89 protein-coding genes and 3 other annotated features are annotated in these 94,100 nt (G+C 54.7%); of the genes, 81 read left to right on the plus strand and 8 right to left on the minus strand.

Features of this window, described 5'->3' with window-relative positions; genetic code table 11:
- The first annotated feature begins 131 nt into the window (after nt 1–131).
- The 5 genes from ACVBDQ_RS08395 to uvrC all read left to right on the plus strand — a co-directional run bounded on the left by ACVBDQ_RS08395 (nt 132) and on the right by uvrC (nt 6,222).
- Nucleotides 132–893 carry a glycosyltransferase family 2 protein gene (locus ACVBDQ_RS08395; RefSeq protein ID WP_011232153.1) on the plus strand — a complete coding sequence of 254 codons (762 nt, stop codon included), beginning with the start codon at nt 132–134 and terminating at the stop codon, nt 891–893.
- 343 nt (nt 894–1,236) lie between these two features.
- Complete coding sequence (locus ACVBDQ_RS08400) at nt 1,237–1,998, plus strand: hypothetical protein (RefSeq protein ID WP_011232152.1); 762 nt, start codon at nt 1,237–1,239, stop codon at nt 1,996–1,998.
- A 25-nt stretch (nt 1,999–2,023) separates the two neighbouring features.
- Entirely contained in the window at nt 2,024–2,950 is a 927-nt protein-coding gene (locus ACVBDQ_RS08405) for an FTR1 family iron permease (RefSeq protein ID WP_011232151.1), read from the plus strand.
- Between the two features lie 47 nt (nt 2,951–2,997).
- Complete coding sequence (locus ACVBDQ_RS08410) at nt 2,998–4,443, plus strand: hypothetical protein (protein ID WP_011232150.1); 1,446 nt, start codon at nt 2,998–3,000, stop codon at nt 4,441–4,443.
- A gap of 6 nt (nt 4,444–4,449) precedes the next feature.
- Nucleotides 4,450–6,222 (plus strand): excinuclease ABC subunit UvrC, encoded by a 1,773-nt coding sequence (gene uvrC / locus ACVBDQ_RS08415; protein ID WP_011232149.1) that lies wholly within the window; start codon nt 4,450–4,452, stop codon nt 6,220–6,222.
- Between the two features lie 48 nt (nt 6,223–6,270).
- On the opposite strand, the gene ACVBDQ_RS08420 is transcribed toward uvrC, so the two are convergent.
- Nucleotides 6,271–6,723: a YslB family protein gene (locus ACVBDQ_RS08420; protein WP_011232148.1), complete on the minus strand. Its 453-nt coding sequence runs from the start codon at nt 6,721–6,723 to the stop codon at nt 6,271–6,273.
- A gap of 244 nt (nt 6,724–6,967) precedes the next feature.
- On the opposite strand from ACVBDQ_RS08420, the gene ACVBDQ_RS08425 reads away from it, so the two are divergent.
- The 24 genes from ACVBDQ_RS08425 to yihA all read left to right on the plus strand — a co-directional run bounded on the left by ACVBDQ_RS08425 (nt 6,968) and on the right by yihA (nt 34,426).
- Nucleotides 6,968–7,576 (plus strand): succinate dehydrogenase cytochrome b558 subunit, encoded by a 609-nt coding sequence (locus ACVBDQ_RS08425; RefSeq protein ID WP_011232147.1) that lies wholly within the window; start codon nt 6,968–6,970, stop codon nt 7,574–7,576.
- A 169-nt stretch (nt 7,577–7,745) separates the two neighbouring features.
- Nucleotides 7,746–9,503, plus strand: a complete 1,758-nt coding sequence (sdhA, locus tag ACVBDQ_RS08430; protein ID WP_011232146.1) for a succinate dehydrogenase flavoprotein subunit — start codon at nt 7,746–7,748, stop codon at nt 9,501–9,503.
- A 1-nt stretch (nt 9,504) separates the two neighbouring features.
- Nucleotides 9,505–10,266 (plus strand): succinate dehydrogenase iron-sulfur subunit, encoded by a 762-nt coding sequence (sdhB, locus tag ACVBDQ_RS08435; RefSeq protein WP_011232145.1) that lies wholly within the window; start codon nt 9,505–9,507, stop codon nt 10,264–10,266.
- Between the two features lie 233 nt (nt 10,267–10,499).
- Entirely contained in the window at nt 10,500–10,724 is a 225-nt protein-coding gene (locus ACVBDQ_RS08440) for a helix-turn-helix domain-containing protein (RefSeq protein ID WP_008881129.1), read from the plus strand.
- Between the two features lie 208 nt (nt 10,725–10,932).
- Nucleotides 10,933–11,376 carry a MarR family winged helix-turn-helix transcriptional regulator gene (locus tag ACVBDQ_RS08445; protein WP_014196465.1) on the plus strand — a complete coding sequence of 148 codons (444 nt, stop codon included), beginning with the start codon at nt 10,933–10,935 and terminating at the stop codon, nt 11,374–11,376.
- 9 nt (nt 11,377–11,385) lie between these two features.
- Nucleotides 11,386–12,180, plus strand: a complete 795-nt coding sequence (gene racE / locus ACVBDQ_RS08450) for a glutamate racemase (RefSeq protein WP_110107678.1) — start codon at nt 11,386–11,388, stop codon at nt 12,178–12,180.
- Between the two features lie 105 nt (nt 12,181–12,285).
- Nucleotides 12,286–13,359 (plus strand): GerMN domain-containing protein, encoded by a 1,074-nt coding sequence (locus ACVBDQ_RS08455; protein ID WP_011232142.1) that lies wholly within the window; start codon nt 12,286–12,288, stop codon nt 13,357–13,359.
- A 151-nt stretch (nt 13,360–13,510) separates the two neighbouring features.
- Nucleotides 13,511–14,281, plus strand: a complete 771-nt coding sequence (gene rph, locus ACVBDQ_RS08460) for a ribonuclease PH (RefSeq protein ID WP_011232141.1) — start codon at nt 13,511–13,513, stop codon at nt 14,279–14,281.
- On the plus strand, nt 14,278–14,892 hold the full coding sequence (locus ACVBDQ_RS08465; RefSeq protein ID WP_011232140.1) for an XTP/dITP diphosphatase: 615 nt from the start codon (nt 14,278–14,280) through the stop codon (nt 14,890–14,892). Before rph ends, ACVBDQ_RS08465 begins: the two co-directional genes overlap by 4 nt.
- Complete coding sequence (locus ACVBDQ_RS08470) at nt 14,889–15,395, plus strand: metallophosphoesterase family protein (RefSeq protein WP_011232139.1); 507 nt, start codon at nt 14,889–14,891, stop codon at nt 15,393–15,395. Before ACVBDQ_RS08465 ends, ACVBDQ_RS08470 begins: the two co-directional genes overlap by 4 nt.
- Nucleotides 15,396–15,911: 516 nt before the next feature.
- A complete protein-coding gene (gene ilvE, locus ACVBDQ_RS08475) occupies nt 15,912–16,811 on the plus strand; it encodes a branched-chain-amino-acid transaminase (protein WP_011232138.1) in 900 nt (299 codons plus the stop codon).
- Nucleotides 16,812–16,833: 22 nt separating this feature from the next.
- Nucleotides 16,834–17,100: a binding site (T-box leader), on the plus strand.
- Between the two features lie 70 nt (nt 17,101–17,170).
- Nucleotides 17,171–18,910, plus strand: a complete 1,740-nt coding sequence (gene ilvB, locus ACVBDQ_RS08480; protein WP_033845346.1) for an acetolactate synthase large subunit — start codon at nt 17,171–17,173, stop codon at nt 18,908–18,910.
- The gene (ilvN, locus tag ACVBDQ_RS08485; RefSeq protein WP_011232136.1) at nt 18,889–19,407 is read left to right on the plus strand and encodes an acetolactate synthase small subunit; all 519 of its coding nucleotides are present in this window, start codon (nt 18,889–18,891) and stop codon (nt 19,405–19,407) included. The genes ilvB and ilvN overlap by 22 nt, the downstream gene beginning before the upstream one ends.
- A 102-nt stretch (nt 19,408–19,509) precedes the next feature.
- A complete protein-coding gene (gene ilvC, locus ACVBDQ_RS08490) occupies nt 19,510–20,535 on the plus strand; it encodes a ketol-acid reductoisomerase (RefSeq protein WP_014196461.1) in 1,026 nt (341 codons plus the stop codon).
- Nucleotides 20,522–22,069: a 2-isopropylmalate synthase gene (locus tag ACVBDQ_RS08495; RefSeq protein ID WP_014196460.1), complete on the plus strand. Its 1,548-nt coding sequence runs from the start codon at nt 20,522–20,524 to the stop codon at nt 22,067–22,069. The genes ilvC and ACVBDQ_RS08495 overlap by 14 nt, the downstream gene beginning before the upstream one ends.
- 17 nt (nt 22,070–22,086) lie before the next feature.
- A complete protein-coding gene (leuB, locus tag ACVBDQ_RS08500; RefSeq protein WP_014196459.1) occupies nt 22,087–23,202 on the plus strand; it encodes a 3-isopropylmalate dehydrogenase in 1,116 nt (371 codons plus the stop codon).
- A gap of 20 nt (nt 23,203–23,222) precedes the next feature.
- Nucleotides 23,223–24,638, plus strand: a complete 1,416-nt coding sequence (gene leuC / locus ACVBDQ_RS08505) for a 3-isopropylmalate dehydratase large subunit (RefSeq protein ID WP_033845343.1) — start codon at nt 23,223–23,225, stop codon at nt 24,636–24,638.
- A gap of 96 nt (nt 24,639–24,734) precedes the next feature.
- Nucleotides 24,735–25,328: a 3-isopropylmalate dehydratase small subunit gene (leuD, locus tag ACVBDQ_RS08510; protein ID WP_014196457.1), complete on the plus strand. Its 594-nt coding sequence runs from the start codon at nt 24,735–24,737 to the stop codon at nt 25,326–25,328.
- 196 nt (nt 25,329–25,524) lie between these two features.
- Nucleotides 25,525–26,505 (plus strand): tetratricopeptide repeat protein, encoded by a 981-nt coding sequence (locus tag ACVBDQ_RS08515; RefSeq protein ID WP_014196456.1) that lies wholly within the window; start codon nt 25,525–25,527, stop codon nt 26,503–26,505.
- Between the two features lie 164 nt (nt 26,506–26,669).
- Entirely contained in the window at nt 26,670–27,956 is a 1,287-nt protein-coding gene (gene tig, locus ACVBDQ_RS08520; protein ID WP_014196455.1) for a trigger factor, read from the plus strand.
- A gap of 230 nt (nt 27,957–28,186) precedes the next feature.
- Nucleotides 28,187–29,452, plus strand: a complete 1,266-nt coding sequence (clpX, locus tag ACVBDQ_RS08525) for an ATP-dependent protease ATP-binding subunit ClpX (RefSeq protein ID WP_011232128.1) — start codon at nt 28,187–28,189, stop codon at nt 29,450–29,452.
- A 143-nt stretch (nt 29,453–29,595) separates the two neighbouring features.
- Entirely contained in the window at nt 29,596–31,269 is a 1,674-nt protein-coding gene (lonB, locus tag ACVBDQ_RS08530) for an ATP-dependent protease LonB (RefSeq protein ID WP_011232127.1), read from the plus strand.
- Between the two features lie 230 nt (nt 31,270–31,499).
- Nucleotides 31,500–33,842: an endopeptidase La gene (gene lon, locus ACVBDQ_RS08535; protein ID WP_033007381.1), complete on the plus strand. Its 2,343-nt coding sequence runs from the start codon at nt 31,500–31,502 to the stop codon at nt 33,840–33,842.
- Nucleotides 33,839–34,426: a ribosome biogenesis GTP-binding protein YihA/YsxC gene (yihA, locus tag ACVBDQ_RS08540; protein WP_011232125.1), complete on the plus strand. Its 588-nt coding sequence runs from the start codon at nt 33,839–33,841 to the stop codon at nt 34,424–34,426. Before lon ends, yihA begins: the two co-directional genes overlap by 4 nt.
- 41 nt (nt 34,427–34,467) lie before the next feature.
- Here the strand turns inward: yihA and ACVBDQ_RS08545 are convergent, their stop codons facing one another.
- Nucleotides 34,468–34,953: a LiaI-LiaF-like domain-containing protein gene (locus tag ACVBDQ_RS08545; protein ID WP_011232124.1), complete on the minus strand. Its 486-nt coding sequence runs from the start codon at nt 34,951–34,953 to the stop codon at nt 34,468–34,470.
- A gap of 166 nt (nt 34,954–35,119) precedes the next feature.
- On the opposite strand from ACVBDQ_RS08545, the gene hemA reads away from it, so the two are divergent.
- The 8 genes from hemA (at nt 35,120) to ysxE (ending at nt 43,552) form a co-directional block, all read left to right on the plus strand.
- The gene (gene hemA / locus ACVBDQ_RS08550) at nt 35,120–36,484 is read left to right on the plus strand and encodes a glutamyl-tRNA reductase (RefSeq protein ID WP_011232123.1); all 1,365 of its coding nucleotides are present in this window, start codon (nt 35,120–35,122) and stop codon (nt 36,482–36,484) included.
- A 10-nt stretch (nt 36,485–36,494) separates the two neighbouring features.
- The gene (gene ccsA / locus ACVBDQ_RS08555) at nt 36,495–37,313 is read left to right on the plus strand and encodes a cytochrome c biogenesis protein (protein ID WP_014196451.1); all 819 of its coding nucleotides are present in this window, start codon (nt 36,495–36,497) and stop codon (nt 37,311–37,313) included.
- Between the two features lie 15 nt (nt 37,314–37,328).
- Nucleotides 37,329–38,258 carry a hydroxymethylbilane synthase gene (gene hemC, locus ACVBDQ_RS08560; RefSeq protein ID WP_014196450.1) on the plus strand — a complete coding sequence of 310 codons (930 nt, stop codon included), beginning with the start codon at nt 37,329–37,331 and terminating at the stop codon, nt 38,256–38,258.
- Nucleotides 38,258–39,028, plus strand: a complete 771-nt coding sequence (locus ACVBDQ_RS08565; protein ID WP_011232120.1) for a uroporphyrinogen-III synthase — start codon at nt 38,258–38,260, stop codon at nt 39,026–39,028. Before hemC ends, ACVBDQ_RS08565 begins: the two co-directional genes overlap by 1 nt.
- Nucleotides 39,029–40,003 (plus strand): porphobilinogen synthase, encoded by a 975-nt coding sequence (gene hemB / locus ACVBDQ_RS08570; protein WP_020278140.1) that lies wholly within the window; start codon nt 39,029–39,031, stop codon nt 40,001–40,003.
- A 16-nt stretch (nt 40,004–40,019) separates the two neighbouring features.
- The gene (hemL, locus tag ACVBDQ_RS08575) at nt 40,020–41,309 is read left to right on the plus strand and encodes a glutamate-1-semialdehyde 2,1-aminomutase (protein WP_011232118.1); all 1,290 of its coding nucleotides are present in this window, start codon (nt 40,020–40,022) and stop codon (nt 41,307–41,309) included.
- A gap of 118 nt (nt 41,310–41,427) precedes the next feature.
- On the plus strand, nt 41,428–42,477 hold the full coding sequence (gene spoVID / locus ACVBDQ_RS08580; RefSeq protein WP_081132361.1) for a stage VI sporulation protein D: 1,050 nt from the start codon (nt 41,428–41,430) through the stop codon (nt 42,475–42,477).
- Between the two features lie 43 nt (nt 42,478–42,520).
- Nucleotides 42,521–43,552 (plus strand): spore coat protein YsxE, encoded by a 1,032-nt coding sequence (gene ysxE, locus ACVBDQ_RS08585; RefSeq protein ID WP_318548935.1) that lies wholly within the window; start codon nt 42,521–42,523, stop codon nt 43,550–43,552.
- Nucleotides 43,553–43,590: 38 nt separating this feature from the next.
- Here ysxE and ACVBDQ_RS08590 read toward each other — a convergent pair whose 3' ends face one another.
- Nucleotides 43,591–43,779 carry a hypothetical protein gene (locus ACVBDQ_RS08590; RefSeq protein WP_011232115.1) on the minus strand — a complete coding sequence of 63 codons (189 nt, stop codon included), beginning with the start codon at nt 43,777–43,779 and terminating at the stop codon, nt 43,591–43,593.
- A 139-nt stretch (nt 43,780–43,918) separates the two neighbouring features.
- Nucleotides 43,919–44,154 (plus strand) — a binding site (T-box leader).
- 100 nt (nt 44,155–44,254) lie between these two features.
- Here ACVBDQ_RS08590 and ACVBDQ_RS08595 point away from each other — a divergent pair.
- The 3 genes from ACVBDQ_RS08595 (at nt 44,255) to ACVBDQ_RS08605 (ending at nt 51,717) form a co-directional block, all read left to right on the plus strand.
- Nucleotides 44,255–46,897, plus strand: a complete 2,643-nt coding sequence (locus ACVBDQ_RS08595; protein WP_318548936.1) for a valine--tRNA ligase — start codon at nt 44,255–44,257, stop codon at nt 46,895–46,897.
- A 216-nt stretch (nt 46,898–47,113) separates the two neighbouring features.
- Nucleotides 47,114–48,409 carry a bifunctional folylpolyglutamate synthase/dihydrofolate synthase gene (locus tag ACVBDQ_RS08600; RefSeq protein WP_318548939.1) on the plus strand — a complete coding sequence of 432 codons (1,296 nt, stop codon included), beginning with the start codon at nt 47,114–47,116 and terminating at the stop codon, nt 48,407–48,409.
- 68 nt (nt 48,410–48,477) lie between these two features.
- Entirely contained in the window at nt 48,478–51,717 is a 3,240-nt protein-coding gene (locus ACVBDQ_RS08605) for a VWA domain-containing protein (RefSeq protein ID WP_318548941.1), read from the plus strand.
- 66 nt (nt 51,718–51,783) lie between these two features.
- Here the strand turns inward: ACVBDQ_RS08605 and ACVBDQ_RS08610 are convergent, their stop codons facing one another.
- Genes ACVBDQ_RS08610 through ACVBDQ_RS08620 form a run of 3 tightly spaced genes read right to left on the minus strand, consistent with a single transcriptional unit; the run spans nt 51,784 to nt 54,742 of the window.
- Nucleotides 51,784–53,517 (minus strand): hypothetical protein, encoded by a 1,734-nt coding sequence (locus ACVBDQ_RS08610; RefSeq protein ID WP_318548943.1) that lies wholly within the window; start codon nt 53,515–53,517, stop codon nt 51,784–51,786.
- Between the two features lie 42 nt (nt 53,518–53,559).
- Nucleotides 53,560–54,138, minus strand: a complete 579-nt coding sequence (locus ACVBDQ_RS08615; protein WP_318548945.1) for a PilW family protein — start codon at nt 54,136–54,138, stop codon at nt 53,560–53,562.
- Nucleotides 54,122–54,742: a type IV pilus modification PilV family protein gene (locus ACVBDQ_RS08620; protein ID WP_318548947.1), complete on the minus strand. Its 621-nt coding sequence runs from the start codon at nt 54,740–54,742 to the stop codon at nt 54,122–54,124. Before ACVBDQ_RS08620 ends, ACVBDQ_RS08615 begins: the two co-directional genes overlap by 17 nt.
- 143 nt (nt 54,743–54,885) lie before the next feature.
- On the opposite strand from ACVBDQ_RS08620, the gene ACVBDQ_RS08625 reads away from it, so the two are divergent.
- From ACVBDQ_RS08625 to pheA, 29 genes are all read left to right on the plus strand, one after another.
- The gene (locus ACVBDQ_RS08625; protein ID WP_318549054.1) at nt 54,886–56,502 is read left to right on the plus strand and encodes a hypothetical protein; all 1,617 of its coding nucleotides are present in this window, start codon (nt 54,886–54,888) and stop codon (nt 56,500–56,502) included.
- Entirely contained in the window at nt 56,492–57,271 is a 780-nt protein-coding gene (locus ACVBDQ_RS08630; protein WP_023633502.1) for a PRC-barrel domain-containing protein, read from the plus strand. The genes ACVBDQ_RS08625 and ACVBDQ_RS08630 overlap by 11 nt, the downstream gene beginning before the upstream one ends.
- Nucleotides 57,272–57,287: 16 nt before the next feature.
- Nucleotides 57,288–58,658: a VanW family protein gene (locus tag ACVBDQ_RS08635; protein ID WP_318548950.1), complete on the plus strand. Its 1,371-nt coding sequence runs from the start codon at nt 57,288–57,290 to the stop codon at nt 58,656–58,658.
- On the plus strand, nt 58,655–60,319 hold the full coding sequence (locus ACVBDQ_RS08640; protein ID WP_023633503.1) for a GspE/PulE family protein: 1,665 nt from the start codon (nt 58,655–58,657) through the stop codon (nt 60,317–60,319). Before ACVBDQ_RS08635 ends, ACVBDQ_RS08640 begins: the two co-directional genes overlap by 4 nt.
- Nucleotides 60,320–60,331: 12 nt before the next feature.
- The gene (locus ACVBDQ_RS08645; protein WP_318548952.1) at nt 60,332–61,387 is read left to right on the plus strand and encodes a type IV pilus twitching motility protein PilT; all 1,056 of its coding nucleotides are present in this window, start codon (nt 60,332–60,334) and stop codon (nt 61,385–61,387) included.
- Nucleotides 61,374–62,585, plus strand: a complete 1,212-nt coding sequence (locus ACVBDQ_RS08650; protein ID WP_096224779.1) for a type II secretion system F family protein — start codon at nt 61,374–61,376, stop codon at nt 62,583–62,585. The genes ACVBDQ_RS08645 and ACVBDQ_RS08650 overlap by 14 nt, the downstream gene beginning before the upstream one ends.
- An 87-nt stretch (nt 62,586–62,672) precedes the next feature.
- Complete coding sequence (locus ACVBDQ_RS08655) at nt 62,673–63,140, plus strand: prepilin-type N-terminal cleavage/methylation domain-containing protein (RefSeq protein WP_446663171.1); 468 nt, start codon at nt 62,673–62,675, stop codon at nt 63,138–63,140.
- Nucleotides 63,141–63,161: 21 nt separating this feature from the next.
- On the plus strand, nt 63,162–63,908 hold the full coding sequence (locus tag ACVBDQ_RS08660; protein ID WP_446663172.1) for a prepilin peptidase: 747 nt from the start codon (nt 63,162–63,164) through the stop codon (nt 63,906–63,908).
- Between the two features lie 21 nt (nt 63,909–63,929).
- On the plus strand, nt 63,930–64,868 hold the full coding sequence (pilM, locus tag ACVBDQ_RS08665) for a type IV pilus biogenesis protein PilM (RefSeq protein WP_446663173.1): 939 nt from the start codon (nt 63,930–63,932) through the stop codon (nt 64,866–64,868).
- Nucleotides 64,858–65,433, plus strand: coding sequence for a fimbrial protein (locus ACVBDQ_RS08670; RefSeq protein ID WP_023633736.1), 576 nt, complete (start codon nt 64,858–64,860; stop codon nt 65,431–65,433). Before pilM ends, ACVBDQ_RS08670 begins: the two co-directional genes overlap by 11 nt.
- Complete coding sequence (locus ACVBDQ_RS08675) at nt 65,430–66,149, plus strand: hypothetical protein (RefSeq protein WP_014196429.1); 720 nt, start codon at nt 65,430–65,432, stop codon at nt 66,147–66,149. The genes ACVBDQ_RS08670 and ACVBDQ_RS08675 overlap by 4 nt, the downstream gene beginning before the upstream one ends.
- Before the next feature lie 21 nt (nt 66,150–66,170).
- Nucleotides 66,171–66,632: a type II secretion system protein gene (locus tag ACVBDQ_RS08680; protein WP_011232097.1), complete on the plus strand. Its 462-nt coding sequence runs from the start codon at nt 66,171–66,173 to the stop codon at nt 66,630–66,632.
- Nucleotides 66,633–66,748: 116 nt separating this feature from the next.
- Nucleotides 66,749–67,864: a stage II sporulation protein D gene (locus tag ACVBDQ_RS08685; RefSeq protein WP_446663174.1), complete on the plus strand. Its 1,116-nt coding sequence runs from the start codon at nt 66,749–66,751 to the stop codon at nt 67,862–67,864.
- 436 nt (nt 67,865–68,300) lie between these two features.
- Complete coding sequence (locus ACVBDQ_RS08690) at nt 68,301–68,876, plus strand: Maf family protein (RefSeq protein WP_021321859.1); 576 nt, start codon at nt 68,301–68,303, stop codon at nt 68,874–68,876.
- 135 nt (nt 68,877–69,011) lie between these two features.
- Nucleotides 69,012–69,692, plus strand: coding sequence for a RadC family protein (radC, locus tag ACVBDQ_RS08695; RefSeq protein WP_015375501.1), 681 nt, complete (start codon nt 69,012–69,014; stop codon nt 69,690–69,692).
- A gap of 157 nt (nt 69,693–69,849) precedes the next feature.
- On the plus strand, nt 69,850–70,872 hold the full coding sequence (locus ACVBDQ_RS08700) for a rod shape-determining protein (protein WP_011232093.1): 1,023 nt from the start codon (nt 69,850–69,852) through the stop codon (nt 70,870–70,872).
- A 19-nt stretch (nt 70,873–70,891) separates the two neighbouring features.
- On the plus strand, nt 70,892–71,758 hold the full coding sequence (gene mreC / locus ACVBDQ_RS08705) for a rod shape-determining protein MreC (protein ID WP_025038978.1): 867 nt from the start codon (nt 70,892–70,894) through the stop codon (nt 71,756–71,758).
- The gene (gene mreD / locus ACVBDQ_RS08710) at nt 71,755–72,273 is read left to right on the plus strand and encodes a rod shape-determining protein MreD (RefSeq protein WP_015375499.1); all 519 of its coding nucleotides are present in this window, start codon (nt 71,755–71,757) and stop codon (nt 72,271–72,273) included. The genes mreC and mreD overlap by 4 nt, the downstream gene beginning before the upstream one ends.
- Nucleotides 72,274–72,313: 40 nt before the next feature.
- A complete protein-coding gene (minC, locus tag ACVBDQ_RS08715; protein WP_013144614.1) occupies nt 72,314–73,006 on the plus strand; it encodes a septum site-determining protein MinC in 693 nt (230 codons plus the stop codon).
- 2 nt (nt 73,007–73,008) lie between these two features.
- Entirely contained in the window at nt 73,009–73,812 is an 804-nt protein-coding gene (gene minD / locus ACVBDQ_RS08720; RefSeq protein ID WP_011232089.1) for a septum site-determining protein MinD, read from the plus strand.
- A gap of 263 nt (nt 73,813–74,075) precedes the next feature.
- A complete protein-coding gene (locus ACVBDQ_RS08725; protein WP_069304424.1) occupies nt 74,076–74,843 on the plus strand; it encodes a M23 family metallopeptidase in 768 nt (255 codons plus the stop codon).
- On the plus strand, nt 74,836–75,696 hold the full coding sequence (locus tag ACVBDQ_RS08730; RefSeq protein WP_119877906.1) for a site-2 protease family protein: 861 nt from the start codon (nt 74,836–74,838) through the stop codon (nt 75,694–75,696). The genes ACVBDQ_RS08725 and ACVBDQ_RS08730 overlap by 8 nt, the downstream gene beginning before the upstream one ends.
- Before the next feature lie 387 nt (nt 75,697–76,083).
- Nucleotides 76,084–76,163 (plus strand) — a sequence feature (ribosomal protein L21 leader region).
- A gap of 14 nt (nt 76,164–76,177) precedes the next feature.
- Nucleotides 76,178–76,486: a 50S ribosomal protein L21 gene (gene rplU / locus ACVBDQ_RS08735; RefSeq protein WP_011232086.1), complete on the plus strand. Its 309-nt coding sequence runs from the start codon at nt 76,178–76,180 to the stop codon at nt 76,484–76,486.
- Between the two features lie 2 nt (nt 76,487–76,488).
- Entirely contained in the window at nt 76,489–76,818 is a 330-nt protein-coding gene (locus tag ACVBDQ_RS08740; RefSeq protein WP_015375496.1) for a ribosomal-processing cysteine protease Prp, read from the plus strand.
- Between the two features lie 15 nt (nt 76,819–76,833).
- Nucleotides 76,834–77,124 carry a 50S ribosomal protein L27 gene (gene rpmA / locus ACVBDQ_RS08745; protein WP_011232084.1) on the plus strand — a complete coding sequence of 97 codons (291 nt, stop codon included), beginning with the start codon at nt 76,834–76,836 and terminating at the stop codon, nt 77,122–77,124.
- 170 nt (nt 77,125–77,294) lie between these two features.
- Complete coding sequence (locus tag ACVBDQ_RS08750; RefSeq protein ID WP_015375495.1) at nt 77,295–77,843, plus strand: sporulation initiation phosphotransferase B; 549 nt, start codon at nt 77,295–77,297, stop codon at nt 77,841–77,843.
- 224 nt (nt 77,844–78,067) lie between these two features.
- Nucleotides 78,068–79,366 carry a GTPase ObgE gene (gene obgE / locus ACVBDQ_RS08755; protein ID WP_446663175.1) on the plus strand — a complete coding sequence of 433 codons (1,299 nt, stop codon included), beginning with the start codon at nt 78,068–78,070 and terminating at the stop codon, nt 79,364–79,366.
- Between the two features lie 16 nt (nt 79,367–79,382).
- Entirely contained in the window at nt 79,383–79,826 is a 444-nt protein-coding gene (locus ACVBDQ_RS08760; protein WP_011232081.1) for an ACT domain-containing protein, read from the plus strand.
- A gap of 21 nt (nt 79,827–79,847) precedes the next feature.
- Nucleotides 79,848–80,696: a prephenate dehydratase gene (gene pheA, locus ACVBDQ_RS08765; protein ID WP_011232080.1), complete on the plus strand. Its 849-nt coding sequence runs from the start codon at nt 79,848–79,850 to the stop codon at nt 80,694–80,696.
- Nucleotides 80,697–80,809: 113 nt separating this feature from the next.
- Here pheA and ACVBDQ_RS08770 read toward each other — a convergent pair whose 3' ends face one another.
- Nucleotides 80,810–81,349, minus strand: coding sequence for a transcription repressor NadR (locus ACVBDQ_RS08770; RefSeq protein WP_014196418.1), 540 nt, complete (start codon nt 81,347–81,349; stop codon nt 80,810–80,812).
- 15 nt (nt 81,350–81,364) lie between these two features.
- Nucleotides 81,365–82,489 (minus strand): IscS subfamily cysteine desulfurase, encoded by a 1,125-nt coding sequence (locus ACVBDQ_RS08775; protein ID WP_021321862.1) that lies wholly within the window; start codon nt 82,487–82,489, stop codon nt 81,365–81,367.
- Nucleotides 82,490–82,558: 69 nt separating this feature from the next.
- On the opposite strand from ACVBDQ_RS08775, the gene nadB reads away from it, so the two are divergent.
- The 12 genes from nadB (at nt 82,559) to ACVBDQ_RS08835 (ending at nt 93,958) form a co-directional block, all read left to right on the plus strand.
- Nucleotides 82,559–84,151, plus strand: coding sequence for an L-aspartate oxidase (gene nadB / locus ACVBDQ_RS08780; RefSeq protein ID WP_173400011.1), 1,593 nt, complete (start codon nt 82,559–82,561; stop codon nt 84,149–84,151).
- A 28-nt stretch (nt 84,152–84,179) separates the two neighbouring features.
- Nucleotides 84,180–85,010 (plus strand): carboxylating nicotinate-nucleotide diphosphorylase, encoded by an 831-nt coding sequence (nadC, locus tag ACVBDQ_RS08785; protein WP_011232076.1) that lies wholly within the window; start codon nt 84,180–84,182, stop codon nt 85,008–85,010.
- Between the two features lie 14 nt (nt 85,011–85,024).
- Nucleotides 85,025–86,128, plus strand: coding sequence for a quinolinate synthase NadA (gene nadA / locus ACVBDQ_RS08790; protein WP_011232075.1), 1,104 nt, complete (start codon nt 85,025–85,027; stop codon nt 86,126–86,128).
- Between the two features lie 158 nt (nt 86,129–86,286).
- Nucleotides 86,287–87,903: a SafA/ExsA family spore coat assembly protein gene (gene safA / locus ACVBDQ_RS08795; RefSeq protein ID WP_446663176.1), complete on the plus strand. Its 1,617-nt coding sequence runs from the start codon at nt 86,287–86,289 to the stop codon at nt 87,901–87,903.
- Nucleotides 87,887–88,831, plus strand: a complete 945-nt coding sequence (locus tag ACVBDQ_RS08800; protein WP_011232073.1) for a phosphotransferase — start codon at nt 87,887–87,889, stop codon at nt 88,829–88,831. Before safA ends, ACVBDQ_RS08800 begins: the two co-directional genes overlap by 17 nt.
- Nucleotides 88,832–88,865: 34 nt before the next feature.
- On the plus strand, nt 88,866–89,606 hold the full coding sequence (gene nadE / locus ACVBDQ_RS08805) for an NAD(+) synthase (RefSeq protein WP_011232072.1): 741 nt from the start codon (nt 88,866–88,868) through the stop codon (nt 89,604–89,606).
- A 115-nt stretch (nt 89,607–89,721) separates the two neighbouring features.
- The gene (locus ACVBDQ_RS08810) at nt 89,722–90,456 is read left to right on the plus strand and encodes a YhcN/YlaJ family sporulation lipoprotein (RefSeq protein ID WP_020756206.1); all 735 of its coding nucleotides are present in this window, start codon (nt 89,722–89,724) and stop codon (nt 90,454–90,456) included.
- A gap of 138 nt (nt 90,457–90,594) precedes the next feature.
- Nucleotides 90,595–91,335: a YebC/PmpR family DNA-binding transcriptional regulator gene (locus ACVBDQ_RS08815; protein ID WP_014196414.1), complete on the plus strand. Its 741-nt coding sequence runs from the start codon at nt 90,595–90,597 to the stop codon at nt 91,333–91,335.
- A 228-nt stretch (nt 91,336–91,563) separates the two neighbouring features.
- Nucleotides 91,564–92,040, plus strand: a complete 477-nt coding sequence (locus ACVBDQ_RS08820; protein ID WP_011232069.1) for an intercompartmental signaling factor BofC — start codon at nt 91,564–91,566, stop codon at nt 92,038–92,040.
- 103 nt (nt 92,041–92,143) lie between these two features.
- On the plus strand, nt 92,144–92,728 hold the full coding sequence (gene ruvA / locus ACVBDQ_RS08825) for a Holliday junction branch migration protein RuvA (protein WP_446663177.1): 585 nt from the start codon (nt 92,144–92,146) through the stop codon (nt 92,726–92,728).
- Nucleotides 92,729–92,753: 25 nt separating this feature from the next.
- Nucleotides 92,754–93,755, plus strand: coding sequence for a Holliday junction branch migration DNA helicase RuvB (ruvB, locus tag ACVBDQ_RS08830; RefSeq protein ID WP_446663178.1), 1,002 nt, complete (start codon nt 92,754–92,756; stop codon nt 93,753–93,755).
- Nucleotides 93,752–93,958 carry a DUF2905 domain-containing protein gene (locus ACVBDQ_RS08835; protein WP_013524224.1) on the plus strand — a complete coding sequence of 69 codons (207 nt, stop codon included), beginning with the start codon at nt 93,752–93,754 and terminating at the stop codon, nt 93,956–93,958. The genes ruvB and ACVBDQ_RS08835 overlap by 4 nt, the downstream gene beginning before the upstream one ends.
- Nucleotides 93,959–94,100: the final 142 nt, after the last annotated feature.

Raw genomic sequence — 94,100 nt, forward strand, 5'->3', positions numbered from 1 at the left:
GCACCCTAGGTCTGTAAGATATCCACAAAACTGAAAAAGGATGTAAGGGATTTTGTCGAAAAATATTTTTTGGACACCCCTGAGGGGCCGAAAAGCCTTGATAAATCAACATTTCTAGAGGGAGGAGAGCGATGAAGAAGCAGCGCGTCATCGTCTTTTTGCCGGCGCACAATGAAGAAGAAGCGATTGGAGATGTCATCCGCCGCATTCCGCGTCATTTTCATCCCGATGTAGAGGTCAGCGTCTTGGTCATTGATGATGGATCGACGGACCGAACGGCCGAAGTAGCGAAAGAAGCGGGGGCCGATATCATTTGCCGCCTGCCGGAAAACCGCGGCCTCGGTGCGGCGGTGCGGCGAGGGCTTGAAGAGTGTGTCCGTCTTGGCGCGGATATCGGCGTGATGATCGATGCTGACAACGAATATCCGCCGGAACAAATTCCTGACCTTTTAGCGCCGATTTTCACCGGTGAAGCGGACTATACGATCGGCTCGCGCTTCCTTGGCACGATTCGCGGCATGAAATGGCATCGCCGCCTTGGGAATTATTTGTTCACTTGGCTGCAGTCGCTTCTTCTAGGACAGCGGCTGTATGACGGACAGTCGGGGATGCGCGCCTTTTCGCGCCACGCGATGGAGGAGGCGGAAATCATCCACGATTACAACTACGCCCAAGTGCTGACGCTCAACTTGGTGCGCAAAGGGTTTCGCTTGAAAGAAGTGCCGATCCGCTATCAAGTGCGGACGACGGGCCGTTCGTTCATCAAATTCACCGCCTATATGACCGCGGTCATCCCGGCCATCTGGAAGGAAATGCGCCGCCCGGTGAAAAAGGTGGCCGTCGATCGAGAAGGGCATGGGCGCTCCCAAGAGCGGGCGCGCCATTGCTCGTAAGGCAGTTCGCGCTTAGAAGGCAGGCGAAAAACTGCATTCACGCGCCAATCGGCGGCATTTTCATCAGAAAAGAAAGCTGATTCTGCGAAGTTTCTCTAATTGAGAAATAGATGGAATCAGCAGTATTTTGCACTAAATCATCAGCCTTTTAGAAGGCGGGTGATGTCATAAGACATGCGGATCTACTTCTCAACTTGAGGAATCCTGTTTTTCTCTCTAATCGCGAACGATGGATTGAGGAAGATGATCGTTTTTTCACCAGCCTTTTCGACGATGGATGATTTTTTATTGACAATAAGTATGATAATGATTATCATTGATCTTGATGGAGGGAGAAGGGAACGTGAAATCGTTTCGTTTCTTTTTTTACATAGCAGTGATCATTATTCTCAATCTCATTCCGCTGAAAGCGTTCGCCTATTCGTATGGAGACCCGAACAAAGAGGCGGTTGCTGAGGCGTATAAAGAGATGAAAGAAAAGTTGAACGAGCAGCCGCCGAACTTTGCTGCAGCGAAGGAAATTTTCGAAACCGTAAAAGAAGAAATCGACATGCATATGGGACCTGAGCCGTCCAAGGCGGTGCTTGCGGCCATCGAAGCGAAGGACCGTCAAACGGTGATCAAGGACATGGAAAACATTTTAGTGCTCAATATCGCTCGCCGTTTGGACAATATTGAGGCAAACTTTGATCAGTACGACACGAGCAAGCGGCTGTTGGCGAAGGCGTTTGCGACGTATGAAGCGCTGTCGCCGGTCATCCAAGGGAAAGACCCTGCACTTGATAAACAGCTGCGCACCGAGTTTGACAAGGCGCTTCAGTCGCTTGGCAACCCGGGGCTGTTCGGTGTCGGCGAGAAAAAATCGGATATCAACGTGTTTAAGAAAAGCAAAGAGACGATTTTAACAACGCTGCAGAAGCAATTCGGCCTGAAAAGCCTAAAAGTCGGCCATTTTTCGGAAAACGCTGCAGAAAAGCCGGATGCAGTGCAAAAGAAAGAGTGGACCGATTTGTCTAAAGTAAAAAACTGGATTCCGCTCGTTGTCATCGTTATTGTGGTTCTCGGCGCGGCTCTCATTTATGTGCGGCGTCGGAAACGGGCTTAGTCCAAATATAAGGGGAGGCGGAGACATGGAAGTCCAAGCGCTGCTCATTACGTTTCGTGAAGCGCTGGAAGCGCTGCTGATCGTCGGCATCATTACATCGTATTTGAAACGTGTCGATCACCGCGAATACACGAAGTACGTATGGCTTGGTGCTGGTTTGGCCGTGTTGGCGAGCATCGGGGCGGCCATTTTGTTTCAAGTCGTGTTCACGGGATTTGCCGCGATGGGCAGTGAAATCTACTTAAAAATCGGCATCATGATCGTCTCCGCGTTGCTCTTGACGCAGATGGTGTTTTGGATGGCCGAGCATAGCCGGGACATGAAACAAAACGTTGAAGGGAAAATGGACCAGTTTATTACCGCCGGCAATGTCGCCGGCATGGTCATTCACTCGTTTTTAGTCGTGCTGCGCGAAGGAGTGGAAACCGTTTTTTTCTTCGCTGCCATCACGCACGGCAACATCGGCGCGGCCATACAAGGCTGGGGAGCGGCGACAGGCATTGCCATTGCCGCTTTGGTCAGCTACTTCTTCTTTAAAGGAACGATGCGCATTCCGCTGAAAGCATTCTTTAAAGTAACCGGAGCTTTTATCGTCTTGATCGCCGCTGGCCTGCTCGTGCAAGCCATTTCGATGATGCAGGACATTGGGCTCATCGGCAGCGTCATGCCGCATGTATATGATTTGACATGGCTGCTTCCAGAACATCCGATTGACTACGAACATTACGTGCGCGATCATGGCGTCGCCCCCGTCTTTTCCGGCGAAGTCGGCGTCTTTTTAAAAGCGTTGTTTGGCTATTCAGCGATGCCGTCGCTTGAAGAAGTGATCGCCTATATCGGCTACTTCGCCGTCGTGTATTTGCTGGTGACGAGCCGCCGCGGTCAAAAGAGCGCTGTGGTCGAGAAACCGGCGATTGCCGCTTTGGAGGAAAAAACAAAAAACGTCATGTAACGTACAAGGCCGCTGCGCCTTGTACTTTTTCTTTGGAGGGGAACACGGTGAACAAACGGTTCGGCGACCGCTTTTGGATTGGCTTTGGTGTCGGAACGGCCTCTTTGTTGGTTGGCGCCTGTTTGTATTGGGCGAGCCCGTATGCGGCCACATGGGATGAAGTCGATTTTGCCTTGGCGCTTAGGCGCTATGATGTGTTAGCCATGCAGCCGCATTTCCCAGGCTATCCGTATTTCGTCCTCGGGGGCATGGCGGTGCACGCTTTCATTGCCAATCCGGCCAAAGCGCTTTCGATCTTGAATGTGCTCGTGTTGTTTTCCGCCGCCTTTCCCATCGTTTTGCTGCTTGCTCGGCATATGCCGCGTCCAGCGGCGTTATGGGCGGCGCTTTCGGTGCTTTCTTCAAGCTATGTGCTTCTTGCCTCCGCCCGACCGATGTCAGACGGTGCGGCGCTCGGCGTGCTTTGGTGGTACATCTGGGCCGTGGAATGGGCGCGGCGGCGAATGGCATGGACCGCGCAGCTGCTGCCGATGGCGTTATTCAGCATCCTCATGGGGGGTCGCCTATCGTACATCCCCTTTGCCTCGGCGTTATTGTTGCTTTGGCATGAAGACTGGAAAACGCACCGCCGCCTCGGCCGCGTGGCGGCATCGCTGTTGGCGGCGGCCGCCTTTCAATTTGTTTGGGTGGCAGCGGTCGCGGCGACGGAAGGCGGCCTTTGGCCGTTTTTCAAGCTTGGCTTTGCGTTTGTTGTCGGTCATTTCAGCGACTGGGGGGGAACGGCGGCGGCGAGCCCTCTTCCATTTTGGGAGCGGGTGTGCCGCTTTGTCCTTGACAACTTTCTTTGGACCGGCATGGCCAGCCGAAATGCTTGGCTGCTGGCTGCCTATGCAGTGGTCGGCGCCATCGCCTGGCGCGCGGGGCGGTTGGGGCTTCCGCGCCCGCTTGTCGTTTCCGCGTTGCTGTATGCTTTGTGGGCGCTTTTCGGACAAAACATTGACAAGCCGCGTCATCTCCTTCCGCTCGTTCACATTGCGCTCGTTTTCGTGTGGGGGCGGCTGCTGGCCGCGCCCCGGACATGGCGGTTTGTTCTTGCCGCGGCAGTGGTGATGCTGCAGTCTACAATCGGCATCGGGCTGTTGCGCGAGCAGGCAAAGACGCCGCCAGCAGTGTATCAGCTTGCGGACGATTTGCGTGACAAACGGCAGCCGTTTGTGGTATATACGTGGGAAGAGACGCGCGTCCTAGACTATTTGAACGTGCCCTTTCCACATAAAGACGTGCTCCATTTTTCCTTCTTTTTGCAAGACAAAGAAAACTACCGCCATGCTGCGATATATATGACCAATCACGTTGTCCAAGGGTTCGAGGCTCAAGGGATCGATGTTTCCTGCCATGTGCGCAAAATGAAAACGTATCGTTCCAGTTTGCTTGCTGATCCGGTGTATGGGACGATTACGCTGTACGAATGGGTTGATGGAGCAGTGAGGTGATGGCCAATGAACGAGCGGCTGAAAGAAAAATTGGCTGTGCTGCCGGAGCAGCCGGGCTGCTATTTGATGAAAGACAAACACGGAACGGTCATTTACGTCGGCAAAGCGAAGTCGCTGAAAGCGCGCGTCCGCTCGTATTTTACCGGGACGCATGACGGCAAGACGCAGCGGCTTGTTGAGGAGATCGCTGATTTCGAATACATCGTCACCTCGTCAAACGCCGAGGCGCTCATTTTGGAGATGAATTTGATCAAAAAGCATGATCCGAAATACAACGTCATGCTGAAAGATGATAAAAGCTACCCGTTTATTAAAATCACCGCAGAAAAGCATCCGCGCCTGCTTATCACCCGCAAAGTGAAAAAAGACGGCGGCAAATATTTCGGCCCGTATCCAAACGTGCAGGCGGCGAACGAAACGAAAAAGCTGCTCGACCGCTTATATCCGCTCCGCAAATGTTCGACGCTGCCTTCGCGCGCCTGTTTGTATTACCATATGGGCCAATGCCTCGCCCCGTGCGTCCACCCGGTGTCGGACGAACAAAATAAGGCGATGGTTGAACAAATCGTCCGCTTTTTAAACGGCGGGTATGAAGACGTGAAGCGGGAGTTGGCCGAGAAAATGCACGAGGCGGCGGAAACGCTCGAGTTTGAACGGGCGAAAGAATACCGCGATCAAATCGCGGCGATTGAGATGACGATGGAAAAGCAAAAAATGATGCTCAACGACTTCATCGACCGCGATGTATTCGGCTATGCGTACGACAAAGGCTGGATGTGCGTGCAAGTGTTTTTCCTTCGCCAAGGGAAGCTGATTGAGCGCGACGTGTCGATCTTCCCGCTTTACCAAGACCCGGATGAGGAAATGCTTACGTTTTTGGGTCAGTTTTATGCGAAAGCGCATCATTTGAAGCCAAAAGAAGTCGTCCTCCCGTCCGACATTGACGGCGAGCTCGCCCGCGAATTGCTCGGCGTTGCCGTCGTCCAGCCGAAAAAAGGGAAGAAAAAAGAGCTTGTTGAGCTGGCGAGCAAAAACGCGGCCATTGCTCTGAAAGAAAAATTTTATTTCATCGAGCGGGACGAAGAACGGACGATCAAAGCAGTCGAACGTCTCGGAGAGCGTCTTGGCATTCCGGCGCCGCGCCGCATCGAGGCGTTTGACAACTCGAACATTTACGGGGCCGATCCGGTCTCGGCGCTCGTCGTTTTCCTCGATGGCAAGCCGGCGAAAAAAGAATACCGGAAATATAAGGTGAAAACGGTCGCAGGCCCGAACGATTATGAAACGATGCGCGAAGTCGTGCGCCGCCGCTATACGCGCGTGTTGAAAGAAGGATTGCCGCTTCCCGATTTGATCATCATCGACGGCGGCAAAGGCCACTTGTCGGCGGTGCGGGATGTGCTCGAAAACGAACTTGGACTGGATGTGCCGCTGGCTGGATTGGCGAAAGACGAAAAACATCGCACATCAGAGCTTTTGGCCGGCGACCCGCCGGATGTCGTGCCGCTTGACCGGCAAAGCCAAGAGTTTTATTTATTGCAGCGCATTCAGGATGAAGTGCATCGGTTTGCCGTTATGTTTCACCGAAAGACGCGGCAGAAAACGATGTTCCATTCCGTGCTTGATGACATCCCCGGCGTCGGGGAAAAGCGGAAAAAAGCACTCTTGAATTATTTCGGCTCGGTGAAAAAGATGAAAGAGGCGACGGTGGAAGAGTTGCAGCGGGCGAACATTCCGCGAGCGGTGGCGGAGAAAATCTATGAAAAACTGCATGAATAATGGCTGAACGGGCGCCCGTTTTGCGAGCGGGCGCCTGTTGCCTACATTTCATTCGATCGCCTGCTTCCGATCCCATTTCACCAAAATGCGCGCTTTGCCGTCCCGCTTTGGCGGCAGTTCGACCGCTTCGGTGACGAACCGCTTTTGTTGTTCGATTTGCTGGGCGAGAAATCCAGCCTCAAGCTGGAACGAGCAGCTGCCGTACAAGGAAAAGCGGGCGGCGATGATGGGGCCTGACAGCTCGATATATAGTTCGTCGTTTCGCTCTTCGCCGGTTGATAGCTCCCCCCAGCCCGCCCGTTCAAAAAATGCGGCGACGTCATCGAGCGTTCCGAGCGGGTAGCGCCGTGCCAGCTGTTTGCCGGCCCAGTACAGCAGCGAAGCGGCATCTTTGCCAAGCAGCTCGGGAAGAAGCGAATGGCGAAGCAGCTCAGCCCCGAATGCGGAAAGCGCAATCGACCCAAACATTTGATATTGATCCTCTAATGGTGGCTGTTTCATCGTTTTCCCCTCTTTCTATCCATTTCCCCATTATAGCTGAATTGCTGCCGGAGTGCATCCTCTTTCCTAAGGTGGCGCAACTATGAGAATGTTTGAACATTTTGTGGCAGTGTTTTCTTGACGCTTGTACAATGTGGGAGTACAATGAATGTGACAAAGCGAATAAGGGAATGGAAGGCGTTTCCGTTTCCGCATGGCGAGCGAGAGGGACATATTTTTTATTCAATTGAAGGGGGTTTACATAATGGCAGGGAATCGCGAGTTTTACTATCGCCGGCTCCATTCGCTGCTGGGGGTTGTTCCCGTCGGCATCTTTTTAGTGCAGCACTTGGTCGTCAACCATTTTGCGACCCGTGGGCCGGAAGCGTTTAACCGGGCGGCGGCGTTTATGGAAAACTTGCCGTTCCGCTATTTTCTTGAAATTTTTGTTATTTTCCTTCCATTGTTGTTCCACGCTGTATACGGCATTTATATCGCGTTTACAGCCAAATTCAACACTCGCCAGTACGGCTATTTTCGCAACTGGATGTTCATGCTTCAGCGGATCACCGGCATCATTACATTGATTTTTGTCGTCTGGCATGTGTATGAAACGCGGGTGCAAGCCGCATTCGGCGCCGAAGTGAACTACGATATGATGGCCAACATTGTCGACAATCCGTTTATGCTCGGATTTTATATTGTTGGAATCTTGTCCACGGTCTTTCACTTCGCCAACGGCTTATGGTCGTTCTGCGTCAGCTGGGGGTTGACGGTGTCCCCTCGTTCGCAGCAAGTATTTACGTACATTACGATGATCATTTTCATCGCGCTTTCCATTGTCGGCATTCGCGCCATCTTAGCGTTTGCGTAAGACAAGCGTTCCATTCTTAGGGAATGATTCGACGATGAACTGCTGCGTTGGCTCGTGACAGATCGCGTCTTAGCCGTTCGCCGAACGATCGCTTGGTCGATGGCGGGCCGGCAAGGCAAAACGTGCGGCATGCAAGCAAAAGCAGCAATCTATTAGGGAGTGAGTAGCTATGAAAAAAGGGAAAATCATCGTTGTTGGCGGTGGGCTGGCCGGTTTGATGGCCACGATTAAAATCGCCGAAGCAGGAGTGCCTGTCGAACTGTTTTCGCTCGTTCCGGTAAAGCGTTCTCACTCCGTCTGTGCCCAAGGCGGCATTAACGGAGCGGTCAACACGAAAGGGGAAGGCGACTCGCCGTGGGAGCATTTTGACGACACCGTCTATGGCGGGGACTTCTTGGCGAACCAGCCTCCGGTCAAAGCGATGTGTGAAGCGGCGCCGGGGATTATTTACATGCTCGATCGGATGGGCGTCATGTTCAACCGGACGCCGGAAGGGTTGCTTGATTTCCGTCGTTTCGGGGGGACGCAGCATCACCGGACCGCCTATGCTGGAGCCACGACTGGCCAACAAATTTTGTATGCACTTGATGAACAGGTGCGCCGCCATGAAGTGGCCGGGCTCGTCACGAAGTACGAGCATTGGGAGTTTTTAGGCGTCGTTTTGGATGACGAGCAAATCTGCCGCGGCATCGTCGCACAAGATTTGCGGTCCATGGAAATCAAAGCGTTTCCAGCCGATGCCGTCATTTTGGCGACCGGCGGCCCGGGGATCATTTTTGGGAAATCGACGAACTCGGTCATCAACACTGGTTCAGCGGCTTCGATCGCCTATCAGCAAGGCGTTTACTACGCGAACGGCGAGTTCATCCAAATTCACCCGACCGCCATTCCGGGCGATGACAAGCTCCGCCTTATGAGCGAATCGGCGCGCGGGGAAGGCGGACGCATTTGGACGTATAAAGACGGGAAACCGTGGTACTTCCTTGAGGAAAAATATCCGGCTTACGGAAACTTGGTGCCGCGCGACATCGCCGCACGGGAAATTTTCCACGTCTGCGTCGATTTGAAGCTCGGCATCAACGGCGAAAACATGGTGTATTTGGATTTGTCACATAAAGATCCGAAAGAGTTGGATGTTAAGCTCGGCGGCATTATCGAAATTTACGAGAAGTTCATGGGCGAAGACCCGCGCAAAGTGCCGATGAAGGTGTTCCCGGCCGTTCACTACTCGATGGGCGGCTTATGGGTCGACTATGACCAAATGACGAACATCAAAGGGTTGTTTGCTGCCGGCGAGTGCGACTATTCGATTCACGGCGCGAACCGCCTCGGGGCAAACTCGCTTCTGTCGGCGATTTACGGCGGAATGGTCGCCGGCCCGAACGCCGTCCGCTACATCCGCGGCCTCGAGAAATCGGCGGATGCGATGCCGTCGACGTTATACGACAGCTATGTGAAACGGGAGCAGGAAAAATGGGAGAACATTTTGGCGATGGACGGCACGGAAAACGCCTATGTGCTGCATAAAGAGCTCGGTGAATGGATGACGGCGAACGTGACGATCGTCCGCTACAACGACCGGTTGCTGAAGACCGATGAGAAAATTCAAGAGCTGATGGAGCGGTATAAAAACATCAGCGTCACCGATACGTCGAGATGGAGCAACCAAGGAGCGACGTTTATCCGCCAGCTGTACAACATGCTGCAGCTCGCCCGCGTCATTACGCTTGGCGCTTACCATCGCAATGAAAGCCGTGGGGCGCACTACAAGCCGGAGTTTCCGGAGCGCAATGACGAAGAGTGGCTGAAAACGACGATGGCCCGCTACACGCCAGATGGTCCGGCGTTCCATTATGAAGACGTTGACGTCTCGTTGATTAAACCGCGCAAGCGCGACTACAGCAAAAAGAAAGAGGAAGTGAAGTAAGATGAGCGAGAACAAAACGGTTCGTTTGATCATCACGCGCCAAGATCGTCCGGATTCCGCGCCGTATGAAGAAGAGTTTGTCATTCCGTACCGCCCGAACATGAACGTCATTTCGGCGCTCATGGAAATTCGCCGCAATCCAGTCAACGCCAAAGGGGAAAAAACGACGCCGGTCGCTTGGGAAATGAACTGTCTGGAAGAAGTATGCGGAGCCTGTTCGATGGTCATTAACGGCAAACCGCGCCAGGCGTGCGCCGCGCTCATTGACAAACTCGAGCAGCCGATCCGCCTTGAGCCGATGCGCACATTCCCTGTCATCCGCGACTTGGTCATCGATCGGAGCCGGATGTTTGACGCGTTGAAGCGAGTGAAAGCATGGATTCCGATCGACGGAACGTACGACTTGGGTCCGGGGCCGCGCATGCCAGAGCGGAAGCGGCAATGGGCGTACGAGCTGTCAAAATGCATGACATGCGGCGTCTGCCTCGAAGCGTGCCCGAACGTCAACAGCAAGTCGAACTTTATCGGCCCGGCGCCGCTGTCGCAAGTGCGGCTGTTTAACGCCCACCCGACCGGGGCGATGCATAAAGCCGAACGGCTGCGGGCGATTATGGGCGACGGCGGACTGGCCAACTGCGGCAACTCGCAAAACTGCGTGCAATCGTGCCCGAAGGGCATTCCGTTGACGACATCGATCGCGGCGTTAAACCGCGAAACGACGATTCAAATGTTCCGCGATTTCTTTGGCAGCGACGAAGTGTAGCGGCAGAATCAAAATCCCCTTCATTCGAATAGACATGAGGGGGATTTTTTGTTTTTCTGGACAAGCGGCAGCCAACCGTCTCCGGCGAACCGAAAGATGAAGAAAAAAAAGACCCATTTTTCTATTAGATAAGCAAATTTTCGTCACCGCCGCTCTTGCTCTCACATACGATATGGCGAGGAAATACCCATCCGGCAGTTCGGGCCCATTGAGAGCAAGGAGGGTTACAACCGTTGAAGGACAAATCGTTTCAATCGAAGCCGCTTTTGACAAAAAGAGAAAAAGAAGTCTTCGAATTGCTCGTGCAAGACAAGACGACGAAAGAGATCGCCAAAGAGCTGTTTATCAGCGAGAAAACGGTCCGCAACCATATTTCGAATGCGATGCAAAAGCTTGGGGTCAAGGGGCGCTCGCAAGCTGTCATTGAATTGCTTCGAATGGGCGAACTTGAACTATAAACGATGCCGGCTTTCCTTGTTGGACAGCCGGCTGTTATGTTCCCTTGCGGCCGGACGAGGCTTGGCGCCCGTCCGGCCTTCGTCCGCGGCGGCCGCCGCATTTTTTTGTTGATTATCTTTGCCGGTGTTGTAAAATGAAAAGTAAGAATAGCTGTCGGCGCAAGCCGCCGTTTGAGGCTGGCCGCGGAAACGATCAAGGAGAGATGGTATGCCGTCTGCGATGAATGAAAGAACGGTCGCCGAGTTGGAAAAATTGCTTCGCTATATCGCCGCAAATTTGAAACAGCGCGGCCGTGAAATTTTAACCAACTATCCGATCACCCCACCGCAATTTGTCGCCCTGCAGTGGCTGCTTGAAGAAGGGGACTTGACGGTCGGCGAGTTATCGAACAAAATGTATTTGGCGTGCAGCACGACGACCGACTTGGTCGACCGCATGGAGCGGAACGGACTTGTCGCCAGAGTCCGCGATGAACACGACCGCCGCGTCGTCCGCATTCGCCTTCTTGAAAAAGGGGAGCGCATTATCGAAGAAGTGATTGAGAAACGCCAGCGCGATCTAGCGAGCGTGCTTGAAAGCTTTTCAGACGAGGAAATCGTCGTCTTTGAGCGTTGTTTGCGCAAATTGCATCAAGAAATGACGAAAGAATGAGGCGATCACTTGGAAAGAGCAATTGGTGTCATTGACTCAGGAGTCGGCGGTTTGACCGTCGCCAAAGAAATTATGAGGCAGCTGCCGAAAGAACAAATTATTTACTTAGGCGACACCGCCCGTTGCCCGTACGGGCCGCGGCCGGTGGAAGAAGTCCGTCGATTTACGTGGCAAATGATTGATTACTTGCGGCAATATCCCTTGAAAATGCTTGTTATCGCCTGCAACACCGCGACGGCGGTCGCGCTTGACGACGTGCGGGCGAAGCTTGACATTCCTGTGCTTGGCGTTATTCATCCCGGCGCTCGCGCCGCCCTGAAAGCGACTAGGCGCGGGCACATCGGCGTCATCGGCACGATTGGCACGATCCGAAGCCGGGCGTATGAAAAGGCGCTTCAATCAATCAATCCGCGCGTCCAAGTCGAGAGCTTGGCCTGTCCGAAATTCGTTCCGCTGGTGGAAAGCGGCGACTTTGAAGGGCAGGAGGCGATGGCGATCGTCGCCGAATCTCTCGCTCCGCTCCGACCGCTGCCGATCGATGTGCTGATTTTAGGCTGCACGCATTATCCGTTGCTCGCGCCGCTCATTCGCACGTATATGGGCCAACGCGTGAAGCTCATTTGCTCAGGCGGTGAGACAGCTCGTGAAGTGAGCGCGATTTTGCATCACAGCCAGCTCCTTTACACCGGCGAGCGCGAACCGGAGCATTTGTTTTTCACGACTGGGCCGAAAGAGCTGTTTGAAAAGATTTCCGGGAAGTGGTTTGGCAAGCCGATCGGCACGGTCGAAGCGATTCGGCTGTAACCAACAAATCCTTTAGCGTCCATGCGCTAAAGGATTTTTTTTATTCTATTTTGGAAAACGGCTCGTATACATAGTAGTACAAACTACGAGTAGGAGGGAACGTCAATGAAACGGACGACTCACATATGGGCGGCGCCGCTGCTCGCCTCGCTGTTGTTGCTTGGCGGCTGCGGTTTGTTTGGGCGAGATGAGGCGGTGAAGGAGATCGATCCGCCGCAAGAGACGAGTTATGTCAAAGACGGCCAAGCGCTTCAGGAAGCGACGGAAAGCCAAAAGGAAGAGAAGGAGAAAGCGAAGGCCACCGAGACGGTGAAAAGAGAGCTGTACTTGATTGACAAAAACGGCTTTGTCGTGCCGCAAACAGTGGAATTGCCGAAAACGCAGGCCGTGGCGAAACAAGTACTCGAATATTTGGTTGAAGACGGACCTGTGTCAGAAATGTTGCCGAACGGCTTCCGCGCGGTCATTCCGGCCGGAACGACGGTGCTTGGCACAAAATTGGAAAAAGACGGAACGTTGATCGCCGACTTTTCTCCGGAATTTAAAAACTATAAGCCGGAGGACGAAAAACGAATTTTGCAGTCCATTACGTGGACGTTGACGCAATTTGACAATATCAAGCGCGTCAAAATCCGCATCAACGGCTACGATCAAAACGTGATGCCGGTCAATAAAACACCGATTCAAGATGGGGTAAGCCGCGCCGACGGCATCAATATGGAAGCGAGCGGCGTGCCAGACATTACGAATACGCATCCAGTCACCGTTTATTTTGTCGCCCAACAAGGGAACAGCACATACTATGTGCCGGTGACACGGCGTGTGTCCAATAAGGAGAAAGATGATATTGCCGCGGCCGTCAACGAACTGATTCAAGGACCAGAGCAAGGGAGCGGGCTTGTCGGCGTCTTTCAGCCGGACGCGAAGCTTGTCGATGCCCCGAAATATGAGGATGGCAAAGTGACGCTCAACTTTAACGAAGGCATTTATGGAAGCAACAAGAAAAATGTCATTTCCGACGTCGTGTTGAATTCCCTCGTTTTGTCGCTCACTGAGCAAAAAGGAGTCGAAAGCGTGGCGATCACAGTCAATGGCAAAGCCAATCTTGTCACGGAAGACGGCAAGCCGCTCACCAAACCGGTCGCTCGGCCGCAAAACGTCAATACCGGGACATTTTAACCGGTTGGTGCTGACAGGCTGGAAACGAATAGGACGTTATGGTATAACAAAGAGGTGGAAACGTATTCCGCCTCTTTCTTTTTTTCGCTAGGTGGAAAGAAATGCGGCGTCTGGCATTCCGTTGAAGATGGAGAAAAGGAGGACTCAGTTGATGAGAGCGGACGGACGAAGCAGTTGCGAGCTGCGCCCTGTACATATACACCCGCATTACATGAAGCACGCTGAAGGGTCGGTGCTCATTGAAGTCGGCGACACGAAAGTCATTTGCACGGCGACGGTCGAAGAGAAAGTGCCGTCGTTTATGCGCGGCGGCGGCAAAGGATGGATTACGGCCGAATATGGGATGCTGCCGCGGGCGACAGAGCAGCGGAATGTGAGGGAAGCGAGCAAAGGAAAAGTGTCGGGGCGGACGATGGAAATTCAGCGCTTAATCGGCCGTGCGCTTCGCTCGGTTGTTGATCTTGAACAGCTTGGTGAGCGGACCATTTGGATCGATTGCGACGTCATTCAGGCGGATGGCGGAACGCGGACGGCGTCGATCACCGGTGCGTATGTGGCGCTTGTGTTGGCGCTTGCCAAACTGGTGGAAGAAGGGAGGCTCGAGGCGCTTCCGATCCGCGATTTTCTCGCCGCTACCTCGGTCGGCATCGATCCGGAGCATGGGGTGATTCTTGATTTAGATTACAACGAGGATGCGCGGGCGAAAGTGGATATGAACGTCGTCATGACCGGAGCCGGTCAATTTGTTGAGATTCAAGGGACCGGAGAGGAAGCGGTTTTTTCACGCGCCGAGCTCGATGAATTGCTTGAAGCGGCGCAAATAGGCATCGAGCAGCTCATCGCCGTTCAGCGCCGCGCATTGGGCGAGTGGGCGGCGCGCATCGGCGAAAAAAAAGAAGCGGCAGAGGAGGACACAGAGTGAAGGAGATTGTCATCGCGACCAAAAACGCTGGCAAAGTGCGCGAGTTCGCCGCTTTGTTTGCCAAGCGGGGCGTCGAAGTGAAATCGCTGCTTGACTTTCCGGACGCTCCGGATGTCGCAGAAACGGGAAGCACGTTTGCGGAAAATGCCGTGCTCAAAGCAGAAGCGGCGTCGCGGCGTCTAAAGCGGCCGGTGATCGCCGATGATTCCGGGCTCGTGGTCGATGCGCTCGGCGGCCGGCCGGGCGTTCATTCGGCCCGTTATGCCGGGGAAGATAAAAACGATGCACGCAACATCGCCAAGCTGCTTCGCGAGCTTGACGGGGTGCCGATGGAGCAGCGCACGGCTCGTTTTCATTGTGCGCTCGCCGTCGCGATCCCAGGGCGGCCGACCGCCGTTGTCGAAGCGACATGCGATGGTTATATCGCCGAAGCGCCGCGTGGGGAGGGGGGCTTTGGCTATGATCCGGTTTTTTACCTTCCGGAGCGGGGAAAAACGATGGCGGAGCTTGCGCCCGAGGAAAAAAATCAAATCAGTCATCGCGCCAAGGCGCTGACGAAGCTCGATGAGCAGTGGGAGGAGATCGTCGGTGGAAAGGGGCGGACGGAATGAAGGCGGTGATTGTGAGCGACAGCCATGGGCTGACTGCCGAACTTGCTGCAATTGTCAACCGTCATCGCCATGAAGCGGATTTGTTTATCCATTGCGGCGACTCGGAGTTGGAGGTGGGGGCGGACGAGATTGCCCCGTTTGCCGTCGTACGCGGCAACTGCGATTTCGCCGCGTTTCCTGCTGAGCGCATCGAAGAGGTGGGCGGCGTTCGGTTGTTTGTCACCCACGGCCATTTATACGGGGTGAAAACGTCGCTTTTGCGTTTATCCTATCGCGCACAAGAAACAGGGGCTCACGTCGTTTGTTTCGGCCACTCGCATTTGGCCGGTGCTGAACAAATCGATGGGTTGCTGTTCATCAATCCCGGCAGCATCGCCTTGCCGCGGGGAAGAAAAGAAAAAACGTACGCGGTGCTGACGGTCGACAGCGGACGGGCGCACGTCCAGTTTTATGAAGTGGATGGACAGCCTATTCTCAAAATGGAACAAACGTTTTCTATCTAAGCCGGCAAAACCGCCGGCTTTTTTACGGTAAGCAAGGCCGCTTCAACAGGTTCGCTTTCAAAATGGAAGTGCCATATAGCGTGTTTGGAAAGGGGGCCTGTGTTTGGGCCGCCTTTTTTCGTTTTGGGGAGATGAAGTGGAAAAAGGCGCATCGTTTTGATTCGTCATTTTCATGTCCGAGTGAGAAGCGAACGTTGCTTACGGATCTTTTCTATCAGAAAAATGAGCGCGCCTTGAGCCCGTTATGTTCATATCGAATGAGGAGCGAACTGCGCTCAAGGGCGCGTTTTCTATGAGACGGCAAAGAAAGAAAAAATTTTTTTATATCGGCAAAACCTTGATTCTATCATAATGTAAGCGCATTCAAATAGTTTGACCAATCGGAATTTTCAAAAAACGTTATTGACGGCGCAAAGGTTTCGGATTATTATAATTTTCAAATAAGAGAAACGACTCAATACAATGATCGAGCCGTTCAAAGCAACTGCTGACTGATCAAGGAAGAGGGGAACCGAAGTGGGCGAACAATGGATCTTTTTAAACGGAGAATTTGTGACAAAAGAAAACGCCAAAATTTCCGTGTATGACCATGGATTTTTGTATGGCGACGGGGTATTTGAAGGCATTCGCGTCTATAGCGGCAACGTATTCCGCCTCGAAGAACATATAGATCGGCTATACAATTCAGCGAAGTCGATTTTGCTCGACATTCCGTACACGAAGGAAGAAATGATTGGCCACGTGCTCGAAACGATCCGCCGCAACGGCTATCAAGATGCATACATCCGCCTGGTCGTTTCGCGCGGGGTCGGCGATTTAGGACTGGATCCGTACAAATGCAAAACGCCGCAAATCGTGATTATCGTCGAGCCGCTCGCGCTCTTCCCGAAACATTTATATGAAACCGGCATCGAAGTGGTGACAGTGGCGACGCGCCGCAACCGCTCTGATGTGCTGAGCCCGAAAGTCAAATCGCTCAACTACCTAAACAATGTGCTTGTCAAAATCGAGGCGCATTTGGCGAACGTAAGCGAAGCGCTGATCTTAAACGATCAAGGCTATGTCGCGGAAGGTTCGGGAGACAATGTTTTCATCATCAAAAACGGCGTCATTTACACACCGCCTGGGTATGTCGGGGCGCTTGAAGGCATTACGCGTCAAGCGATCATCGAAATCGCGGAGGATCTCGGCTATACGGTGAAAGAGGAGCCGTTTACCCGCCATGATGTCTATGTCGCGGATGAAGTGTTTTTGACGGGGACGGCGGCCGAAGTCATTTCGGTCATTAAAGTCGATGGCCGGACGATCGGCGACGGGACGCCGGGACCGCATACCAAGCGGTTGCTTGAAGAATTTCGCCGCCGCGTGGTCGTCGAAGGAGTAAAGGTGTATCCGACGAACGCCAATGTCGGTTGATCGTCCATGACAAGTGGATAGCGAAAAAGCGTTGACGAGGATAAGTAGTCAGCGGGGTCAACATCCACAGAGAGCCGGGGGAGCTGCGAACCGGTGATGTTGCCGCTTGATGAACTCACCTCTGAGCGCCAGCCTGAACGCCGGACGGCTAGTAGGGCTGGACGAGTGGAGACGCGCGCTTCACTCGTTACCAAAATGAGCGGCCGGCTTCGGCTGGCCGCTCCTGAGGCGGCCGTCACGGCCGTGAAGAAGGGTGGTACCGCGGAAAGGAAACCTTTTCGCCCCTTTGGCTGGAAATGACAGCCATCGTGGGCGGAAAGGTTTTTTATATGGATGACAAATCACAGGGAGGATCGACGATGACAAAAATGAAAGTCGAGGAACAAGAAAAAGCGAGGACGAAGGCGAGAATGAGCGGGTCGCTGATGCTCATTGAAGCGCTCAAGGAAGAAAAAGTCGAAGTCATCTTCGGCTATCCGGGGGGGGCGGTGCTCCCGCTGTATGACGAGTTGTATAAAGCCGGCGTGTTCCACGTGCTGACGCGGCATGAGCAAGGGGCCATCCATGCGGCGGAAGGATATGCGCGCATTTCTGGAAAACCAGGGGTCGTCATCGCCACCTCCGGCCCGGGAGCGACCAACATCGTCACCGGGTTGACCGACGCGATGATGGATTCGCTGCCGCTCGTCGTCTTTACCGGGCAAGTGGCCACGAGCGTCATCGGCTCGGATGCGTTTCAGGAGGCGGACGTTGTCGGCATTACGATGCCGATTACGAAACACAACTACCAAGTGCGCGACATCAGCGAGCTGCCGAGAATCATTAAAGAGGCGTTTCACATTGCGACGACCGGGCGCCCCGGACCGGTGTTGATCGATATTCCAAAAGACATTACGACGGCCGAAGGGGAGTTTGATTACGATCAAGACGTTCATTTGCCTGGCTATCAGCCGACGACGCAGCCGAACCATTGGCAAATCCGCCGGCTTGTCGAGGCGGTCAGCCAATCAAAGCGGCCGGTCATTTTAGCCGGCGCTGGCATCTTGCACGCCAATGCGTCCAATGAATTGCGGCAATACGCCGAACAGCAAAACATTCCGGTCATTCATACGCTCCTTGGCCTTGGCGGTTTCCCGGCCGACCATCCGCTGTTTTTAGGCATGGCCGGCATGCACGGTACGTATACGGCGAATATGGCGCTGTGTGAATGCGATTTGCTCATCAACATCGGCGCCCGCTTCGATGACCGGGTCACCGGCAATTTAAAATATTTCGCGCCGAAAGCGACCGTCGCCCATATCGACATCGATCCGGCGGAAATCGGCAAAAACGTGCCGACGAAAATTCCAATCGTCAGCGATGCAAAAGCCGCCTTGCAAGAGCTGATCGCCCAGCAAGGCAAGCCGGCGGACACCGCGGCGTGGCTCGCGCAGCTTGATGAATGGAAGCGGCGCTTCCCGCTCCATTATGAGCCGGAAGCCGGCACGATCAAACCGCAAAAACTGATCGAGATGATCTATGAAATGACAAACGGCGAGGCGATCGTGACGACGGACGTCGGCCAGCATCAAATGTGGGCGGCGCAATATTACAAGTTCAACCGGCCGCACCGGTGGGTGACGTCCGGGGGGCTCGGCACGATGGGCTTCGGGCTTCCGGCAGCGATCGGCGCCCAGCTCGCCGACCGGAGCGCTACGGTCGTTTCGATCGTCGGCGACGGCGGCTTCCAAATGACGTTCCAAGAACTGTCGGTCATCCAGGAGCTACGGCTGCCGATCAAAATCGTCATCGTCAACAACCAGGCGCTCGGCATGGTGCGGCAATGGCAGGAGCTGTTCTATGACAAACGGTACTCCCATTCGCTCATTCCGAACCAGCCGGATTTCGTCAAGCTTGCCGAAGCATACGGGATGCCAGGTCTGCGGGCGAAGACGGAGGCGGAAGCGGCCGAAGTGTTAAAACAAGCGTTTGCGATGGATGGGCCGGTGCTGCTTGATTTCCATGTCCGCGCCGACGAGAACGTCTATCCGATGGTGGCGCCCGGCAAAGGGCTTCATGAAATGGTGGGGGTGAAAGCATGCGAAGAATCATCACGATGACAGTCAACAACCGCCCCGGCGTCTTAAACCGCATTACCGGGTTGTTTACAAAGCGGCATTACAATATCGAAAGCATTACGGTCGGGCATACGGAAATCGAGGGCATTTCGCGGATGACGTTCGTCGTCAACGTTGACGATGAACGGACGGCGGAGCAAATCATTAAGCAGCTGAACAAGCAGATTGATGTGTTGAAGGTGAATGACATCACCGACCAAGCGATCGTCGCCCGCGAGCTGGCGCTCATTAAAGTTGCCGCTCCTCCGGCGGTCCGCCAGGAAATTTACACGCTCATCGAGCCGTTTCGCGCCTCGATCGTCGACGTAAGCAAAGACAGCCTCGTCATTCAAGTGACCGGCGAGCCGGAGAAAGTCGAGGCGTTGATTGAACTATTGCGCCCGTACGGCATTAAGGAAGTGGCGCGCACGGGAACGACCGCGTTCACCCGCGGGGCGCAAAAAGCGACGACGAATCAGAAAACGGCGTTCATTATTTAACAGCTATCATACAAAACAGCGCTGATTGCTTCATGGAACCGCCAAACAAGGGGCGGCCAAGCGTAGGGATTGTCAAACTACAGAACAAAGGAGAGGGTAATCATGGCAAAAGTCTACTATAACGGGGATGCAAACGAACAATATTTGCAAGGGAAAACGGTCGCGATCATCGGCTACGGCTCGCAAGGCCACGCCCATGCGCAAAACTTGCGCGACAGCGGCGTTCGCGTCATCGTCGGACTGCGAAAAGGAAAATCGTGGGAGCAGGCAGAACAAGACGGATTTGAGGTGTATTCAGTCCGCGAAGCGGCGAAGCAGGCTGATATCGTCATGGTGCTGCTGCCGGATGAGAAGCAGCCGGCCGTGTACAAAGAGGAAATCGAGCCGGAACTCGAGCCAGGCAATGCGCTTGTGTTTGCGCACGGCTTTAACATCCATTTCAGCCAAATTGTCCCACCGAATCATGTTGACGTCTTCTTGGTTGCGCCGAAAGGCCCAGGCCATCTCGTGCGGCGCACATATACGGAAGGAGCGGGCGTGCCGGCGCTCATCGCCGTCTACCAAGATGTGACCGGACACGCGAAAGAAACGGCGCTCGCCTACGCGAAAGCGATCGGCGCTGCTCGAGCTGGGGTGTTGGAGACGACGTTCAAAGAAGAGACGGAAACCGACTTGTTCGGTGAACAAGCGGTGCTGTGCGGTGGGCTGACGGCGCTCATCAAAGCCGGGTTTGAAACGCTCGTTGAAGCCGGGTATCAGCCGGAAGTCGCCTATTTTGAGTGTTTGCATGAGATGAAGCTCATCGTCGATCTCCTTTACGAAGGCGGTTTGTCGTGGATGCGCTATTCGATTTCCGATACGGCGCAATGGGGCGACTTTATCACCGGCCCGCGCATTATTAACGACGCTGTGAAAGCGGAAATGAAAAAGGTGCTCGATGACATTCAAACCGGCAAATTCGCGAAGAGCTGGATTTTGGAAAACCAAGCGAACCGTCCGGAGTTCAACGCCATCAACCGGCGTGAGAATGAGCATTTGATTGAGATTGTCGGACGCGAACTGCGAAGCATGATGCCGTTTGTGAAGGCAAAACAAATCGAGGCGGTGGTGCCAGGTGCGAAAAATTAAGTTTTTTGATACCACATTGCGTGATGGGGAACAATCCGCTGGTGTGAACTTGAATTTGCAAGAAAAGTTGGAAATTGCCCGTCAACTTGAACGGCTGCGGGTTGACATCATCGAGGCGGGTTTCCCCGCCTCATCGAAAGGCGATTTTGAGGCGGTCAAACAAATTGCCGAAACGGTGAGAACATGCTCGGTCACCGGGCTGTCGCGCTCGGTCCGAAGCGACATTGATGCGGCGTGGGAGGCGTTAAAAGGCGGCGCGGAGCCGCGGCTCCACCTATTCATCGCCACCTCGCCGATCCATATGGTGCATAAATTGCGGATGACGCCGGAACAAGTGATTGAAGCGGCGGTTGAGGCGGTGAAATACGCGAAGCGCTTTTTCCCGATCGTCCAATGGTCGGCGGAAGATGCGTGCCGAAGCGAGTTGCCGTTTTTGGCGAAAATCGTCGCCGAAGTGATCAAAGCCGGCGCCTCGGTGATCAACATTCCGGATACGGTCGGCTATATTACGCCGAAAGAATACGGGGAAATTTTCCTCTATTTGCAAAACAATGTTCCGAATATTGAAAAGGTTTCACTCTCCGCTCATTGTCATGATGACTTGGGCATGGCGGTGGTGAACTCGCTGTCGGCCATTGAACATGGAGCGACGCAGGTCGAGTGCACGATCAACGGCATCGGCGAGCGGGCCGGCAATGCGGCGCTTGAGGAAATCGCTGTCGCCCTTCACATCCGCAAAGACTACTATCAAGTGGAAACGCGCCTCAATTTGCAGGAAATTAAGCGCACAAGCAATCTTGTCAGCAAGCTGACCGGGGTCGTCGTTCCACCCAACAAAGCGGTCGTCGGCAAAAACGCGTTTGCGCATGAATCGGGCATCCATCAAGACGGCGTCTTAAAAGAAAAAACGACATACGAAATCATTTCGCCGGAGCTCGTCGGCGTGCCGTCGAATTCGATGGTGCTCGGCAAACATTCCGGCCGCCATGCGCTTCGCAACCGGGTTGAGGAGCTCGGCTACACGTTGTCCGATGAAGAAATCAATCAGCTGTTTGTCCGTTTTAAAGAATTGGCGGACAAAAAGAAGGACATTACCGACGACGATTTAATCGCGTTGATTTTCGAAGAGAAGTTCGACCACTTTAAAGATTTTTACCAATTGTCTTCCATTCAAGTGCAATACGGGACGAATCAAATTCCGACAGCGGTAGTTGTACTGAAAGACGGGAAGGGGAATGAAATCCAAGAAGCGGCGACCGGCGCCGGCAGCGTCGAGGCGCTGTACAATACATTGGAACGTTGCTTCCAAACGCCGGTGACGCTGCTTGACTACCGGATCGAATCGGTCGGCGGCGGCCGCGATGCGTTGGCCCAAGTGTTCGTCAAAGTGCGCGCCCATGACATCGAGACGAGCGGGCGCGGCACTGCACAAGACGTGTTGGAAGCATCGGCGAAAGCGTACATCAACGCCATCAACCGTGTGTTTATGATCGAAGCGATGCGCGGCGAAAACGAGAAAGTGGCAACACCATAAAAACGGGGGGATTCAGAATGGGAAACTATCGGATTGCCGTCTTGCCAGGGGATGGCATCGGCAAAGAAGTGACGTCCGGAGCGGTCGAGGTATTAAAAGCGGTCGGCATCCGGTTTGGCCACGAGTTTACGTTTGAATATGGATTGATCGGTGGAGCGGCGATCGATGAGGCGGGGACGCCGCTCCCCGAGGAAACGCTCCGCCTTTGCCGAGAAAGCGATGCGGTGCTGCTTGGGGCGGTCGGCGGTCCGAAGTGGGATGACAACCCTCCGCATTTGCGCCCGGAAAAAGGATTGCTTGCCATTCGCAAGCAGCTCGACTTATATGCCAACTTGCGGCCGGTTGTTTGCTATGACAGTTTGGTTTCCGCTTCGCCGTTAAAACCGGATCTCGTGCAAGGCGTCGATTTTGTCATCGTCCGCGAGCTGACCGGCGGCATTTACTTCGGCCAGCCGAGCGGCCGCGTCGTCGAAAACGGCGAAGAAAAAGCAGTGGACACCTTGTTATATAAAAAGGAAGAAATTGAGCGGATCGTCCGCATGGCGTTTATACTCGCACGCGGGCGGAAGAAAAAAGTGACTTCGGTCGACAAGGCGAACGTCCTTTCGTCAAGCCGTCTATGGCGGGAAGTGGCCGAAGAGGTGGCGAAGCAGTTTCCGGACGTCACGCTTGAGCATATGCTTGTTGACAATGCCGCGATGCAGCTCATCCGTGCGCCGAAGCAGTTTGATGTCATTGTGACAGAAAACATGTTTGGCGACATTTTAAGCGATGAAGCCTCCATGTTGTCCGGTTCGCTCGGGATGCTGCCGTCAGCCAGCTTATCCGCTTCCGGTCCGAGCTTGTATGAGCCGGTGCACGGTTCAGCGCCTGATATCGCCGGCATGAACAAAGCCAATCCGATTGCGGCGATTTTGTCGGCCGCGATGATGCTTCGCCTGTCGTTCGGGCTCACCGCGGAAGCGGAGGCGGTAGAGCACGCGGTGTGGCAGGCGCTCGCCCTAGGTTTGCGCACCGCCGACTTGGCGCCAAGCGGCGGCCGCATCGTATCCACGAACGAAATGGTCGAAGAAATCAAAGCGGCGGTGCTGGATTATACGGCCATTGCTCAAATTATGACCGTTTATGCCTAAGACGTGCGAGGTGAAAGCCAATGAAGCCGAAAACGATCATCGATAAAATTTGGGAAAACCACGTCGTCTACCGTGAGGAGGGCAAACCGGATTTATTGTACATCGATTTGCACTTAGTGCATGAAGTGACCTCGCCGCAAGCGTTTGAAGGATTGCGGCAAAAAGGGCGGAAGGTGCGGCGGCCGGATTTGACCTTTGCGACGATGGACCATAACGTGCCGACCATTAACCGATTTGTGATTACCGATGAAGTGGCGCGCAACCAAATCGCTGCGCTTGAGCGCAACTGCCGCGAGTTCGGCATTCCGCTCGCCGACCTACACAGCGAAGAGCAAGGAATCGTTCACGTCATCGGCCCAGAGCTCGGGTTGACCCAGCCGGGAAAAACGATCGTTTGCGGCGACAGCCATACATCGACGCACGGGGCGTTTGGCGCCTTGGCGTTTGGCATCGGCACGAGCGAAGTCGAGCATGTATTGGCTACACAAACGCTTTGGCAGCATAAGCCGAAAACGCTGCAAATCTGCATCAACGGCCGCCTCGGCAAAGGAGTGACCGCCAAAGACGTCATCTTGGCCATTATCGGCCGCTATGGCGTTGGCGTCGGCACCGGTTATATTATCGAATTTACAGGCGAAGCGATCCGACGCATGTCGATGGAAGAGCGAATGACGATTTGCAACATGTCGATTGAAGCTGGGGCGAGAGCCGGCCTCATCAGCCCGGATGAAACGACGTTTGCCTATTTGCGCGGCCGCAAATATGCGCCAAAAGGCGAGGAGTTTGACAAGGCGGTGGAACGGTGGCGGGCGCTTGCAAGCGATGAGGGGGCGGAATACGATAAAACGATTGAAATCGATGCGTCGACGATCGCTCCGATGGTGACGTGGGGGACGAACCCCGCGATGAGCACTTCCGTCGATGGCGTCGTGCCGCATCCCGAGCAATTTGAAAGCAAAACAGAGCAAAACGCGGTGCGCCGGGCGCTTGAGTACATGGGGCTCAAGCCGGGCACGCCGATTACGGATATTCCGGTGCAGCACGTCTTCATCGGTTCGTGCACCAACTCACGCCTCAGCGATTTGCGCGCGGCGGCGAGCATCGTGAAAGGGAAAAAAGTGGCTCCGGGTGTGCGGGCGCTCGTCGTGCCTGGATCGCAGCAAGTGAAAAAACAAGCCGAAGCGGAAGGGTTGGCGCAAATTTTCATCGACGCCGGTTTTGAATGGCGCGACTCCGGCTGCAGCGCCTGTTTGGGCATGAACCCGGACATCATTCCGGAAGGCGAGCACTGTGCGTCAACGTCGAATCGCAACTTTGAAGGGCGGCAAGGAAAAGGGGCGCGCACGCATCTCGTCAGCCCGGTGATGGCCGCGGCGGCTGCGATTTACGGACATTTTGTCGATGTGCGCCAGCTTGAAGCCGAGCCGGTCTGTTAAATTGACGATCGTGATGGCAAAAGAGGCGGCGCGGCATCCTAGGAAGCCGAGCTCCTTTGCCATCAGTGACATCCATAACGGAAGGGGGAAAGGACGATGAAGCCGTTTACGATCCATCGCGGAAAAACCGCCGGCATCGATCGTGCGAATATTGATACCGATCAAATCATTCCAAAGCAGTTTTTGAAACGGATTGAACGCACCGGCTTTGGCCAGTTTCTCTTTTACGATTGGCGGTATTTGAGCGACGGCACGCCAAATCCGGAGTTTGAGCTCAACCGCCCGGAAAACGAAGGGGCGACGATTTTAGTCGCCGATGAAAACTTCGGCTGCGGCTCATCGCGCGAACATGCGCCGTGGGCGCTGCAAGATTACGGATTCCGCGTCATCATTGCCCCATCGTTTGCCGATATTTTTTACAACAACTGCTTAAAAAACGGGCTGTTGCCGATCCGGCTGGATAAAGAGGATGTCCGCTACTTGCTGCGCCAAAGCGAGCGCGCAGACTATGAACTGACGGTTTCGCTTGAAGAACAGCGGGTATTTGACGATGAAGGATTTTCGCGTCCGTTTGACATTGACCCGTATCGAAAACAGTTGCTGTTAAAGGGATGGGATGAAATTGATTTAACGTTTGTCTATGAACCGTATATTCAAGCGTATGAACAACAGCATAGCCTGCGGCCGTAAGCGTCTGTTTTTTGCGGTGCAGCGCGGCGGCAAAAATCGGCTGTTCCGCCGTTATTTTGGCAGGAACAGCCTCTTTGTTTTGCATATAGGAGGATGAAGAAAATGGACGGCGGCAGCAAGCGCCAAAAAGGGTTGGCTTGTTTCGGCTAAGAAAACTTGTTACACTTGTGGTAAACACATATAGGAGCGGGCGAAGATGGCCGGGAAAAAAGGAAAAATCATCATGTTTCCGCAAACGAAAGAACGGCTGATGGAAGAGGCGTTTGCTGCGCTCGAGGCGAAGCGGTATAAAGAAGCGCTCCGCTTTTTGCGCGCCGCCGAACAGCTTGGCGACCACAGCTTTCCGGTTCGGCTTGGGCTGGCTGTCTGTTGCTATGAGCTTGGGGAATATGATGAGGCGGAGCGGCGTCTTGCCGGTTTGCTTGACGAGCAACCGGGCAACGGTGAACTGTTGCAAATGTATATTGCCATATTGTTGCAAACGAATCGATACAGCAAGGCCGAAACCGTGATCCGCCACGCCTTGCGTCGTCCGTCGTTATCCGTTTCGCTGCGCGAACAGCTTCACCAGCTGCTCCGGTTTAGTGAAAAAATGAATGCCCGCACGCTTCCGCCCGCGGAGTGGAAGCGGGTGAGACGGCTGCTTGAGTCCGGGGACATTGCTGAGCAGCTGCAACTGATTAAACAACTGGAAAAAGAAGACATCGAGCCGGTGCTGCCGTTGCTCAAGCAATATTTACGCGCACCGGAAAAAAGCCCGATGGCGAAAACGATGCTCCTTCGCCTGTTGACAGGGAAGCGAGTCAACGAAACGGTGACGGTTGAGAAATTTGGCCGTTGCATGGAGGTCGTCCCGTCAGCGTTGGACGAACAGACGGAAACGGAATTTGCTTCATCGTTGCTGGGTCGGCTTGAACAGCAGCTCGCGGCGGAAAGCCCGAGTTTGTATGAAACGGCGGCGGACATTTGGCTTCGCTATGCATATGTGTTGTACCCGTTTCCGCCAGAGCCGGCGGATGCAGCGGCCTGGCTTGCTGCTCTCCATTGGATGGCGAGCCGGTTTTTAGGCTTGGATGCTGACGCGACCGCCTTGGCCGACCGCTACGGTGTGGAGGCGGCGGAGATGGCAACGCTTTGCCAAAAGCTATACGAAATAGAGGAACTTTCCTCCCTCTAATGGCTCGTTCTCTGTTGAAACATGGCTGTTGTATGTTATAATATAATGGCTGTGCTATGTATCTGTTTTCGCATACTTGTCTACATAATTGGGCATCATAAAAAGATCTGGACAAGCGGAGTGCGCTATGGTCCGAGCAATGATTTCAGGTGGAGGGAACAAGGATGTCAGTCAAATGGGAAAAGCTTGAAGGGAACGAAGGCGTATTGACCGTTGAGGTCGACGCCGAGAAAGTGAACAAAGGCTTGGACGCCGCGTTTAAAAAAGTGGTGAAAAACATCACGCTTCCGGGCTTCCGCAAGGGGAAAGTGCCGCGCGTTCTGTTTGAAAAACGCTTCGGCGTCGAAGCGCTCTATCAAGATGCGCTCGACATTTTGCTGCCAGAGGCGTATGCCAAAGCCGTCGAAGAGGCAGGCATCGAACCGGTGTCAATGCCGGAGATTGACATTGAGCAAATGGAAAAAGGCAAAAGCTTAATTTTCAAAGCGAAAGTGACCGTAAAGCCGGAAGTCAAGCTCGGTCAATACAAAGGGCTTGAAGTGGAAAAAATGGATACAACCGTGACGGACGAAGATGTCGAAAACGAATTGAAACGTTTGCAAGAAAATTACGCCGAACTTGTCGTGAAAGAAGACGGGACGGTGGAAAACGGCGATACGGTCGTCATCGATTTCCAAGGGTTTGTCGACGGCGAGCCGTTTGAAGGCGGCAAGGCGGAGAACTATTCGCTTGAAATCGGCTCTGGAACGTTCATTCCGGGATTTGAAGAACAGCTTGTCGGCATGAAAGCCGGCGAGGAAAAAGAAATCCAAGTCACATTCCCGGATGAATACCACGCGAAGCAATTGGCCGGCAAACCGGCGACGTTTAAAGTGCAAGTGCATGAAGTGAAAGCGAAACAGCTGCCGGCGCTTGACGATGAGTTTGCCAAAGACGTCGATGAAGAAGTCGAAACGCTTGACGAACTGAAGGCGAAAATTCGCGCCCGTTTGGAAGAGGCGAAAAAGAACGAGGCGGAGACTGCCTTGCGCAATGCGGTTGTCGAAAAAGCGGCAGCCAACGCCGAAATGGATATTCCGGAGGTTATGATCAAAAACGAAACCGACCGGATGCTTCGCGAATTTGACCAACGCCTGCAAATGCAAGGTCTGAACTTGCAGTTGTATTACCAATTCTCCGGCCAAGATGAAGCGTCGTTGCGCGAGCAAATGAAAGAAGATGCCGAAAAACGGGTGCGCGCGGCGTTGACGCTTGAAGCGATCGCGAAGGCCGAAAACATTGAAGTAACCGACGAGGAAGTAAACAAAGAGCTCGAAAAAATGGCGGAAGCCTACAAGCTGAGCGTGGACAAGCTGAAAGAGCTGCTCGGCAGCTTAGATGGCGTCAAAGAAGATTTGAAATGGCGGAAAACAGTCGATTTTCTTGTAGAGCACAGCAAGGTTGCGGCATAATATATCTTAAGGAAAGAACAAGGCGCGAGACGTTCGTGCCTTGTTCTTTATCCACAACAATGGCGCCTGAGCGGCAATTTTCAAACTTTTCTAAACAGATAACAGTTTTTTCATTCGCTTTTTCAGGAACATTTATGGTAAAATAGCGAATACATACGTTTTTACGACATAAGAGATGGCGGAAATGGATACATAAGCAGGCGCGATTTCGTTGGCAAGGGGTGAATGATATGTTTAAATTCAATGATGAAAAAGGGCAGTTGAAATGCTCGTTCTGCGGCAAAACACAGGATCAAGTGCGAAAGCTCGTTGCCGGTCCGGGGGTTTACATTTGCGACGAGTGCATTGAGCTATGCACGGAAATTGTTGAAGAGGAGCTCGGCAATGAAGAGGAATTTGAATTTAAAGACGTGCCGAAACCGTTGGAAATTCGGGAAATTCTAGATGAGTACGTCATCGGTCAAGATGAGGCGAAAAAATCGCTCGCCGTTGCTGTTTACAATCATTATAAACGGATCAATTCCGGCAGCAAAATCGATGATGTCGAGCTGTCGAAAAGCAACATTTTAATGATCGGGCCGACCGGGAGCGGGAAAACGCTGCTGGCGCAAACATTGGCGCGCATTTTGAACGTGCCGTTTGCCATCGCCGATGCCACCTCGCTTACAGAGGCCGGCTATGTTGGCGAAGACGTCGAAAACATTTTGTTAAAGCTCATCCAAGCGGCGGATTATGACGTCGAACGGGCGGAAAAAGGCATTATTTACATCGATGAAATTGACAAAATCGCCCGCAAATCGGAAAACCCTTCCATCACTCGCGACGTATCCGGCGAAGGGGTGCAACAGGCGCTGTTGAAAATTTTAGAAGGCACCATTGCCAGCGTTCCGCCGCAGGGCGGCCGCAAACATCCGCATCAAGAATTCATTCAAATCGATACGACGAACATTTTGTTCATTTGCGGCGGGGCGTTTGACGGCATTGAGCCGATCATCAAGCGCCGCCTTGGCAAAAAAGTGATCGGGTTTGGCGCGGAAATGAACCAGACGGATGTCGACGAGAAAAACTTGTTGTCGAAAGTGCTGCCGGAAGACTTGCTCAAATTCGGACTGATTCCGGAGTTCATCGGCCGTCTGCCGGTCATTACGACGCTCGAGCCGCTCGACGAACAGGCGTTGATCGACATTTTGACGAAACCGAAAAATGCCATTGTCAAGCAATACCAAAAAATGCTTGAGCTTGACGGCGTTGAGCTCGAGTTTGAAGAAGCGGCGCTCCGTGAAATCGCGAAAAAAGCGATTGAGCGGAAAACGGGCGCGCGCGGCCTTCGCTCGATCATCGAAGGCATTATGCTCGATGTGATGTTTGAGCTGCCGTCGCGCGAAGATGTGCAAAAGTGCATCATCACGCTCGACACGGTGCGCGGCACAAAGCCGCCGACGCTGATCCGTCATGATGGCACCGTCATCGAGCTGGAACGGAAAACATCTGCCTGAGGGGAAAACCGCCTTTTTTCGGCGGTTTCTTTTTTTGCCGCCCATGCCCTGGGCGCCGGTCGGCGCTTTTTTTGTTTATTCCCGCCAGTTCGCGGAGATACTATCATACTACATACCATCTAAAGGCAGGAGGATATCGGGGCATGGATTGGACGAACATCGTACTGGTCATCCAGCTGTTTTTCGGGGTCATCATCGGCCTTTATTTTTGGAATTTGCTAAGAGGGCAACGTGTGCAAAAAGTTTCGATTGATAAAGAGTCGCGCAAAGAGATGGAACAGCTCCGCAAGCTGCGTTCGATTTCGCTCACCGAGCCGCTGGCGGAAAAAGTGCGGCCGAAAAGTTTTGACGACATCGTCGGTCAGGAAGACGGCATCAAGGCGTTAAAAGCCGCTTTATGCGGCCCCAACCCGCAACATGTCATCATTTACGGGCCGCCCGGCGTCGGCAAGACGGCAGCTGCTCGGCTCGTGCTTGAGGAAGCGAAAAAAAATCCGCTCTCCCCGTTTAAGAAAAATGCGGTGTTCGTGGAGCTTGACGCGACGACGGCGCGCTTTGACGAGCGCGGCATCGCCGACCCCCTCATCGGCTCGGTGCACGACCCGATTTACCAGGGGGCCGGGGCGATGGGGCAAGCCGGCATTCCCCAGCCGAAGCAAGGGGCGGTGACGAACGCCCACGGGGGCGTTTTATTCATCGACGAAATCGGCGAGCTTCATCCGATCCAAATGAACAAGTTGTTGAAAGTGCTTGAGGACCGGAAAGTATTTTTTGAAAGCGCCTATTACAGCAAAGAAAATCCGCAAATCCCAAGCCATATTCACGATATTTTCCAAAATGGACTGCCGGCTGATTTCCGTCTTGTCGGGGCGACGACGCGCACGCCGAACGAAATTCCTCCGGCCATTCGCTCTCGCTGCCTGGAAGTATTTTTCCGTGAGTTGGACCAAGATGAAATCGCCCTCATCGCGAAAAAGGCGGCGGAAAAAATCCGCTTGAACGTGTCAGAAAGCGGCATTCGCCTCCTTGCCGCCTATGCGCGCAACGGGCGGGAGGCGGTCAACATGATGCAAATTGCCGCTGGCCTGGCCATCACGGAAAACCGAGAAAACATTTTGGACAAAGATATTGAATGGGTCATTCAATCGAGCCAAATGACTCCGCGCTATGAGAAGAAAATCGCTTCCGCTCCGGCGGTCGGCGTCGTCAACGGTCTGGCTGTGTATGGACCAAACACCGGTGCGTTGCTCGAAATTGAGGTGACCGCTTTGCCGGCGAAAGGAAAAGGATTGATCAATGTCACCGGCATTGTCGAGGAGGAAAGCATCGGCAGTGCAGAAAAATCGGTGCGGCGCAAAAGCATGGCGCGCGGCTCGGCGGAAAACGTCATTACGGTGTTGCGGGCGATGGGCGTGCCAGCGGACCGCTACGACATTCATGTCAACTTTCCGGGCGGGGTGCCGGTTGACGGCCCTTCAGCCGGGGTGGCGATTGCCGTCGGCATTTATTCCGCCATTTACCAGCTGCCAGTCGATCATACGGTCGCGATGACCGGAGAAATCAGCATCCGTGGCTGCGTGAAACCGGTCGGCGGCGTGTTCGCCAAAATCAAAGCGGCCAAACAAGCCGGGGCGAAAAAAGTCATCATCCCGATTGAGAATATGCAATCGTTGCTAGGCGAAGTCAGCGGCATTCAAATCATCGCCGTCCGCCGCCTCGAGGAAGTGCTCGTCCATGTGTTCGGCGAAGAGGCGCTCCGCCGCGGCCCCGCGCTGCTGCCAGCGGCTATGGACCGCTCGGAGAAAAAGCTCGTCTAGCCAAAGGAAACGGCGGCAAGGCGAACGATTGGCAACGAAAGCGGGCGATCCGCTCGCAACCGAGTCGGGCGGTTCGCCCGGCCTCTCTTTTATGTACGGCTTCGGCGCAAGCGGATCGTCGCTGAAGTCGGTTTTTCTTTGCCTGCAGACGGAGCGCCGCGCGCTTTTTCGTTCGTCAAATTTTACAAACCCGGCTACCGTACTATACAATAAACGAATAGAAGCGAGAGATGGAGGTGTTCGGCGTGAACGGAAAGAAAAAGGAGACGGTCGTTCCGCTTTTGCCGCTGCGTGGGCTGCTCGTGTTTCCGACGATGGTGCTCCATTTGGATGTCGGGCGCGAGAAATCGGTCAAAGCGCTCGAACAAGCCATGGTTGAGGATCATATGATTTTGCTGACGTCGCAAAAAGACGTTGCCATCGACGAACCGGACATGGATGACTTATATAAAATGGGAACGATCGCGCGCGTCAAGCAACTTCTAAAACTCCCGAACGGCACGTTCCGCGTGCTTGTCGAAGGCGTCGCTCGGGCGCTCATTACGGAAGTGATCAGCGAGGAGCCGTACTTTCTCGTCAAAGTCGAAAAGTTTGCTGATCGGGCGGCGAAAGATTTAGAAGATGAGGCGCTCAAGCGGACGATGCTTGAATATTTCGAGCAGTACATAAACTTGTCCAAGCGGCTGTCGGTCGACATTTACGCCTCGATCGTCGACATCGATGAGCCGGGGCGAATGGCGGACATCATCGCCTCGCACTTGCCGCTTAAGCTTGAGGAAAAACAGCGCATTTTAGAAACGATCGACGTGAAAGAGCGCCTCAATAAAATCATCCAAATTTTGCACAACGAAAAAGAAGTGCTCCAGCTTGAGAAAAAGATCAGCGCCCGCGTCAAGCAGTCGATGGAGCGGACGCAAAAAGAGTATTATTTGCGCGAGCAAATGAAGGCGATTCAAAAAGAGCTTGGCGAAAAAGAAGGAAAAACGGGCGAAGTCGAGGAGCTGAAAGAAAAAATCGAGGCGGCCGGCATGCCGGAGCATGTGAAACAAACGGCATTGAAGGAGCTTGACCGCTATGAAAAAATTCCGGCGACCTCAGCGGAAAGCGCAGTCATTCGCAACTACCTCGATTGGCTCATCGCCTTGCCGTGGTCGAAAGAAACAGAAGACATCCACGACATTAAGCGGGCGGAAGCGATTTTAAACGAGGAGCATTACGGGCTCGATAAAGTGAAAGAACGGGTGCTTGAATTTTTATCTGTCAAGCAGCTGACGAAATCGTTAAAAGGTCCGATTCTTTGCCTCGCCGGACCGCCGGGGGTCGGCAAAACGTCGCTCGCCCGCTCGATCGCCAAAGCGCTCGGCCGCCGCTTCGTCCGCGTTTCGCTCGGCGGCGTCCGCGACGAATCGGAAATTCGCGGCCATCGCCGCACGTATGTCGGCGCCATGCCGGGACGCATTATCCAGGGGATGAAAAAAGCAGGCACGATCAACCCCGTCTTCTTGCTTGATGAAATCGACAAAATGTCGAGCGATTTCCGTGGCGATCCATCGGCGGCCATGCTGGAGGTGCTTGACCCGGAGCAAAATCATACGTTCAGCGACCATTACATTGAAGAGCCGTACGATCTATCGAAAGTCATGTTTATCGCCACGGCCAACCATTTGGCGGCGATTCCGCAGCCGCTCTTGGACCGGATGGAAGTGATCCACATACCAGGCTACACAGAAGTGGAGAAGCTGCATATCGCCAAGCGGCATTTGCTGCCGAAACAAATCACCGAGCACGGGCTGAAAAAGGCGGCGTTGCAAATTCGCGATGACGCGATGCTCGATATCATCCGCCATTATACGCGCGAAGCCGGGGTGCGGGAGCTTGAGCGGCAGCTCGCCGCTATCTGCCGAAAAGCGGCCCGCCTCATCGTTTCCGGCGAGAAAAAGCGGGTTGTGATCACAGAAAACAATCTTGAGGAATTTTTAGGGAAGCGAAAATACCGCTACGGCCGAGCGGAGGCTGAAGACCAAGTCGGCGTGGCGACCGGGCTGGCGTATACGGCGTTTGGCGGCGATACGCTCGCCATCGAAGTGTCGCTCGCGAAAGGAAACGGCAAACTCGTTTTGACCGGCAAGCTCGGCGATGTCATGAAAGAATCAGCGCAAGCGGCGTTCAGCTACGTGCGGTCGCGCGCCGAGGAGCTCGGCATCGACCCGAAATTTCACGAAACGTACGACATCCATATTCACGTTCCGGAAGGAGCGGTGCCGAAAGATGGGCCATCGGCCGGCATTACGATTGCGACCGCACTCATTTCCGCTTTGACGGGCAAGCCGGTGAGCCGCTTTGTCGGCATGACCGGGGAAATTACGCTGCGCGGCCGCGTTCTTGCGATCGGGGGGCTGAAAGAGAAAACGTTAAGCGCCCATCGTGCCGGATTGAAAACCGTCATTTTGCCGAAAGACAATGAAAAAGATTTGGCTGACATTCCGGAAACGGTGAAGCGCGACTTGCGCTTTGTGCTCGTCTCTCATCTCGATGAGGTGCTGCCGCACGCGCTGGTGGGGTGGAAGCGATGAACGTGAAGAAAGCAGAGCTTGTGACCAGTGCCGTCAAGCCGGAACAATATCCGGACGGTGGACGGCCGGAGGTGGCGCTCGCCGGCCGTTCGAACGTCGGCAAATCATCATTCATCAACAAAATGATCAACCGGAAAAACTTGGCGCGCACCTCCTCAAAGCCAGGTAAAACGCAAACGTTGAATTTTTATTTGATTAACGACTCGTTTTACTTTGTGGACGTGCCAGGTTATGGTTTCGCCCGCGTGTCGAAGCAGGAGCGGCAAAAATGGGGGAACATGATGGAGACGTACTTTACGACGCGCGAGGCGCTTAAGGCGGCGGTCCTGCTCGTTGATTTGCGCCATCCGCCGACGAAAGACGATGTGATGATGTACGAGTTTTTGAAACATTACGAGATCCCGGTGATCGTCATCGCGACGAAAGCGGATAAAGTGCCGCGCGGCAAGCATCAAAAACACGCGAAAATCGCGCGCGAGACGCTGCGGATGGCTGACGGCGACCCGCTCATTTTGTTTTCCGCCGAGACCGGACAAGGGAAAGACGAAGCATGGGCGGCGCTTTTGCCGTTTGTGGCCTCATGACGAAAACACCAGCGATTCCGCTGGTGTTTTCACTTCCAAGGCTATTTTCGCCTAGTCCATAATATATAGACGCCGATGGCGATGAGTCCGAGCGGCCAAAACTTCCAGACAGAGGAAAGTCCGGCTTGGACGAGGTGAAAGAACGGCTGGCCGCGCCCGGAAAACGTCAGCACGACAGCGAGAAGCAAGAAAAGCACGCCAAAGCCGGCCCCGCCTTTTTGTTTGCGGCTGCTGGCGAAAAAAGCGAGCGCGATGAGGAAAAAAAACATGTTCACGCCGCGGGGCCAGGCCGAAAATGCACTCGCAAGGAGCAACTCAACGCCAAATCCGAGTAAAAGAAAGCCGGGGAAAAGGTAAGCATATTCACGCGCTGAATGCGCCTGGCCAAGCAAAGCCGCGCCGCAAATGGCAAGCAAGGCCGGCCACCCTTGGAAGAAATGGAAAAGGGGGGATTCCAGCTGTCCGGCGAGAAAATACAGCCCGAGGCCGATGAACAAGATGCCGGCGAATACCGTTCGGGTTTTCATGATCGTCGCGTCCTCCGTTTCCCTTTTGGACATGTTTATGATAGAATGATCACTGTCTACAGTTTAGCATAGCTTTGGAGGCATGTTCACAATTTTTTCAAACCGGAACGATGGACGGTTGTGATATAATGATGGAAGGGATTCGGTCAATAAGGGGGATGGCATCGTGCAAATCGTAGTCGTTGGCGTCGACTATAAAACCGCCCCTGTAGAAATCCGCGAAAAGCTCGCGTTTGCGGAAGCGGAACTCGGTGCGGCGATGAAACAACTCGCCAAGCAAAAAAGCGTGCTCGAAAATGTGATCGTCTCGACGTGCAACCGGACGGAAGTTTATGCAGTGGTTGATCAACTGCATACCGGACGTTACTATATGAAAGCATTTTTAGCCGAATGGTTTGGCGTCAAAGTGGAAGCGATTGCTCCGTATTTGCGTGTGCTTGAAGGAGAAGCGGCCATAAAGCATTTGTTCCGCGTGGCGGCCGGCCTTGATTCGATGGTGCTTGGGGAAACGCAAATTTTAGGGCAAGTGAAAGACAGCTATTTGCTCGCTCAAGAGGTCGGGACGAGCGGCACGATTTTCAATCATCTGTTCAAGCAGGCGGTGACCTTTGCGAAGCGCGCCCACTCGGAAACGGGCATCGGCGCGCACGCTGTATCGGTCAGCTATGCGGCGGTTGAGCTGGCGAAGAAAATTTTCGGCCGCCTTGCCGGCAAGCACGTCTTGATTATCGGGGCCGGCAAAATGGGGACGCTGGCGGCGCAAAACTTGTACGGCAGCGGCGTCGGGAAGGTGACGGTTGTCAATCGGACGCTTGAAAAAGCGAAACAGCTTGCTAAGCAGTTTGCCGGCGAAGCGAAGCCGCTCGGCGAATTGTCATGCGCTTTGCTGGAAGCGGATATCGTCATCAGCTCGACGGGAGCCAAAGGCTATATTTTGACGAAGGAAATGGTGGCGCCGCTTGAGAAAATGCGCAAAGGCCGCCCGCTCTTTATGGTTGACATCGCGGTGCCGCGCGATTTGGATCCGGCGTTGGCTGATTTGGAAACGGTGTTTTTGTACGACATTGACGATTTGCAAGATGTGGTGGCGGCCAACTTGGCGGAACGGCAAAAGGCAGCGGCTCGCATTGAAACGATGATCGAAGCGGAACTTATGGCGTTCAGCCAATGGCTGCAGACGCTCGGCGTCGTGCCAGTCATTGCCGCATTGCGCGAAAAGGCGCTGGCCATTCAAGCAGAAACGATGAAAAGTTTGGAGCGGAAACTGCCGCATTTGTCGGAGCGCGACTGGAAAGTGTTGAATAAGCATACGAAAAGCATTATTAACCAGCTGCTCCGCGATCCGATTTTGCAGGCGAAGGAACTCGCCGCCGGCCCGAATGCCGAGGAGGCGCTTTTGCTGTTTATGAAAATTTTCAATATCGAAGATGCGGTGAAAGCCGAGCGGCATATAGAGCAGGCGAAATCCGTGCAATGCGATGAACAAGACGCGGAAGCGGTCCGTGCCGCCCGCCCATCATGGCAGCTGTAAGGTGGGATGGATGGTGGCGCTGTTGTATGAGTTGTCCATTTTGCTTTACATCGCTTCGATCCTATTCTATTTCATCGATTTTTTGCAACAAAACCGGAAGGCGAACGACATCGCCTTCTGGTTGCTTTCTATTGTGTGGCTTTTGCAGACAGTGACGTTTGTTTCTCGCATCATGGAGACGAAGCGCTTTCCGATTTTAACGATGTCGGAAGGGCTTTATTTTTACGCTTGGCTGCTCATTACGCTGTCGCTCGTCATCAATCGGCTGCTGCGCGTCGATTTCATCGTCTTTTTTACGAACGTGCTTGCTTTTTTTATTTTGGCCATTCATACGTTTGCACCGTCTTCGCAGTCGCCGGCTGTTGCGGAGCGGCTCGTCTCGGAGCTGCTGGCCATCCACATCACCCTTTCGCTCGGAGCGTATGCGGCGTTTACGCTGTCGTTTCTGTTTTCGGTGCTTTACATGTTGCAGTACAGTTTGCTGAAAAAGAAAAAGTGGGGGGCGCGCCTTTGGCGCATGGCGGATTTGTCGCGGCTTGATTTTTTGTCGTATGTTTTAAATGCGCTCGGCTTGCCTATGTTGTTATTAGGGCTCATTCTTGGCGTGATTTGGGCGTACATTCAAATCGACCATTTCCATTGGTATGATGCGAAAGTGCTCGGGTCGTTTGTCGTTCTTCTCGTCTATGGCGTCTATTTTTACAAGCGAGCCGTCCGGCAGATGCAAGGGAAGGCGATCGCGCTATGGAATATCGGTTCGTTTTTATTTTTGCTTGTCAACTTTTTCTTGTTTGGCAGTTTGTCAAAATTTCATTTTTGGTATTCGTAATCGAGGTGAAACGAGATGCGGAACATTGTCGTTGGCTCGCGGCGCAGCAAGCTTGCCTTGACCCAGACGAAGTGGGTGATCAACGAATTGAAACAGCTTGGGGCGCCGTTTACGTTTGAAGTGAAAGAAATCGTCACGAAAGGAGATCGGGTGCTTGATGTTACGCTCTCGAAAGTCGGGGGCAAAGGGTTGTTTGTGAAAGAGATTGAGCATGAATTGCTCGCCGGCGGCATCGATATGGCGGTCCATAGCATGAAAGATATGCCGGCTGTGCTGCCCGAAGGTTTAGTGATCGGTGCGGTTCCGCGCCGCGAAGATGCACGCGATGTGCTTGTCAGCAAAGGAAACCGGATGCTCTCCGACTTGCCGCCTGGGTCGGTCATTGGCACGAGCAGCTTGCGCCGTTCAGCGCAGCTGCTTGCCTATCGCCCGGATTTGACGATCAAATGGATTCGCGGCAATATTGACACAAGGTTGGCGAAGCTCGAAAGCGAAGAGTACGATGCGATCGTGCTGGCGGCGGCGGGTCTTGCGCGCATGGGTTGGGGCGATGACGTCATCAGCGACTATCTTCCTTTTGATGTCTGTGTTCCGGCGGTCGGCCAAGGGGCGCTGGCGGTCGAATGCCGGGAGGATGATGACGAATTGCGCCAATGGCTCAGCCGGTTAAACGACGAGCAAACCGAGCGGGCTGTTCGGGCGGAGCGCGCCTTTTTGCAGCAAATGGAAGGAGGCTGTCAAGTGCCGATTGCCGGCTACGCGGAAGTGAAGGAGGGGACGGTGCGTCTTACCGCGCTTGTCGCCTCCCCGGATGGCAAAGAAATGTATAAAGAAATCGTCACTGGCGCCGATCCGGAAGCGGTCGGCCGACAGGCGGCTGCCATCTTGAGCGAACAAGGGGCAAAAGCGCTGATCGAGCGGGTGAAAAAGGAGCTGGGCGACTGATGGCCAATCGCGCCCTAGCCGGCAAGACGGTACTTGTCACTCGTGACAAAAGGCAGGCGGCATCGTTTTCCGCCAAGCTGCGCGCCGTTGGCGCCGTGCCGATCGAAATCCCGCTCATAGCCATCCGCCCGGCGGCTGCGCCGGAAGCCATCGCCGCGCTCGCCGGACGGCTCGGGGAATACCGCTGGCTCGTGTTGACGAGCGTGAACGCGGTCCGCTTCTTTTTTCCGCACGTTTCGTTGCCGCGGCCGCTGCCGAATGTCGCCGTCGTCGGGCGGAAGACGGCGGCCGCGCTCGTTGAGTACGGTGTTTCACCGGCGCTCGTACCGGATGATTTCACCGCTGAACGGCTTGCCGCCATGCTTGCACCGCGCGTAAAACAAGGCGACCGGGTGCTGTTTGTCAAAGGTGATTTGGCAAGCCCGACGCTGCCTGAGGCGTTAAGGAAGGCAGGCGCAGCGGTCGATGAGTTTACGGTTTATCAAACGGTGCCAGACCTAAGCGGTCGAGAACCATTGTTGGCGTTGCTGCGCGAACGGAAACTAGATGCGATTACGTTGATGAGCCCATCGGCGGTTCATAGCCTTGCCCGCCTTCTTGGCGAGGAAGCGTCCGCGCTTCTCTCCGGCGTCGCTGTCGCCTGCATCGGGCCGGTGACAAAAAAGGCGGCGGAGCGGGAAGGAATCACCGTACATATTTGTCCAGCTGATTACACGACGGATGGTATAATCAAAGCGATGGAACAATATTTTTCCATGGAGGGACGATGAATGGCACTGTCATTTGACCGCCATCGCCGTTTGCGGCAAACGGCTGCGATTCGGGCGATGGTGCGTGAGACGCATCTTCGCGTCGAGGATCTCATTTATCCGCTGTTTGTGGTCGAGGGAAGCGGCATTAAGCGGGAAGTGCCGTCGATGCCAGGGGTTTACCATTTATCGCTTGACCGTTTATCTGAGGAAGTGGACGACATCGCCAAGCTTGGCATTCCCGCCGTCATGGTGTTTGGCGTGCCAAATGAAAAAGATGAAGTCGGTTCGCAGGCGTATTGCGAAACAGGGATTGTTCAGCGGGCGATCCGCCAAATCAAAGCTGAACACAAAGGTCTAGTCGTCATTGCGGATACGTGTTTATGTGAATATACGAGCCACGGCCATTGCGGCGTCGTCGAAAACGAGCGCGTGCTGAACGACCCGTCGCTCGAGCTCCTCACCAAAACGGCGGTGAGCCAAGCGCAAGCCGGCGCCGACATCATCGCGCCGTCGAACATGATGGACGGCTTTGTCGCCGCCATTCGCCGTGGGCTTGATGAAGCAGGGTTTGAGTATGTTCCGATCATGTCGTATGCAATCAAATACGCTTCGGCGTTTTACGGCCCGTTCCGTGATGCCGCCGACAGCGCGCCGCAGTTTGGCGACCGGAAGACGTACCAAATGGATCCGGCCAACCGCCTTGAGGCGTTTCGCGAGGCGGAGTCGGATGTCAAAGAAGGCGCTGATTTCTTGATGGTGAAGCCAGCGCTTGCCTACATGGATATTATCCGCGACGTCAAAAACCGTTTTCCGCTTCCGCTTGTCGCCTATAACGTGAGCGGCGAGTATGCGATGGTCAAAGCGGCGGCGCAAAACGGCTGGATCGATGAGAAGTCGGTCGTCATGGAAATGTTGACAGGGATGAAACGGGCGGGCGCGGATTTGATCATTACGTATTTTGCCAAAGATGTCGCCCGCTGGCTGGCTGAATAGAGAGGAGGGCGGAAGCATGCGAAGCTACGAACGGTCAAAAACCGCTTACGAAGAAGCGGTGAAATTGATGCCGGGCGGGGTGAACAGCCCGGTGCGCGCCTTCAAGTCGGTCGGGATGACGCCGATTTTCATGGCGCGCGGCCAAGGAGCGAAAATTTACGATATTGACGGCAATGAGTACATTGATTACGTACTGTCATGGGGTCCGCTCATTTTAGGGCATGCCAACCCGCAGGTCGTGGAAGCGTTGAAGCGCGTGGCGGAACAAGGCACAAGCTTTGGCGCTCCGACATTGCTTGAAAATGAGCTCGCCAAGCTCGTGATTGAGCGGGTGCCGTCGGTGGAAATCGTGCGGATGGTCAATTCCGGTACGGAGGCGACGATGAGCGCCCTCCGCTTAGCGCGCGGCTACACGAAGCGCAACAAAATCATGAAATTCGAAGGCAGCTACCACGGCCACGGCGATTCGCTGCTCATTAAAGCCGGCTCCGGCGTGGCGACGCTCGGCCTGCCGGACAGCCCGGGCGTGCCGGAATCGGTCGCCCAGCATACCATCACGGTGCCGTACAACGATTTGGACAGCGTCCGCTATGCGTTTGAGCGGTTTGGCGAAGACATCGCCGCGGTGATCGTCGAACCGGTCGCCGGCAATATGGGCGTCGTTCCACCAGTGCCTGGCTTTTTGGAAGGGCTGCGCGAGGTGACGAAACAATACGGAGCCTTATTGATTTTCGACGAGGTCATGACCGGGTTCCGCGTCGATTACCACTGCGCCCAAGGGTATTATGGCATTGAGCCGGATTTGACGTGCCTTGGCAAAGTGATCGGCGGCGGCTTGCCGGTCGGGGCGTACGGGGGCAAAGCCGAGATCATGGAGCTTGTCGCGCCGAGCGGGCCGGTGTACCAAGCCGGCACGCTCTCCGGCAATCCGCTCGCCATGACGGCCGGGTACGAGACGCTCCGCCAGCTGACGCCGGAAACGTACGAAGAGCTTGGCCGCAAAGCGGCGCGCCTTGCGGATGGGCTTCATCAGGCAGCAGAGAAATACGACATCCCGCATACGATCAACCGCGCTGGGTCGATGATCGGCTTTTTCTTCACGAACGAGCCGGTGGTCAACTACGAGACAGCGAAAACGTCCGACTTGGAGCTGTTTGCCGCCTATTATCGGGAAATGGCGAATGAAGGCATTTTCCTGCCGCCGTCGCAATTTGAAGGGCTGTTTTTGTCGACGGCGCACAGTGATGATGATATTGAATATACGATTGCCGCTGCTGAGCGGGTGTTTGCCCGTCTGCGCGGATAAGGAAAGGGGCTGCCGACCGTCGGCAGCCCAATTTTTTATCATACCGCCTCGTTTCCGTTCATACAATGGATAATGTCATAGAAACCATTTGCCGAAGGGACGGAAGGAGGAGGCCCGGTTGGAGCAATCGTATTTGCGTTTTTCATTGGAAGAATCGGTCTGGTTTAAAAGAGGACAGGAAGTCGCCGAGTTTTTATCCATTTCTCTTGATCCGGTCATTTCCGTCGATGAGTACGACCAATATATTACGATCCGCGGCGCGCTTGAGTTGAGCGGCGAATTCCGCCAAGCGGGCGAAGGGCAGGCTGAAGCGGATGACGACGTGTTTGAGCTGGCTGGTTATCGGTTCATTCAGCACATTTCGGTGCGCGAAGACGGGATCAGCGAACTGTCGCACCGCTTTCCAATCGATATTACGATTCCAAAAAACCGCATTCGTTCCCTTGAGGATGTGTACGTGACGGTTGAATCGTTTGATTATGATTTGGATGAAAACGGAAGATTGCTGATCACTGCCGACATTTCGATCAGCGGCATCAGTGAAGCGCCGCTTGACGATGATTTGCCGGACGATGAGGAGGACGATGAGCCGCTGTTTGCCCCGTTTGAATCAATCGCCCGCAAGGAAGCGGCCGGTGAGGAAGCGTTTGCTTCCGTGGATGATCTCACCGATGAGGCGGATGAACAGCCGGCTTTTGCCGCCGACGAAACGACGGTTTCCGCCATGGAGCCGGCCGCCATGCGTCATGAAGAAACGGAGGCTGAGGAAGAAGAGGAGGCCAAAGAGCCGTTTTTGCCGCTTGAGACGGAAACGAAGGCGGTCAGCGCACAGACGGAGGAAGACATCGCTTCGCTGCTGCCGCCAACTGAGGCGAAGGTATCGATCGGGGCGGCGAAAAAGGCGGTTGAGGAAGAAGAAGAAACGAAAACAAAAAGCGAAAATGCGCTTTACTTGACGAAACTGTTTGCGAAAAGCGAGGAGGAAGAGTTTACGAAACTGAAAATTTGCATCGTCCAGCAAGGAGATTCATTGGACAAGATTGCCGAACGGTATGATGTGACCGTCTCACAGCTTTTGCGCGCCAATGATTTGGAAAGCCCAGATGACGTGCACGAGGGGCAGCTGCTGTATATTCCGGCCATGGCGGGAAGCCGTCCTTTCTCATGAAAGGGACGCTTTCCGTTTCTTTTGCGGATAAGGGGGCGTAACGATGACCTCACAGTCTGACCGATATGATGCTGTGCTCGCCCAGTACGGTCTTCGTCCAGTGCGCATGGAGCAGCGAGGCAAAGCCGTCAAGGTATACACGAACCGCGGCGTTTTCGCTTTAAAGCCGCTTGAAAGCGAGCAAGAAGCCGCCGCCGTTTGGCAGTCTCTTCAGCATGGCGGCCCCCGTTGTCTCCCGCTTTACCTGACGCGGCGGCGGTCGCTGTTTGCCACAGAAGGCGGCCGTCTTTATTATTTGCAAGCATGGCATGACGGCGAATCAAAGGTGGAGAAGGATGCGGTGGACGCCTTTTTTCGCGAGCTCGCCCGCCTCCATCGCGCCACCGTCCGTACGATCGAGGTGAGTGAGGAAGAGGCGGCGGCGTACCGAAAGCAAAAAAAGGACGAATGGCAACGGGCGCGGATGGTTTGGGAAGAACGGATTGAGCGGTACGAAGCGGCGTGGTACGTGTCTCCGTTTCAGCTCCAATGCTGCACCTATTTTCATGAGGTGATGCGCGCGTACTCGTTCGCTGAAGAACGGCTCGATGTGTGGGAAGAGACGCTCAAAGAGACGAAGCAATGGCGCATCGCCTGGGTGCACGGCAAAGCGCGCCTCTCCCACTATATCCCGCCGTATTGGATCAGTTGGGAGCGGGCGCATTGGAATTCGCCGCTCTTTGATGTGATCGCCGCGCTCCGTTTTCACGTACAGACAATGCCGCCGCTTGGGCGCGAGTGGCTTGAAGGGATGGGGGAGTACGAGAAGGAGCTGCCGCTGTCCGACGGGGAGCGGGCGTTTTTATACAGCCATTTGGCGGAGCCGCGTGGGTTTGTCCGCTGTTTGGAGCGGTATGAGGCCGCTTCGCGGAACGAGCGGAACGAACGGGAATATGTGGCCGCGTTGCAGCGTCGTTATTTGGCGTTCAAAAATATGGAGGCGCTCGTTATGCACCTTGTCCAACGCGACGCCGCGCGGCAGCAGGAAGAAGCGGTGGACAACGAACCGCCGGCGGATGAAAGCAGCAATGGTTAAATCGATTTTGAATCCAGCCCAAACAAAATGGCGTCCCACTAAATCCATTCCAGATGGAGCGCCACGGCAATGAAAACGAAGATGGCCAATAAAATGACATCAAACGTCGTTGGCAGAAAAATAGTGCGGATCGCTTGAAAAATGGTGAGCGGGATGATCACTTGGGCGCAGACGGCGCGCACTTGCCGAAGCCACGGCGGCCACGAATACGGGTTGAATCGCCGCATCGACATTCCCTCCTTCTCCGGTTTACTATACAATATGAAACGTGCGGTGGTTTGTCACCAAATGCACACGGATGGAATAAATAAATAAAAACTTGGCAAAGATGATGGACAATGGTAGTATAATAATCGAACAATGATGACAAAAGCGAAGACGGGGAAGAGTACAGCGGTCCGCGCCTGCAGAGAGGGAAATCAGAAGCTGCGAGATTTCCTAGGATGACGGCTGCTGGAAGGTCGCCCTTGAGCTGCTTCTTTGAAAGGCGCTGCTGCCGAGTAGAGGAAGCCGGCATCATGCCGTTATGCCAATGAAGCGCTTAAGCCTTTGGGCTTAAGAAAAAAGGTGGTACCGCGAAAGCAGCTCCTTTCGTCCTTTTGGGATGAAAGGGGCTTTTTTGCTTGCCGGCTGCGCGGCATTGCTCAATGGGAAGCCGCCGTCGGCCGCATTGTCCATCATGTTGAAGGAGGGAAATGAAACATGGCACAGCACGAAGTGTCGATGCCGCCCAAATACGACCACCGCGCGGTCGAAGCGGGGCGCTACGAATGGTGGCTGAAAGGAAAATTTTTTGAAGCGACCGGTGATCCGAACAAACGACCGTTTACGATCGTCATTCCACCGCCCAACGTCACCGGCAAACTGCATCTGGGGCACGCGTGGGATACGACGCTGCAAGACATCATTACGCGCATGAAGCGGATGCAAGGGTATGACGTTTTGTGGCTTCCGGGAATGGATCACGCCGGCATCGCCACCCAGGCGAAAGTGGAAGAGAAGCTGCGCCAGCAAGGGCTGTCGCGCTACGATTTAGGCCGGGAAAAATTTTTAGAAGAAACGTGGAAGTGGAAGGAAGAATACGCCGGCCATATTCGCAGCCAATGGGCGAAGTTGGGGCTTGGCCTCGATTACACGCGCGAGCGGTTCACACTCGATGAAGGGCTCTCAAAAGCGGTGCGCGAAGTGTTCGTCTCGCTCTACCGGAAAGGGCTTATTTACCGCGGCGAGTACATCATCAACTGGGACCCGGTGACGAAAACCGCTTTGTCGGACATTGAGGTTGTTTATAAAGAAGTGAAAGGCGCGCTCTACCATTTGCGCTATCCGCTCGCCGACGGCTCCGGCTGCATTGAAGTGGCGACGACCCGTCCGGAAACGATGCTCGGCGATACGGCGGTCGCTGTGCACCCCGATGACGAGCGGTACAAGCACTTGATCGGCAAAATGGTGAAACTGCCGATCGTTGGCCGCGAAATTCCGATCATTGCCGACGAATATGTCGATATGGAGTTCGGCTCCGGAGCGGTCAAAATTACGCCGGCGCACGACCCGAACGACTTTGAAATCGGCAATCGCCACAACTTGCCGCGCATTCTCGTCATGAACGAAGACGGCACGATGAACGAAAACGCCATGCAATACCAGGGGCTTGACCGGTTTGAATGCCGGAAGCAGATCGTCCGCGATTTGCAAGAGCAAGGCGTTTTGTTCAAAATCGAAGAGCACGTGCACTCCGTCGGTCATAGCGAGCGGAGCGGCGCGGTCGTTGAGCCGTATTTGTCGACGCAATGGTTTGTGAAAATGAAGCCGCTCGCCGAAGCCGCCATCAAGCTGCAGCAAACGGACGGCAAAGTGCAGTTCGTGCCGGAGCGGTTTGAGAAAACGTATTTGCATTGGCTTGAGAACATCCGCGACTGGTGCATTTCACGCCAGCTTTGGTGGGGGCACCGGATTCCGGCATGGTACCATAAAGAAACAGGCGAAATTTACGTCGACCATGAACCGCCAGCGGACATTGAAAATTGGGAACAAGACCCGGATGTGCTTGATACATGGTTCAGTTCGGCGCTTTGGCCGTTCTCGACAATGGGATGGCCGGATGTGGAATCGCCGGATTACAAGCGCTACTACCCGACCGATGTGCTTGTCACCGGCTATGACATCATTTTCTTCTGGGTGTCGCGCATGATTTTCCAAGGGCTTGAATTCACCGGAAAGCGTCCGTTCAAAGACGTGCTCATCCACGGCCTCGTCCGCGACGCCCAAGGGCGGAAAATGAGCAAATCGCTCGGCAACGGCGTCGATCCGATGGATGTGATCGACCAGTACGGCGCCGATGCGCTCCGCTATTTCTTGGCGACCGGCAGCTCGCCGGGGCAAGACTTGCGCTTCAGCACCGAAAAAGTCGAAGCGACGTGGAATTTTGCCAACAAAATTTGGAACGCCTCGCGCTTTGCCTTGATGAACATGGGCGGCATGACGTACGAGGAGCTTGATTTGAGCGGCGAAAAAACGGTCGCCGACCATTGGATTTTAACGCGTCTCAACGAAACGATCGATACGGTGACGAAGCTCGCTGAGAAATACGAATTCGGCGAAGCGGGGCGTACGCTGTACAACTTTATTTGGGACGACTTGTGCGACTGGTATATCGAAATGGCAAAGCTGCCGCTGTACGGTGATGACGAGGCGGCGAAAAAGACGACACGTTCGGTGTTGGCGTATGTGCTCGACAACACGATGCGCCTGCTTCACCCGTTCATGCCGTTCATTACCGAGGAAATTTGGCAAAACTTGCCGCATGAAGGCGAATCGATCACCGTCGCTCCGTGGCCGCAAGTGCGCCCTGAGCTGTCGAACGAAGAAGCCGCGGAAGAAATGCGGATGCTCGTCGACATCATCCGCGCCGTCCGCAACGTCCGCGCCGAAGTGAACACGCCGCCGAGCAAGCCGATTGCGCTCTATATTAAGGTGAAAGATGAACAAGTGCGGGCGGCGCTCATGAAAAACCGCGCCTATCTTGAGCGGTTCTGCAACCCGAGCGAGCTCTTGATCAATACAAACGTTCCCGCGCCGGACAAAGCGATGACGGCGGTCGTCACCGGCGCCGAGCTCATCATGCCGCTTGAAGGATTGATCAATATTGAGGAGGAAATTAAGCGGCTTGAAAAAGAGCTTGACAAATGGAACAAAGAAGTCGAGCGCGTCGAAAAGAAACTGGCGAACGAAGGATTTTTGGCGAAAGCGCCGGCTCATGTCGTCGAAGAAGAGCGGCGCAAGCGGCAAGATTACATGGAAAAACGCGAAGCCGTCAAGGCGCGCCTCGCCGAGCTCAAACGGTAGACAAACGATCTAGCTGTTGATTATGATGAAGACGAATCCGCTTTCCTGTGGATTCGTCTTTTTCGATGGATCATGATGGAAGGTTGGCGTATTCTGAGAAGAGGTTTGTTGTCAACATATACTCGCTTTCACCAGGCTTCTCGATGTGTGGCGCATCTGTCGCATGAAGCCGGCAGGGGGCGGCAAGACACCAATGGAAAAAGGAGGATGATGGACATGGTTCGAACGTATGAAGAAGCGGTCGCTTGGATTCACGGGCGGCTGCGGCTTGGCATAAAACCGGGATTGAAACGGATGGAATGGATGATGGAAAAACTTGGCCACCCGGAACGCCGCGTCCGCGCCGTCCATATCGGGGGAACGAACGGCAAAGGGTCAACGGTCGCCTATTTGCGCTCCATTTTGCAGGCGGCGGGCTATTCGGTCGGCACGTTCACCTCGCCGTATGTCGAGCAGTTTAACGAACGAATCAGCATAAACGGCCAACCGATTCGCGATGAAGAGATCGTAGAGCTCGTGCAAACGATCAAACCGCTTGCGGACGAATTGGAACAGACGGAACTTGGCGGACCGACCGAGTTTGAAGTGATCACGGCGATGATGTTGTATTATTTCGGCAAACAAAACATCCAAGACATCGTGCTCATTGAAGTCGGGCTCGGCGGCCGCTTGGACTCAACCAACATCATTTATCCGCTCCTTTCCGTCATTACGAACGTCAGCTACGATCATATGAACATCTTAGGCGATACGCTCGATCAGATCGCCGCGGAAAAAGCGGGGATCATTAAATCAGGGATTCCGCTTGTGACAGCGGTCAACGAGCCCGAGGCGTGGGATGTGATCGCCAAGACGGCGGCGGAGCGGAAAGCGAAAACATATCGTCTCGGCGTCGATTTCACCGTTTCCGACCGGCAGGCGACGGTGGAAGGGGAGCAGTTTTCGCTTGTCACGCCGTTTGCCGAATATCGCGATTTGCGCATTCAAATGCCCGGCGCCCATCAAGTCGAAAACGCGGCGGTGGCAGTGATGGCGGCCGAACTATTGCGCCTTGGCTATTCGTTTTTGATCGATCCGGAGCATATCGCTGATGGGCTGGCCACAGCCTCCTGGCCCGGCCGGTTTGAGCAGGTGAGCGGCAACCCGCTGATCATCCTTGACGGCGCCCATAACGAAGCCGGCATCCGCGCCCTTGTCGAGACGGTGCGCGCTCATTATCCCGGCAAACGCGTCCATGTTTTGTTCGCCGCGCTGGCGGACAAGCCGCTGGAGCGGATGATTCGGCAGCTTGATGAGCTTGCAGATACGATCACGTTTACCACGTTTGACTTTCCGCGCGCGGCAGCGGCGGAACAGTTGGCGGACCTTTCGTCCCATCCGCAGAAAGCGGTGACAGGTGATTGGATCGGCTGGATCGGTGAAAAGAAAAACCAAATGGGGAGCGATGAGTTGATGCTCATTACAGGATCGCTTTACTTTATATCTGAAGTGCGAAAACGTTTAAAAAAATAATGCCAAGCGATGAAAAGGATTGATATAATGGAAGAAAGATAGTTCTTTTGGCGCGGGAGGGGAGGCGCATGAAGCGGTGGTGCGGCTGGCTTTTATGGGGAATGTTGTTTTGGCTGATGGCAAGCCTATGGCCGATGAAAGCAGGTGTTGTGTATGCCGATCAAACAGAGGGGGCCATTACGTTCGTTTCGGATGAGAAGATTGAGGGATGGGCGACCGCACCAGGGAGCGGCAACGGGCAAGGGAACAGCATTCGCTACTTTATGATTCGCATTCAGCCGAAGGAACAAAGCGGTACGGCAGTCAGCTACCGAGCCGAAGCGGTGGAAACGCCGGCGGACCGAAACGGTGAGAAAAAGTATACGTTTTCGCTTGATATGCGCGAGAAGTGGCCGTCGGCTCCGGGAACGAGGGCGACTTACCAAATCACCGTCGATGCGTATCGCGTGTTAGGAAATGGAAAAGAGGATGTGTATTTTTCATTTCCACAGATGCCTTATCTATATACGAGGCAAATGGAGGCGAGCACGGCGAAATTGGATTTTTCCCTTGCGTTTTCACAGCCGGAATACGCTAAGCCGCCGAACGGCGATGCCCAAGGCCGGCTCGATGTGACGCTCATTCCACAAGGGGCCGTTTCGTCGCCCGTCCGTCCGCCGATCGATGTTGTGTTTGTCATGGACGTGTCGGGGTCGATGACGGCAATGAAGCTGCAAAGCGCCAAATCTGCTCTGCAAGCGGCGGTCAACTACTTTAAGTCCAATTACAACCAAAATGACCGCTTTGCTCTTATTCCGTTTTCCGATGGAGTGCGGGAAGCAAGTGTGGTTCCGTTTGGGAAGTACTCGAATGTTGCAAGTCAGCTTGATGCCATTCTCAATACCGGCAACAGCTTGACCGCCGGCGGCGGAACGAACTATTCGGCTGCTTTGTCTCTTGCTAAATCGTATTTCACGGATCCAACGAGGAAAAAGTATATCATTTTCTTAACGGATGGCATGCCGACGGTGTTGAATGCAGTCGATACGATTACGTATCGGGAGGTCAAGCAGAATTTTTGGGGTGGATATTCCTATACAGGGAATAGAGTAACCGATTCTCTTTCGGTCACATACGAATTGTACAGCGATGGACGGACTGCCGGTATCCGTTTTACCGACAACAAAGGATATTCTCGCCGATTTTACAGCGACGGCCAAGATTATGTTAATGGATGGCGGGTGTCTTGGGATAACGGCTATTCGTTCACTTACAGCAGCATTGAAGGAAAAATCCGAGCCGATGCCACAGCGGTGGCAAAAACGCTCGGGATGAACAATATCACCCTTTACTCAATCGGCTTCGGCGACAATGATGAAGTCGATATGGACTATTTACGGTCGCTTTCAGCGACTGCCGGCGGCGAGGCGCGGCAAGGAACGACGCAAAATTTGACCGCTTTGTTCCAACAGTTTTCCCAGCTTGCCACCACGCCAGCGATCACAGGAACGATCCGCATCCCGCTTTCGTCGTTTGGCGGTAATGTCGCCGTTGCGGAAAACGGCCAAGTATGGCTGGATGAAAACAAGCAAAACGCGTATATTTCGTTTTCCATCCCATACCAAGTTGGTCAAGGCACTCCGGCGCCGGTGACGATTCCGATTCCCGTGTCATTTAAAGCAAAAGGGACATATACGTTCACTGCTGAACTGACGTATCGCGATGTGTATGGCCAACCACAGCCGGCTGTGACGAAAACGGTGACCGTCACGGTCAAAGACGAAGCGCCGCCGTCGTTTACTGGAACGGTGAAGCTGCAAGGGCTGACCAATGATGTCACAAGCTTAATCAAACGGGGGGCAACCGATGGCGACGACAACCGCTTCCGGGCCACGTATTCGTTGTCGCTTGTCGGGTATGTCGGCAATGCGACCGGGACGATCAGCAATGTGAGCATTGTCCAAGAACTGCCCGATGGCATCTCCGTTGTTCCCGATGACAAAGTCACAACCTATGTGGAGAATGGCAAGCGTTATGCCAAATGGTCTTTCACCAATCAAACGTTCGACTACAGCCAGCTCAACAAACTGACGCTCTCGGCGCAATGGGTGATGCAGGCTGATTTTGCCATGAACAGTGTTCAATTGCCGCCAGCTTTGGTGACATTCACCGACAGCCGTTATGGTACCAAAACATCGACGCTCTCTCCGCCGGCGGAACGAATCGGTATGAAAGTTCGCCTGGATGATTTCCCAAACTTTTACTATGAGGGTGATCAGAATGGTCTTGTAAACAAGTGGCAATTCACTTCTGCTTCATCTACCATTGTTGGGACAACCAAACACCCGAATTCATATGGATTGTTGCCGTTGCCTGTCAAAGCGATGCAGTATGACCCAAATGATGACGGCGTGCTGCTTGTCACGTACAGCAACGGCCGGACGGTGCGCGTCGCCTTGAAACCGCAGCTGTCGATCATAACGGAAAGCGGTGTGGCGGAAAGCGGCGCTGTGATCACGGAAGCACCGACTGTCAAAATGGTGGGGCTTGTCGCTGGCGAAGGGGTGAAGTACGAGTACCAAGTCGTACGAAATGGCGTGGTTTCAGACTGGCAGCCGCTCGCTTCGCCGTATATGATTTCCATTTCCGATGACGGTGAGTATACTGTCGCGGTGCGTTCGGCTGGGGGGCTGACGCGCGGTGACGGAACGACGAAGGTAGCGTTCCGTTATAAGAAATTAATCCGCCACTTAGTGCTTGGCGATTACGACCCGACGATGAATGTCGGAGATACGCAGGAGATTTCAGTGACGATCGTTCCGAGCGATGCGACGAACAAAACGCTTGCGTGGACATCAAGCGACCCGAGTGTCGCATCCGTAGATCAAAACGGCATGGTGACAGCGCGAAAGCCTGGACCGGTGACGATCACCGTCCGCGCGACAGACGGAGGAAATGCGTCAGAGACGGCAACGATTCGTGTGATTGATCCGTACGTACCGCTTACAGGCATGGCGTTCCGCAATCCAATTCTATACATGAATGTCGGCGATCCACTCGTCGAAGTGGCGCCAGAACTCCGTTTCATTCCGGAAAATGCAACGGACAACAAGGCGCTTCGCTCTGTTGTAACGTCTGACGATCGGTTTGTCAAAGTGGTTCAAGAAAATGGGAAATGGTATTTGCAAGCGGTTGATGTCGGATATGCCACCATCACGGCGACAGCCGAGGTGAAAGCGCTGGATGGCCGGGATATTCAAGCTGAGGCGACCGTCATTGTCCGATCGCCTTCCACCAACCAAAATGGCGGGAACGGCGGCAAATGGTAGCCATGAATAAAGCGCGGCCTCCCTTTCGGGAGCGCCGCTTTCCGTTTTGAATCAAAAATGCCTCCTTCATTCTACTTCCAATCGGTCGACCACGAGCGAAATGCGATTGACAAAAGGAAGTCCTGTCCCTTGTTCAACAAGCATTTCAGGACGATAGCGGACGACGAGGCGTGAGGATAACGGATCACTTCCTGGCGTAAACCGGTCCGGTTCTCCGTTTTCCCCATTGACTTGACCGCGGAATGCGTTGACGACAAGCCCATTGATGTCTGTGTCTGGAGCTGTTGCTCTGTTTCCGCGGGCGAACAACCCGCCTTCAATGTACAAATACGACCCGACAGCATAAATCGTCGCGCTGCTGTCTGTGTAAAAGTATCCTTTCAAATTCGGTGTCGGAATGGTTGGGTTATTGAATTCATTAATACGGGAAATATCGAGCGGACCTTTCGACAGCAACACAACACCTTTGTTGTTTAGCGCCCGTTCGATCCGGCTTTGGTAAATTTTCGTGCTCCCGGTGACGTAGATGCTTGCGTCAAGCCGCAAGTTGCCTGTCAAAGTTAAATCACCGAGGACGATAAAATTTCCGCGTACGCTGACAAATGTACTGGGATTTGTCGGCCCATCAAGGCGAAGATCGCCGTTGACAATGAGCCATTGGTTGACTCCGCTGTTCTGAATATCGACATCTCCTCTCAAAACGCTGTTTCCATCGAGGTAGAGCGGTTTGGTTTTGGACTGCTCTTTGATCACTTCTTCAAGCGTTTTACGTGGATCGTTTGGATCCGGTTGATTCGATTGGATCGAGGTCCATTGATTGGACAACTCTGCCACTAACGTGTGAAGTTGGCTATTTTTGTCCCCGGCTTCTTGAATGGATTCCATTCGCTCAATGTAATCGGATGACGGGGGCAAAATTCCCGATGCTTGCAACAGTTTGTCGGCCACAGTAAGGTCAAAATCGACATCGATAAAATCTTCGTTTTCTTGCCTGATGGTTGGCGCCGGTTCTGGCACATCCGTCGGCCAACGAGGCGCCCAATTGGTCTTCATGCGAAAACGGCCTTGTGATGCTTCCCAGCAACCGGTCGTTTGCCCGCATGCATTCAATTGTCCGTCGTTTGTATACCAAATCGAGGAAGAGGATAAAAGCGGCATGCCGGCGTTAGACGAATTGACGGTCAGCTGTCCGTTTGCCTTCACATAGTTGGTCGCGTTGCTGGCATAGGCGTTTTGCCCTGTGTATACATTCCCGTTTTCGACATAAACCCCGCCGTTGAGGACCACTGTTTCCTTTGAGCCAAGCGCATATTTCAAAAAGCTTGGCGTATTGGTCACAAAGACGAGCCGCTTGACGGTTCGCGTCCGATGGCCGTCCGTAAACGGTTTGGACAAATTGAGCGCGCGGAGGAACACTTTGTTCGTCGGAATGTTGTACAAGCGATAGGACACGTCTTCCACCTCCACGCCGTAGCGCGCTTTCAGCTTGCCGGCGATCGTCTCCGGGCTGGGGGTGTCCTCGTTAATACCGAGAAAGGCATCCCATTGACTAGGGGTGAAAATGTCATGGTGAACAAAAAAATCATCGTCTGAAATCTCAGCTTTAAGCTCAGCAATTGCTTCATTAAGGGCTGTTTTGGCTTCGTGAAACGATTCGATGTTCTCGACGCGCACCGTGGTAAATCGCGCTTGCTGGACGGCGACTGTAAAAATCGTCAAGCCGAGCAAAAAAAAGAGGGTGATCATGAGCATCGTCGTCACCAAACTGTAGCCAGCGGCGTTCAAGCGCAGTCGGTTCATCGCAGCCCCTCCCTTCGCAGACAAAGTTTTGGAATGCAATACTTAAAAACCAAATTCCGTTGTCAATGTAAACGGCGGCACATACAGCCAACCACTCGGGTCGGCGTGTCGACGGTCGGAGACAATGAGACGGATCGTCATGACGCCGCTGCGGCACAGGTTTCCTTCTTTTCGTGCGCAACGGAATGAAAACGATGAAGAGTCGCCCAGCAAAAAGCGGGAAGAGGTGATCGTTTCGCCATTGATCGTGAGCGCGCCGTCTTGGATGGACATCGTCATCCGCTCGATGCTTTCCGGCTTTTTCTCTTCACGGGAGACAAGCCCGGTGTCCGCATCGGCTTTGAATTCTTGGTTTTTCACAAAGGTGACGGCCGTTAACGGCGTGTTTTCCTCTTGACTTTCCATTCCATCTGGAGAGAGCGTGTACAGCTCGTTCATTATTCGGGCCATGGTGTAGTCCGCTTCGCTGCGCAAGTCGTTTTCGATGCCGATGCGCTCGTAGGCGCGAATGCCGGTTAAAAACACCGTGTAGATAGCGCCGATGATGAGCAAAGAAATGGAAACGGCGGCCAACAGCTCGATCATCGTCATGCCGGCTTCGCTTCTAGCGGATTGTTTCATCGGTGATCACCCCTTCGACCCACGCCGTCTCGTTCGTGCGCTCGCCCCAACGGACGGTGGTGTATAATTTGGTCATGTAGCCGCCGGCGTTTGATTCGGCTGCTTTTTCCGTTTCAGCGCGGATGCGCGCCTGCAGCGGCGCAGGCAAGGAAGCGAATTCCGACGATGAAGTGAATGCATCCCATGCCTCCTTGTCGTATCGGACAAGGTAAACGGAAGCTTCGTAACGGACATTGTTGATTTTCGGGGCGAACTGCGCTTCACATACCGTATGCAGTTGGCCAGATTCACCGGGAAAAAACAGCGCCGCCAACGATTCGTTGCCGCAATCGTCTTTTGTTAGCTCAAGAAACGGTGTTTGATGGTCTTCCATATACTCTTTTAGCCGGGAGAAATCTGCGTTTTTTTCAAAATAGACAGCGACGCCGCGGGCGACGTTGACGGCCACCGTCCGACCTTGGTTGTAAGACGTATGCATCATCGCATTCGTGAAAAAGTAAAACAAACCGATCGCGACGCCCGATAAAAGAGTGATGGCCAGCAACGTTTCGATCAACGTAAATCCTGCTTGACGACTAGGAAGAGGAAAATTGCTTCCCGCCATTTGTCATAACCTTCTTTCAAAATATGTAACTTTATTATACAATATTTTCGAGTCGAACCATGTAGAATTTTAGGATAAGAGAACGAGCAATGGCATATTTGGCGCGTTATTGCCAATGATACGCCGGGAAGGAACGGGTGGGCATGTGGAAAGAGGCGGTTGTTTACGTTGTTGCATTCATAGTGGCGCTGTTGGCTGTTTGGCTGCTGCCGCTTGGATTCAGCCGGGCCGGGGGCGCGGCGGTGGTGGCGGCTGCCTTTTTGGCTGCGGGGCTGGCGCAGTTGGCCGAATCGGTGATTCCGTTATGGCAAATCGCCCTGCTCGTCGGGCTTTTGCTGTTGGCGGGCTCGTATTTGCTTGTTCGTTGGTTCGGTCCGCTTCTTTACCGGTCGGTGGAGACGGAGGAAGCTGGGGAACGGAGAAAGGGAGGATGGAAAGGGAGTGGCGATCGGACGGCAGCGGGCGACAGGTACGGGACGATGGTCCAGAATGCAACGGAACATCTAGTCGATTCGGCCTGGCCGGCAGCTTTTGGACAAAACGGCGCTTCGAGGGAATTTCAAGGCGCTGACTCGGGTGGGGAGGCGTTGCGATCGCACGTGCAGGAAACCGGTAACACCGCTTCAGGAGCGTCGCCTGCAGAGTCGGAAGCAGCTTCGGGAGAGACGGAGCGGGCGCCGAAATCCAGCGAGGAGCCCTGGGAAGAACAGACTGCTTTCTTGCTTCGATCGATGGATGGCATAGAGGAAGCCGCTTCCGATCCCGGAGCGGATCAAACCGAGCCGGAGGAGCTGCTTTCGTTGGATTCGGCCGATGCGGAGCAAAAAATGCGCTCCGTGGACCGAGACGATGCCGAGCAAGAGGAGTTTTTCCCGTTGGATTCGGATCGTGTGGAGCTGGAGAAGTTGTCCGCCTTGGATTTGGATGCAGTAGAGCCGACCGCCATGACGGGTGACGGTGGCGGGCTGAATGTTGAGCCGGCGCGCCGTCTGCGCGATTGGCTCGATGAGCTGCCTGTCTCGATGACGCCAGACATCGAAGCGGCGGTGCTGCAGGCGGGAGCGGCCGCCAACGGCCGCGGCCTGTTGCAGGCGCTTGATCTCAGCCATGAAGAAGAGGAGGGGCAACTTTCCGCGTTCATGTCTTCTAGCTCGGCGGGCGTTTCTGCTGCAGAAAACGGGCTGCCTTCCGGCCAGGCAATGCCGCGTGAAGGGGCGCTTTTGGAAGAAGCAATGCCGGGTATTGTCGACTGTTCGCTGCCGGAAACGGACGAGGCTGCCGAACCGCCCCGTCAGGAGGACGCGATGAAAGCAGAGCCTGACAGGCAGGAAGGGCAACGAGCGGAGCATGGCTGGTCGGAAGGCGAACAATCAACCGAGCGCCGCGAGCCGGAAGAAGATGGGCAAACGGAAAGCCGGCGGGAGGAAGAGAGCGAACGGCCAGCGCGAATGATCGGTCCGGAAGTCGTGCAGGCGGTCGTTCTTGAATTGCGCCTCAACCGCCGTCGTTTGGACGCCGCCGATTACGAGCGCTGCATCCGCCGCTGTTTGGACGCTCCGCTTTCTGACCGCGACTATTACGTATTGGCCCGTTTGTTAATGGAACATTATGTAGTAGAACAACAGTACGGCAAGCTCGCAGCGTGGCTCGAGGAGCTCGCTGACCGTTTTCGCGCCTATCCGGCTGTGGCCGAAGAGTTGGCGCTTTGGCGGCAGTTTGCCGCAACACTAAACAGTTGGGGTGAACAAGATGAAAGCTAGCGCGCAAATCATTGGGCTGCCGATCATCAGCATTGCTGACGGTGCACAAATCGGCACGGTGAAAAGTTTGGTGATCAACCCGGACAAAGGGTCGATCGATTTTTTGACTGTGGAACAAGACGATGTGCAACTCAGTTTAAAGGCCATTCCGTTTAAAAAAGTCGTCGGCATAGGCGAGTTTGCCGTGACGGTAGAGCAAGGGCACGATGTAATTGACCTCTCGGAAATTCCGATCGCCAATCAGCTCGTCAATAAGCAAATCCGGATTAAAAATACGAAAGCCATCACGCGAAAAGGGCAGCTGCTCGGCGAAGCCCGCGAGTTTTTCGTCGATGAAGAGTCAGGGGATATTGTCGGCATCGCTCTTCAGCTCGAGAAAGGGGAAGCGGTGCTGCCGGCCTCGGAAGTGTTGACGTACGGCAAAGATATTTTGATCATCAACGACGGAGCGAACGAGTCGCTTCTTGATGACCCGGCGCAGTTGTTGAAGGCAGAGAGCATCGAGCCAACCGGCGGCATGGCGGAAGAGGACGTTTCCGCGCAAATGGAGGCGATGGCCGAAAGCGCGGAAAATGTTGAAGCGCTACAGTCGCTGAGGGAAAAACAAGTTGCGCTGTTAGCTGGAAAGCGGCTGACAAAAGATATTTATGATGCAGACGGCCGCCTGCTGTTTAAAGCGGGCACTTTGCTTGGCGAAGAGGATGTGCGCAAGGCGCAAGAGGCGGGGCCAAGCGTCATCGTCGATGTCTCGATGAATGTGGAGGCGTAATGGAGGAGGGTCGGCGGTGAAAAAGGCTGCCGCGTGGAAATTGTTTGTTGTCATGGCTGTTTGCACCGTTTATTTTATCGCTTTTTCGCATCTGGGCACCTTCGCCTATGATGTTTTGGCCCCGGATAACGCCCGCCTTGGCCCGGGCACGGCGGTCGGTCCGGTGTCACTCTCCGGCATGACGCCCGAAAGAGCCCGACAGGCGGTTGTCGAGCGGGTGAATGAGTGGCGGGCGACCGCTTCCATTTCTTTGCAGTACCAAGAAAAGCGCATTGACCTGCCGGCGGACGCGTTTGCGTTCCGTCTTGCCGAGAGCACGAAGCGGTTTGTCGACGGGAGGCGCACGCCGCTGTTTGTGATCGCTGATTTAGAAAAATGCCTCCAAGCGGCGGCAGCCATCGTTCCGCCGGCGGCGTTATCGGCGCTTGACATCAAGAAGCTTGGGGCGGATTTAGAGGGACAGGCGGCTCAGCTGCAAAAGCCATCATCTCCGATCGACTTGGCTCGCTACATATCGTTTGCAAACGGCCGGCAACCGGTCGTCAGCGAAGCGGCCGCATCGGCGCCTGACTCTTCGGCCGTCCGCTGGCTGTCTGGCGAGCGGCGCGCGGTGATCAAAGCGAAACAGCTGTTTTCGTTTGGCGATTATATGAAAAAGGTGAAGGCCGATTTGTCCGATGAAGCGGCCGATGCGATCGCTTCAGCGGTGTACCGGGCGGTGCTGGCGACCAATTTCACTGTCGTGGAGCGCTATACGAGCCGTATGTTGCCGGATGGAGTGACGCCCGGTTTTGAGGCGGCCATTAGCGGCGGCCGCGATTTGGAATGGTTCAACCCAAACACGACCGACTACACGCTTCTTCTCCGGCATGATGGACGAAAGGTGCGTGTTGCCATTATCGGGTTGCCGTTTGCCTATCAATATATCATTCGCCTAGGCGAGGCGGAGTCTATCGAACCGCGTGTCATCGTCCGCTATGACGCGCGCCTGGCGCCGGACGAGAAGAGGACGGAACAGATCGGGCGGCCGGGGCTGGTTGTGACGGTGGAACGCGAAGTGCGCGACGGCGCTCGGCTCGTGCGCAAAGAAACGGTGAGCGAAGATTTTTATCCGCCAACGTATACGATTCACGTGCGCGGCCTTGAAGTGCCGGAAAGCAATGTTGGGCAAAGCGGCGACGGAGAAGGCGGAACGATGGAGCCGGCGAATGGGGTGACGGAAAACAACGGAGCGGCGAACCAACCGAATTCGACTGCGAAAAACAGCGGCGGGAATATAGAGAGCGGGACCGCGTCAAAGAAAGGCGATGAGGCGAGCAACGGGGAATCGGCCCCCGCCGCTGGCAGTGAAGAGAAGACGGATGCGGGCGGAGGGGAGGAAAAATGAGCAAAAAGCAGGAACGGAAACGGCTTGGTGATTTGCTTGTCGAAGCGGGATTGATCACCGAAAGCCAGCTGGCCGAGGCGCTGCGCGAGAAGGCGCCCGGGCAAAAGCTCGGCGACGCCTTGTTGCAGCGCGGCTACATCACCGAACAGCAGCTGATTGAGGCGCTCGAGTTTCAGCTCGGCATTCCGCACGTCAGTTTGTACCGGTACCCGATCGATCCGAAAGCGACAAACCTCGTGCCGAAAGAGTTTGCCCGCCGCCATATGGTCATGCCGCTCAAGGTGGAAGGCGATCGGCTGCTCGTTGCCATGGCCGATCCAATGGACTTTTTTGCCATCGACGATTTGCGCCTGTCGACCGGGTTTCAAATTGAAACGGCGATCGCTTCAAAAGACGATATTTTGCGGGCGATCAATAAATATTACGACATCGACGAAGCATTTGAGGATTTTTTACAAACGCCGCCGCCTGAGGTGCGCGACGACGAGCGGGCTGCTGAGGACGATTCTCCCATCGTTCGTTTGGTGAACCAAATTTTGCAGCTTGCTGTTGAACAGCGGGCGAGCGACATTCATATCGATCCACAGGAGACGAAAGTGCTCATCCGCTATCGGATCGACGGCCTGCTTCGCACCGAACGCGCGCTGCCGAAACATATGCAAAGCATGTTGACGGCGAGAATTAAAATTTTGGCCAATATGGACATCACCGAACACCGCGTGCCGCAAGACGGGCGGATCAAAATGGACATCGATTTTCATCCGGTCGATTTGCGCGTTTCAACGCTGCCGACCGTATACGGTGAGAAAATCGTCATGCGCGTCCTCGATTTGGGCGCAGCGTTAAACGATATTCATAAACTTGGCTTCAATCCGGTTAATTTAGATCGGTTCATCCGCTTGATCGAGCGGCCGAACGGCATCGTCTTGATCACCGGACCGACCGGTTCGGGGAAATCGTCGACGCTCTATGCGGCGCTCAACCATTTAAACAGCGAGCACGTGAACATTATTACGATTGAAGATCCAGTCGAATATCAGATCGAGGGCGTCAACCAAATTCAAGTCAACCCGAATGTCGGCTTGACGTTCGCCCAAGGGCTCCGCTCGATTTTGCGTCAAGACCCGAACATCATCATGGTTGGGGAGATTCGCGACCGCGAGACGGCGGAAGTGGCGATCCGCGCTTCGCTCACCGGTCATTTAGTGTTGAGCACGCTCCATACGAACGATGCATTAAGCACGATCACCCGCCTGATCGACATGGGGATTGAGCCGTTTTTAGTGGCCACATCGCTCGCCGGCGTTGTCTCGCAGCGGCTTGTGCGCCGCGTCTGCCGCGACTGCCAAGAGGTGTATGAGCCGACGAAGCGGGAGCGGGACATTTTCGCCCGCCGCGGCATTGAGGTTCATCAACTTGTCCGCGGCCGCGGCTGCCCGATGTGCAACATGACCGGTTACCGTGGACGGCTGGCGATTCACGAGCTGCTTGTTGTCACCGATGAGATGCGGCGCGTCATTTTAAACAACGAGCCGTTTTCGAAATTGCGAGAGCTTGCCCTGCAAAACAAAATGATTTTTTTGCTGGATGATGGGCTGTTGAAAGTGAAGCAAGGGTTGACCACGCTTGAAGAAGTGCTGAAAGTGGCCATTTTGCATTGATGGGTGAGACGGATGAAGGAAAAGCTTGAGGCGTTATTGCGCGCGGCCTTTGAATGCCGCGCTTCCGACGTGCATTTAACCGTCGGTGCGCCGCCGATTTTTCGCGTGAACGGGGAGTTGAGAGCTTACGGCCATGAGCGCCTGCACCCGGAGGAAACAGAGCAAATGGCGCGATCCGTCATTCCGGCGCCGCTTTGGCAGCAGTTTCAGGAAACCGGAGAGCTTGATTTTTCGTATGGCATTGCCGGCGTTTCCCGCTTTCGCTTAAACGTGTTTAAACAGCGGTCATGCGTGTCGCTCGCCGTGCGCCTCATCCCGGTGCGCATCCCGACGCTGGAGGAACTTGGCCTGCCGGATGTTTTAAAGCGCATCGCCGAAAAGCCGCACGGACTCGTGCTTGTCACCGGACCGACCGGCAGCGGCAAATCGACGACATTGGCGGCGATGATCGACTATATGAACAAAACGATGTCGAAACATATCATCACGCTGGAAGATCCAATCGAGTATTTGCATAAACACGGGAAATCGATCATCGACCAACGCGAGGTGGGATTCGACACTGGCAGTTTTGCCGCCGGATTGCGTGCTGCGCTTCGTCAAGATCCAGACGTCATTTTAGTCGGGGAAATGCGCGATTTGGAAACAATCCAAACGGCAATCACCGCCGCGGAAACGGGCCATTTAGTGCTTGGCACGCTTCATACGGCGAGCGCGCCGGCGGCGATTGAGCGGATGATTGACGTCTTTCCGCCGGCCCAGCAGGCGCAAATCCGGCTGCAACTTGCTTCCGTGCTCGTGGCCATCATCGCTCAGCGCTTGTTTCCAAACAGACACAAAACCGGGCGGACGGCAGCGCTGGAAATTTTAGTGAACAATGCAGCCGTCGCCAACTTAATCCGCAACGAAAAAGAACATCAAATCATCAATATTATGCAAACGAGCCGCAGCCTCGGCATGCAGACGATGGAAATGAGCGTTAAGGAGCTTGCAGCCGATGGACGCATCGATCCGCTGGCGGCTGAAGTGTATTTGGCGGGGGAGCGTGGGGACGATGGCGCAGTTTAAGTACGAGGGACGCGACCGAAGCGGACGGAAAAAAGCTGGAGTGATCACTGCCGTTTCGCGGCGCGAGGCGGCGGCAAAGCTTCGGGAAAAAGGAATTCGCCCGCTGGCGCTTGCCGAAGTGCCGCCGTCCATATGGAACAAAGAAATTTCGTTTGGCCGCGCCGTCAAACTGCAGCACTTTGTCATCTTTTTGCGCCAGTTCGCAACGCTTGTGCGCGCCGGGGTGACGATCGTCGATTCGATCCGCATTTTGGCGGAGCAAACGGAAAGCAAGCCGCTCGCTAAGACGCTTCTTGACATCGAACAGTCATTGCGCGGCGGGAACCCGCTCTCAGCGGCAGCGGCGAATCATCCGCGCATCTTTCCGCCGCTGTTTGTCAACATGGTGCGCGCCGGTGAAGCGAGCGGGACGCTTGACGAGACGCTTGACCGCTTGGCCGATCATTTTGAAAAAATGCATCGGACGCGGCAAAAAATCGCCTCGGCGCTCGCCTATCCGATTGCTGTTGCCATCATTGCCACCGCGGTCGTTATTTTTTTGCTTGTCGCCGTTGTGCCAACGTTCGTCGAGATGTTCGCCGAGTTTCACGCCGAACTGCCGGCGATTACGAAGTTTGTGCTCAAGGCAAGCAGTGTGATGCAGCGGTATTGGTGGGCCGTCGTCCTGCTTTTTGCCGGCGTGTACGCATCGTTTGTGGTTCTTCGGCGGCAAAAGACAACGAAGTACTATTTGGATTATGCCGCCCTGCGGATGCCGATGTTCGGCACGCTCGTGCAAAAAGCGGCGCTCGCCCGCCTGACACGGACGCTCAGCTCGCTTGTTGCAAGCTCGGTGCCGATTTTAGAGGCGCTTTCCATCGCTGGGCGCGTCGTTGAAAATGAAGTGATCGCATCTGTGCTGGCTGAAGCGCGGACCTCCCTCGAGCGCGGGCAATCGCTCTCGGAGCCGCTCCGCCGCCATTGGGCGTTTCCGCCGCTTGTTGCGCAAATGATCACGATCGGCGAACAGACCGGTGCGCTTGACGCCATGCTCGGCAAAGTTGCTGATTTTTACGAAGCGGAAGTCGATGCGGCCACCGACCGATTGAAATCGCTCATCGAACCGCTCATGATCGTGCTTCTCGCCGGCGTCGTCGGGACGATCGTCACTTCGATCATCGTGCCGATGTACGATATTTTTAATCATATTCAACAGTAGAAAATAAGAAGATATTCCTGTTTGTGCTGTTTTGTTGTAGAATAATAGGGAAAACAGGCTAAAAATGAAAGAAAGGGAGAGTGAACCATGTTCAAACGGGTGTTGAAAAACGAGCGCGGCTTGACGCTCATCGAACTGCTCGCCGTCATCGTCATTTTAGGGATTATCGCGGCGATTGCCATTCCGGCGATCGGGGGGTTGATTGACAATTCGAAAAAAGATGCGCATGTAGCCAATGCACAGCAAATGATCAATGCCACGAAAATTGCGGTGACAGCGGATAAAAGTCTTATACCTGCCAGCGGAAGCACCAGAGAAGTTCAACTGCAGCAGCTAGAGAATGATGGATACTTGGAAACAGTAAAAGACCCAGATGGAGTAGGTTATGACAAAACCGGCTCATATGTAATCGTTAGCAATAACAATAATAAGTTGTCTTATAGTGTTAAATTGATTAATAGTAAACGAGGCGTCCAGACTAGCGATGGAGGAGCCGTTACCGAGGACAATTTAGGTCGTAACCAAGTTAGAAACAATCCAGCCCAACAATCTTAAATATTTCCCCAGTGAGGACAAATGGTTGTAAGTTATTTATTTATTCTTTCCCTCCTCCTCGCCTCGTTCTTTAACGTTGTCGGGCTGCGGGTGCCGGTCGGGGAGTCAATCATCAGGCCGCGGTCGCATTGTCCGGCGTGCGGGCGGACGCTGTCGGCGAGGGAGTTGATCCCAGTCGTGTCGTATGTCGTGCAGCGTGGGCGGTGCAAAGGGTGCGGGGGGCGCATCTCCCCCCTTTACCCGGCGATGGAATTGGCCACCGCTGCCTTGTTTACGGCCGCGCCGATGTGGGTCGGCTGGGGCGGGCGGCTCGTTGTGGCGTGGACGTTGATCAGCTTGTTTGCCATCATTGTCGTCTCCGACCTTCGCTACATGCTCATCCCCGACCGGGTGCTTTTGGTGTTTGCCGGTTTGTTTTTGGTTGAACGGCTTGTGATCCCGTTTTTGCCGTGGGCCGATATGCTTCTTGGCGCGGCGGTCGGATTTTCGCTTTTATGGCTGATCGCCGTTTTGTCCAAAGGCGGGATGGGGGGCGGCGATGTGAAGCTGTTTGCCGTGCTTGGGTTTGTGCTCGGTTGGAAAATGGTGTTGCTCGCGTTTTTCTTGGCGACGTTGTACGGAACGGTGATCGGGCTTGTCGGCATGGCGTTGGGCCGTGTGCGGCGCGGCAAGCCGATGCCGTTTGCGCCGGCGATCGCACTCGGGGCGTTGACCGCGTTTTTCTTCGGAGAAGCGATCGTGCGCGCGTATATTTCACTCATGATGTAAAGACGGCAGAAAGGAAGCGGAATGAAGATGGCGTTATGGCGGCGAAAGGCGAAACAGGCGAACATCATCATCAAAGATCATGTCCTCCGCTATGTGGAAGCAAAGCCGGGACAGCCGCCCGAGGCGAGGCGATGGGGCGAGCGAGCCTTGCCGCCCGGCATCATTCGCGATGGAAAAATCGCCGATCGGGAAACGTTGGCGATGATTTTGGACGAATGTGTTGACGAATGGAAACTTGACGGGCGGCGTGTCCGCTTTGTCGTTCCCGATCCGTTTGTGATGATCCGCCATTTGCCGCTTCCCGCTCATTTGTCGGACGAGGACATACGCGGCTATTTGTTTATGGAGCTTGGTGAATCGATTCCGCTTCCGTTCGCCGATCCGGTGTTTGACTACGTCGTGGCCGAGAGAACAAACGAGGTGCTGAACGTGCTGTTGTTTGCCGCGCCGGAAGAGGCGGTGGCCGAATATGCGGCGCTCTTGGAAGACGCAGGCCTGCGCCCGGTGGCGGCCGATGTGTCCCCGCTTTGCGCCTATCGTCCGTTTTTGGTTGCCGGACAAGCCGCGGCGGACGACCACATTTTGCTTGTCCAGTTTGACGAATCGGCTGTCAATTTGAGCGTCTTCCACCGCCATTTGCCGCAGTTTATGCGCCATGTGCCGCTTGAGGCGCCCGGGGAGCCGACGGCGGCGATCGTCGACCCGTTTATTGACGTGTATAAAGAAATCGAGCGGATGATGAGCTTTTATTCGTTTTCCATCCAGCAAGGAAAACAGCAAATTACGCGCCTCTTCCTCACCGGCGACCATCCGCGGCTTGACGATGTGTTTGCCGTTATGTCAGAGCGGCTTGATGTGCCGCCGGAGCGGCTTTCTCGCTCGCTTGATCCGTTGCCGGACCGTTATCATCTCGCCTGGGGATTGGCGTTGAAAGAAGGAATGGCTGACCATGATCGTTGACATCAACTTGCTGCCGCGCAAAGAGCCGCGCCGTGCGGCGGGCGCCGTGCTGGCGGCCTTCGCCGTTTTGCTTCTGCTGCTTGGCGCTGGGGGAGGCTACTGGCTGATGGAGCGTGCGAATCAACGGCTCGCGGTGCTTGAAGGGGAGCTTCGACAAGTGCGCGCTGAGCAGGCGGCGATGGAGGCGAAGGGAAAAACGACGGAGCAGCAGCAAGCTGAGCAAGAGCTTGCTAAAGCGGTCGAATGGGCGAACCGTTATCCGCTCAAAACGGTGCCGCTGTTGCGTGCGTTGGCCAAACAACTGCCGGAGCGCGGCTTTATCATGAACTTTTCGTATGCTGGTCAAAAGACGGTGACGATGACAGTGCAGTTTGATGCGGCGGAAGAAGCGGCCTATTATTTAGATCGGCTTGAGGAAGTTCATTTGGTCAAAGCCGTCAAATTGACCGGCATCTCGGCCAGCGGCGAAAGCGGCGGGGCAGAGGGGGAAACGATCGTGCCGCGGTATATCGCGCAATATGAGCTGGAACTTCAGCCGACAGGAAAAGAGGGGGACAACGAATGATGGGCCGTTTTGGAAAATGGCCGCTCGTGTTTACCGGGGTGTTTCTTCTTGCCGCTCTTTTGTTTGCCGCTTTCTATGTTTTTGTGCTCATGCCGCGCTACGAACAAATGGATCGGCTCGAGGCGGTCGTACAAAGCGAGAAAAACGTGTTGGCTGCAATGAAAAAGCAGGCGGCGGGGAATCGAGAAGAAACGGCAGAGAGCCTGGCGGCTTTGCAGAGGAAAGTGCCGGTGCGCCCGTTCGCCGACCAACTGTTGCTGACGTTTCAAAAAGCGGAATATATTTCTGACAGCCGGCTATTGAGCGTCAGCTTCGCTGAAGGGCAAGGAACCGGAGAATCTCCTTCGCAAGGGAACGCGAATGGAGCGGAAAGCAAGGCGTCCGGAGACAAGGCGTTGATTCCTCCAAGCGGCATCCAGTCTATTACCGCCCAATTGACGGTGGAATCTCCCTCCTATTATCAGCTTGAACGGTTTTTAGAGGTGCTTGAGCACTCCGAGCGCATTTTGGCGGTGGAAGGATTGACGTTTACCGGCCCGCCGGAGTTGACGTCCACCGCTGTCGACGTGCAACCGCTCGCCTATTCCATCAATGTCCGCGCCTTTTACGCGCCGCAGCTTGAGAAATGGAAGCAGCTCATTCCCATCCGCGATGTCCCTCCGCCAAGCGGCAAAGACAATCCGCTCGTGGAAATGGCGCCGTCTTCGGGCCGGTAGCGGGGATGGTGGAAGTCCGATATGCTCATTCGCATGAAGCGGGGGATGACCCTCATTGAGCTTTTGGCTGTGTTGGTGATCATCGGCATTGTGGCGATGATCGTCGGTCTTGCCATGTGGACGGTGATTGATCGGGCGCGCGAGCGGGCGTTTGTTTCGGATGCTTATGGCTTGTATGAAGCGGCGCGGCTGTATGTCGGCGCCGAGAAAGTGGAATTTTTGCCAGCCCGTTCTTCTGCCATATTGTCGTATGGAGAATTGGTGGGCAACGGTTTGCTGGATCCAATCGAAGATCCGTTTACCGGAAATGTATTGCCGCCGGAAACGAATCCATCGTACGTGCTTGCCACGAAGCGGGAAGACGGCGGGATCGATTACGCCGTTTGCTTGAAAGGCGAGACAAAGCAGCTTTGCACCTATGAGGGGCGCGAGCAGCCGATTCCCGTCGAAGCGCTGGGGACCGAGGCGATTCGCAACCGTTGATGTCGGAAAATGAAGAACAGAAGCGGGGACAAGACGACAAATGTCTTGTTCTTTTTTTTTCCGTTTGTGGTAAGATAGGCGAAAGAAATCGAAGCATGAAGAAGGACGGTGGCCAAATGGACAAGCAGCGCATGCGCATTATGGTGAATATCAACGGCAAGCCCCGCCCATTTACCGTGGAGCGTTCGTCGGAAGGACGGCCGTCCGAGGAGTCGGGTGGATATCCGGTGGACAGCCATCTAGGGAAAGGACAGCGAGCAGAAAACGAGGCGGATGACAGCCGCCAAGTGAGCGCGTTTCAAGAAGGCGGGCCATCCGCAGGCAAGCCATCAACAGGCCTGTGGTTTACGGAGGATGGGCAAGTTCGAGAAGATGTTGAAACGACGGGTTGGGAAGAGGCGGCCGCCCTTGAGGCGGATGAACGGGTCATTTCCGTTTCCGAGGCGATGCAACAAAAGAAAAGCGCCAGACGTCGGACATGGCGGCTGCCGGCTCAAGCCAAGTCGCTGCTCGCCGCCGCGTTGGTCGCTGCGTTGGTCGGCATGGCGTTTGGCATGACGGTGCTGCGCATCATTCCGAAGGAAAAATCTGCTTCGTCGCCGGCATCTGAAGCGATGACGGAATTGACAAAGCCTGAAACAGCGGCGGGCGAAGAAGGAAGAGAAAGCGTCGTACGAGCGCCGTTTTCCATTGCGGTCATTCAAGCTGGCGTCTATTCGAATGCGGCGGCGGCCAAGCAGGCGTCCGAATCGATCAAAACAGCAGGCGTGCCGGTCGTCGTCGCGGGGCAAAAACCGGCAGCGCTCTATATCGCCGTCGGCGCGGATAAGGAAACGTTGCGGACGGTCAACGACCAATACCGCCAAAGGGTGCCAAGCACGTATGTCAAAGAGCTGTCGTTTGCCGCCGAAGCGGCGGCGCGCCGGTCGGAGGCCATCCAAAAAGGGGAGGTTTTGTATGAAAATATGGCAGCGGTCTCCGCGGCTTTGCTTGGCGGCAGGAAAGCAGGAGAAGATGACTGGCAGGCGCTCCAAAAGGCGTATGACGCGTTAGAAAAAAGCAACGCTTCAAGCGACAAAACAGTCGGTCGGTATGTTGAAGCGCTGAAGCAGGCGTATGTCGCCCTTGCCGCATACAAAGAGCGACGGGATGAAGCGCTGTTGGCCAAAGCCCAGCAACAGCTGCTCGAGGCGCTCGCCGCTTATATCGAATTGGTGCCGCTAGGGAGCTAGAAGCCCCGTTTTTTTTTGCCTATTGCATATATAAAGAATTTCCGATTTTTCGTTTCTATATTTATCTCCATACAAGTCGACTATGATATAACGTGGCGAGTGATCGGCTGGATGTAAAACAAAATTTCAACTTATATAGAATAGATGGCAACGAAAACGTTTCACATATCCTTGACGGAAAAGCCGTTTGTCCATTTTTCGACTGTCGAAGGCAAGCCTGTGGCTTGGAAGACCGAACAACCACCCGCTTCACAGACCCATACATGGGTCTGAAAGCGGCGTTGTTCGGTCGCCCGACAGTCGATCAAATGCCTAGTAAAATTTGCAAATGTTCATGCTTCAAATTGCATCTATACAGAAAATTGCCTTTCACCGCAAAATTTGCTACGATACAAGTGAATCTTCCGAACCGAAACGAGCGAAAGGAGAATGAGCGATGCCTCCACGGTTCGTGCTTGCATCCCGCTCCCCTCGACGAAGGCAGATCCTCGAGCTGGCCGGCTGGCCGTTTGATGTGCAGGAAAGCCATGCCGATGAGACGATTCCCCCCGGAACGCCCCCTGATGAAGCGGTTCAACTTCTTGCCCGCCGGAAAGTGGAGGCGGTGATGTCCTCTTTTCCCGACGCGTATGTTCTTGGCGCTGATACGATCGTTGTGTGCGCTGGCCGCTTGTTAGGGAAGCCGCGCACGGAAGAAGAAGCATTCGCCATGCTGCGTCAGTTGTCCGGGCGGACGCATGACGTATGGACCGGTGTCGCCATCGCACTCCCTCAAGGGTCCATCACCTCGTTTGCGGAAAAAACAGCGGTGACGTTTTGGGAGCTCGATGACGAGGAAATCGCCGCCTATATTGCGACCGGGGAGCCGATGGACAAGGCGGGGGCGTATGGCATCCAAGGCCGCGCTGCCCTGTTTGTCAAACGGATCGAAGGCGACTATTTGACGGTCGTCGGCCTGCCGCTGTCGCGGACGGTGAGGGAATTGCGCCGGCTCGGGTGGCCGCCGGCATAGATCAAAGCAAAAGCGGCCGCCGTCTGGCGCTTTTTGGCAAAAGAACGCCCCCGCAAACGGATTCTGCTGTCGTACCGAGGGGCGGTTCAAGCCTCTCCATCTTTCGATGAAGCAAAACAAAAAAGGGGGAGTATGATGGCGTGGATGATCCGCGATGTTCCGAAAGACAGTCGGCCGCGTGAACGGCTGCTGTCATCAGGGCCGGAAAGTTTATCCGACCATGAACTGATCGCCATTTTGTTGCGCACGGGCACGAAGGAGGAGTCGGTCGTGCAGCTCGCCCAGCGTCTCCTTCGCCATTTTGAGGGGCTGAGACCGCTCAAAGACGCAACGGTCGAAGAAATGACGAACATCAAAGGGATCGGGCCGACGAAAGCCGTGCAAATTTTGGCGGCGTTGGAGCTCGGCCGACGCATCCACCAGTCCGGCTGCGCCGACCGCTATGTGATTCGCTGCCCGGAAGACGGAGCGAAATACGTCATGGAAGATATGCGCTTTTTATCGCAAGAACATTTTGTCGCCATTTATTTAAATACGAAAAATCAAGTCATCTACCGCAAAACGGTGTTCATCGGCAGTTTAAACGCCTCGATTGTCCATCCGCGCGAAGTGTTTAAAGAGGCGATCAAACGTTCCGCCGCCTCCGTCATTTGTGTGCATAACCACCCTTCTGGCGATCCGACTCCAAGCCGCGAAGACATCGATGTGACGAAACGGCTCGCGGAATGCGGCCGCATCATCGGCATCGAGCTCTTGGATCACCTCATCATCGGCGATCAAAAATTCGTCAGTTTGAAAGAAAAAGGCTACGTCTAGCGGTTCTCATTTTTTGTCGAATCAGTTATAATATCAACTATGGGTTTTTCCGAATCCGTTCGGGCGGTGTTGTACAATTTATAAATGACTTGACATCCGATCCATGTTGTCAATAGAAAATCATATGCATTTCGTTTCGGAAAGGAAGATCGATCATATGTTTGGAATTGGGACGAAAGATCTCGGGATTGATTTAGGAACAGCGAATACGCTCGTTTATGTGAAGGGAAAAGGGATCGTTTTGCGCGAGCCGTCGGTTGTCGCCATTCAGCGCGACACGAAGCAAATCGTCGCCGTCGGCAATGAAGCGAAAAACATGATCGGGCGCACGCCGGGCAACATCGTGGCGCTTCGTCCGATGAAAGACGGCGTCATCGCTGATTATGAAACGACGGCGACGATGATGAAATATTTCATTCGCAAGGCCGTCAAAACGAAAGGGTTGTTTGCCAGCAAGCCGTATGTGATGGTATGCGTGCCGTACGGCATCACGGCCGTAGAGGAGCGCGCGGTCATCGATGCGACGCGCCAGGCTGGAGCACGCGATGCCTATACGATTGAAGAACCATTTGCGGCCGCGATCGGCGCCAATTTGCCGGTGTGGGAGCCGACCGGGAGCATGGTCGTCGACATCGGCGGCGGTACGACTGAAGTGGCCGTGATTTCGCTCGGCGGCATCGTGACGAGCCAGTCGATCCGCATCGCCGGCGATGAAATGGATGAGGCGATCATTCAATACATCCGAAAAACGTACAATTTGATGATCGGAGAACGGACGGCGGAGGCGATTAAAGTCGAGATCGGCTCAGCCGGAAATCCGGAAGGAATCGGAAACATGGAAATTCGCGGCCGCGACTTGCTCACTGGGCTGCCAAAAACGATCGAAATCAGCGCCGAAGAAGTGGCTGAGGCGCTGCACGATACGGTCTATGCGATCGTCGAGTCGGTGAAAAACACGCTCGAAAAAACACCGCCGGAGCTGGCGGCTGACATTATGGACCGCGGCATCGTGCTGACAGGCGGCGGCGCTTTGTTGCGCAACTTGGACAAGGTCATCAGCAAAGAGACGGACATGCCGGTCATCGTCGCGGAAAATCCGCTTGATTGCGTGGCCATTGGCACCGGGAAAGCGCTCGACCACATCGACTTGTTTAAAAACAAGGCGAGAGACCATCGCTGACGGTAAGAAGGTGTGACGCATGCCACAGCTTTTTGGGAATAAGCGTCTCATTTTTTTGCTCGTCAGCATCGTCATCCTTGTCATGTTGATCGGCTTTTCCTTGCGCAGCCGCGAAGAGTTGACGTGGCCGGAGCAGTTTGTAAAAGATACGGTCGGTTTTGTTCAGCTTCTGTTTGGGAAGCCCGCCGAGGAGATCGCGGGCTTCTTTGAAAATGTGAGCGATCTTCGCCGTACATATAAGGAAAACGAACTGCTGAAGGCAAGACTTGAGGAATATGCGGCGCTTGAGACCGAGGTCGAGGCGCTGCGGCAAGAAAACGAACGGCTGCGCGCGTTGCTCGATAAAAAAGAGAGCTTGCGTGATTTTGTTTCGATTCAGGCGACGGTGATCGGGCGGAACCCGGATCGTTGGCGGGAAACGATCATCATCAACAAAGGCGAGCAACACGGCGTGAAAAAAGATATGGCCGTCATCACCCCAGCGGGGCTTGTCGGCAAGGTGCAGCACGCTTCCCAATTTACGTCCACTGTGCAGCTGTTAAGCGCGCTTGACCAAAACAACCGCATTTCCGCTTATATCCAAGGAAAGGAAAACGTGTTTGGGTTGATCGAAGGCTACGATGAGAAGCGGCGCGAGTTGCTGCTCGGAGAAATTCCGATTGACGCCAAAGTGGAAAAAAGGCAAAAAGTGTTGACTTCCGGCCTTGGCGGCGTGTTTCCGAAAGGACTGCCGATCGGTGAGGTGACCGAGATCAAGCCGGACCAATACGGATTGACGAAAGTCGTCTATGTCAAGCCGTTTGCCAACTTGTATGATATTGACGACGTCATGATTGTGAAACGAACCATCGATGCAGCACTGCAGGAAAAGGAGGAGGCAAAGTGAACAAGTGGCGTCTCCCTTTCCTTGCGGTGTTATGTTTTGTGAGTGAGAGCCTGTTTGTTGATGTATGGCCAAAAGGCGACTTGTATGTCCACTATTTTTTTGTTCCCCGGTTTTTTCTTGTTTTTCTCGTGTTCACAGCGATGCATTTCGGCGGGACGCGGGCGATGGGGTACGGGTTCATCTTCGGTTTTCTGTATGACTGCGTCTACACAGAGCTGCTCGGTGTTTATGCGTTTGCCTATACGCTTATCGCCTACTTGGCGGGCAAAGCGATGAAATGGTTCCACCAAAACTGGTTCGTTGCATCGCTCTTGTCGCTGCTTTCCATTGTGCTGCTTGACAGTTATGTCTACGGCATCCAGCTGTTGATCGGGCGGACTGATTGGTCGTTTTCTGTTTTTTGGGACCGCCGTCTATGGCCGACGCTGCTTCTGAACGTCGCGTTTTTGCTCGTCTTTTCGTACCCGCTCGAACGGCGATTGGCCAAAATTCGCCGGTTTGAGCAGGAAGAATAAAAGAGGAAAAACAGCCCGTTTTGTAGAATTATTCGTTGGGGTGAACGTTGTGGCGAAACAAAAGCAGCAGTATGTGACGATTAAAGGGACGAAAGATGGGCTGACGCTGCATCTCGACGACCGCTGCTCGTATGACGATTTATTGAAAGAAATCGAGGAGCGGCTTGTCAAACAAGCTGGCGTCGCGCCAGACAGCCCCCTTGTCTCTGTTCATCTGAAAATTGGGAACCGCTATTTGACGCCTGCCCAAGAGGAAGAGGTGCGTGCGCTCATCCGCCGTTCAAAAAATTTGGTCGTCGATTCGATCGAAAGCAATGTCATGTCGAAAGCAGAAGCGATAGAATGGATGAGAAAAACGGAAATTGTGCCCGTTTCGCGCATTGTCCGTTCGGGACAAGTGCTTCATGTCGAAGGGGATTTGCTGCTGATCGGCGACGTGAACCCTGGCGGAACGGTCATTGCCGGAGGCAACATTTTCATCCTCGGCGCCTTGCGCGGCATCGCCCATGCCGGGTATGCCGGCAATAAACAGGCGATCATCGCTGCATCGGTCATGAAACCGATGCAGCTGCGCATCGGCGACATCATGAGCCGAGCGCCCGATTCGAAAACGGATGAAGGAAATGAAATGGAATGCGCCTATATTGATGAGCATAACCAAATTGTTGTCGACCGCCTTCAGCTGCTTATGCATTTGCGGCCGAATTTGACGCGCTTAGAAAGGAGAATGTGACCGTGGGAGAAGCGATCGTCATCACTTCCGGAAAAGGCGGCGTCGGCAAAACGACGACGACCGCGAACCTTGGGACGGCCCTCGCCATTCTAGGGAAGCGGGTGTGCCTTGTCGACACCGACATCGGGCTGCGCAACCTCGATGTCGTGCTTGGGCTTGAGAACCGAATTATTTATGATTTGGTCGATGTCGTGGAGGGGCGTTGCACGGTGCAGAAGGCGCTTGTGAAAGACAAGCGGTTCGATAACCATTTGTATTTGTTGCCGGCCGCGCAAACGAGCGATAAGTCGGCGGTCAACCCCGCGCAAATGAAACAGCTCATTGAGGAGCTGAAACAGGAATACGATTATGTGCTCATCGACTGTCCGGCTGGAATCGAACAAGGCTATCGCAACGCTGTCGCCGGCGCGGACGAAGCGATCGTCGTCACGACGCCGGAAGTGTCGGCGGTCCGCGACGCCGACCGCATCATCGGCTTGCTTGAAGCGGAGGAGCACGTCAAACCGCCGCGCCTCATCATCAACCGCATTCGCAGCCATATGGTGAAAAACGGCGATATGTTGGATGTCGACGAAATCATCTCGCATTTATCGATCGAGTTGCTCGGCATTATCGCCGACGATGAAAACGTGATCAAAGCGTCGAACCGCGGCGAGCCGATTGTGCTGGACCCAAACAGCAAAGCGTCGATCGCCTTCCGCAACATTGCCCGCCGCATCCTCGGCGAGTCGGTGCCGCTGCCGCCGCTTGAGGAAGAGGAGAAGGGGCTGTTTTCAAAGATTCGGAAAATATTTAGTTTGAAATAATAGAGTTGGCGCAAGAAGGCCGTTGAATGGGCCTTCTTTTTTTATTCATAATTGTTGTGCTGTTTGGAATTCCTGATCTGTAACAACGGAAGCAGATGGTATCGATCGGTTGCGGCGCTCAGCCGAAACGTTGGTGTGAAACCGTTTGAGGGATTTGTTCGCGGACGTGTTCGGCGAGGCGCGGCGAAAAACGCTCGTTCATATTCCATGAGGTTGTCTCATAAATTAGTACAAACGTTGTTGGAAAGGTGGAGGGGGGACGTATGGATCGACGCGTCCGTGAGATGAAAAAACGCATTGAAAAACGAAGAAGGGAACGTCAATATAAGGGGCAGGATCCAAAAGAATCTAGATGGAGCGTCGCTGATGAGGAGCGGTACGGGCTGCCGGTCGTCACGTATGACCGCTATTCGTTTGAATCCGCTCCCCATCCGTTGTTCCGCAAAGAATGGTTTTTATTCAAAACACTCATCGCTGCCTGTCTCGTGCTAGTGACGGCCATTTTGTTCCGGCATCCGTCCGCTTCCCTCGAGCCGGCGCGGCAGTTTATTGCCCGGACGATGGAAACCGAGTTTCAGTTTGCGGCCGTCTCAGCCTGGTATGAAAAAACGTTCGGTGAGCCGCTCGCTTTTTTTGCCCCGAAAAAGGAAGAAAAGGTGAAAACGGCTTCATCCTATGCAGTGCCGGCTTCTGGACGGATTCTCGAAAGTTTTGAAAAAAACGGGGAGGGTGTGACGATCGAAACCGAGAATGGAGCCAAAGTGGAAGCGATGAAAGAAGGGATTGTCACCTTTGCCGGTACGAAAGACCGTCTCGGCAAAACGGTCATCATCCAACATGCGGACGGCACGGAGACGTGGTATGGACGTTTGGGGGCCATTTCGGTGAAATTGTATGATTTTGTAGAAATGGGGCAGGAAGTTGGCACGGCCGGGGCGAGCGAGGCAAATAAACAGAAAGGGCTGTTTTATTTTGCTATTAAACAAGGAGATGAATTTATCGATCCGATTCAGGTGATTTCCTTTGAATAAGTATATGGCGCTGCTCGGGAAGCTGCACGTCCACCCACTGTTATGGTTGATCGGCGGCATCGCGGTGCTTACCGCCCATTTCAAGCAGCTTTGCCTGTTGTTTTTCATCGTCCTCGTTCATGAGCTTGGCCATGCGGCGGCAGCCGCGTTTTTCTCTTGGCGGGTGAAGCGGATTTTGCTGCTGCCGTTCGGCGGAGTGGCGGAAGTCGAAGAGCACGGCAACCGGCCGTTCCGCGAGGAGTGGATCGTGACGCTCGCCGGGCCGGCCCAGCATCTGTGGCTCGTAGCGGCGGCGTTTTTTTTGTGGAAGGCCGGCATGATGGATGGCGGGAGCTGGGAGCTCTTTTTTCGCTACAATGCGGCCATTTTCGCTTTGAACTTGCTGCCAATCTGGCCGCTGGATGGAGGCAAGTTATTGTTTTTGCTGCTGTCCTACCGCCGGCCGTTCAGCGATGCGCATCGAAACACGGTCGCCATATCGGCCGCCGTGCTTGCTGTCGGCGTCGTTCTTTTGTTTGTGTTGGCGCTGCGCCAGCTTGATTTATGGGCGATCGCCGCCTTTTTGGCGCATGCTCTTTGGCAGGAGCAAAAGCAGCATCCGTATGTCGTCATGCGCTTTTTGCTTGAGCGGTATTATGGAAACAAAGGCGGCTATACAAAGCTGCGGACGATTACGGCGCCGGCGGACGAACGCATCTCGGCCGTGCTGCAGCGATTTTACCGCGGACAAAAGCATGCGATCATCGTCGTTCGCGACGGGCGCGAACGGGCGACGCTCGATGAAAACGAGCTGCTGCATGCGTTTTTTGCCGAAAAACAAGCCGATGCGCCGCTTGGCGCTCTCATCTATTGATCGTGGCTATATATAAAAGTTTCACATATCCTTGATGGAAAAGTCGCTTATCTATTTTTCGACTGACGAAGGCAAGCCACAGGCTTGCCCTCGTCACACCTTGGCGTGACGGGAGGCCGAACAGCCGCTCGCTTCACAGACTCATACATGGGTCTGAAAGCGGCGTTGTTCGGTCGATCAACAGTCGATCAAATACTCGGTAAAGTTGCAAATGGCAAAGCTTCAAATGGCCTCTCTATATAGTCGTTTGCACCGTTTCATCATCGCCCGCCGGGGGACGAAGATGACGGTTGACGGCCGGCCGTTTCTATGTTACGATAGATGACGTTGTAGACTTTTTGTCCTGCCAACAAGGGCAAAAGAGGGCGGCTGTCGCAAAAAGACGCACCCGCACTACAACCGCTCAGCGCGGGCGATGAAGCGCTCCGTCTTGGGCCGCCTTGGCGCTGGCGAGTCTGAGTCCATGAAGGAGGTGCGATGCATGTACGCAATTATCGAAACTGGCGGCAAACAATTGAAAGTCGAAGAAGGCCAAGAAATTTACATCGAAAAATTGGATGCGAATGAAGGCGATACGGTCACGTTTGACAAAGTGCTGTTCGTCGGCGGGGAAACGGTGAAAATCGGCAACCCGACAGTCGAAGGCGCAACCGTGACGGCGAGAGTACAAAAACACGGCCGACAAAAGAAAATCATCGTCTTCAAATATAAAGCGAAAAAGAACTATCGCCGCAAACAAGGCCACCGTCAGCCGTACACGAAAGTCGTCATCGAAAAAATCAACGCGTAAAGATGATCCGCGTCACGATTGAACGGGAAGCGGACGGCCGCATCCGCGCGTTTACGATGGAAGGGCACGCCCATTTTGCGAAACGCGGGCAGGACATTGTATGCGCCGGCGCTTCGGCGGTCTCGTTCGGCACGATCAACGCCATCGAGACACTTATTGGCGTAAGCCCGCATGTTTCGCTCGGCAAAGACGGCGGCTATCTCCGCTGCGAGCTTCCAAAGCTGGAAGGAGCGGCGGCAGAGAAAGTGCAGTTGTTGTTGGAAGCGATGGTCGTTTCGCTAAAGACGATCGAACGCGATTACGGAACATTTATCCGCGTGACATCCATCTAGCGGGAGGTGACTGCCATGCTGAGACTTGACCTGCAATTTTTTGCTTCGAAAAAAGGGGTCGGTTCGACGAAAAACGGCCGCGACTCGATCGCGAAACGTCTTGGCGCAAAACGGGCTGACGGTCAATTCGTCACCAGCGGTTCGATTTTGTACCGTCAACGCGGAACGAAAGTCCATCCGGGCTTGAACGTCGGCCGCGGCGGCGACGATACGCTGTATGCGAAAATCGACGGCATCGTCCGCTTCGAGCGGCTCGGCCGCGACCGCAAACGCGTCAGCGTCTACCCGGTCAGCCAAGAAGCGTAATCGATGTGAAAAAACTCTAACCGTTCGGTTAGAGTTTTTTCTTTTTGGCGTAGAAAAATCGTTCCCGTTCAATGTCAAAAAATGTTATAGTAAAAGTACATGCCTCCCCCATGGAGGCGGAAGTCCAAGCGAGGCAGGGAGCCTACGCTTAGTGGATAGGGGAGCGTTGGATGGAGAAGCGATGGACTGTCGTTGAGGTGATGCGCCATGCCCGCCATGACTGGCTGAACAAAATCCAGCTCATCAAAGGGCATTTGGCGCTCAATAAAATCGAACGGGTGCAGGAAATCATTGAAGACATGATCGCCGAGATGCATCAGGAAACACGGTTGACGAACTTGAAAGCCGAGCAGTTCGCTGAGCTTGTCATGACTTATAACTGGGAGCCGCGCCCGCTTTTTCTTGAGTATGAAATCACGGACGGCGAAGCCGATTGGTCGCGGTGCGATGAGCAGCTGACTGAATGGTGCCGCCAATTTTTTCACCTGCTTGAAGCGCAATCCGATGAGCGGACAGAAAACCATTTATGTTTGTCCATTGAGCTGTCCGACCGACGGGCGGCGCTGTTTTTGGATTATTGCGGCACGTTTCGAGATGGCGAAGCCATTCGCACTTGGCTTAAGCGCTGCGAACCATCACCGCCGCTTCGGCTCGCGTCGTTTGCCGTTGGCGAGGGCGAATTGACGGTGGAGCTTGAGCTTTTGGCGGCGGAATCTTGATCGTTGATTGGATGAAGGAGCATGGAAGAGTTCATGGAGTGCGGACGGATCGATCCAATCGGACCGAAAAGCGGCGGCTGGGCTTGAGCCGTCCCGCCAGCCCGCAGACGGCCGGTGCTTGCGTACATATTGACATCATGGAATCGACTCTGTATACAATAATAAGTATTAGTCATACTCATTTCGCCATGATACCATGATGGAAGCGAATCGGAGGAACAGCCATGTTTGTTGATCAGGTGAAAATTTATGTGAAAGGCGGGGACGGCGGCAACGGCATGGTCGCGTTCCGCCGGGAAAAATACGTCCCAAAAGGCGGGCCGGCCGGCGGAGACGGCGGCAAAGGCGGCGATGTCGTCTTTGTCGTTGATGAAGGGCTGCGGACGTTGATGGATTTCCGCTACCAGCGCCATTTTAAAGCGCCGCGCGGCGAAAACGGCATGTCGAAAAACCAGCATGGCAAAAATGCGGAAGACTTGATTGTCAAAGTGCCGCCAGGCACCGTTGTCATCGATGCGGATACGAACGAAGTGCTCGCCGATTTGACCGAGGCGGGGCAGCGGTTTGTCGTCGCCAAAGGCGGGCGCGGCGGGCGCGGCAACACCCGATTTGCGACGGCGTCCAACCCAGCGCCGGAAATTGCGGAAAACGGCGAACCGGGCGAAGAGCGCAACATCATTTTAGAGCTGAAGCTTCTCGCTGACGTCGGGCTGGTCGGGTTTCCAAGCGTCGGCAAATCGACGCTGCTGTCGGTCGTCTCCGCAGCCCGTCCGAAAATCGCCGAGTACCATTTTACGACGCTCGTTCCGAACTTGGGCGTTGTCGAAACGGAAGACGGGCGCAGTTTTGTGATGGCCGACTTGCCGGGATTGATTGAAGGGGCCCATCAAGGGGTCGGGCTCGGGCATCAGTTTTTGCGCCATATTGAACGGACGCGTGTCATCGTCCATGTCATCGACATGGCGGCGGTCGAAGGGCGCGATCCGTACAACGATTATCTCGTCATCAACGAAGAGCTGAAACAGTACAATTTGCGCTTGACCGAGCGGCCGCAAATTGTTGCCGCCAATAAAATGGACATGCCGAACGCCGAAGAAAATTTGCGCCGCTTCAAAGAGAAAGTCGGCGATGCGGTGCCAGTCTTTCCGATTTCTGCAGCGACAAGACAAGGAGTGCGCGAGCTGTTGTTTGCCATCGCCGACCTGTTGGAAACGACGCCGGAATTCCCGCTTTATGAACGGGAAGATCCGGCCGTGCAGCGCGTCGTGTACAAATATGAAAAAGAGGAGCCGCCGTTTACGATCACCCGCGCCAGCGACGGAGCATTCATTTTGGCGGGCGACAAAATTGAAAAGTTGTTTAAGATGACGGATTTCTCGCGCGAAGAATCGGTGCGCCGCTTCGCCCGCCAGCTGAAGGCGATGGGGGTGGATGATGCGCTGCGTGAGCGCGGCGCGAAAGACGGAGACACGATCCGGTTGCTTGATTACGAGTTCGAGTTTGTCGACGACTGGGATGAATAGAGCGGGGGAAGATGCGGTGGAGAAAAAATTTTATTTGGTGCGCGAAGACGTCCTGCCGGAAGCGATGAAGAAAGTCGTGCTCGCGAAACAGCTGCTTGAGCGGAAAAAAGCCGCCTCGGTCGCCGAGGCGGCGCAGCTCGCCAACATCAGCCGCGGTGTGTTTTACAAATACCGCGATGCCATTTTTCCGTTCCAAGCGGTGACGAAAGAAAACATCGTCACGCTCTTTTTCCATTTAGAAGACCGCTCCGGAACGTTGTCACAGCTGCTTGGCGTTGTGGCGGCGGCCGGCTGCAACGTGCTGACCATCCATCAAACGATTCCGCTTCAAGGGAGGGCGAACGTGACGCTGTCGGTCAGCACAAACGATATGAACGAGGAGATTGATGAGCTCCTCGCTAAGCTCAAACAGCTCGAATTTGTCGAAAAAGTGGAAATTGTCGGTTCGGGAGTGTATTAAAGCAAGGGAGAGGCAAACGAGATGAAAATCGGTTATTTAGGACCGAAGGCGACGTTCACCGAAGCGGCGGCTGCTCTTCTTTTTCCGTCGCAGCCGCGGGAGCCGTATGACACGATTCCCGATTGCATTGACGCCGCGGCGGCCGGAGAGATTGAAGCGGCCGTGGTGCCGCTCGAGAACGCCTTGGAAGGATCGGTCAATTTGACACTCGACTATTTAATTCACGAACAGCCGTTGCCGATCATCGGCGAAATCGTTGTGCCCATCGAGCAACATTTGATGGTGCACCCATATTTCACCCCGCATTGGCGCGAAGTGAAAGAAGTGTATTCCCACTCGCACGCCATTGCCCAATGCCGGAAGTTTTTGCATACGGTGCTGAAAGGGGCGAAGCAAGTGCCGATGACGTCAACGAGCGCCGCCGCGAAATTTGTGAGCGAGCATCCGCACTTGCCGGCGGCGGCGATCGCCAACCGGCTGGCGGCGGAAAAATACGGGCTGGTGATCGTGCAGGAAAACGTCCACGATTACGATTACAACCATACGCGCTTTATTGTCGTCAGCCGGCGCAAAGAGCCGCTTTCGCCTGCTTCGCCTCTTTATGCCGGCGACAAGACGACCGTGGTCGTCATGCTGCCGCAAGACCGTCCGGGCGCACTCCATCAAGTGTTATCAGCGTTTGCCTGGCGGCGGCTCAACTTGACGAAAATCGAATCGCGCCCAGCGAAAACGGGCCTTGGAAATTATTTCTTTATTATTGACATCGACGCGCCGATGGATGACGTCCTCATCCCGGGGGCGATCGCGGAAATTGAGGCGCTCGGCTGCACAGTGCAGCTGTTGGGCAGCTATCCATATTATTTTGCTTGACGAAGACGAAAAAATGCGGATGGGTCATAGCCGTCCGCATTTTCTCTTTATCCAGCGTCCTGACGTACGGCATTTGCGAAGAGGGAATGACGGACGAGCGCAAGGCGATCCGTTCACGCTTCGATCAGAAATCCAGCCTGTTTCAAGGCGCGGCAGGCGGCGTCAAGCTTCACTGGTGAATCGGCTTCCAGCGTATGCAAATGGGTTCCGTCCGTCAGCTGCAACAAATACGACGATTTTGTCGCCTCGATTTTGGCGATGAATTGGTCGACTTCCAGGCGGTTGCTCACCATGATCGAGGCGGTTAAATCGCCGTAGACCGGATGCTCGATTTTGACGTCCTTGACCGTCACGCCGCAATCCACGAGCAAATACAACTCTTCTTTCGTCTGTTCTGGCGTATGGAAGCAGGCGATCGTCCTCGTGTACGTTTTGGCCGGTTCAGCCGGCTTTAAATACAAATAGCCTTGGCTTGTGGCGATGATTGGTTCGTTGCGCGCCTTTAACAGTGAAATGTCTTGGACGATCACTTGGCGGCTGACGTTCGTTTTCGCTGCCAGCTCAGCCCCCGTGAGCGGCGCTTCGCTTTCTTTCAACCATTGCAAAATGAGCTGGCGCCGCCTTTCCCCTAAAATTTTCTTTTCCTCTTTCACCTGCCATTCCTCCTTTCATGCCGATGTAAGTCGCTCCAATGTGGAAACGAACTGGTCGATCTCCGCTTCGGTCGTGGCCGCGCCCAATGAGATGCGGATGAATTGCTTCGCTTCTTCAGGCGTTTTCCCGACGGCGAGCATCGTCCGCGACGGCGCTTGCAGCCCGACTTGGCAGGCGCTGCCGGTGGAAATGGCGATGCCGGCGCGGTTGCATTCAAGCATCACAAGCTGCCCTTCGTACCCAGCGACGGACAAACCGATAATATGGGCAAGACGGAAATCGGGATGGCCTTCCACCGTCACCGGCAGCTGTTTGGCGGCGATGGCGTGAAGCAACCGATTCCGCAGTCGTTCCAAACGCGACTGTTCGTCCGCCATTCGTCGATGGAGCTGCTGCGCGGCCGTAATGAAGGCGGCAATACCCGGTACGTTGACCGTTCCCGGCCGAAAGCCTGATTCGTGCGTCGCTCCCGGGAATACCGGCTTCCAATGCCGGCGCGGGTTGATGTACACAGCGCCGACCCCTTTGGGACCGTACACTTTATGGGCGGAAACGGATAGGCTGTCTAGTCCTATCTCTTGAACATCTAGCTGTATTTTAGCAAAAGTTTGCACGCAGTCGCTATGAAAAAGGACGCCGTGCGCCCGCAGGAGGCGGCCGATGTCGGCAAGCGGCTGAATCGTGCCGATTTCCGAGTTGGCGTGCTGGATGGAAGCAAGGATCGTCTTCGGCGTGATCGCCCGCTCCAAATCGGCAAGTCGAATGCGCCCGAATCGGTCGACGGGCAAATACGTGACCGTATATCCTTCTGTTTCCAGCTGTTTGAACAGGTGATGGAGCGAGGCATGCTCGATTTCGGTCGTGATCAGGTGGTTTCCCTTATGCCGGTAGGCGGCAGCTAGCGAACGGATCGCGAGCAAGTTCGCTTCCGTTCCGCCGCTTGTGAAATAGATCCCTTCCGCTTCTCCGTTAATCATGGCGGCGAGTTCGCGTCGGCATAAGGCAAGCAGTTGTTTCGCTTTCGTTCCGATGTCATGCAAGCTGCTTTCGTTGCCAAAGTAAACGGACGCCGCTTCAGCGTAAGCGGCGATCGCCTCTTGGCACATTGGCGTCGTTGCCGCGTAATCCAAATAAATCATATTCCCCCGCCTTTGCATCATTTTTTTCGCCAAACCTCTTGCCATTAGTTTAAATATGTGTAAATATAGATGTCAAGACAGGTGAAAAGAAAGGGGCGTCCGAGAGTGAAGGAAGGTGGCGTGATTATCGTCGGAAGCGGGCTGGCGGCGTTAACGGTCGCGTATCATTTATCTGAGCTCGACCATGTGATGATATTCACGAAAAAACGTTGCACCGACAGCAATTCATGGCGGGCGCAAGGAGGGGTGGCCGCGGCGCTGGCAGAGAGCGACGATTGGCGCGCTCATTTCCGCGATACGATGGTCGCCGGCTGCTTTCATAACGATGAACGAATGGTCGAACGGCTCGTCCGCGAAGGGCCGAGGCGGCTGCAAGAATGGATCAACGCCGGCATGGCGTTTGATCGGGACGAACGCGGCCGGTTTTGTTTCGGCCTTGAAGGCGGGCATAGCCACCGCCGGATTTTGCACGCCGGCGGCGATCAAACGGGCAAAGCACTCGTTTCGTTTTTGCTTGAGCGGCTCGAGGGACGCGTATGGATGGAAGAAGGCGAGCAGGTGATTGATTTGCTTGTGGAAGAGGGGCGTTGCGTCGGGGTGAAAACGAAGCGGGAAGACGGTTCGGTGTCCATTTGGCCGGCGTCGGCCGTCGTGTTGGCGACCGGTGGATGCGCCGGATTGTATACGTTCACTTCCAATGCGCCGACGGCGACTGGCGACGGCATTGCCATGGCGTACCGCGCCGGTGCGGCGGTGGCGGATATGGAGTTTATCCAATTTCATCCGACGATGCTCGTTGCCGGCGGAAAAGCGGTCGGGCTCGTCTCGGAAGCGGTGCGCGGCGAAGGGGCGGTGCTTGAGGCGGAAGATGGAAGACCGCTGATGGACGGCGTCCATCCGCTTCGCGATCTCGCTCCGCGCGACATCGTCGCCCGAGCGATCGCGGCGGAACTCGATCGCGGCGGCCGCGTCTATTTGAATATTTCCCGCGTGTCCCACTTCCGCCGCCGCTTTCCGACGATCGCTGCGCTATGTGAGGCCTATGGCGTCGACCTTGAAGCCGGCCGCCTTCCTGTCGCGCCGGGCGCCCATTTTTTAATGGGCGGCGTTGTCGTCAACGAGTGGGGACAGACGACGGTTCCGGGCTTGTACGCCGTCGGGGAAGCGGCGTGCACCGGTGTGCACGGCGCCAACCGGCTCGCAAGCAACTCGTTGCTTGAAGCGATCGTCTTTGGATTCCGTGCGGCCTGCGCCATCCGCCGTCAAGCGGCGTGGCCGGAAACGGTGCACCGAGCGGATTCATCCAGCCCGCGTCGTTTGATTGTACCACGGCTGCCAGAGCGGGCGTTGCTCCGCGAACAGCTGTCAACGTTTGTCGGCATCGTCCGCAACGGCGATCGGCTTCGCGAAGCGGTCGACTGGTTGGAACAGTTTTCGTTGCCGGATTGGCTGGATGGCGACCTTGAACGATTGTCGGCAGAGGAGATTGAAACAGGATATATGTTGCTAGTGGGCTGGCTTGTCGCTTCATCAGCGCTTGGGCGCACGGAAAGCCGCGGCGGCCATTACCGGAGCGATTTTCCGCGTGAACGCCCGGAGTGGCGGGGGCGGCGCCTCGTGCGGACGAAAGAAGAGTGGGCCCGCCTTGGGGCTGGGAGGTAAAGCGGCAAAGAAAACGGAGGGATGAAAGATGAACCGGTTGAAGCTCGAACAACTGTTGCGACAGTTTTTTCTTGAAGATATTGGCGACGGCGATGTGACGAGCGAGACGATTTTTCCGGCTCATGAACGGGCATCAGGCATGTTTATGGCCAAAGCGGACGGGGTGGTGGCCGGCGTCGGCATTATTGCGGCGGGCTATCAGCTGCTGGATCCGCGCGTCGAAGTAACCATCATGAAACAGGACGGCGAACGGGTCCAAGCCGGCGAAACGATCGCCGTCGCATCCGGACCGGTCGGGCCGCTGTTGTCCGGTGAGCGCGTCATTTTAAACTTGCTGCAGCGGTTAAGCGGCATTGCCACCGTGACGCGACAGGCCGTTGACTTGCTTGGCAATAGCTCCACACGCATTTGCGACACGCGGAAAACGACGCCGGGGCTGCGCATGCTTGAAAAATATGCCGTCACATGCGGCGGCGGCTACAATCACCGCTTTGGCTTGTACGACGGTGTCATGATTAAAGACAACCATATCGCCTTTTGCGGATCGATCGCCCGCGCCGTCAAAACGGTGCGGGAGCGGCTTGGGCATATGGTGAAAATCGAAGTAGAGACCGAAACGGAAGACGAAGTGCTCGAGGCGGTCGAGGCCGGGGTGGATGTCATTATGTTTGACAACCGGACGCCGGATGAGGTGCGGGCGTTCGTCCGGCTTGTGCCAAAGCCGATCATCACGGAAGCGTCGGGGGGAATTACGCTCGCCAATGTGGCGGCGTACGGCGCGACCGGAGTCGACTACATTTCGCTCGGATGTTTAACCCATTCCGCCCCGGCGCTCGATATGAGTTTCAATTTGCGATAATGGAGGGGAGAACCGTGAACGTCCTTGAACAGTTGAAACGGCTGGATGAGATGCCCAAACGGTATAAAACGATGGAACGAAGCGAGCTCGAAGCACGCGCCCGCGCGGTGAAAGAACGGTTCGGCCGGCGCCTTTTCATCCCGGGTCATCACTACCAAAAGGATGAGGTCATTCAGTTCGCCGATGCGACCGGCGATTCGCTTCAGCTTGCCCAGCTCGCGGCAAAGAACAGCGAAGCCGAATATATTGTGTTTTGCGGCGTCCATTTTATGGCGGAAACCGCCGATATTTTAACGAGCGACGACCAAACGGTCATTTTGCCGGACTTGCGCGCCGGCTGTTCAATGGCCGATATGGCCGATATTTTTCAAGTCGAGCGGGCATGGGCGGCGCTTATTGAGCGGTTTGGCGAGACGATCGTGCCGCTTGTGTACGTCAATTCGACCGCGGCGATTAAAGCGTTTGTCGGCCGCCATGGCGGAGCGACCGTCACCTCGTCGAACGCGAAAAAGATGATGGCTTGGGCGTTTTCACGGAATGAACGGATTTTCTTTTTGCCGGATCAGCATTTAGGGAGAAATACGGCCTATGCGCTCGGCATCCGTCTTGACGAGATGGCGGTGTGGGATCCGCATGAGGAGACGCTCCAAGGGGCGGACGATCTCGACAAGGTGAAAGTCATTCTTTGGAAAGGACATTGCTCCGTGCATGAAAACTTCACCGTGCGACAAATCGAGCATATTCGACGGATGAAGCCGGGAATCCATGTCATCGTCCATCCGGAATGCAGCTGGGAGGTCGTCCAGCAAGCAGACTACGCCGGTTCGACAAAATACATTATTGAAACGATCCGCAATGCTCCACCCGGCACCCAGTGGGCGATTGGAACGGAAATGAATTTGGTGAACCGGCTGAAGCATGAACATCCAGACAAAGAAATTGTTTCTCTCAATCCATATATGTGCCCGTGTTTAACGATGAATCGAATTGATTTGCCGCATTTCGTCTGGGCGCTCGAATCGCTTGAGCAAGGAGCGATCGTCAATCGCATCACCGTTCCGAAAGACATCGCCGCAGAGGCAAAAGAGGCGCTCGACCGCATGCTTTCGCTTGCCTAGCTTTTTCCCTGGCTTGACGAGGAGGGATCCTCGTTCGGTCAGGGATTTTTTTATCATAAATCAACGATCATCGTCATACATTGTGTTGAAAGACGATAACGGGAAACAAGCATCGGTTCGATCGAGCGTAAACAGTCTCGGTTTAGGAGGGGAATGGAGTGAAAATCCATATTGTCCAAAAGGGCGACACCCTTTGGAAAATCGCCCAAAAATATGGAGTGGATTTTGAACAATTGAAAAAAATAAATGGGCATTTGAGCGACCCGAATATGATTATGCCTGGAATGAAAATCAAAGTGCCGACAGCAGGGGTGCCGGTCAAAAAAGAGACGAAGGCGCCTGTGTCACCCAAAAAAATGCACGTAAAAGAGCACCCGTACGCGGAGGCGAAACCGTTCGTCTCATTCCACATTGATACCGAGCTTGACACTGCTGTCGCCCCTGCTCCGGAAGGCGAGGCAGCGGTAAACGAACCGGCGGGTGAGGCGCCGAAAGCAGTGGTAAAGAAAACGCCCAAAGCAGTCGTAAAGGAAACACCGAAAGCGCCGGAGAAGAAGGCGGAGAATGTGCCAGTGAATGAAGCGCCAAACGTGCCGGTGAACGAAATGCCAAATGTATCAGTGAATGAAACGCCAAATGTGCCCATCAATGAAGCGCCAAAGGCCGTCGAGAAGGAAGCGCCAAAAGCGGCACCAAAAGCAGTGATGAATGAAGCGCCGAACGTACTGGTGAACGAAACGCCGAATGCGCCCATCAATGAAGCGCCAAAGGCACCGGCGGGTGAGGCGCCGAAAGCGGCGATGAACGAAACGCCAAAGGCTGTCGAGAAAAAAGCGCCAAAAGCAACGGCACAAGAAGCACCAAAAACGCCGAAAGCGGAGGCAAAAGAAGGGGCAAAAGCGAAAGGCGCCTCTGTGCCGCCGCTTGTGCATACGATTCCGCCGGTGGCCCCGCTTCCTCAACTTTCGTTCGCTCAATCGCTGGCCAACGTGCCGCCGATTCCGCCGAAGCCGAGCAATATTTTGCCCAACATGATGAAAGAGGAGGACAATGAAAGCCCAGCTGAATGGAAAGGGGAACCGGCGGCTGAGAGCGAAGACGCGCCGCCGCTGCCGAACATTCCATACGTTCCTGTCGCCCTGCCGACGATCCCAATATTTGGCACTGACCAAGGATGTACGCCAGTGCCGCCAGTTTGGCCGGGGAGCGGTTTTTACGCGCCGCCGCTGCCGATCATGCCGACGTCCTATCCGCCATCGTCTGCGCCGTCGGCCGTTGGGAAAAGCGGTGAAAGTCCGGAAAACGGTTCGGCGCCGTTTCCCGGCATTCACGAAAGCAGCAGTGAATCATTAGAGCCGCCGTTTCCCGGCATTCACGAAAGCAGCAGTGAATCATTAGAGCCGCCGTTTTCTGGGCCTGGGGTTGCCGCCCCGTTTGTCCCGTCCGCAGGGGGCGTTCTCCCGCCGCCCGGCGCTGCAACGCCAGTTTATGCGCCGCCTGCGGCGCACCCCTCGCCTGTCGGCTATCCGCCTTTTGGGTATGCACCGGCCTATGCGCCGCCCCCGTACTATTATGGAGGGTACGCCCTGCCGGCTCCATACGGATATGCGCCGCAGTCAGCGCCGCCGCTTCCGTGGCCAGGCGTCGTTTATCCGACAAGTCCAGCGGGATACTCGCCGCCATCCTACCCGCCATCATCCGCCCCGCCGGTCGCCGGCCCCCGTTTGTTTAGCGAACCGCCGGATGAGGAGAGCGGGCATGGCGAGGAACAATAACCAAGTGAAAAGAGACGCCGCCGGCCGTCTCTTTTTTCTTCTTGACCGCCAATATCGGCTTGTTATTCAACAAGTTGTGGCATTGAAACCGCATGTCTTAGCCATTGCCGCCCGGCAAGGAATGTTTGTCGCCAAAGCGTATCGCTTTCCTGTTGCGGCCGCGCGGCACGCCTGGCTTCTTGCCGCATTAAGGAAGACCGGTTTTTCCGCCGCGCCGGCCCCTATGCCGATCGGGCGCGGAGGAGTGGTTGAAGCCGGCGGATGCTATTGGCTGCTGACGGAATATGTAGCCGGAGCGCGTCCAATCTCGTTTGCCGCTTGGGCTGACGCCGCTGACGGACTTCATTTGCTCGAACGTTACCATACCATAACGGCAAACATCGCCAGCAGCAAGCAGGAGGCGATGGGGCTGCCGCGTGCGCAGCTGTATGACAAATGGCGGCGCCGCTATGAGGAGTTTTGCCGACATTTGCCTGTTGTTGAAACGATCATGGACAAAGAAGACATTTTATTTACGCTGCGCTGGGCGGATTACTGTCTATCAACGTGTCGCGAGCATGCTCCAGAGTTGACGGCGGATTCTGCTGCCATCATTCATGGTGATGTCGCCTCCCATAATTTTTTGCGCACCACAACCGGCCAGATGTACCTCATCGACTATGACGCGGCCGCTCTTGCCTCGCCCGGGCTTGACTATTGCCAATACGCCAATCGCCTCTTGCCGTATATCGGTTGGTCATATTCAACACTCGCCCGTTTCGCTCCGCTTCGCCGTTGGTTGGAAAAACGCTGGTTTTTGCATGCGCTCTTATTTCCGGCTGATGTGTTTCGCGAATGGCGGTCAGCCGCCGCGCGCCGCCGCCCTCTTGTGTTTGACCGCAAGCGGAGAGAACGGTTTGTCCGCCGCCTTTATGCTATGCTACAATGAGAAATGGAATCTTTGGAAAAGGAGTCGAGGGCGGATGCAAGAAAAAATTGACAAACTCGTGCAATGGTTGCGTGACCAAGTCTCATCAGCCGGTTTAAACGGGGCGGTCGTCGGCATCAGCGGCGGCATCGACTCGGCGGTTGTCGCCCATTTGATTAAGCGTGCCTTTCCGGACGATTCGCTGGGGCTGATCATGCCTTGCAAAAGCAATCCGAAAGATATGGAAGATGCGCTGAAAGTGGTGAAAAGCTGCGGCATCCGGCATTTGGTCATCGATTTGACCGAGGCGCACCGGACGTTGTTTGGCGCGGTCGAGGCCGAGCTGAAAGCCATCGGGGAATGGAGCGAAGAGCGCGCGCGCCTCGGCGATGCGAATACAAGGGCGCGTTTGCGCATGACGACGTTGTATGCGGTCGCCAACAATTACGGCTATCTCGTCGTCGGTACGGACAACGCCGCCGAATGGCATACGGGCTACTTTACGAAATACGGTGACGGTGGAGTCGATTTAGTGCCGCTCATTCACTTTACAAAAGGCGAAGTGCGCGAAATGGGCCGTCTGCTCGGCGTCCCGGAAGAAATTATCAAGAAAGCTCCAAGCGCCGGACTGTGGGAAGGGCAGACGGATGAAAGCGAAATGGGCACGACGTATGAAATGATCGATAAATATTTAAAAGGGGAAGATATTCCAGAACGCGATCGGAAAATTATTGAACGGCTTCATGAACGTTCGCATCATAAACGGCAGTTGGCGATTGCGCCGCCGAAGTTTTAGCTGTCATCTCGTTGGGTTGAACTGACAGCGATAAACCCCCCGCGTTTGCCGCAAGCTAAACGTAAGGCTGGCTTCATGCCAGCCTTGGGCGAAGGAAACCAAGGGGGGTTTTCCATTGAGATACGCGGTCAGATGGATCGGCGCGTTGTCGGTCGCCGGATTGCTCGCCTCATGCACCAACTACCGGGCGAATGAGGAAGGGGCGCAGCGTTATCATGATGCGGCGAGACCGATCGGTTTTTACTCGACGGAGCGAGGCGACGATTTCCGCTATGGCCGATACGGGACGAATGCGCTCAATTATGACAACCGTTATATATGGGCGCGCCGCGGTCCGGTCACCGATTATTTGACGGACGGCGGCCGCCTCGGAGGACCAGCAGCGACCCGGTTTGACACGGACGTTCCGGCTCTTCCGCCCGACGTCGATTTCGGTGACAGTGATTACAACTACCATGGGCATTTGCACTCGCTAAACGTCGATCCGCACCCGTCGTACTACCGAAGCTATGCCGGCGGTTTGGCTGAGAAGCTCTCCCGCCGCGCCGCAGCGGTGAACGGAGTCGACGATGCCCGCGCGGTTGTGTATGGCGATCAGGCGCTCATCGCGATTGCCACAGACGCCCGCCATCCCAAGCGGCTTGAGAAGCAAATCGAGCAAGCGGTCGCTCCGTACGCGGACGGCAAGCGGGTGCGCGTCACCTCGAATCCGAGCATGTACCACCGCATTCGCACGATTGACAACGCGCTTCGACGCGGGACTCCAATCAATATGGAAGAAATCCGCCGTGATTTGCGCACCATTTTTATCGATGGCACGATTCAAGAACGGCCGGAAAACACTCGGTGACAAACGAAAAAGGCGTCCCAAAAAAGCGGGGCGCCTTTTTTCATGGCTGCTCCTTCGCTGGAGCTTGGCTGACAATTTCCGCGTTTTTTGCTATAGTAATAGTCGGAACATTCCGTTGCGATGAGAGGAGAACTGTCGATGGCTGGACATTCGAAGTGGAAAAATATCCAACGGCGGAAAAATGCTCAAGATGCCAAACGCGGCAAACTGTTCATGAAACTGGCGAAGGAAATTTATGTGGCCGCCAAAAGCGGCGGAGGCGATCCAGCGTCCAATCCGAGCCTGCGCCTTGTCATTGAGAAGGCGAAAGCGGCCAACATGCCGAGCGAAAACATTGAACGGGCGATTAAAAAAGCAACTGGAACCCAAGAACATACCAACTATGAGGAAATTCGCTACGAAGGATATGGACCAGGCGGCGTTGCCGTCATGGTCGTTTGCCTGACGGATAATAAAAACCGCACCGCCGCCAACGTGCGTGCGGCGTTTTCGAAAAACGGCGGCAATTTAGGGGAAACGGGCTGCGTCTCCTATTTGTTCGAGCGCAAAGGGCTGCTCGTGATTGACCGCGAACAGCACAACGTTGATGAGGATGAATTGCTGCTGTTGGCCATTGAAGCGGGCGCCGAGGAGATGGAAACAACGGACGAATCGTTCGAAATTTATACAGCGCCCGAATCGTTTGAAACGGTGAAAGACGAGCTGGAACAGCAAGGATTCACGTTTGCCAGCGCGGAAATTACGATGATTCCGCAAACGTATACGACGCTTGAGGGCGACGATTTGAAAAAAATGCTGAAGTTGATCGATACGCTTGAAGATGATGATGACGTCCAAGAAGTGTACCATAATTTGGACGAATCGGTGCTTGAGGAGTAGCGACGTCCGTCGGCGAAGCCGGCGGATTTTTTTTGTACATACGTTCGAAGGTCGTGGAACATAATGGAATATGATGATCGAGCGCCGTTGGCTCGAATCCCCGCCCCACTTTTTGGATCGGCGGCAGCTTGCTTGGCAAAAAAGCTGATGGATCAAGGAATAAAATGGCGTCCGCTGGTGAAACTAGTGGCGTAAAGGAACCATCATCCGAGAAGAGAGGAACAAACGATGCGAATTCTTTCCCTCATACTGTGGATCGCCGCCATCGTGTTGCCGGTTCATTCGGCCTCCGCCGCACCGGTTAAGATGACGATTGTGCTCGAGCGGCAATACTTGGACGGAGAGATGAGCGAAGAGAAAGTCACCGAAACCGTCGATTCGATGACAGAAATATGGAAAAAATATCGCGGTTGGCAACTCGTGACGCTCGATGATCAGACGATCGTGTTTCGCAAAACAATCAACGACATTTCGCCGTTGTTAAAAACAAACGGCTACTTCGGAATTACGGACGATGGCACGTTGTCTATCTTCAACGGCAAACCGGGCCGGTCGAGCGAAATCATCCAGTCGTTTTTCCAAATCGACGTGCAAAAGCTCGAAAGCCGTCAGCAAGAAAAGCTGAAGAAAGGAATTCGCGTCCTCTCGAAAGAGCGGTATGAACAAGTGATCGAAATGTACCGCCATTTTGCGGTCGTCCAATAAACCAAGCGAAAGCCCGTGGTGCAAAGCGCATCGCGGGATTTCTTTTTGCTATAATGAAATCATATGATACAATGAAAGGACGAAAAAAGGAGAGGAGCATCCATTGATCGAGTTTATCCGTGGGTATGTCGATTACGTCTGCCCGGAATATATCGTCATCGACCATAACGGCATCGGCTACGAGATCTTTACGCCGAACCCGTTTGCGTTTCAGGAAAGCCGCGAGGCGGCGGTGACCGTCTATACATACGAATATGTACGCGAAGGTGTGCACGCCTTGTACGGGTTCCCAACGCGCGAGGAGCGCAACTTGTTCGCCAAGCTGCTGCAAGTGTCGGGCATCGGGCCGAAAGGCGGCCTCGCCATTTTGGCGGCCGGGTGTCCGGATGAACTGGCGCGGGCCATCGAGGAAGAAAACGAGGCGTTTTTATGCAAGTTTCCAGGCGTGGGCAAAAAGACGGCCCGGCAAATGATTTTGGATTTAAAAGGGAAGCTCGGGGCGCTTGCGGCGCCGGCGGCTGCACGTTCGGCCGCACCGCTTTCCGGTGCGCTCGCCGAGGCGGTGGCGGCGCTCAAGGCGCTCGGCTACGCTGAACGGGAGATCGAGAAAATCATTCCGGCGCTCCGCGAAGAAGCGATGTCGACGGAACAGTATGTGAAGCGGGCGCTGGCGCTGCTTTTGGGATAAACAGCGGCCAAAGGGAGGAATGACGGTGAAGGAACGGCTTGTATCCGGGGAGGTCTTAGGGGAAGAAACTGCGCTTGAACCGAGTTTGCGCCCGCAATATTTGCATGAATATATCGGGCAAGATAAGATCAAAGAAAACTTAAAAGTGTTCATTGAAGCGGCCAAGCTCCGCGAAGAGACGCTCGACCATGTGCTGCTGTACGGACCGCCGGGGCTTGGGAAAACGACGCTCGCCGTGATCATCGCCAATGAAATGGGCGTCAAGCTGCGAGCGACATCTGGACCGGCGCTCGAGCGGCCGGGAGATTTGGCGGCGCTTCTCACTTCGCTTGAGCCGGGGGATGTGCTCTTTATTGATGAGATCCACCGGCTGCCGCGGGCGGTGGAAGAGGTGCTCTATCCGGCGATGGAAGATTATTGCTTAGATATCACGATTGGCAAAGGGCCGGATGCGCGCACGCTTCGCCTCGACTTGCCGCCATTTACGCTCGTCGGGGCGACGACGAGAGCCGGGGCGCTGTCGGCGCCGCTTCGCGACCGGTTTGGTGTCATCAGCCGGCTCGAATACTATCACGTCGACCAACTCGCCCAAATCATTGAGCGGGCGGCGGCCATCTTGCAAATCGGCATCGAGCGCGAAGCGGCGCTTGAGCTTGCCCGTCGGGCGCGCGGCACGCCGCGCATCGCCAACCGTTTGCTGCGGCGCGTCCGCGATTTTGCGCAAGTGCGCGGAGAGGGGGGAATTACGCTGCCGCTTGCTGTCGAGGCGCTCGAGCGGCTGCAAGTCGACCGGCTCGGGCTCGACCAAATCGACCATAAGCTGCTTTCAGCGATGATTGAAAAATTCGCCGGCGGCCCGGTCGGGCTCGAAACGCTGGCGGCCGTCATCGGCGAAGAAGCACAAACGATTGAAGAAGTGTATGAGCCGTACTTGATGCAGATCGGTCTCTTGCAGCGTACGCCGCGCGGGCGCGTCGTCACGCCGGCTGCGTACACCCATTTCGAAATGGAGGTTCCGAAGCGGTGAACAGCTTGCCAAAGTTGATCATGACGATCGGCGTTGTGCTCATCATTGTCGGGTTTGTCATGCAGTTTGTCAAACTCGGCCGCTTGCCGGGGGATATCGTCATCCGCAAAGGGAATATGACGTTTTATTTTCCCGTTGTGACATCCATCTTGCTGAGCGTTGTGTTATCGTTGATTTTTTACGTGCTCGGACGATTTCGCTGAAGGAAGGAGAACTGCGTCAACTACCCCCACTTAGCTAACGCTTGAAGTGGGGGCTTGCAACTCCCCAGAAGTGCAAACGGACTTCGTCCTCCTTCCTTGACTTGGGGTTGCATCAGGGGGCAGGTTGACGACTACCCAACGA

This window comes from Geobacillus sp. CCR (assembly GCF_052906625.1).

Coding starts and splice junctions, on each gene's coding strand:
- ACVBDQ_RS08445 (WP_014196465.1), top strand. CDS start 10,933: ATGCCGTCTGCGATGAATGAAAGAACGGTCGCCGAGTTGGAAAAATTG.
- ACVBDQ_RS08680 (WP_011232097.1), top strand. CDS start 66,171: ATGCTCATTCGCATGAAGCGGGGGATGACCCTCATTGAGCTTTTGGCT.
- ACVBDQ_RS08515 (WP_014196456.1), top strand. CDS start 25,525: ATGGCCGGGAAAAAAGGAAAAATCATCATGTTTCCGCAAACGAAAGAA.
- ACVBDQ_RS08820 (WP_011232069.1), top strand. CDS start 91,564: ATGCGAATTCTTTCCCTCATACTGTGGATCGCCGCCATCGTGTTGCCG.
- ACVBDQ_RS08595 (WP_318548936.1), top strand. CDS start 44,255: ATGGCACAGCACGAAGTGTCGATGCCGCCCAAATACGACCACCGCGCG.
- ACVBDQ_RS08420 (WP_011232148.1), bottom strand. CDS start 6,723: ATGAAACAGCCACCATTAGAGGATCAATATCAAATGTTTGGGTCGATT.
- ACVBDQ_RS08630 (WP_023633502.1), top strand. CDS start 56,492: ATGAAAGCTAGCGCGCAAATCATTGGGCTGCCGATCATCAGCATTGCT.
- pilM (WP_446663173.1), top strand. CDS start 63,930: ATGAAGATGGCGTTATGGCGGCGAAAGGCGAAACAGGCGAACATCATC.
- yihA (WP_011232125.1), top strand. CDS start 33,839: ATGAACGTGAAGAAAGCAGAGCTTGTGACCAGTGCCGTCAAGCCGGAA.
- hemC (WP_014196450.1), top strand. CDS start 37,329: ATGCGGAACATTGTCGTTGGCTCGCGGCGCAGCAAGCTTGCCTTGACC.
- tig (WP_014196455.1), top strand. CDS start 26,670: ATGTCAGTCAAATGGGAAAAGCTTGAAGGGAACGAAGGCGTATTGACC.
- ACVBDQ_RS08650 (WP_096224779.1), top strand. CDS start 61,374: ATGGCGCAGTTTAAGTACGAGGGACGCGACCGAAGCGGACGGAAAAAA.
- ACVBDQ_RS08545 (WP_011232124.1), bottom strand. CDS start 34,953: ATGAAAACCCGAACGGTATTCGCCGGCATCTTGTTCATCGGCCTCGGG.
- ACVBDQ_RS08470 (WP_011232139.1), top strand. CDS start 14,889: ATGAAGGCGGTGATTGTGAGCGACAGCCATGGGCTGACTGCCGAACTT.
- sdhA (WP_011232146.1), top strand. CDS start 7,746: ATGAAAAAAGGGAAAATCATCGTTGTTGGCGGTGGGCTGGCCGGTTTG.
- nadB (WP_173400011.1), top strand. CDS start 82,559: ATGTCAAGACAGGTGAAAAGAAAGGGGCGTCCGAGAGTGAAGGAAGGT.
- rplU (WP_011232086.1), top strand. CDS start 76,178: ATGTACGCAATTATCGAAACTGGCGGCAAACAATTGAAAGTCGAAGAA.
- ACVBDQ_RS08455 (WP_011232142.1), top strand. CDS start 12,286: ATGAAACGGACGACTCACATATGGGCGGCGCCGCTGCTCGCCTCGCTG.
- ACVBDQ_RS08605 (WP_318548941.1), top strand. CDS start 48,478: ATGAAGCGGTGGTGCGGCTGGCTTTTATGGGGAATGTTGTTTTGGCTG.
- ACVBDQ_RS08395 (WP_011232153.1), top strand. CDS start 132: ATGAAGAAGCAGCGCGTCATCGTCTTTTTGCCGGCGCACAATGAAGAA.
- ilvC (WP_014196461.1), top strand. CDS start 19,510: ATGGCAAAAGTCTACTATAACGGGGATGCAAACGAACAATATTTGCAA.
- uvrC (WP_011232149.1), top strand. CDS start 4,450: ATGAACGAGCGGCTGAAAGAAAAATTGGCTGTGCTGCCGGAGCAGCCG.
- ACVBDQ_RS08640 (WP_023633503.1), top strand. CDS start 58,655: ATGAGCAAAAAGCAGGAACGGAAACGGCTTGGTGATTTGCTTGTCGAA.
- clpX (WP_011232128.1), top strand. CDS start 28,187: ATGTTTAAATTCAATGATGAAAAAGGGCAGTTGAAATGCTCGTTCTGC.
- pheA (WP_011232080.1), top strand. CDS start 79,848: ATGAAAATCGGTTATTTAGGACCGAAGGCGACGTTCACCGAAGCGGCG.
- ACVBDQ_RS08725 (WP_069304424.1), top strand. CDS start 74,076: ATGGATCGACGCGTCCGTGAGATGAAAAAACGCATTGAAAAACGAAGA.
- ACVBDQ_RS08675 (WP_014196429.1), top strand. CDS start 65,430: ATGATGGGCCGTTTTGGAAAATGGCCGCTCGTGTTTACCGGGGTGTTT.
- obgE (WP_446663175.1), top strand. CDS start 78,068: ATGTTTGTTGATCAGGTGAAAATTTATGTGAAAGGCGGGGACGGCGGC.
- ACVBDQ_RS08615 (WP_318548945.1), bottom strand. CDS start 54,138: ATGAAACAATCCGCTAGAAGCGAAGCCGGCATGACGATGATCGAGCTG.
- ACVBDQ_RS08690 (WP_021321859.1), top strand. CDS start 68,301: ATGCCTCCACGGTTCGTGCTTGCATCCCGCTCCCCTCGACGAAGGCAG.
- leuC (WP_033845343.1), top strand. CDS start 23,223: ATGAAGCCGAAAACGATCATCGATAAAATTTGGGAAAACCACGTCGTC.
- rpmA (WP_011232084.1), top strand. CDS start 76,834: ATGCTGAGACTTGACCTGCAATTTTTTGCTTCGAAAAAAGGGGTCGGT.
- ACVBDQ_RS08625 (WP_318549054.1), top strand. CDS start 54,886: ATGTGGAAAGAGGCGGTTGTTTACGTTGTTGCATTCATAGTGGCGCTG.
- ACVBDQ_RS08750 (WP_015375495.1), top strand. CDS start 77,295: ATGGAGAAGCGATGGACTGTCGTTGAGGTGATGCGCCATGCCCGCCAT.
- ACVBDQ_RS08685 (WP_446663174.1), top strand. CDS start 66,749: ATGGACAAGCAGCGCATGCGCATTATGGTGAATATCAACGGCAAGCCC.
- ACVBDQ_RS08700 (WP_011232093.1), top strand. CDS start 69,850: ATGTTTGGAATTGGGACGAAAGATCTCGGGATTGATTTAGGAACAGCG.
- ACVBDQ_RS08590 (WP_011232115.1), bottom strand. CDS start 43,779: ATGCGGCGATTCAACCCGTATTCGTGGCCGCCGTGGCTTCGGCAAGTG.
- leuD (WP_014196457.1), top strand. CDS start 24,735: ATGAAGCCGTTTACGATCCATCGCGGAAAAACCGCCGGCATCGATCGT.
- ACVBDQ_RS08670 (WP_023633736.1), top strand. CDS start 64,858: ATGATCGTTGACATCAACTTGCTGCCGCGCAAAGAGCCGCGCCGTGCG.
- hemB (WP_020278140.1), top strand. CDS start 39,029: ATGGCACTGTCATTTGACCGCCATCGCCGTTTGCGGCAAACGGCTGCG.
- nadE (WP_011232072.1), top strand. CDS start 88,866: ATGCAAGAAAAAATTGACAAACTCGTGCAATGGTTGCGTGACCAAGTC.
- ACVBDQ_RS08610 (WP_318548943.1), bottom strand. CDS start 53,517: ATGAACCGACTGCGCTTGAACGCCGCTGGCTACAGTTTGGTGACGACG.
- nadC (WP_011232076.1), top strand. CDS start 84,180: ATGAACCGGTTGAAGCTCGAACAACTGTTGCGACAGTTTTTTCTTGAA.
- ACVBDQ_RS08655 (WP_446663171.1), top strand. CDS start 62,673: ATGTTCAAACGGGTGTTGAAAAACGAGCGCGGCTTGACGCTCATCGAA.
- ccsA (WP_014196451.1), top strand. CDS start 36,495: ATGGTGGCGCTGTTGTATGAGTTGTCCATTTTGCTTTACATCGCTTCG.
- rph (WP_011232141.1), top strand. CDS start 13,511: ATGAGAGCGGACGGACGAAGCAGTTGCGAGCTGCGCCCTGTACATATA.
- ACVBDQ_RS08800 (WP_011232073.1), top strand. CDS start 87,887: ATGGCGAGGAACAATAACCAAGTGAAAAGAGACGCCGCCGGCCGTCTC.
- lonB (WP_011232127.1), top strand. CDS start 29,596: ATGGATTGGACGAACATCGTACTGGTCATCCAGCTGTTTTTCGGGGTC.
- ACVBDQ_RS08600 (WP_318548939.1), top strand. CDS start 47,114: ATGGTTCGAACGTATGAAGAAGCGGTCGCTTGGATTCACGGGCGGCTG.
- ilvB (WP_033845346.1), top strand. CDS start 17,171: ATGACAAAAATGAAAGTCGAGGAACAAGAAAAAGCGAGGACGAAGGCG.
- ACVBDQ_RS08565 (WP_011232120.1), top strand. CDS start 38,258: ATGGCCAATCGCGCCCTAGCCGGCAAGACGGTACTTGTCACTCGTGAC.
- leuB (WP_014196459.1), top strand. CDS start 22,087: ATGGGAAACTATCGGATTGCCGTCTTGCCAGGGGATGGCATCGGCAAA.
- ACVBDQ_RS08405 (WP_011232151.1), top strand. CDS start 2,024: ATGGAAGTCCAAGCGCTGCTCATTACGTTTCGTGAAGCGCTGGAAGCG.
- hemL (WP_011232118.1), top strand. CDS start 40,020: ATGCGAAGCTACGAACGGTCAAAAACCGCTTACGAAGAAGCGGTGAAA.
- ACVBDQ_RS08740 (WP_015375496.1), top strand. CDS start 76,489: ATGATCCGCGTCACGATTGAACGGGAAGCGGACGGCCGCATCCGCGCG.
- ilvN (WP_011232136.1), top strand. CDS start 18,889: ATGCGAAGAATCATCACGATGACAGTCAACAACCGCCCCGGCGTCTTA.
- mreC (WP_025038978.1), top strand. CDS start 70,892: ATGCCACAGCTTTTTGGGAATAAGCGTCTCATTTTTTTGCTCGTCAGC.
- ACVBDQ_RS08660 (WP_446663172.1), top strand. CDS start 63,162: ATGGTTGTAAGTTATTTATTTATTCTTTCCCTCCTCCTCGCCTCGTTC.
- ACVBDQ_RS08645 (WP_318548952.1), top strand. CDS start 60,332: ATGAAGGAAAAGCTTGAGGCGTTATTGCGCGCGGCCTTTGAATGCCGC.
- lon (WP_033007381.1), top strand. CDS start 31,500: ATGGAGGTGTTCGGCGTGAACGGAAAGAAAAAGGAGACGGTCGTTCCG.
- ysxE (WP_318548935.1), top strand. CDS start 42,521: ATGACCTCACAGTCTGACCGATATGATGCTGTGCTCGCCCAGTACGGT.
- ACVBDQ_RS08815 (WP_014196414.1), top strand. CDS start 90,595: ATGGCTGGACATTCGAAGTGGAAAAATATCCAACGGCGGAAAAATGCT.
- ACVBDQ_RS08775 (WP_021321862.1), bottom strand. CDS start 82,489: ATGATTTATTTGGATTACGCGGCAACGACGCCAATGTGCCAAGAGGCG.
- radC (WP_015375501.1), top strand. CDS start 69,012: ATGGCGTGGATGATCCGCGATGTTCCGAAAGACAGTCGGCCGCGTGAA.
- ACVBDQ_RS08425 (WP_011232147.1), top strand. CDS start 6,968: ATGGCAGGGAATCGCGAGTTTTACTATCGCCGGCTCCATTCGCTGCTG.
- ACVBDQ_RS08620 (WP_318548947.1), bottom strand. CDS start 54,742: ATGGCGGGAAGCAATTTTCCTCTTCCTAGTCGTCAAGCAGGATTTACG.
- sdhB (WP_011232145.1), top strand. CDS start 9,505: ATGAGCGAGAACAAAACGGTTCGTTTGATCATCACGCGCCAAGATCGT.